The 114636-nt window shown below is 62.8% G+C and carries 100 protein-coding genes (1 of these 100 only partly in view); 53 read left to right on the plus strand and 47 right to left on the minus strand.

Going from position 1 to position 114636, the window contains the following annotated elements; genetic code table 11:
• Positions 1 to 55: 55 nt before the first annotated feature.
• From cysG to J5Y06_RS01850, 4 genes are read left to right on the plus strand one after another with little or no spacing between them, the layout of a single operon-like run.
• Positions 56 to 1492, plus strand: coding sequence for a siroheme synthase CysG (gene cysG / locus J5Y06_RS01835; protein ID WP_209333402.1), 1437 nt, complete (start codon positions 56 to 58; stop codon positions 1490 to 1492).
• A 9-nt stretch (positions 1493 to 1501) separates the two neighbouring features.
• On the plus strand, positions 1502 to 1807 hold the full coding sequence (locus tag J5Y06_RS01840) for a DUF2849 domain-containing protein (protein WP_209333403.1): 306 nt from the start codon (positions 1502 to 1504) through the stop codon (positions 1805 to 1807).
• A 33-nt stretch (positions 1808 to 1840) separates the two neighbouring features.
• Positions 1841 to 3514, plus strand: coding sequence for a nitrite/sulfite reductase (locus J5Y06_RS01845; RefSeq protein WP_209333404.1), 1674 nt, complete (start codon positions 1841 to 1843; stop codon positions 3512 to 3514).
• A 1-nt stretch (position 3515) separates the two neighbouring features.
• Positions 3516 to 4067 (plus strand): DUF934 domain-containing protein, encoded by a 552-nt coding sequence (locus J5Y06_RS01850; protein ID WP_209333405.1) that lies wholly within the window; start codon positions 3516 to 3518, stop codon positions 4065 to 4067.
• Here the strand turns inward: J5Y06_RS01850 and J5Y06_RS01855 are convergent.
• Both J5Y06_RS01855 and J5Y06_RS01860 read right to left on the minus strand, forming a co-directional pair.
• Positions 4060 to 4257 carry a hypothetical protein gene (locus J5Y06_RS01855; RefSeq protein WP_209333406.1) on the minus strand — a complete coding sequence of 66 codons (198 nt, stop codon included), beginning with the start codon at positions 4255 to 4257 and terminating at the stop codon, positions 4060 to 4062. The genes J5Y06_RS01850 and J5Y06_RS01855 overlap by 8 nt on opposite strands.
• A gap of 160 nt (positions 4258 to 4417) precedes the next feature.
• Positions 4418 to 5524 carry a flavodoxin family protein gene (locus J5Y06_RS01860; RefSeq protein ID WP_245247520.1) on the minus strand — a complete coding sequence of 369 codons (1107 nt, stop codon included), beginning with the start codon at positions 5522 to 5524 and terminating at the stop codon, positions 4418 to 4420.
• 123 nt (positions 5525 to 5647) lie between these two features.
• On the opposite strand from J5Y06_RS01860, the gene ku (J5Y06_RS01865) reads away from it, so the two are divergent.
• Positions 5648 to 6469 (plus strand): non-homologous end joining protein Ku, encoded by an 822-nt coding sequence (gene ku / locus J5Y06_RS01865; protein WP_209333407.1) that lies wholly within the window; start codon positions 5648 to 5650, stop codon positions 6467 to 6469.
• 3 nt (positions 6470 to 6472) lie between these two features.
• Here the strand turns inward: ku (J5Y06_RS01865) and ligD are convergent, their stop codons facing one another.
• The 4 genes from ligD to gyrB form a co-directional block, all read right to left on the minus strand.
• Entirely contained in the window at positions 6473 to 9055 is a 2583-nt protein-coding gene (gene ligD / locus J5Y06_RS01870; protein ID WP_209333408.1) for a DNA ligase D, read from the minus strand.
• 2 nt (positions 9056 to 9057) lie between these two features.
• Complete coding sequence (gene ku / locus J5Y06_RS01875) at positions 9058 to 9933, minus strand: non-homologous end joining protein Ku (RefSeq protein ID WP_209333409.1); 876 nt, start codon at positions 9931 to 9933, stop codon at positions 9058 to 9060.
• Positions 9934 to 10003: 70 nt separating this feature from the next.
• Positions 10004 to 10546: a DNA-3-methyladenine glycosylase gene (locus J5Y06_RS01880; protein ID WP_209333410.1), complete on the minus strand. Its 543-nt coding sequence runs from the start codon at positions 10544 to 10546 to the stop codon at positions 10004 to 10006.
• Between the two features lie 27 nt (positions 10547 to 10573).
• Entirely contained in the window at positions 10574 to 13018 is a 2445-nt protein-coding gene (gene gyrB / locus J5Y06_RS01885) for a DNA topoisomerase (ATP-hydrolyzing) subunit B (protein ID WP_209333411.1), read from the minus strand.
• 243 nt (positions 13019 to 13261) lie between these two features.
• Between gyrB and J5Y06_RS01890 the strand changes: the two genes are divergently transcribed.
• On the plus strand, positions 13262 to 15157 hold the full coding sequence (locus J5Y06_RS01890; protein ID WP_209333412.1) for a PAS domain-containing sensor histidine kinase: 1896 nt from the start codon (positions 13262 to 13264) through the stop codon (positions 15155 to 15157).
• Between the two features lie 12 nt (positions 15158 to 15169).
• Here J5Y06_RS01890 and mgrA read toward each other — a convergent pair whose 3' ends face one another.
• The 3 genes from mgrA to J5Y06_RS01905 form a co-directional block, all read right to left on the minus strand.
• Positions 15170 to 16198, minus strand: coding sequence for an L-glyceraldehyde 3-phosphate reductase (gene mgrA / locus J5Y06_RS01895; protein ID WP_209333413.1), 1029 nt, complete (start codon positions 16196 to 16198; stop codon positions 15170 to 15172).
• A 35-nt stretch (positions 16199 to 16233) separates the two neighbouring features.
• Complete coding sequence (gndA, locus tag J5Y06_RS01900) at positions 16234 to 17649, minus strand: NADP-dependent phosphogluconate dehydrogenase (protein WP_209333414.1); 1416 nt, start codon at positions 17647 to 17649, stop codon at positions 16234 to 16236.
• Between the two features lie 141 nt (positions 17650 to 17790).
• Entirely contained in the window at positions 17791 to 18222 is a 432-nt protein-coding gene (locus tag J5Y06_RS01905; RefSeq protein WP_209333415.1) for a Fur family transcriptional regulator, read from the minus strand.
• A 136-nt stretch (positions 18223 to 18358) separates the two neighbouring features.
• On the opposite strand from J5Y06_RS01905, the gene J5Y06_RS01910 reads away from it, so the two are divergent.
• Genes J5Y06_RS01910 through J5Y06_RS01925 form a run of 4 tightly spaced genes read left to right on the plus strand, consistent with a single transcriptional unit; the run spans position 18359 to position 21844 of the window.
• Entirely contained in the window at positions 18359 to 19255 is an 897-nt protein-coding gene (locus J5Y06_RS01910; protein ID WP_209333416.1) for a metal ABC transporter substrate-binding protein, read from the plus strand.
• Positions 19252 to 20124 carry a manganese/iron ABC transporter ATP-binding protein gene (locus J5Y06_RS01915; protein ID WP_209333417.1) on the plus strand — a complete coding sequence of 291 codons (873 nt, stop codon included), beginning with the start codon at positions 19252 to 19254 and terminating at the stop codon, positions 20122 to 20124. The genes J5Y06_RS01910 and J5Y06_RS01915 overlap by 4 nt, the downstream gene beginning before the upstream one ends.
• A gap of 32 nt (positions 20125 to 20156) precedes the next feature.
• Positions 20157 to 20978 (plus strand): metal ABC transporter permease, encoded by an 822-nt coding sequence (locus tag J5Y06_RS01920; protein WP_245247628.1) that lies wholly within the window; start codon positions 20157 to 20159, stop codon positions 20976 to 20978.
• Positions 20978 to 21844 (plus strand): metal ABC transporter permease, encoded by an 867-nt coding sequence (locus J5Y06_RS01925; RefSeq protein WP_209333419.1) that lies wholly within the window; start codon positions 20978 to 20980, stop codon positions 21842 to 21844. Before J5Y06_RS01920 ends, J5Y06_RS01925 begins: the two co-directional genes overlap by 1 nt.
• A gap of 6 nt (positions 21845 to 21850) precedes the next feature.
• On the opposite strand, the gene rpsU is transcribed toward J5Y06_RS01925, so the two are convergent.
• The 8 genes from rpsU to J5Y06_RS01965 form a co-directional block, all read right to left on the minus strand.
• A complete protein-coding gene (gene rpsU, locus J5Y06_RS01930) occupies positions 21851 to 22120 on the minus strand; it encodes a 30S ribosomal protein S21 (protein WP_209333420.1) in 270 nt (89 codons plus the stop codon).
• Between the two features lie 155 nt (positions 22121 to 22275).
• Positions 22276 to 24648 carry an aldehyde dehydrogenase family protein gene (locus J5Y06_RS01935; protein ID WP_209333421.1) on the minus strand — a complete coding sequence of 791 codons (2373 nt, stop codon included), beginning with the start codon at positions 24646 to 24648 and terminating at the stop codon, positions 22276 to 22278.
• A 13-nt stretch (positions 24649 to 24661) separates the two neighbouring features.
• Positions 24662 to 25594 carry a deoxyribose-phosphate aldolase gene (deoC, locus tag J5Y06_RS01940; protein ID WP_245247629.1) on the minus strand — a complete coding sequence of 311 codons (933 nt, stop codon included), beginning with the start codon at positions 25592 to 25594 and terminating at the stop codon, positions 24662 to 24664.
• 244 nt (positions 25595 to 25838) lie between these two features.
• Positions 25839 to 26717, minus strand: coding sequence for a transglutaminase family protein (locus J5Y06_RS01945; RefSeq protein WP_209333422.1), 879 nt, complete (start codon positions 26715 to 26717; stop codon positions 25839 to 25841).
• Positions 26717 to 29122: a circularly permuted type 2 ATP-grasp protein gene (locus J5Y06_RS01950; RefSeq protein WP_209333423.1), complete on the minus strand. Its 2406-nt coding sequence runs from the start codon at positions 29120 to 29122 to the stop codon at positions 26717 to 26719. The genes J5Y06_RS01945 and J5Y06_RS01950 overlap by 1 nt, the downstream gene beginning before the upstream one ends.
• 6 nt (positions 29123 to 29128) lie before the next feature.
• Positions 29129 to 32476, minus strand: coding sequence for a transglutaminase family protein (locus tag J5Y06_RS01955; RefSeq protein WP_209333424.1), 3348 nt, complete (start codon positions 32474 to 32476; stop codon positions 29129 to 29131).
• Positions 32477 to 32607: 131 nt separating this feature from the next.
• Complete coding sequence (gene hutC / locus J5Y06_RS01960; RefSeq protein ID WP_209333425.1) at positions 32608 to 33327, minus strand: histidine utilization transcriptional repressor HutC; 720 nt, start codon at positions 33325 to 33327, stop codon at positions 32608 to 32610.
• The gene (locus J5Y06_RS01965; RefSeq protein WP_209333426.1) at positions 33327 to 34676 is read right to left on the minus strand and encodes a formimidoylglutamate deiminase; all 1350 of its coding nucleotides are present in this window, start codon (positions 34674 to 34676) and stop codon (positions 33327 to 33329) included. The genes hutC and J5Y06_RS01965 overlap by 1 nt, the downstream gene beginning before the upstream one ends.
• 141 nt (positions 34677 to 34817) lie before the next feature.
• On the opposite strand from J5Y06_RS01965, the gene hutI reads away from it, so the two are divergent.
• From hutI to J5Y06_RS01995, 6 genes are all read left to right on the plus strand, one after another.
• A complete protein-coding gene (gene hutI / locus J5Y06_RS01970; protein WP_209334327.1) occupies positions 34818 to 35984 on the plus strand; it encodes an imidazolonepropionase in 1167 nt (388 codons plus the stop codon).
• Positions 35981 to 37516 (plus strand): histidine ammonia-lyase, encoded by a 1536-nt coding sequence (gene hutH, locus J5Y06_RS01975; RefSeq protein ID WP_209333427.1) that lies wholly within the window; start codon positions 35981 to 35983, stop codon positions 37514 to 37516. Before hutI ends, hutH begins: the two co-directional genes overlap by 4 nt.
• Positions 37513 to 38337, plus strand: coding sequence for an N-formylglutamate deformylase (gene hutG, locus J5Y06_RS01980; protein ID WP_209333428.1), 825 nt, complete (start codon positions 37513 to 37515; stop codon positions 38335 to 38337). Before hutH ends, hutG begins: the two co-directional genes overlap by 4 nt.
• On the plus strand, positions 38334 to 40004 hold the full coding sequence (gene hutU / locus J5Y06_RS01985; RefSeq protein ID WP_209333429.1) for a urocanate hydratase: 1671 nt from the start codon (positions 38334 to 38336) through the stop codon (positions 40002 to 40004). The genes hutG and hutU overlap by 4 nt, the downstream gene beginning before the upstream one ends.
• A gap of 35 nt (positions 40005 to 40039) precedes the next feature.
• The gene (locus J5Y06_RS01990) at positions 40040 to 40585 is read left to right on the plus strand and encodes a HutD/Ves family protein (protein WP_280819005.1); all 546 of its coding nucleotides are present in this window, start codon (positions 40040 to 40042) and stop codon (positions 40583 to 40585) included.
• Positions 40586 to 40656: 71 nt separating this feature from the next.
• A complete protein-coding gene (locus tag J5Y06_RS01995; RefSeq protein WP_209333431.1) occupies positions 40657 to 41496 on the plus strand; it encodes a transporter substrate-binding domain-containing protein in 840 nt (279 codons plus the stop codon).
• Here the strand turns inward: J5Y06_RS01995 and J5Y06_RS02000 are convergent.
• The 4 genes from J5Y06_RS02000 to J5Y06_RS02015 form a co-directional block, all read right to left on the minus strand.
• On the minus strand, positions 41472 to 42308 hold the full coding sequence (locus J5Y06_RS02000; RefSeq protein WP_209333432.1) for a sterol desaturase family protein: 837 nt from the start codon (positions 42306 to 42308) through the stop codon (positions 41472 to 41474). The two genes, J5Y06_RS01995 and J5Y06_RS02000, sit on opposite strands and share 25 nt — an antisense overlap.
• A gap of 56 nt (positions 42309 to 42364) precedes the next feature.
• Positions 42365 to 43114: an SDR family NAD(P)-dependent oxidoreductase gene (locus tag J5Y06_RS02005; protein ID WP_209333433.1), complete on the minus strand. Its 750-nt coding sequence runs from the start codon at positions 43112 to 43114 to the stop codon at positions 42365 to 42367.
• Between the two features lie 74 nt (positions 43115 to 43188).
• A complete protein-coding gene (locus J5Y06_RS02010; RefSeq protein ID WP_209333434.1) occupies positions 43189 to 45354 on the minus strand; it encodes a transglycosylase domain-containing protein in 2166 nt (721 codons plus the stop codon).
• Positions 45355 to 45433: 79 nt separating this feature from the next.
• Positions 45434 to 45664, minus strand: coding sequence for a hypothetical protein (locus J5Y06_RS02015; RefSeq protein ID WP_209333435.1), 231 nt, complete (start codon positions 45662 to 45664; stop codon positions 45434 to 45436).
• Positions 45665 to 45865: 201 nt separating this feature from the next.
• Between J5Y06_RS02015 and J5Y06_RS02020 the strand changes: the two genes are divergently transcribed.
• On the plus strand, positions 45866 to 46960 hold the full coding sequence (locus tag J5Y06_RS02020) for an acyltransferase family protein (protein WP_209333436.1): 1095 nt from the start codon (positions 45866 to 45868) through the stop codon (positions 46958 to 46960).
• A 10-nt stretch (positions 46961 to 46970) separates the two neighbouring features.
• Here the strand turns inward: J5Y06_RS02020 and J5Y06_RS02025 are convergent, their stop codons facing one another.
• Complete coding sequence (locus J5Y06_RS02025; protein WP_209333437.1) at positions 46971 to 47600, minus strand: ribonuclease D; 630 nt, start codon at positions 47598 to 47600, stop codon at positions 46971 to 46973.
• Positions 47597 to 48985, minus strand: a complete 1389-nt coding sequence (locus J5Y06_RS02030; protein ID WP_209333438.1) for a M20/M25/M40 family metallo-hydrolase — start codon at positions 48983 to 48985, stop codon at positions 47597 to 47599. The genes J5Y06_RS02025 and J5Y06_RS02030 overlap by 4 nt, the downstream gene beginning before the upstream one ends.
• A gap of 401 nt (positions 48986 to 49386) precedes the next feature.
• Here J5Y06_RS02030 and J5Y06_RS02035 point away from each other — a divergent pair, with 401 nt between their 5' ends.
• A complete protein-coding gene (locus J5Y06_RS02035; protein ID WP_209333439.1) occupies positions 49387 to 49572 on the plus strand; it encodes a hypothetical protein in 186 nt (61 codons plus the stop codon).
• A gap of 89 nt (positions 49573 to 49661) precedes the next feature.
• Positions 49662 to 52580 (plus strand): DNA polymerase I, encoded by a 2919-nt coding sequence (gene polA / locus J5Y06_RS02040; RefSeq protein ID WP_209333440.1) that lies wholly within the window; start codon positions 49662 to 49664, stop codon positions 52578 to 52580.
• Positions 52581 to 52590: 10 nt separating this feature from the next.
• On the opposite strand, the gene J5Y06_RS02045 is transcribed toward polA, so the two are convergent.
• A complete protein-coding gene (locus J5Y06_RS02045) occupies positions 52591 to 53040 on the minus strand; it encodes a response regulator (protein WP_342453353.1) in 450 nt (149 codons plus the stop codon).
• Between the two features lie 203 nt (positions 53041 to 53243).
• Between J5Y06_RS02045 and J5Y06_RS02050 the strand changes: the two genes are divergently transcribed.
• The gene (locus tag J5Y06_RS02050) at positions 53244 to 54623 is read left to right on the plus strand and encodes a cytochrome P450 (RefSeq protein WP_209333442.1); all 1380 of its coding nucleotides are present in this window, start codon (positions 53244 to 53246) and stop codon (positions 54621 to 54623) included.
• Between the two features lie 37 nt (positions 54624 to 54660).
• Here J5Y06_RS02050 and J5Y06_RS02055 read toward each other — a convergent pair whose 3' ends face one another.
• From J5Y06_RS02055 to rsmI, 3 genes are all read right to left on the minus strand, one after another.
• Positions 54661 to 55488, minus strand: a complete 828-nt coding sequence (locus tag J5Y06_RS02055; protein WP_209333443.1) for a cyclase family protein — start codon at positions 55486 to 55488, stop codon at positions 54661 to 54663.
• Between the two features lie 86 nt (positions 55489 to 55574).
• Positions 55575 to 55952 carry a YraN family protein gene (locus J5Y06_RS02060; RefSeq protein WP_209333444.1) on the minus strand — a complete coding sequence of 126 codons (378 nt, stop codon included), beginning with the start codon at positions 55950 to 55952 and terminating at the stop codon, positions 55575 to 55577.
• The gene (rsmI, locus tag J5Y06_RS02065) at positions 55949 to 56818 is read right to left on the minus strand and encodes a 16S rRNA (cytidine(1402)-2'-O)-methyltransferase (protein WP_209334328.1); all 870 of its coding nucleotides are present in this window, start codon (positions 56816 to 56818) and stop codon (positions 55949 to 55951) included. Before rsmI ends, J5Y06_RS02060 begins: the two co-directional genes overlap by 4 nt.
• 150 nt (positions 56819 to 56968) lie before the next feature.
• On the opposite strand from rsmI, the gene J5Y06_RS02070 reads away from it, so the two are divergent.
• Both J5Y06_RS02070 and J5Y06_RS02075 read left to right on the plus strand, forming a co-directional pair.
• Positions 56969 to 58174, plus strand: a complete 1206-nt coding sequence (locus tag J5Y06_RS02070) for a penicillin-binding protein activator (RefSeq protein ID WP_209333445.1) — start codon at positions 56969 to 56971, stop codon at positions 58172 to 58174.
• 101 nt (positions 58175 to 58275) lie between these two features.
• On the plus strand, positions 58276 to 58443 hold the full coding sequence (locus tag J5Y06_RS02075; RefSeq protein ID WP_209333446.1) for a hypothetical protein: 168 nt from the start codon (positions 58276 to 58278) through the stop codon (positions 58441 to 58443).
• 3 nt (positions 58444 to 58446) lie between these two features.
• On the opposite strand, the gene hemW is transcribed toward J5Y06_RS02075, so the two are convergent.
• The 4 genes from hemW to rph are packed head-to-tail and all read right to left on the minus strand — an operon-like array spanning position 58447 to position 61397.
• Positions 58447 to 59607 carry a radical SAM family heme chaperone HemW gene (gene hemW / locus J5Y06_RS02080; protein WP_209333447.1) on the minus strand — a complete coding sequence of 387 codons (1161 nt, stop codon included), beginning with the start codon at positions 59605 to 59607 and terminating at the stop codon, positions 58447 to 58449.
• Positions 59608 to 60252, minus strand: coding sequence for an RdgB/HAM1 family non-canonical purine NTP pyrophosphatase (rdgB, locus tag J5Y06_RS02085; protein ID WP_209334329.1), 645 nt, complete (start codon positions 60250 to 60252; stop codon positions 59608 to 59610). It abuts the gene before it with no gap.
• Between the two features lie 8 nt (positions 60253 to 60260).
• Positions 60261 to 60677, minus strand: a complete 417-nt coding sequence (locus J5Y06_RS02090) for a VOC family protein (protein WP_209333448.1) — start codon at positions 60675 to 60677, stop codon at positions 60261 to 60263.
• A gap of 3 nt (positions 60678 to 60680) precedes the next feature.
• Positions 60681 to 61397, minus strand: a complete 717-nt coding sequence (rph, locus tag J5Y06_RS02095) for a ribonuclease PH (protein WP_209333449.1) — start codon at positions 61395 to 61397, stop codon at positions 60681 to 60683.
• A gap of 178 nt (positions 61398 to 61575) precedes the next feature.
• Here rph and hrcA point away from each other — a divergent pair, with 178 nt between their 5' ends.
• From hrcA to J5Y06_RS02110, 3 genes are all read left to right on the plus strand, one after another.
• Positions 61576 to 62646, plus strand: a complete 1071-nt coding sequence (gene hrcA / locus J5Y06_RS02100; protein WP_209333450.1) for a heat-inducible transcriptional repressor HrcA — start codon at positions 61576 to 61578, stop codon at positions 62644 to 62646.
• Between the two features lie 82 nt (positions 62647 to 62728).
• Entirely contained in the window at positions 62729 to 63343 is a 615-nt protein-coding gene (gene grpE / locus J5Y06_RS02105) for a nucleotide exchange factor GrpE (protein WP_209333451.1), read from the plus strand.
• A gap of 64 nt (positions 63344 to 63407) precedes the next feature.
• Entirely contained in the window at positions 63408 to 64037 is a 630-nt protein-coding gene (locus tag J5Y06_RS02110; protein WP_209333452.1) for a trimeric intracellular cation channel family protein, read from the plus strand.
• On the opposite strand, the gene J5Y06_RS02115 is transcribed toward J5Y06_RS02110, so the two are convergent.
• The gene (locus tag J5Y06_RS02115; RefSeq protein ID WP_209333453.1) at positions 64038 to 65030 is read right to left on the minus strand and encodes an adenosine kinase; all 993 of its coding nucleotides are present in this window, start codon (positions 65028 to 65030) and stop codon (positions 64038 to 64040) included. It lies immediately after the preceding gene.
• Positions 65031 to 65167: 137 nt separating this feature from the next.
• Here J5Y06_RS02115 and J5Y06_RS02120 point away from each other — a divergent pair, with 137 nt between their 5' ends.
• Positions 65168 to 65878, plus strand: a complete 711-nt coding sequence (locus J5Y06_RS02120; RefSeq protein WP_209333454.1) for a sulfate transporter family protein — start codon at positions 65168 to 65170, stop codon at positions 65876 to 65878.
• On the opposite strand, the gene nth is transcribed toward J5Y06_RS02120, so the two are convergent.
• Positions 65866 to 66675 carry an endonuclease III gene (gene nth / locus J5Y06_RS02125; RefSeq protein ID WP_209333455.1) on the minus strand — a complete coding sequence of 270 codons (810 nt, stop codon included), beginning with the start codon at positions 66673 to 66675 and terminating at the stop codon, positions 65866 to 65868. The genes J5Y06_RS02120 and nth overlap by 13 nt on opposite strands.
• 21 nt (positions 66676 to 66696) lie before the next feature.
• Here nth and J5Y06_RS02130 point away from each other — a divergent pair, with 21 nt between their 5' ends.
• Together J5Y06_RS02130 and J5Y06_RS02135 are read left to right on the plus strand one after the other, a co-directional pair.
• Positions 66697 to 67182, plus strand: coding sequence for a DUF2244 domain-containing protein (locus tag J5Y06_RS02130; RefSeq protein ID WP_209333456.1), 486 nt, complete (start codon positions 66697 to 66699; stop codon positions 67180 to 67182).
• A gap of 129 nt (positions 67183 to 67311) precedes the next feature.
• Positions 67312 to 69294, plus strand: a complete 1983-nt coding sequence (locus J5Y06_RS02135; protein ID WP_209333457.1) for a PhoX family protein — start codon at positions 67312 to 67314, stop codon at positions 69292 to 69294.
• A gap of 126 nt (positions 69295 to 69420) precedes the next feature.
• On the opposite strand, the gene J5Y06_RS02140 is transcribed toward J5Y06_RS02135, so the two are convergent.
• Both J5Y06_RS02140 and dut read right to left on the minus strand, forming a co-directional pair.
• The gene (locus J5Y06_RS02140; RefSeq protein ID WP_209333458.1) at positions 69421 to 69984 is read right to left on the minus strand and encodes a type 1 glutamine amidotransferase domain-containing protein; all 564 of its coding nucleotides are present in this window, start codon (positions 69982 to 69984) and stop codon (positions 69421 to 69423) included.
• Between the two features lie 133 nt (positions 69985 to 70117).
• Positions 70118 to 70585 carry a dUTP diphosphatase gene (gene dut, locus J5Y06_RS02145; protein ID WP_209333459.1) on the minus strand — a complete coding sequence of 156 codons (468 nt, stop codon included), beginning with the start codon at positions 70583 to 70585 and terminating at the stop codon, positions 70118 to 70120.
• Between the two features lie 77 nt (positions 70586 to 70662).
• Between dut and J5Y06_RS02150 the strand changes: the two genes are divergently transcribed.
• Positions 70663 to 72252 (plus strand): peptide chain release factor 3, encoded by a 1590-nt coding sequence (locus J5Y06_RS02150; protein WP_209333460.1) that lies wholly within the window; start codon positions 70663 to 70665, stop codon positions 72250 to 72252.
• A gap of 32 nt (positions 72253 to 72284) precedes the next feature.
• A complete protein-coding gene (locus J5Y06_RS02155) occupies positions 72285 to 74102 on the plus strand; it encodes a DEAD/DEAH box helicase (protein ID WP_209333461.1) in 1818 nt (605 codons plus the stop codon).
• A gap of 3 nt (positions 74103 to 74105) precedes the next feature.
• On the opposite strand, the gene J5Y06_RS02160 is transcribed toward J5Y06_RS02155, so the two are convergent.
• Entirely contained in the window at positions 74106 to 75044 is a 939-nt protein-coding gene (locus J5Y06_RS02160; protein WP_209333462.1) for a DUF5996 family protein, read from the minus strand.
• A 127-nt stretch (positions 75045 to 75171) separates the two neighbouring features.
• On the opposite strand from J5Y06_RS02160, the gene J5Y06_RS02165 reads away from it, so the two are divergent.
• Positions 75172 to 76650, plus strand: a complete 1479-nt coding sequence (locus J5Y06_RS02165) for a protein adenylyltransferase SelO (RefSeq protein ID WP_209333463.1) — start codon at positions 75172 to 75174, stop codon at positions 76648 to 76650.
• Here J5Y06_RS02165 and arfB read toward each other — a convergent pair whose 3' ends face one another.
• Positions 76651 to 77082: an alternative ribosome rescue aminoacyl-tRNA hydrolase ArfB gene (gene arfB, locus J5Y06_RS02170; protein WP_209333464.1), complete on the minus strand. Its 432-nt coding sequence runs from the start codon at positions 77080 to 77082 to the stop codon at positions 76651 to 76653.
• A 75-nt stretch (positions 77083 to 77157) separates the two neighbouring features.
• On the minus strand, positions 77158 to 78768 hold the full coding sequence (locus J5Y06_RS02175; protein WP_209333465.1) for a phosphoenolpyruvate carboxykinase: 1611 nt from the start codon (positions 78766 to 78768) through the stop codon (positions 77158 to 77160).
• Positions 78769 to 79092: 324 nt separating this feature from the next.
• Here J5Y06_RS02175 and J5Y06_RS02180 point away from each other — a divergent pair, with 324 nt between their 5' ends.
• The 13 genes from J5Y06_RS02180 (at position 79093) to J5Y06_RS02240 (ending at position 97490) form a co-directional block, all read left to right on the plus strand.
• A complete protein-coding gene (locus tag J5Y06_RS02180; protein WP_209334330.1) occupies positions 79093 to 79791 on the plus strand; it encodes a response regulator transcription factor in 699 nt (232 codons plus the stop codon).
• A 10-nt stretch (positions 79792 to 79801) separates the two neighbouring features.
• Complete coding sequence (locus J5Y06_RS02185; RefSeq protein ID WP_209333466.1) at positions 79802 to 81601, plus strand: stimulus-sensing domain-containing protein; 1800 nt, start codon at positions 79802 to 79804, stop codon at positions 81599 to 81601.
• 2 nt (positions 81602 to 81603) lie between these two features.
• Positions 81604 to 82050, plus strand: coding sequence for an HPr kinase/phosphorylase (locus J5Y06_RS02190; RefSeq protein WP_209333467.1), 447 nt, complete (start codon positions 81604 to 81606; stop codon positions 82048 to 82050).
• A 158-nt stretch (positions 82051 to 82208) separates the two neighbouring features.
• Complete coding sequence (locus J5Y06_RS02195) at positions 82209 to 82610, plus strand: PTS sugar transporter subunit IIA (protein ID WP_209333468.1); 402 nt, start codon at positions 82209 to 82211, stop codon at positions 82608 to 82610.
• Complete coding sequence (locus J5Y06_RS02200; protein ID WP_209333469.1) at positions 82607 to 82897, plus strand: HPr family phosphocarrier protein; 291 nt, start codon at positions 82607 to 82609, stop codon at positions 82895 to 82897. The genes J5Y06_RS02195 and J5Y06_RS02200 overlap by 4 nt, the downstream gene beginning before the upstream one ends.
• A gap of 137 nt (positions 82898 to 83034) precedes the next feature.
• Positions 83035 to 84435, plus strand: coding sequence for an adenosylhomocysteinase (gene ahcY / locus J5Y06_RS02205; protein WP_209333470.1), 1401 nt, complete (start codon positions 83035 to 83037; stop codon positions 84433 to 84435).
• A 209-nt stretch (positions 84436 to 84644) separates the two neighbouring features.
• Positions 84645 to 87188 (plus strand): ATP-binding protein, encoded by a 2544-nt coding sequence (locus J5Y06_RS02210; RefSeq protein WP_209333471.1) that lies wholly within the window; start codon positions 84645 to 84647, stop codon positions 87186 to 87188.
• Positions 87185 to 88708, plus strand: a complete 1524-nt coding sequence (tsaE, locus tag J5Y06_RS02215; protein WP_209333472.1) for a tRNA (adenosine(37)-N6)-threonylcarbamoyltransferase complex ATPase subunit type 1 TsaE — start codon at positions 87185 to 87187, stop codon at positions 88706 to 88708. Before J5Y06_RS02210 ends, tsaE begins: the two co-directional genes overlap by 4 nt.
• The gene (locus J5Y06_RS02220; protein WP_245247522.1) at positions 88698 to 89438 is read left to right on the plus strand and encodes a nucleotidyltransferase family protein; all 741 of its coding nucleotides are present in this window, start codon (positions 88698 to 88700) and stop codon (positions 89436 to 89438) included. The genes tsaE and J5Y06_RS02220 overlap by 11 nt, the downstream gene beginning before the upstream one ends.
• Positions 89435 to 92587 carry a double-strand break repair protein AddB gene (gene addB, locus J5Y06_RS02225; RefSeq protein ID WP_209333473.1) on the plus strand — a complete coding sequence of 1051 codons (3153 nt, stop codon included), beginning with the start codon at positions 89435 to 89437 and terminating at the stop codon, positions 92585 to 92587. The genes J5Y06_RS02220 and addB overlap by 4 nt, the downstream gene beginning before the upstream one ends.
• Positions 92584 to 96087, plus strand: a complete 3504-nt coding sequence (addA, locus tag J5Y06_RS02230) for a double-strand break repair helicase AddA (RefSeq protein WP_209333474.1) — start codon at positions 92584 to 92586, stop codon at positions 96085 to 96087. The genes addB and addA overlap by 4 nt, the downstream gene beginning before the upstream one ends.
• A 96-nt stretch (positions 96088 to 96183) precedes the next feature.
• A complete protein-coding gene (trxA, locus tag J5Y06_RS02235; protein ID WP_209333475.1) occupies positions 96184 to 96504 on the plus strand; it encodes a thioredoxin in 321 nt (106 codons plus the stop codon).
• A gap of 68 nt (positions 96505 to 96572) precedes the next feature.
• On the plus strand, positions 96573 to 97490 hold the full coding sequence (locus tag J5Y06_RS02240; RefSeq protein ID WP_342453354.1) for a DMT family transporter: 918 nt from the start codon (positions 96573 to 96575) through the stop codon (positions 97488 to 97490).
• Here J5Y06_RS02240 and J5Y06_RS02245 read toward each other — a convergent pair whose 3' ends face one another.
• From J5Y06_RS02245 to J5Y06_RS02285, 9 genes are all read right to left on the minus strand, one after another.
• Positions 97491 to 98834, minus strand: coding sequence for a bifunctional folylpolyglutamate synthase/dihydrofolate synthase (locus J5Y06_RS02245; RefSeq protein WP_209333476.1), 1344 nt, complete (start codon positions 98832 to 98834; stop codon positions 97491 to 97493).
• 33 nt (positions 98835 to 98867) lie between these two features.
• Positions 98868 to 99788 (minus strand): acetyl-CoA carboxylase, carboxyltransferase subunit beta, encoded by a 921-nt coding sequence (gene accD, locus J5Y06_RS02250; protein WP_209333477.1) that lies wholly within the window; start codon positions 99786 to 99788, stop codon positions 98868 to 98870.
• 40 nt (positions 99789 to 99828) lie between these two features.
• A complete protein-coding gene (trpA, locus tag J5Y06_RS02255; RefSeq protein WP_209333478.1) occupies positions 99829 to 100671 on the minus strand; it encodes a tryptophan synthase subunit alpha in 843 nt (280 codons plus the stop codon).
• Between the two features lies 1 nt (position 100672).
• A complete protein-coding gene (trpB, locus tag J5Y06_RS02260) occupies positions 100673 to 101893 on the minus strand; it encodes a tryptophan synthase subunit beta (RefSeq protein ID WP_209333479.1) in 1221 nt (406 codons plus the stop codon).
• A gap of 21 nt (positions 101894 to 101914) precedes the next feature.
• A complete protein-coding gene (locus J5Y06_RS02265) occupies positions 101915 to 102565 on the minus strand; it encodes a phosphoribosylanthranilate isomerase (RefSeq protein ID WP_209333480.1) in 651 nt (216 codons plus the stop codon).
• Between the two features lie 28 nt (positions 102566 to 102593).
• A complete protein-coding gene (locus J5Y06_RS02270; RefSeq protein WP_245247523.1) occupies positions 102594 to 103289 on the minus strand; it encodes a M48 family metallopeptidase in 696 nt (231 codons plus the stop codon).
• 154 nt (positions 103290 to 103443) lie between these two features.
• Positions 103444 to 103878: a DUF2852 domain-containing protein gene (locus J5Y06_RS02275; protein WP_209333482.1), complete on the minus strand. Its 435-nt coding sequence runs from the start codon at positions 103876 to 103878 to the stop codon at positions 103444 to 103446.
• 107 nt (positions 103879 to 103985) lie between these two features.
• Positions 103986 to 105137 carry a benzoate/H(+) symporter BenE family transporter gene (locus J5Y06_RS02280; RefSeq protein WP_209333483.1) on the minus strand — a complete coding sequence of 384 codons (1152 nt, stop codon included), beginning with the start codon at positions 105135 to 105137 and terminating at the stop codon, positions 103986 to 103988.
• A gap of 2 nt (positions 105138 to 105139) precedes the next feature.
• Positions 105140 to 105916, minus strand: a complete 777-nt coding sequence (locus tag J5Y06_RS02285) for an alpha/beta hydrolase (protein ID WP_209333484.1) — start codon at positions 105914 to 105916, stop codon at positions 105140 to 105142.
• A gap of 185 nt (positions 105917 to 106101) precedes the next feature.
• Here J5Y06_RS02285 and infC point away from each other — a divergent pair, with 185 nt between their 5' ends.
• The 9 genes from infC to dnaK form a co-directional block, all read left to right on the plus strand.
• Complete coding sequence (gene infC, locus J5Y06_RS02290; RefSeq protein ID WP_209334333.1) at positions 106102 to 106638, plus strand: translation initiation factor IF-3; 537 nt, start codon at positions 106102 to 106104, stop codon at positions 106636 to 106638.
• Between the two features lie 58 nt (positions 106639 to 106696).
• Positions 106697 to 107317: a methyltransferase family protein gene (locus tag J5Y06_RS02295; protein ID WP_209333485.1), complete on the plus strand. Its 621-nt coding sequence runs from the start codon at positions 106697 to 106699 to the stop codon at positions 107315 to 107317.
• 167 nt (positions 107318 to 107484) lie between these two features.
• A complete protein-coding gene (rpmI, locus tag J5Y06_RS02300) occupies positions 107485 to 107688 on the plus strand; it encodes a 50S ribosomal protein L35 (protein WP_209333486.1) in 204 nt (67 codons plus the stop codon).
• Positions 107689 to 107725: 37 nt separating this feature from the next.
• Positions 107726 to 108127 (plus strand): 50S ribosomal protein L20, encoded by a 402-nt coding sequence (rplT, locus tag J5Y06_RS02305; RefSeq protein WP_209333487.1) that lies wholly within the window; start codon positions 107726 to 107728, stop codon positions 108125 to 108127.
• A 96-nt stretch (positions 108128 to 108223) separates the two neighbouring features.
• Complete coding sequence (pheS, locus tag J5Y06_RS02310) at positions 108224 to 109321, plus strand: phenylalanine--tRNA ligase subunit alpha (protein WP_209333488.1); 1098 nt, start codon at positions 108224 to 108226, stop codon at positions 109319 to 109321.
• 9 nt (positions 109322 to 109330) lie between these two features.
• Positions 109331 to 109870: a hypothetical protein gene (locus J5Y06_RS02315; RefSeq protein ID WP_245247524.1), complete on the plus strand. Its 540-nt coding sequence runs from the start codon at positions 109331 to 109333 to the stop codon at positions 109868 to 109870.
• Positions 109867 to 110286: a GFA family protein gene (locus J5Y06_RS02320; protein WP_209333489.1), complete on the plus strand. Its 420-nt coding sequence runs from the start codon at positions 109867 to 109869 to the stop codon at positions 110284 to 110286. The genes J5Y06_RS02315 and J5Y06_RS02320 overlap by 4 nt, the downstream gene beginning before the upstream one ends.
• Positions 110283 to 112697 carry a phenylalanine--tRNA ligase subunit beta gene (gene pheT, locus J5Y06_RS02325; RefSeq protein WP_209333490.1) on the plus strand — a complete coding sequence of 805 codons (2415 nt, stop codon included), beginning with the start codon at positions 110283 to 110285 and terminating at the stop codon, positions 112695 to 112697. The genes J5Y06_RS02320 and pheT overlap by 4 nt, the downstream gene beginning before the upstream one ends.
• A 195-nt stretch (positions 112698 to 112892) precedes the next feature.
• A protein-coding gene (dnaK, locus tag J5Y06_RS02330; protein ID WP_209333491.1) for a molecular chaperone DnaK crosses the window boundary here: on the plus strand, positions 112893 to 114636 show its 5' portion. The gene runs 173 nt beyond the window's last position; 1744 of the gene's 1917 nt are visible here — the first part of the coding sequence; its start codon is at positions 112893 to 112895; its stop codon lies beyond the right edge, outside the window.

Below are 114636 nucleotides of genomic sequence, written 5' to 3' on the forward strand. Positions count from 1 at the left end.
TTCAATCCGCTGCCGTTTCCCATCATTTTTGGAGCTCAACTTCGGAAGCCAAACCATGCCCGCAGCCAGCCAGCCAGCCAAGCTCGCCGCCTTCCCTTTGTTCATGAAGGTGGATGGTCGCCGCGTGGTGATTGTCGGGAGCGGCGCGGAAGCCTTGGCCAAGGCACGCTTGCTCGGCCAGTCCAGCGCCGAAATCGTTGTTGTTTCTCCCGAGGTGCCGGAGCCGGATCTCGCGGACTGGATTGCTGCCAATGGGGCCGTTCACCGCCACCGCCCGCTCCTGAAAGGCGATCTCCAGAACGCGGTGATGCTTTTCGCCGCCACCGGAGACGAGGCGACCGACGCGGCCGCCGTTGATCTTGCCAAGGCGCATGGGATTTGCGCCAATGCGGTTGATCGGCCTGCCTTGTGCGACTTCTTCACGCCGGCCCTCGTGAACCGCGCTCCCGTCGCGATTGCGATCGGCACGGAGGGCGCCGGGCCAGTGCTGGCACAGATGATCCGTTCGCGCGTGGAAGCGATGTTGTCGCCATCTCTGGGCGCGGCGGCTCAGATGGCTGCGGGATACCGCCACCTCGTGGAACGCTTCGTGCCCAAAGGCTCCGCACGGCGGCGGTATTGGAGCGACTTTTTCGAAGGCGAGCCAGCGCGGCTGCTCGAGATCGGCCATGCCGATGAAGCCAAAGCCGCGGCGAACGACTTGCTCGCGCGACGCCGCGATCTTCCAGGCCATGTGGCGCTTGTTGGCGCAGGCCCCGGCGCCGAGGACCTGTTGACGTTGCGCGCCCACCGCCTGCTGATGCAGGCCGATGTGATCGTTCATGACGCGCTGGTTCCCGACGCGGTGGTCGCAATGGGCCGCCGGGATGCCGAGCGCATTCCTGCCGGCAAGCGCAAGGGCTGCCATTCCAAAACCCAGGCCGAAATCAACGCGCTCCTGGTGACGCTTGCCCAAAACGGCAAGCAGGTGGTGCGCCTGAAGTGCGGCGACCCGCTTGTTTTCGGGCGCGCCGGTGAGGAAATGCAGGCGCTTCGGGATGCAGGCATCTCCTATGAGGTGGTGCCGGGCGTGACCTCCGCCTTCGCTGCGGCCGCTGACTTCGAGCTGCCGCTGACCTTGCGCGGTGTTTCGTCCTCGCTGGTATTTACCACTGGCCATGATCTGCGGGGGAATGCCTTGCCTGACTGGGCGAAGCTCGCCATCGGCGGGGCAACGGTCGCGGTTTACATGGGGCGCTCGATCGCCGCCGAAGTGGCAGAACGCTTGATGGACGCCGGCTTGGCGGCAGATACTGCGGTGGCGGTGGTGGAAAACGCCAGCTACGCCCGCCGGCGCATGTTTCATGGGACCTTGGCTGATCTGCCTACGCTGGAACGTCGCACCGACCTCGATGGCCCTGTCATGACCATCATCGGCGATGCGGTGGCGGGCGCCAATTTCAGCAAATCCACGCCGCTCAGCACCCGCACGCTCGTGCCCGTCGCTGCCTGAGGAGAGCTCATGAAGATCCTGACCGCCAACCGCCTGGTCGACGGCGAAGTCGTTTGGCTTGCCCCCGATGGCTCCTGGGCAACCGAGCTGCAGTCGGCCGAGGTGGTCCAAACGCCGGAGGATGAAGCCCGGCTCCAAGCCGCAGGCAAGCACGCGCTGGCCGCAAGTCTGGTTGTGGACGTCAACCTTGTTGAGGTCTCGATTGCAGACGGAACCATTCGCCCGAACCGCCTGCGCGAACAGATCCGGGCGCTTGGACCAACCACTCATCCGAGCCTCGGCAAGCAGGCCCGCTCCGCCTCTCCCCACGCGTGAGCGCGATCGTCAACTCGTTGGAAAGTGCCTTGAATGTACCGCTACGATGAATTCGACCATGCCTTCGTGGACGCACGCGTTTCCGAGTTCAGCGACCAGGTAGCGCGGCGGCTGAGTGGCGAGATCACGGAAGACGCCTTCAAGCCGCTGCGGCTCATGAATGGCGTTTATCTTCAGCTGCACGCCTACATGCTGCGGATCGCAATTCCCTACGGCACCCTGTCGTCTAAGCAGATGCGCATGCTCGCGCATATCGCGCGCACCTACGACAAGGGCTACGGCCACTTCACGACGCGCCAGAACATTCAGTTCAACTGGCCGGCCTTGTCAGACATTCCCGCGGTACTGCGCGATCTCGCTTCGGTTGAGATGCACGCGATCCAGACGTCCGGCAATTGCATTCGCAACGTCACGGCCGACCATTTTGCCGGTGCTGCCGCAGACGAAGTCGCCGACCCGCGCCCTTATGCGGAAATCCTTCGGCAATGGTCGTCCGTTCATCCGGAGTTCTCATTCCTGCCGCGCAAGTTCAAGATCGCCGTAACCGGTGCGGAGCGGGACCGCGCGGCCATCCAGGTCCATGACATCGGCCTGCACCTGAAGAAGAACGCGGCGGGCGAACTGGGCTTTGCGGTTTATGTGGGAGGCGGCCAGGGTCGCACGCCCATGATCGCCAAGAAGATCCGTGACTTCCTGCCGGAAAAGGATCTTCTTTCCTACACCACGGCAGTGATGCGCGTGTACAACCTGCATGGTCGCCGCGACAACAAATACAAGGCGCGCATCAAGATCCTGGTGCATGAAACCGGCACCGAGGAACTGACACGCCAGATCGAGGCGGAGTTCGCCCACCTTGTCGACACCGAATTGAAGTTGCCGGACACCGACATCCGCGCGATCGAACGCTATTTTGCGCCGCCAGTCCTTGTGGAGCGGCCGGACGGCGAGGCGATCCTCAAGCAGGCGCAGCTCGACAGCCGCGGCTTTGCCGAATGGCTCAAGCAGAACGTCGTAACCCACCGCCACCCAGACTACGCGGCCGTGACGATCTCCCTCAAGGGGGTCGGCGAGATTCCCGGTGACGCAACGGATGTGCAGATGGACGCCGTGGCAGATATCGCGGAGCGCTACGGTTTCGACGAGTTGCGCGTCAGCCACGAGCAGAACCTGATCCTCCCGCATGTCGCGCGCGCCGATCTCAAGGCCGTCTACGATGCGCTGGTGGAAACCGGGCTGGCAACGGCCAATTCCAACCTGATCTCCGACATCATCGCCTGCCCCGGGCTCGACTTCTGCGCGCTGGCCAATGCCCGCTCGATTCCCGTGGCGCAGGATATTTCACGGCGCTTCGCATCGCTGGAGCGCCAGCGCGAGATCGGCGAGTTGAAGCTCAAGATTTCCGGATGCATCAACGCCTGCGGCCATCACCATGTGGGCCATATCGGCATTCTGGGCGTGGAGAAGAAGGGCGCCGAACTTTACCAGATCACGCTCGGCGGTTCCGGCGACGAGCACACGTCGATCGGCGAGATCGTGGGTCGCGGGTTCGCGCCGGAGGAAGTCACCGACGCGGTGGAAACGGTGGTCGAGACCTATCTGGGGCTTCGTTCAAGCCCTTCCGAGCGCTTCATCGACGCCTATCGACGCGTTGGCGCCGCTCCCTTCAAGGAAGCGCTATACGGCACCACCGACGCAAAGGCCGCCTGACATGACAACGATGGAAGCACAGCATCCGCGTCTTTGGAGGCGGGACGGATTTCGCGCCACGGATCCTTGGGTCTATGCCGAGGATGCAGGCGTCGCGGATGGCTCGATCGCCGACGGCGTGATCCTGCCGCTCCCAGTATTCTTGAACCTGGATGACACCCGACGCGATGCCCTTCTGGGACGCCTAGGGGTTGCGGTGCAGCCCGGCGAACCGCTGGACGATCTCGTGCCGCATCTGGCGCAGATCAAACTCGTTGCGCTGGCGTTCCCAGCGTTCAACGATGGGCGCAGCTTTTCCAAAGCGGAGCTGCTGCGGGAGCGTTACGCTTTCGGCGGCACCCTCCGCGCCACAGGCGACGTGCTGATCGATCAGATCCCACACATGCTGCGTGTCGGTTTCACGGAGTTCGAGGTGACCAACCCGGTGGCCATCCGGAGACTTGAACAAGGCCGGATCGGCGGCATACCACAGCACTATCAGCCTGCTGCAGTGTCGGAAGCCGAAGGGCCCGCCTATGCCTGGCGGCGATTGGGGACGTCGGCTGTCAGCTGAGCCGACGCTGACCTTCTACCTGTTCCAAACGGGCAAGCAAATGCTCGATCTCTTCGGGGAGCGAGCGATCCGTCTTCATGTTCGGAAGATTTCGCAAAAACCGAGCATTGGCTTCGGTACGAATCTGCCGACGCAGATTAGCTGAACCCGCCATATCTATGCCCTTCTTCACGTTTGGCTGCGTCATCATTCCGTAACTCCTGATACTCTGGAAACTCTATGAGTTTGGAACGGTTCCCCGGCCGTGAGCAGGGATTTCTACTTTGCGCAGCACAGAGTAAAATTTTACTTAAATAATTTCGGATGCTCGGAGGGGCGCCAATCGCCCCTTCGAAACCTTCCTGTGGCCCTTATTTCTGACGCGGCTCTTCCAAGCTTGAGCCCGGCACCGGCAGCTGGTTGCGGTGTTTCAAATGCACCGCTTCGGCAAGCGTACGGGCAACTTTGCGCACCTCGTGCTGGAAGGCATCATCTTCCTCGTATTCCACGTGGCTGGTGGCATAAGGCTTCCAGTAGCCAATATAGCGGTCGAGCGAACTGTCCGGTCCGGCTGCAACCATTTTGATCGAGGTAAACCAGTCAACAAGCGAGCGTCGCACGTTCTCCGTGCCTTCGGCGTCGCCATGCACCACAACCGAAAACAAGCGACCCTCGAGGTGACGCGGGTAGTCCCAGCCATCCAGTTCCAGCGCCTTGGCTTCTTCCGCATGCTTGCCGTGGGTTGAAGTCGGGTCGGGGTTGCCGCCATCGGCGCAAACAAGGCGATCCATCATGAGCTTCAACGGCGACGTTGCCTGATACCAGTGCACCGGCGTGATCACCATGACGCCATGGGCCCGAACCCACATCGGGTAAATGTCGTTCATCCAGTCGTGTATCTGGCCGAGCGAGTTGTTCGGATAGCAGGAGCATGGCCAGTGGCAGAGTGGCGCTGCGGTTGAGAAACAGGCCTTGCAGGGATGGATGGTGCGCCCGAACTCGGAAACGGTGCGGGAAAGATCCAGCGTTTCGACAACGATCCCTTCTTCTGCGAACACTTGCAGCGCGATCTGATGCATGCGCCAGGTCTTCGACATTTCGCTCGGGCAGGTGTGTTCCGTGCGCGGCGACCCGTTGACGATCAGAACGCTTGGCGTCGATGCCGTTTCGTGCTGGTGCTGCGCGTGCCCGATCGCATCGCGGGCTGCAATCCACTGCACGGAAAGGTCATAGTCCGGATCCGTGTAGTCGGAGCCGGCCTTCTGTGTGATCGGACTTTTGCGCTGGTCCTTGTAGGCGTCCCAGGCGACCTGCGTAATCTGCTCGATGTGATCGCGCAGCGGGTCGAAGGCTGGATCAAAGAAGTGCTCGCGATAGCGCTCCTTGAACACCGTTTCCGGCAAGCGGGGGCTTGGCATCCCTTCACGAATGGTAGGGACGGGGCGGGAGCCGGAAAACGGCAGCTTCGAGTTCGGCATGCAAAATCCTTCTTTGTATCTTCGCGTAGAAACGGATCAAATCCCTCCGCAGTTGCGCCTTCATCTTTCCAGGCGGCGCGGAGCCGCTACCTTCTTCCACAACAAGAGATCGAGAAGCACAGCATGGCCCCGCGTTCGTTCTGGAAAGGCTATCTCAAACTGTCCCTGGTGACGTGCCCCGTCGCCATGACACCGGCGACCACCGAAAACGCCAAGGTGCGGTTCCACACGCTGAACCGCACAACGGGCAACCGCGTGGTCAGCCAGTATGTGGATTCGGTCACCGGCAAGGCGGTGTCGGATAAGGACGAGGTGAAGGGCTATCCGCGTGGCGAGGACGAATATGTGATGCTCGAGGACGAGGAGGTGGAGGCCGTGGCTCTCGACACCACCCGCACAATCGACATCGAGATGTTTGTGCCAAAGGATACGATTGGCCTGATCTACTACGACAAGCCGCATTTCCTCGTGCCCGACGATGAAGTTGCGGAAGAAGCCTATTCGGTGATCCGCGACGCGATGGCCGAAACGGGCAAGGTCGGCATTTCGCGCCTCGTGATGTACCGCCGGGAACGCGCCGTTCTGCTGGAAGCGCGCGACAAGGGCATCATCCTTTGGACGTTGCATTATGGCGACGAGGTGCGCGACGAGGCCGCTTACTTCGAAAAGATCGGAAACGCCAAAGTCGACTCCAAGGAGTTGACGATGCTGAAGAAGGTCATCGAGGAGAAAACGGCTGAATGGAACCCGAAGCTCACAGAGGATCCCGTTCAGGACCGGCTTCTCGAAATCATCGAGGCCAAAAAGAAGGGGCGTAAAGCCAAGCCAAAGAAGAAGGCCGGCGCGCCAGAGGAGAAAGGCGGCTCCAACGTCATTTCCATCATGGATGCGCTGAAAAAGAGCCTCGAAAGCGAAGGCGGCGGCAGCAAGAAGACCAGCAAGTAGCCGTCAGCGCCGCTTGCTCGGCAATTTGGGAAGGAGTTGCGCTGCCTTGCGGAAATCCGCCCAGGGATCGCTCCCGCGGTTGGCAACGTGCGCCGGCGCATTCTCAACCGTGAAGCCATCCGGCCGGATGTTCGGGCCAAGCTCGTCCCAGGCAACAGGCATAGAAACCGCTGCTCCCTTTCGCGCCCGGCTCGAATAAGCAGCCACGGCCGTCGCGTTGCGACCGTTGCGCAGGTAGTCCACCAGGATCTTGTTCTTGCGCTTCGACTTGGTGATCACCGAAACGAACTCGTCCGGACTGTCGGCGGCCATCGACTCGGCTATCTGCTTCGTGAAGGCCTTTGTCGTATCCCAATCCGCCTTCGGCTTCAGGGGCGACACGACATGCAAGCCCTTGCCGCCGGACGTCTTTACAAAAGCCGCCAAGCCCAAGTCTTCGAAGCGCGCCTTGATTTCGCGCGCCGCGTCGCAGATGCGCTCCCATGAAACACCCTCGCCCGGATCAAGGTCCATGATGATCGTGTCCGGCTGTTCCAGCTTCTTGATCGTCGAACCCCAGGGATGCAACTCGAGCGCGCCGGCCTGAACCAGACCGATCAGTCCCTCCAGAGCTGAGATCATGACGAGCGGTTCTTCGCTCGCGTCGTCTTGCGGATCCTTGAACAGCTTGATTGCTTTGTTGGCGCCTCGCCAAACGTGCTTTTGAAAAAAGCATTGGCCGTTGATCCCGTCCGGGCAGCGCAGCAGGGCGAGAGGTCGGTCGACCACGAAGGGCGCCATTGCCTCCCAGACCTCGGCATAATAGTTGGCAAGACCCTGCTTCGTGACGCCATCATCCGGCCAGTACAGGCGGTCGGGATGCGTGAGCTTCACACTCGACGGCAGCTCGGGCGTCGTGCGGGTTGCGACAGGTGCGGTCACAGCAGCAGCATCCTCCCTGACGACCTCTGTGGCGGGCTTGTCTTCGCGAAGGCCGCGAAAGGAAGCATGACGCAGATGCCCGTCTCCCGTCCAGCCGCGAAACTCGATTTCTGCAACCATCACCGGCTCCAGGAACACCACGTCCTTTCGCTCGGCAGCTGCGAGTTTGCCGGCAAACGAACTTGTCTTGCGCTGAAGTGGCTGGAGCCTCTTGTAAAGTTCAGCCGCAGTCTCGCGGGAATAGCCGGTGCCCACGCGGCCGATATGCTGAAGGTCACCGTTGTCGTAGACGCCCATGACCAGCGAGCCGATCAGGCGCTTGTCCACGGTTGACGGCACGTAGCCGGCGATTACCGCCTCCTGTCGGCTTGAGCATTTTGCCTTGACCCAGCTTTTCGATCGGCCGACGGGATAAGGATCGTCGGCCAGCTTGGAGATGATCCCCTCGAGATTGAGCTTGCAGGCATGCGCCTTCACAACCTCGCCGTCTTCGGTGAAGTGGCTGGAATAGCGCAGCGGGTCACCTGCGGAGGCGAGGATCTCTTCCAACGCGGCCTTGCGGTCGAGCAACTTGGCTTTGCTGAGGTCCTGCCCATCAAGATGCATGAGGTCGAAGGCATAATAGATGAAACGATCCCTGCGGCCGGCGCTGAGATCAGCTTGCAGCGCGGAAAAGTCGGAAGCCCCGCTCGCGCCTTCGACGACCAGTTCGCCATCGATCAGGGCACTCTGAACGTGAAGCGCCGCCAGGGCAGCGACAACGGGATCACCGAACTTTTCGGTCCAGTCGAGACCGGTCCGGGTCAGAAGTTGCACCTTGCCCTTATCGATCCGGGCTTGGAGGCGATAACCATCGAACTTGATCTCATGCACCCAGCGCCCCCCCGCCGGTGCTTTGGTGACTAGGCTTGCCAATCCGGGCTGGAGGAACTCAGGAAGAGCGCCCTTCTCCGCCGCCGGAACCTTCCGGATGCCTGTCTGCTTCGCTTCAACAGGTGACGCGTTCTTTGCGGCCGCGCGCGGCTTGCTTGGCTGCTTCTCTGCGGTCTTGCGCGGCGTCTTGATCTTCCCGGTCTTGGATGACCAGCCCGGCGCTTCTCCAGCAATCTCGTCCAGGTCGCGTCCGGTCTTCACGGATTCTGGCCGCTCCTGTAGGATGTCGCCTTCGTCGAGCGGACGCGCTTCGCCGTCATGCGCCTTGATCAGGAGCCAGTTGTCGCGCTTTTCGCCACGCCGACGCGGCATGCGTACCAGATGCCAGCGGCCTTGGAGCTTTTCACCGTCGAGCTCGAACTCCAGATGCCCTTTTGCCAGTCCCTTGTGGGCGTCGTGTACCGGCGACCAGGTGCCGCGGTCCCACAGCAACACAGTGCCGCCGCCATACTCCCCCTTGGGGATGGTCCCTTCGAAGTCGCCGTAGTCCAGCGGATGATCTTCGGTCTGGACAGCCAGCCGCTTTTCATCGGTGTCGAGGCTTGGGCCGCGCGTGACAGCCCAGCTCTTCAAGACCCCGTCGAGTTCGAGCCGCAGGTCGTAATGGAGGCGGGTCGCATCATGCTTCTGGATGCAGAAGCTGTTTGCTGTCAACTTTGCCTTTGAGACCCGCCCGCGCGGTTCGGCGGTTCGCGTGAAGTCACGCTTTCGCTTGTATTCTTCGAGTGCCACGATCAGGACGCCTTACGCTGCGGCTCAGCCTTGGCTCGCTGCCCTTTCGCCGCTGCGACCTTCTTGCCGCGTGCGGGCTTTGCAGCGGGCTTGGGCCCCTTGCCGCTTGCTTCGGCACTGCGACGGAGCGCATCCATAAGGTCGATGACCTTTGCGGGTGCCTTGGGCTTCTCGATCTTGATTTCGCGACCTTCGGCCTTCGCCTTCACCAGCTCCGCCAGGGCGCTTTCGTAGCGGTCGTCGAAGCTCTTGGGGTCGAACTGCCCACTCTTGGTGTTGATGATATGCTTGGCGAGTTCGAGCATCTCGCCCTCGATCCGCATCTCCGGGATGTCGGCGAAGGCTTCCTCGGCAGAGCGCACCTCGTAGTCGAAGTTCAGCGTGTTGGCGATCAGACCGTCACCTTGCGCGCGGATCAGGATGTTCCGGACGCGGCGAAACAACACCGTTTGGGCGAAGGCCGCAGACTTCGACTTCGCCAACCCGTCGCGGATCAGGGCAAACGCCTCCTGTGCACTCTTGTCCGCGGGAGCAAGGTAATAGGGTCGATCGAGAAAGGTGTCGTCGATCTCGTCGCAAGGCACGAAGGCTTCCACCGCAAGGGTCTTGTCGCTTTCAGGCACCGCGCTTGCGACCTCGTCGGGCTCGAGCGTGATGTAGTCGCCTTGGCCAACCTCGTAGCCCTTGATCTGGTCGTCCTTTTCCACCGGCTTGCCGGTTTCGGCGTCCACAAAGGCGCGGCTGACGCGGTGGCCCGTTTTGCGGTTCAGCGTGTGAAAAGCAATGCGCTCGGATGTCGAGACGGCGGTGTAGAGCGCCACCGGACAGGACAATGCGCCGACCTTGAGAAAGCCCTTCCAGTTCGCCCGTGGTGCCACAATAAACACTCCTGCACTCCCTTATAGAAAGACGCAGAAGTTGAATCGTTCCAAGGCTTTGCGGCAGTGCCTAGAATCTTTTGCTGAGGTAGGGTGAATCCTTGATGCCAAAACGCCAGGGGTGATCGGCCGCCTTGGTGATCCCGATCCGCGGTCCGGCCACGACAGCCCCGCTTGGGGGGTAGTGACGCAGATTGAAGGGCGCCGCATCTAGCATCGTGCCATCCAGCGACCGATCGATGTCCAGGCTTTGGCACAGCTTGCCTGGGCCGGAGCACAGCAGGCGCTTGGACTCCAGCCCCCGCCGCGCGCGCATGGCTTCCAGCCCGAGGGTCGGCTCCAGCGCCCGGATCAGCACCGCGCTGCCAGGCAGGCAGGTGATGTTGAAGCACCAGTGAATGCCATAGGAGCGGTAAACATAGGCCGTGCCTGGTGCACCAAACATCGCCCGGTTGCGCTGCGTTTCTCCGCGAAACGAGTGCGAGGCCGGATCGTCCGGCTCATAGGCCTCTGTTTCGACGATGATCCCGCCTGTTTCACCGACGGCGAGAACGCAGCCAAGAAGATCCGGCGCCACCGCAACGGCCGGACGCGCGAAGAAGTCGAGCTTCATGATCGACTCGTCACCACGCCTGCCCGATCAAACGTCGAGGTTGGCCACCGACAGCGCGTTATCCTGGATGAAATCGCGTCGCGGCTCCACATCGTCACCCATCAGGCGGGCAAACAGGGAGTCCGCATCGGTGGCATCGTTGACCTTCACCTGCAGGAGCGAGCGGACATTGGGATCCAGCGTGGTTTCCCAAAGCTGTTCCGCGTTCATTTCGCCGAGACCCTTGTAGCGCTGCATGGTGAGACCCTTGCGGCCTGAGGCAAACACAACGTCGAGGAGTTGCATCGGTCCAGAGATCGTTTCGTTGATCTCCTTGCGGCGTAACACAGGGGACGTGTCGTAGATGTCCTGCAGGCGCTCGGCGTAGCGATCAAGCGCGCGCGCATCGGCCGACTGAAGCAGACCGCCGTCGAGGACAGCCGCTTCCTTCACGCCGCGAACCGTTCGCTCGAACACAAAGCCGCCGGCGCCCTCGTTGGAGGGGTTGATGCGCCCGGTCCAGCCCCGTTCCGTTTCTTCTGAAACGGCGTCCAAACGTTGCGCGATCTTTTCTGCCAAAGCCGTGGCACGGCCCAGATCGTTGAACAGGTCGGGCTTCAAAGCGCCCGCAATAGCTGCCTGCTCGACCACGATCCGGTTGTAGCGGGAATGAAGACCGTTGATCAGACCACGGATCGCAAGAGCGTCACTTACCACAGCGTCGAGATCACCGGCAGCCCGCACTTCCCCGGAGCCGAGCGTGAGCGTGGCGTCTTCCAAGCCGTTGTTGATGAGGTATTCCTCGAAAGCGGCCTGGTCCTTGAGGTATTGGGAGCTCTTGCCGCGCGCCACCTTATACAGCGGAGGCTGCGCAATATAGAGATGGCCGCGCTCGATCAGCTCCGGCATCTGCCGGAAGAAGAAGGTGAGCAGCAGGGTGCGGATGTGGGCGCCGTCGACATCGGCGTCCGTCATGATGATGATCTTGTGGTAGCGCAGCTTGTCGGCGTTGAACTCGTCCTTGCCGATGCCCGTGCCAAGCGCCGTGATCATCGTGCCGATCATCTCGGATGACAGCATGCGGTCGAACCGCGCACGCTCCACGTTGAGGATCTTGCCGCGCAGCGGCAGGATTGCCTGGTTCTGACGCGACCGCCCGCCCTTAGCGGAGCCGCCTGCCGAGTCACCCTCGACGATGAAGATTTCGGATTTCGCCGGGTCCTTTTCCTGGCAATCCGCCAGCTTGCCCGGCAGGGAGGTGATCGACAGCGTGCTTTTGCGCGTCATTTCGCGCGCCTTGCGCGCGGCTTCGCGCGCGGCGGCCGCCTGGATCACCTTTTCGATCAGCACCTTGCCTTCGGAGGGATGCTCTTCGAGCCACGTCCCGAGCGCCTCGTTGACCAGGCTTTCCACCACCGGCCGCACTTCCGAGGACACAAGCTTGTCCTTGGTCTGGGAGGAGAACTTCGGGTCCGGCACCTTGACGGACAACACGGCCGTCAATCCCTCGCGGCAATCATCGCCGGTGAGGGAAACCTTCTCCTTCTTGGTCAGGCCGGAGCTTTCGCCATAGCCGGTCACCTGGCGGGTCAACGCAGCTCTGAAGCCGGCTAAGTGTGTGCCGCCATCGCGCTGCGGGATATTGTTGGTGAAGCACAGCACGTTCTCGTGGTAGCTGTCGTTCCACCACATCGCGACTTCCACTGTAATGCCGTCGCGCTCGGCGCGGATGGAAATCGGCGCGGGGATCAGCGCCTTCTTCGCGCGATCGAGATATTTCACGAATTCTTCCAAGCCGCCCTCGTAGAGCAACTCGTTCGACTTCACGTCGGCATGCCGACGGTCGGTGAGGAGGATCCGCACGCCAGAGTTCAGGAACGCCAGCTCGCGCAGCCTGTGCTCCAAGGTGCCGTAGTCAAACTCCACCATGGTGAAGGTCTGCGGCGACGGCAGGAACGTTACTTCGGTGCCGGTGTCTTCGCCCGCATCGCCTGTCACCCGAAGCGGGCTGTCTGCGTCGCCATGGGTGAAGCTCATCTCATGGATTTGGCCCTTGCGGCGGATCTTCAGCTTCAACCAGACCGAAAGCGCATTCACCACCGAAACGCCAACGCCATGGAGGCCGCCGGAGACCTTGTAGGAATTCTGGTCGAACTTGCCGCCCGCATGGAGCTGGGTCATGATGACTTCAGCAGCCGAAACGCCTTCCGACGAATGGATGTCGGTCGGAATGCCGCGCCCGTTGTCGGTTACGGTGACCGAGCCATCGGCGTTCAAGGACACCGTCACGAGGGTCGCGTAGCCCCCCAATGCTTCGTCGATCGCGTTGTCGACAACCTCATACACCATGTGATGAAGGCCCGAACCATCATCGGTGTCGCCGATGTACATGCCGGGCCGCTTGCGAACGGCATCGAGGCCCTTGAGGACCTTGATCGATTCGGCACCATATTCGGCGCTTGCGCCGGAATTGACTTCTGGCTGTGCTGACATGAAAGACTTTCGTTGCAAAGCTGTGTAGGAGGCACAGATCCGAGGTCGCTCGAATCGGCCTGAAATGTCCTGTCAATATAGTCATTTTCCTCGCCTTTTCCAATCGGACGAGCACTTTCGCACAGGAGGCTCATCGAGGAAGAAGCGTCCCGCAGACACGCTCCGGAACGACCTGCCGAACGGAGCGTTGCACTTCCTGGCGGCTTGCAACTGACGGCTCGATCGAGAACTCCGCATAACCCTATGGAAACCCCTACCACCGCTCCTCATCTCGAGGGCAAGCAGCCTCTTCCCCGCCACAGCATGATGCGTGACGTCATCCAGCGCTTTGACTGGATGGGAACCTCGCTCGGTCCGCTTGCGGACTGGCCAGGGCCGATCGCTGTCTGCTTGCGCTTGATGCTGGCCTCCTCGCGGCCCATGGCCATGCTGCTGGGGGAACAAGGCGTCCTGCTGTTCAACGATGGCTATGCAGAATTCGCCGGACCGCGTCACACCGACCTCATCGGCAAGCCGGTCGCTGACGCCTGGCCTGAAGTAGCGGACTTCAACCGCAGCAATGTCGACCGGCTGATGCAGGGCGAGACCTTCCGGTTTCACAACCTCGAGCTTTCCCTGGACCGGACGGGGTCGCTGGAAACCTTCTGGTTCGACCTCGACTACATCCCGATCCTCGACGCGCAGGACCGGCCGCTTGGCGGACTTGCGCTTGTGACAGACGTGACGGAGCAGGTAATTGCCGCGCGCGGCCTGAAGCAAAGCCAGGAAAAACTTTCCTTTGCGCTGGACGCAGCTGGCATCGTCGGCACCTGGGATTGGGACATCGAACGCGACATCGTGGTCGCCGATCGACATTTCGCGGGGCTTTACGGGGTAGACCCGGCGGAAGCGGCGAGCGGCACGCCTATCGGCAAGTTCCTCACAGGCGTTCATCCGGCTGACCAGCCTCACCTGCAACAGAAAATCGAGCAGGCGATCGCCCAGCTGGATGTCTTTCGCACCGAATACCGCGTGCGCGACCGCGACGGCGGCGAGCGCTGGGTGCTTGCGGTTGGCCGCGCCTTTCCCGGCGCTGATGGCAAAGCGCAACGCCTGCCCGGCCTCACAGTCGACATCACAGAGCGCAAGGCGATCGAAACTGCGCTGGCCGATAGCGAAGCACGCTTTCGCGCCATTGCCGACACCATGCCGCAGATGGTGTGGTCAACTTTGCCCGACGGCTACCACGATTACTACAACGCGCGCTGGTATGAGTTCACGGGCGTTCCGGTGGGATCCACCGATGGGCCAGCCTGGAATGGGATGTTCCATCCCGAGGACCAGGAGCGCGCCTGGGCGACCTGGCGCGACAGCCTCGAAACGGGCGAAATCTACGAGATTGAATATCGCCTCCGGCACCATAGCGGCCAATATCGCTGGACCCTCGGCAGGGCGCTGCCGGTTCGCGACACTTCGGGCGAGATCGTGCGCTGGTTCGGCACCTGCACCGACATTCACGAAAGCAAGCTTGCGGCGGTTGAACGCGAGGTGGTGGCTCAGGAACTCAGCCACCGCATCAAGAACATCTTCTCGGTTCTAACCGGCCTCGTTTCGCTGTCGGGACGACAATATCCGGAACTCGCGCCGGTGGTGGGCGAGTTGCGCCAGCGCATTGCCGCACTGGGTCGTGCCCATGATTTCGTCCGCCCGCACAGCGATTTGTCTCGGCCAATCGCAGTGGACACCACAATTCACGCGTTGATCCGGGAACTGTTGTCGCCGTTTGCGGAAGAAGGGCAACGCCTGTTCTTCCGGGGGCAGGATATTCGGATCGACGATCGAGCAGCCACCCCGCTCGCGCTGCTGTTTCACGAGCTCGCCACCAATGCCGCGAAATACGGTGCGCTTTCCAACGAGACGGGACGCGTTGAAGTGGAAAGCGCGATTGTGAACGACACGCTTGAGCTGGTTTGGCGCGAAAGCGGCGGCCCGCGCGGATCTGGTCGACATCCCGAAGATGGCTTCGGCTCCAAGCTGATCAAGCTCAGTGCCGAAGCGCAGATGGGTGGCAGCGTTTCACGCCGGTTCACCGACCAGGGCCTGGTGCTGAACCTTTCGCTTCCGATCCAGAGCCTCACTCGGACCGCGCAACACGCCTGAGCTGCGGCTCAGCTAAAGTTCAGCGGAACGGGCCCAGAGATTGACCCCCGCATCCTTGGCATAGCGGTCGATCTCGGCGAGTTCATCGGCCGTGAAGTCAAGCTTCGCGAGCGCGCCGACGCAGTCTTCCACCTGGCTTGGCCGGCTGGCGCCGATCAGCGCCGAGGTGACGCGCCCGCCACGCAGAACCCAGGCGATCGCCATCTGCGCCAGGCTCTGGCCACGCCGCTCGGCGATCCCGTTCAGGGCACGAATGTTGGCGAGGTTCTCATCGCTGAGGGTTTGCGGGTTGAGTGACTTTCCTTCCGCCGCGCGGCCGACATCCGTGCGGCCCCCAAGGTATTTGTTCGTCAGGAGACCCTGTGCCAGGGGGGTAAACACGATGGAGCCAACCCCGAGGTCGTCCAGAGTATCAAGAAGGCCGTCTTCTTCCACCCACCGGTTGAGCATGGAATAGCTCGGCTGGTGGATGAGGCACGGCGTGCCGAGTTCCTCCAAGATCGCGACTGCTTCGCGTGTGCGGCGCGAATTATAGGACGAGATACCGGCATATAGCGCCTTGCCTGAGCGAACCGCCTGGTCGAGCGCCATCATGGTTTCTTCCAACGGCGTGTCCGGGTCGAAGCGGTGCGAATAAAAGATGTCGACGTAATCGAGCCCCATCCGCTTCAAGCTCTGGTCGAGGCTTGCCAGAAGGTATTTGCGGCTGCCCCAAGCGCCATAGGGACCGGGCCACATATCGTAGCCTGCCTTGGTGGAGATGATCAGCTCGTCGCGATGACGGGCAAAGTCCGTGCGCAGGATTTCCCCGAATGCCGTTTCCGCCGAACCGGCAGGCGGGCCGTAATTGTTGGCAAGATCGAAGTGCGTGATGCCCAGATCGAACGCGGTGCGGCAAATCTCGCGCTTGGTCGCATGCGGCTTGTCTTCGCCGAAATTGTGCCAAAGGCCGAGCGAAACGGCAGGCAACTTAAGGCCCGAGCGGCCACACCGGTTGTAGATCATGCTGTCGTAGCGCGAGGAAGCCGGCTGGTAAGTCATTGCGTGTGATCCAACTGTCTTGACGCTGACCTGGGTCAGAGCTGGGTGATGCCCCAGGGCCCATGATGGGCGCCTGGCTTGTCGATGCGTTCAAAGGAATGGGCACCAAAGAAGTCCCGTTGCCCCTGGATGAGGTTCGCCGTGCCGCGGCCCTGGCGATACATGTCGAAATAGGACAAGGCGGAGGAAAGGGCAGGCACCGGCAATCCTGCGGTCGCCGCGCGTGCCACAACCTTGCGCAAGGCGCCCTGCGTTTCCTGCATCATCTCGACGAATGCGGGCACCATCAGAAGGTTGGTTTCCGCACTCGCGCCATCATAGGCGGTGGCAATGGTGGTCAGGAATTGGGAACGAATGATACAACCGGCGCGCCAGATGCGGGCGATCTCCGGCAGCGGAAGGTTCCAGCGATAATCCTGGGATGCGCCGCTCATCACCGCAAAGCCCTGCGCATAGGCCGCGATCTTGCCGGCAAGCAGCGCCAGTTCGAGCTCCCTCAGAAACGCGTCGGAGCGCTCCACGCTGGGAGAGGTTCTGCCGTAGGCCTGTTCCGCGGCTTCCCGCTCCGCCTTGAGGGCGGACAGGCTGCGAGCCGCCACCGCGGCTTCGATCGCCGTGGCGGGAACGCCGATCTGCTGCGATTCGATCGCCGACCAGCGGCCGGTGCCCTTCTGCCCCGCACGATCGAGGATGATGTCCACGATAGGCTGACCGGTTTCCGCGTCCTCGGTGTCGAGAACCCGGGCGGTGATATCCACGAGATAGGAGTCGAGCCGCCCTTGGTTCCATTTGGCGAACACCGGAGCCATTTGCTTGGCGCTCATGCCGAGGCCGTCGCGCATGATGCCGTAGATTTCGGCGATCATCTGCATGTCGGCATATTCGATGCCGTTGTGGATCGTTTTCACGAAATGGCCGGCGCCGTTTTCACCCAGCCAGGCGCAACACGGATCGCCCTCGTACTGGGCCGCGATATCCAGCAGAACCGGCTCGACGCGCTTGTAAGAGGCTTCTGCGCCACCCACCATGATGGAAGGGCCATGGCGGGCCCCAACTTCCCCGCCGGACACGCCCATGCCGATGAACTGCAGCCCCGTTCCCTCTAGGGTCAAGGTGCGGCGGATCGTGTCGCGGAAATTTGCGTTACCCGCGTCGATGATAATGTCCTCGCGCGACAGGAGCGGGCGAAGGATGTCGATCTGTTCGTCAACCGGATCGCCTGCCATGATCATCAGGATGATCGGCCGCGGCGGGCGAATCGCCTGCACGAACTCCTCGATGGTTGTGCAGGGCAGGATCTTCTCGCGCAAATCGCCGGCCGTTTCAAAGAAGGTGCCGGTCTTGGCGGTGGTGCGGTTGAACACCGCGATGTCGTGACCCTTTTCCGCAATGTTCAGCGCCAGGTTGGCGCCCATCGTGCCGAGACCAATCAGGCCGATTTCCGCTTGCATGCCGCACTCCCCATTTCGACGCCGGGTGACGCTGTCGGTTTTCCCAAAGACAACTTCGGGTGTGGGATGTTGGTCAGGAAGCGCCGCAGGTCAACCGCGGTGCTTGCGTGGCTGCCATGCATCCGGATGAGGGATGCTGCCTCAAGCCTTGCGTCGCTTGCGCCCGTAGAGCTCCAGCCGGTGATGGACGACGTCGTAGCCGAGCCGGCGCGCAATTTCGTTTTGAAGATCTTCGATCTTGTCCGACTGGAACTCAATGACATCGCCCGTGTCGAGATCAATCAGGTGGTCGTGATGCTCGCCGCCCGCGCCTTCAAACCGCGACGGACCGCCTTCGAAAGCATGGCGATGGATGGCGCCGAGGCCTTCCAGCACCTTCATCGTGCGATACACCGTGGACAAGGAGATGCTCGGGTCGATTGCCGCGGCCCGGCGGAAGATTTCCAGCGCATCCGGATGATCGTCGGTCGCCTGGAGGATGCCGACGATCACCTTGCGCGGGCGCGTCAAGCGGATCCCCGCGCGCTTCAGCTCACCTTCATAATCCCGCTTTGGCGCTGCACGATCCGTCATGGCCCCAACATGCCCGATCACAACGCCAGTTGCAAAGATTCGCAACTGGGTGCTTCTTTTTGCAAATGATTTGCAACTGCATTGACGGATGAGCCGAGCTCCCCTAAGTCTGTCCATGTTCCAGTGGAGTTTCTCCATGCGTGTTTGCCGAGCCATTCTCGTTCTGTTGTTCGCCGCGCTGCCGGTCGTCGCATCCGCCCAAAACCAAGCGGGCGACCGGCTGAAGGTCGTCACTACCTTCACCATCATCGCCGATATCGCCCGCAACGTTGCCGGGCAGGCCGCGGATGTTGTGTCCATCACCAAACCGGGCGCTGAAATTCACAACTACCAGCCGACGCCTGGCGACATTATCGGCGCGCAGGACGCCGACCTCATCCTTTGGAACGGCCTCAATCTGGAACAATGGTTTGAACGCTTCTTGCGCAACCTTTCGGACGTTCCTTCCGTCGTGGTGTCGGACGGTGTCGAGCCGCTGTCGATCGGGGACGGCCCTTACCAGGGCAAGCCCAACCCGCACGCGTGGATGTCGGGCAGCGATGTGCTGATCTACGTGGAAAACATCCGCAAGGCACTGTCAGCCCAGGATCCTGCCAACGCCGCCATCTACGCCGCCAACGCCCGCGCCTATGCCGACGAAATTCGCGCGACGCTCGAGCCGCTGCGGGCCGCGATGGAGGCCATCCCCGAGGATCGCCGCTGGCTCGTGACGAGCGAGGGCGCTTTTTCCTATCTGGCGCGCGATTTCGGCCTGCAGGAAGCCTATCTGTGGCCGATCAACGCCGACAGCCAGGGCACGCCGCGCCAGGTGCGGCAGGTGATTGACCTCGTGCGCGAACACAAGATCCCGACCGTTTTCAGCGAAAGCACCGTATCGCCGGATCCGGCCCAGCAAATCGCCCGCGAAACCGGTGCTCAATATGGCGGGGTGCTTTATGTGGACTCGTTGAGCGACGCCGATGGGCCCGTGCCGACCTACCTGGATCTCCTGCGGACAACCACGGAAACCATCGTGAAAGGACTGAACCCTTGAGCCAAGAAGCGGGCTTGGCTGTTCGTCAGGTCACCGTCACCTATCGCAATGGCAACACTGCGCTGCGCGATGCAAGCTTCGCCGTCCCTGTCGGCTCGATTGCCGCTCTTGTGGGCGTGAATGGCAGCGGCAAGTCCACCTTGTTCAAGGCGATCATGGGCTTTGTCCCGCTCGCGCGCGGCGCGGTCACCGTGCTCGGCGGTACAATCCAGGAAGCGCTGAAGCGGAACCAGATCGCTTATGTGCCTCAAAGTGAAGAGGTCGACTGGACCTTCCCCGTTCTCGTGGAAGACGTGGTGATGATGGGCCGCTATGGCCGCATGAATTTCCTGCGGATTCCGAAACAAGCGGATCGTGATCGCGTGGACACGGCGCTGACGCGCGTGGGCATGCAGGACTTTCGCAAGCGCCAGATCGGCGAACTGTCCGGTGGCCAGAAGAAGCGTGTGTTTCTGGCGCGCGCCCTTGCCCAGGAAGGCAAGGTAATCCTGCTGGACGAGCCGTTCACCGGCGTCGACGTGAAGACCGAAGAAGCGATCATCGACCTTCTGACCGCCTTGCGAGAAGAAGGCTGCATCATGCTTGTGTCGACGCACAATCTCGGCTCCGTGCCGCGCTTCTGCGATCGCGCCGTTCTGATCAACCGCACGGTCCTCGCATCCGGGCCAACGCGCGAGGTGTTCACGCATGACAACCTGGAACGCGCCTTTGGCGGCGTGCTGCGGCAGTTCACGCTGGGCGGCACCGACCTCCATGACGACGAGGACGAGCGCCGCGTCACCGTCTTGACAGACGATGAACATCCCTTCGTGATCTACGGGGATGAGCAACGCAAAGCGGCAGCCGACCCTAGCGGTGAGAAGCCGTGACGGCGCTGCTCGAGCCCTTCGGCTATAGCTATATGGTGAATGCCATCTGGGTCAGCGCGCTGGTGGGGGGCGTTTGCGCCTTTCTGTCCGCATTCCTGATGCTGAAAGGCTGGTCGCTGATCGGCGATGCGCTGTCCCATGCGATCGTGCCGGGCGTCGCGGGCGCCTACATGCTCGGCCTGCCGTTTGCGCTCGGGGCGTTCCTGTCCGGCGGCCTCGCGGCCGGCGCTATGCTGTTCCTCAACCACCGCACCAAACTGAAGGAGGATGCGATCATCGGCCTGATCTTCACGTCGTTCTTTGGCGTCGGCTTGTTCATGATCTCGCTGCAGCCCACGGCGGTGAATATCCAGACGATTATGCTCGGCAACATCCTTGCCGTGACGCCCGGCGACACGTTGCAGCTCGTGCTGATTGCCGGCATCTCGCTCGTGATCCTTCTTTTCAAATGGAAGGATCTCATGGTGGTGTTCTTTGACGAGAACCACGCGCGGACGATCGGCCTGCGCCCTGGCCGGTTACGAATTCTCTTCTTCACGCTGCTGGCTGCTTCCACTGTTGCGGCGCTGCAAACGGTGGGTGCGTTTCTGGTGATCGCCATGGTGGTAACACCCGGCGCCACCGCATATCTCCTGACCGACCGGTTTCCGCGCCTCTTGATGATTGCGGTTGCGATCGGCACCCTTTGCAGCCTGTTTGGAGCCTACTTCAGCTATTTTCTGGATGGCGCGACGGGCGGCGTCATCGTCGTGCTGCAAACGCTGATCTTCCTGCTCGCCTTCGTGTTTGCGCCGAAGCACGGGCTTCTTGCCGCCCGGCGCAGGAGCCACGAAGCGCTCCAGGCGGAGGCGTGATGCCTACCCTCACCGATTGGCTGGTTTGGCCGTTTCAGTTTCCCTTCATGCAGCAGGCTTTCGTGATGGCGCTTGTGGTGGCCATTCCCATGGGCCTCCTGTCCGCGTACCTCGTCTTGAAAGGCTGGTCGCTAATGGGGGACGCCATCAGCCATGCCGTGCTTCCCGGCACCGTTCTGGCCTACATCGCTGAAATTCCGCTGGCGATCGGCGCCTTCGCTGCGGGCATGATCTGCGCGCTGGCGACGGGATTTCTGAAGGAAAACAGCCGGATCAAGGAAGACACCGTCATGGGCGTGGTGTTTTCAGGCATGTTCGGCTTCGGACTCGTGCTTTACACAAAGGTTCAGACCGACCTCCACCTCGACCACATCCTGTTCGGCGACATGCTCGGGCTGGTGTGGGGTGATGTGGTGGAAACCGGGATCATCGCTCTTGTCGTGGTGCTGTTGATCCTCGTTTTTCGCCGCGATCTTCTCGTGGCCGCCTTCGACGAGCAGCATGCCCGCGCCATCGGATTGCCCGTGCGGCTGCTGCATTACGGCTTGCTCAGCGTCCTCGCGCTCACCATCGTGGGCGCGCTGAAGTCGGTGGGCATCATCCTTGCCGTCGCGCTCTTGATCGGACCGGGCGCTATCGCCTTTCTGCTGACGAAGCGCTTCGAACGGTTGCTCCTTACGTCAACGCTGATTGCGAGCGCTTCGTCGCTCGCCGGCGTTTACATGAGCTTTTTCGTTGATAGCGCGCCCGCTCCCACGATCGTAGTGATCCTGGCTGCGCTGTTCGTTGTTGTTTTCCTGGGCACAAGCGCAAAAAACCGCGCCGCCGAACGGGTCGGCGGCACGGTTCAAGATCAGGATCCGTAAAGGAAATTAGGCGCGAGCAGCCGGAGCCGGAGCACCCGGACGCGGGGTCATCGGCTTCTTCTTCGGCGCAGCGATCAGGCCTTCGCGCTGAGCGAGCTTGCGGGCAGCCTTGCGGCTACGGCTGACAGCTTCGGCCTTTTCACGGGCGCGGCGCTCGGACGGCTTTTCATAGGCGCGGCGCGCCTTCATCTCGCGAAACACGCCTTCGCGCTGCAATTTCTTCTTCAAAACGCGGAGCGCCTGCTCCACATTGTTGTCACGGACGAGAACCTGCAATGGCTGACCCCTTGGTCTTCTTGTTCGAATTTTCCGGGCAAAGCGACCTGAACAGGACTCCCTCGGGAGCCCAACACGGTCGACGGATGCGCTTCACCTAGGGCCAAACGGCCGAATCCGCAACCCTTCCACAGCAAAAATCCTGCGCGGCGCGGTCAATCGCCGTAGGGAACCCAGACGTTTTTGATCTCGACGGCTCGTTTCAGGAAGCGATCGATTGCGCCATCTTGCCCATTCCAGTCGACGGAAAGGCCGCCGCTGGTCCAAACGCGCTTGAGGTTTCCCGCCGACTCGCGCTCGGCCTCCGCGGCCGTTGCCTTGTCGGTCACCAGCCACAAGCCGTCCACATCATCATGGCGGGCAAGCACCTTCGCCAAGTCAGCGCCCGGCCCGGTCACGATGTTGATGGCACCGGCGGGAACGTCCGAGGTCTCGATCACGCTGTAAAGATCTGTGGCCAGCAGCGGCCAGCGCGCCGATGGCACAACCACCACAGTGTTGCCCATGGCAAGCGCCGGGGCGAGCATTGCCACCAAGCCCAGCAAAGGCTGCCCGTCAGGCGTGACGATGCCGATCACGCCCAGCGGCTCGTTGAGGGCCATGGCCACGGCTCGCATCGGCGGATTGTGGACGCGGCCCTCGACCTTGTCGGCCATGCCGGCGCAGGCAAAAAGACGCTCGATCGAAGCCTCGACCTCCTCGCGCGCCTTATCGGCCTCAACGCCCGTCAATCGTTGCAGACGCTGGGCGAACTCCCCCGTTCGGGCGGACAGGTTCTCGGCCAGATAATAAAGGACTTGGGCGCGATTATAAGCAGTTGCGCTCCCCCAGCTCCTGGTTGCTGCGCGGGCAGCCGAAACAGCGTCGCGGATGTCCTTGCGGTTGCCGACACCCGCTTCGCCAACAACCGCGCCCCCATGATCCAGCACACCATAGCTGTAGTTGCTGTCCGGACGCACCTGCTTGCCGGCAATGAAGAGCTTCGGTGTGCGGTCAATCAGATCGCCCGGGGCGCCGTCAGCCACCTGGAAGGTATAAGGCTCGAGGACGGATCGAGTGCCCCCGTGCGCCGGCTTCAGGTAGGCCTGCATGCCCTCGATCCCGCCCTCGCGGCCAAAGCCGCTTTCACGATATCCCCCGAAGCCAACGGCCGCATCGAACATGTTCGTGCCGTTAATCCAGACGACGCCAGCCTTCAACGCCGGCGCCACCTGCAAGGCGAGGCCGATCGTTTCGCTCCAGATCGAAGCCGCCAGCCCATAGCGCGTGTTGTTTGCGAGTTCGATTGCCTCCGCCGTGTCTCGAAAGGTCATGCTCACCAGCACGGGGCCGAAGATTTCTTCCTGCGCAAGCAGATTGGCGGGGGCGAGATCCGACACCAGCGTCGGCGCAAAGAAGTGACCGCTCGTGGGCAATTCCCCCTGCGGCTGCCAACAGGCCGCACCTTGCGCCACCCCTTCCGCCACAAGACCGCGAACGCGCTCCAGTTGCGTCTGGTCCACCAGCGGCCCGATGTCCGTGTTCTTGTCCAGTGGATCCCCGACGCGAAGCCGCGCCATCCGCGCCTTCACCTTGCGCAGGAATTCACCCGCAACGCTTTCCTGCACCAGCAGGCGCGAGCCTGCACAGCAGACCTGACCCTGATTGAACCAGATCCCGTCAACCAGGCCCTCCACCGCGGAATTGAGGTCAGCATCCTCGAACACGATAAAGGGGGATTTGCCGCCAAGCTCCAGGGAAAGCTGCTTGCCGGAACCTGCGGTTCGTCCACGGATGATTTTGCCGACCTCGGATGAGCCGGTGAACGCGATCTTTGCGACATCGGAATGGGTGACGATCGCCTCGCCGACCTCTGGACCACCCTGCACGATGTTCACCACGCCTTTCGGCACGCCCACGCGCTCGCAGATTTCGGCAAACAGAATGGCCGTCAAAGGCGTGAATTCGGCCGGCTTCAGCACCACCGTACAACCGGCTGCCAGCGCCGGCGCGATCTTCCAGCTGAGCATCAGCAGCGGAAAGTTCCACGGGATGATCTGTCCGCACACGCCGACCGAAACCATCCCCGGTGCTTCGCGGTCGAGGTTCTGCGCCCAGCCGGCATGGTGGATGAAGTGGCGAATGGCCAGCGGAACGTCGATGTCGCGGCTTTCGCGGATTGGCTTTCCGTTGTCGATCGTTTCCAGCACGGCAAACAGCCGCGCATGCCGCTGGATTGCACGGCCAAGCGCATAAAGCACACGTGCGCGCCCGTAGCCGGATGTTTCGCGCCAGGCAGGCAGGGCAGCAGCGGCGGCGGCTACGGCACGATCCACATCCGAGGCATCCGCTTGCGAAATATCGGCGAGATGGCGGCCCTGCGCCGGCTCAGCCGTGGCAAAGGTCCGCCCGGATGCCGACGCGGTCCACGCTCCGTCGATAAACAGCGCTCGGGAGAAATCGCGCCCGGCAATCCAGCGATCGGCTTCCGCTCGGGATTCCGGCGCCGGGCCATAGTCCATCGCTCCGAAGCGTTCGAGAATGTTCATAAAGCCGATGCCTTCAAGCCATGGCGTGGCGATAGCCGGCCGAATAACGGCCGGTGAGGTGGTGTTCGAGCTGGCGCTCGATGTCGGTCAGGAGACTCGACGCACCGAAGCGGAAAAGATCCGGCTCGAGCCATTCCCGACCAAGCTCTTCCTTTATCAGCACCAGCCAATCGAGCGATGCCTTGGCGGTGGAAATCCCGCCCGCCGGCTTGAACCCGATCCGAATGCCGGTCGCCTCGTGGTAGGCCCGAATGGCGCGCACCATCACGAGGCCCACTGGCAGTGTAGCGTTCACGCTTTCCTTGCCGGTGGACGTCTTGATGAAATCGGCGCCCGCCATCATGGCCACCATGGATGCGAGGCCGACGTTGCGGAGCGTGGCCAGATCGCCGGTGCCGAGGATCACCTTCAGGTGAGCATCCCCGCACGCTTGCCGAAACGCCTGCACCTCCTCGAACAGTTCTTCCCACCGCCCGGCGAAAACCAAGCCGCGCTTGATCACCACGTCGATTTCGGTTGCACCGGCCGCGACGGACAGCTCGATCTCGCGGATCCGTGTTTCCAGGGGTGCCAGACCGTGAGGAAAGGCTGTGGAGACTGCCGCAACCTCAACCCCGCTGCCCCGGAGCGCATGCGCCGCGGTCGCAACAAAAGGATGATACACACACACCGCAGCAGGGCGGATCACCGTATCCCCAAGTCCGAGGCCTTGCCGCAGATCGCGGCTCAAGGGGTTCAACGCCTTCGCGCAAAGCCGGCGGACCCGCTCGTCCGTGTCGTTGCTGTTGAGCGTCGTCAGGTCCATGAGAGCAAGGGAGCGCAGCAGCCATGCCGCTTGGTTGTCACCCTTGATCGACCGCCTTTTCGTCAGGGTGGAGGCACGCCGCTCCAGGCCGCTCAGGTTGACGCGGCGCAGCGCATCAAGAAAGCGCACGTCAAAAGGCATGCCGGGGTTCCGCTCAGGCAGAGTGTCCGGCGCGCTGGTGTTTGCGGCGACGCGACCCTGGCGCAGTTGAACGAGTTCGGCCGAGTTTTGTGTTTTGCCGCTGTTAGGCGTCTTGGGGTGCATGGTCATGGAAGCGCCTCCGGACCCGCTGACCTTGATGTTTCATGCCAGGACGTCCGGCAAGGAAAACGATCATCTCCCACATGGGCGTCGGAAACAAGGCCGACGGGTTGCTGGCTTCCCTTCACGACAGGGGCCGGACGTCGACGCTTTGCCGGATCCGATGGCGGCCGCCGGCTTGAAGCACGCCAACTACTGGTGACACATCGCCGTAGTCACGTCCGTAAGCCACCACGATATGGTCGTCGCTGGCCAGCATTGCGTTGGTGGGATCGAACTCGATCCAGCCGGCTTCGCGGCCGCACCAGGCGCGCATCCAGGCATGCATGGCATCCGCTCCTTCCAAGCGCTCTTCGCCTTCGGGCGGGACCGTGCGGATGAAACCGCTAACATAACCAGCCGGAATGCCGAGCGCATGGCAGGCGGCAATCATGATGTGCGCGAAATCCTGACAAACGCCGCGCTTCAGCGCAAAGGCTTCGGCAATCGACGTATCCACCAGGGTCGCGTCAGGATCGTAAGCGAAGTCCTCGTGGATGCGATAGCCAAGCTCCTGCACCACCGCCCGTACGGTTTGGGTCCGGCTTGCACTGGCGTGTGCGTATTTCGCGATCGCTTCCACTTGCCTCAGTCGAGCGGTCTCGTGGCGGAAATGGTGTGGCGTGTCGAAGCCGAGGGAGCGGATCGACCCGATCTCCGCTTCCAGGCCTGATAAAAGGGGCGACAGATCCAGAGTGGTGGTTTGCCGCTGAACCTCCACTCTCGCCTGCATGGTGATTTCCAGCTCTTCATGCGCTTCGCGCAGGCTGAGCGCGACTGTGCGGTTGTTGAAGAAATCACGCCCGTCCTCGCGCTCGGTCGGTTGCGGCGAAATCCTGACGGATGCAGCCTGTACTCGTTGGATACCGTTCAACGTATCGGGAAGCACGCGAAGGAGGTGCTTTGCGCCTGAAACCGGGTACCCGTAGTCGTAGCCGAGCGTGAGGTTGATGTCGTAAAGCATCAGCGGAAATAACTGTCCGAAAGAAGGTCAGACAAGGCCGCCAGATCCGCGCCAAGAGTTTCGAGCACGGCACTCGTCACGGCAGCAGGAGCCATCACGGCAAGGCTGCTGTGCAGCCGCATGATCTCGATCGGCAACGGGGCACGGGCGCCCCTTCCGTCGCGATCCGGCAGCAGCCCGATTTCTGTCTTCAACTCCGCCAGTTGAAACAGAACCGAACGCGGATTGAGAGGATCAAGCGCCAGAAGGTCGACATGCGTTTGTGTGCTGAAGGTCATGCCGTAGCGTCGGCGGTGCGTGATCACGCTGTCGCCGATTTCCAGAAGCAGATCGAGGGCACCGTCCGGCGCATCCGGCCGGGCGAACCGTGCCAGAAGCCTCGTCATCTGCTTGGCACGCTCCATGCGCCGGCCGATCTCAAGAAAGCGCCAGCCGATGAAACGCACCATGTTTTCATGTACCAGCCCCGAAAATCCGGTGAGCTTTCGCAAAAGAACGGTCATTGCGCGCACCGCGTCATCGCCAGGCTGGATGCGCGGCGACAATTGCGCAGCCGTTTCGGTGAGATCGCGCAAGGCAAGCCAACCATCCACCGAGAAGCGGTCCCGCACCCGTCCACCCGTGCGCTCGACATCTCCCAGGGTATCCAGCAGCGACTGCGGGAGTGCCTTGCGTGCATCGGTACCGAGCGTGAGGAGGTCATCGCGTAGGGATTGAAGCAGTCCGGAACGGTCGTCAGGGCCTTCGGCCCATCGGCTGTTGTACGCACGCAGAATGCGCACGGTGGCTTCCGTGCGCTCCACGTAGCGGCCGAGCCAGAACAGATTGTCCGCCGTGCGAGCCGGCAACATGCCTTGCGGATTGCGTCCCCCGCCGCAGACTTCCTGGTTGATCAGGCTGACCTGTTCCACCGGGCGTGAACCCACAACCCAGACATCAGCGACACGGCCCCCACGTTGGAGCGATATGGCCGACGCTTCGCCGGTTTGCCCGACCCGCGCAAAGCCGCCGGGCATCACCGTCCAGCCTCGTGCCGTGCGAGCAGCAAAGGCGCGCAGAACCACCGGACGCGGGGAAATCTGGCCGTCTTCGTCGACCGGCATCGTAGACAGGGTTATCGGCTCCTGCGCGACCACGCGGCGGCCATCGAGCTCCAGCGCTTGCAGCCAACGCTCGCGGACGGCGGGCGCAAGTCGCTTCCCTTCCTGCGTTTCCTCGTCTTCAAACGGCAAGCGGGTCGAGAGCGCGGGACCGATCAGCAGGTCATCGAAGCGATCGCGCACCCATCCTGCTTCCTTGCTTGCGCCGCACCACCAGGTCGCGATGTTGGGGATCTTCAGCTTCTCGCCGATCAGCCGGTAGGCCAGAGCCGGCAAGAAAGCGTGCAGGGCGCGCGTTTCGAGAATGCCCGATCCCAAAGCGTTCACCATGGTGGCTGCGCCTGCACGCATGGCCGCAGCGAGGCCGGGCGTACCGATGCGCGAATCCGAACGCAGTTCCAGAGGATCCATGAAGGCAGCGTCGAGGCGGCGCCAAAGAACCCCAAGTGGCTTCAAGCCCGAAACGGTGCGCACCTGCACGCGTCCATCCACAACGGCAAGATCTTCCCCTTCCAGAAGAAGAAGACCCAGATAGCGGGCGATGTAAGCGTGTTCGAAATAGGTGTCGTTGAGCGGGCCCGGGGTGATGATCGCGATGCCTTCGTTCTTGTTGCGGCGCGCGGCTGCAAGATGATCCCGAAAGTCGCGGAAAAAACCGGCCAGGCGATGCAGGTTCGATGCGCTGCCGATGTCGCCGAACGCGCGGGCAGTGGCCACACGATTTTCCAGTGCGAAGCCTGCCCCCGAAGGAGCCTGCGTGCGATCCCCGAGGATGCGCCAGAACCCCTGGACGTCGCGCCCGAGGTCGAAGGCGAGGAAGTGGAGAAAACGTCCTCCCGCCGGCTTCTGGCCGACCATCGGCCGCAGGAACTCGGCGTTGCCCGCAATCAGCTCCAGAGGAAGCAGGCCCTCGGCCACAAGCCGATTATCGCCATAGATGTCCGCACAAAGGGCTTCCAGGAGTTCGGCGCGCTGAACCAACCCGTTTGCCAGCGCATGCCATTCTCCCTCGTCCAGGATCAAGGGCAGGTGCGAAAGCGGCCATTGCCGTTCCACTGTGCCAGCCTTGTTGTAGAGCCGGTAAAACACACCGGCATCCGCGAGATACCGATCAGCACGCGCGAAGCGGCGCGCCGCTTCCTCGGCGCTGAAAGCATCGAGGGCGTTCACCAGCGGCTGCCAGGCCGGGCGCACCGAGCCCGGGGCTGCCATCATCTCGTCGAAGGCATCGGGGTTCAGGCGGTAAGACCCCGTCCATCCGCCCCGGTTCGGCGCGAACGGGTCTGGCGCGCTGGTTTCAATCATGCTGGCTCAAATACCAGCGGGGCGGCGCAAGTCGAGCGTGTGCGGGAACTCACGTGAGGGCTGTTCCGGCCGGAACGTTCCCGGGCCCGGCGTGTGGCCATACGGGATGAAGCGCGCCAGGCGCCGTGCTTCGGCCTCGTTGGTGTTCACCGGGAACGTCTCGTAGTTGCGCCCGCCGGGATGGGCAACATGATACACGCAGCCGCCGATCGCGCGGCCTGACCAGCGGTCGAAGATGTCGAAGATCAGCGGGGCATCGACGGGGCGGGTGGGATGCAGGCCGGAAGCCGGCTGCCACGCCTTGAAGCGCACGCCGGCAACAAAGGTGCCGACGATCCCGGTGGGCTGCAAGGGCACGGCGCGGCCGTTGCAAAGCACGCCGTGACGTTCCGGGTTGAAGCCGTCGGCGCGCACCTGCACGCGTTCCACCGAGCTGTCGACATAGCGCACCGTGCCGCCGATCGCGCCGGTTTCGCCAAGCACGTTCCAGGGCTCCAGCGCCTGGCGGATTTCCAGCCGCACGCCTTCCGCTTCCACCTCGCCGCAGAAGGGGAAGCGGAATTCAAGGAGGGCTTCGAACCATTCGGACTTCACGGGAAAGCCGTGGCAGGTGAGATCGGCCAGGACGTCGCGGAAATCGGCCCACACATAATGCTGCAGCATGAAACGGTCGTGCAATGCCGTGCCCCAGCGAACGAAGCCGCCGTCGAGCGGTGCCTTCCAAAGCCGCGCAATGATCGCGCGCACCAGCAGCTGCTGGGCGAGGCTCATGCGAGGCGAGGGCGGCATTTCGAAGCCGCGAAATTCAACAAGACCGAGCCGGCCCGTCGGGCCATCGGGCGAAAACAGCTTGTCGATGCAGATTTCCGAGCGATGGGTGTTTCCGGTGACATCCACCAGCAGATTGCGGAACAGGCGGTCAACGAGCCACGGCGCAGGCGCGAGGCCCTCGCCCGGCATCGGCACCTGCGCAATAGCCGTTTCCAGCTCATACAACGCGTCGTGGCGCGCTTCATCAACGCGCGGCGCCTGGCTGGTGGGACCGATAAACAGACCTGAGAACAGGTAGGACAAAGCGGGGTGACGCTGCCAGTACAGCACGAGGCTTTTCAGGAGGTCGGGCCGGCGCAGAAACGGGCTGTCCATGGGCGTGGCACCGCCTACCACGACATGGTTGCCGCCGCCGGTGCCGGTGTGGCGACCGTCGATCATGAACTTGTCGGCGCCGAGGCGCGTTTGCCGCGCTTCCTCGTAAAGCATCGTCGTGGTTTGGACACAGTCGTCCCAGGTCGATGCGGGATGAATGTTGACCTCGATCACGCCCGGATCTGGCGCAACGCGGATCACTTCCAGACGGGGGTCCTGCGGCGGGGCATAACCTTCGATGTGAACCGGCAAGCCGATCTTTTTTGCCGCTTCCTCGGCGGCGGCGATCAGTTCGAGATAGTCTTCCAGCGCTTCAACCGGCGGCATGAACACGCAAAGACGACCGTCGCGGGGTTCAACGGAGATCGCCGTGCGCACCACACCCTCGATGTCGGAGGCGGTCTGCTCGACCTGGGCTTGCGTGGGTGTGCTGGCCTCGAAGGAGGCTTCCGGCAAGGATCGCTCATCGCCCTGCTGGGCTTTCGTCGCTGGCTTGGACAAGGCGTCGCGCGGTGGCAAGGGCGCGCGATCAACCGATGGGTCGGTGGGGACAATGAAGGGGAAGCGCGCCGGCGGCACGTGCGCGAGCGCGCTGAGCGGCAGGCGGTAGCCGACAGGAGAGTCGCCCGGCACAAGAAACAGCTTGCCGCGCCGCGTTTTCCACTTTTCCGTTTGCCAGCGATGACCGGATGCCTTGGCGTTCCAGCGCTGCACCGGCAGGACATAGCCGGATGGCTTGTTCAAGCCGCGCTCAAACACCCGCGCCATGCGGTTGCGCGCTTCGGCATCGGCAAGCTCGGAATTCGCGGGATCGACATTGGCGGGCAAGTTGCCTTCGCGCAGAATCCATTCGGCGGGGTCTTCATAGGCCGGGGAAACAGCGTCCGTTGGAAGATCGAGATGGGCTGCAATGGCCGCAGCCAGCGCTTCCGCGTCGCGGGGACCCGCCTTCGTGTCTGCTGTTTCCGTGGCAATCAGGTTGGGATCGGCCCAGATCGGCTCGCCGTCCTTCCGCCAGTAAAGCGAAAAGGTCCAGCGCGGCAGGGTTTCGCCGGGATACCACTTCCCCTGCCCATAGTGGAGGAAGCCGCCCGGCGCGAACTTCTCGCGCAACCGGCGGATCAGCTGGTCGGCCTTGTCGCGCTTGGTCGGACCCACAGCCGCGGTGTTCCATTCGGCTGACTCGAAATCGTCGATCGACACGAAGGTCGGCTCGCCGCCCATGGTGAGGCGCACGTCGTTTGCCTCCAGTTCGCGGTCGATCGCGTGACCGAGCGCGTCGAGTTCGGCCCAGGCTTCGTCCGAGAACGGCTTGGTGATGCGAGCATGTTCGGCAACGCGGCTGACCCGCATGTCAAAGGCGAAATCAACCTCGGCATAGCTTGCCACACCGCTGATCGGCGCGGCATTGCGGTAGTGGGGCGTGGCTGCCAGCGGGATGTGGCTTTCACCCGTGAGGAGACCGGAGGTTGGGTCGAAACCGATCCAGCCGGCACCGGGCAGATAAACTTCCACCCAGGCATGCAGGTCCGTGAAATCCACCGCCGTGCCAGCCGGTCCATCCAGCGCAGCGAGATCCGGCTTCAGCTGAACAAGATAGCCGGACACGAAACGGGCCGCAAAGCCGAGATGGCGCAGCACCTGCACCAACAGCCAGGAGGAATCGCGGCAGGAGCCGGACGCCTTTTCCAGCGTTTCTTCCGGCGTTTGCACGCCGGCTTCCATGCGGATGAGATAGCCAATCTCCCGCGACAATCGGGTATTCAGGTCCACCAGGAAGTTGACCGTCGAGGGGGCTTCGCGCTCGATCGTGTCGAGAAAAGCTTGGAGACGCGGCCCCGCGGCTTCTGCCTTGCGATAGATCACCAGGTCTTCAGCGATGTCGGCGGGATACTCGAAGGGGTAGCTTTCGGCTTCCGGCTCCACAAAGAAGTCGAACGGGTTGTAGACCGTCATGTCGGCGATGACGTCGACCTCGATCTTCAGCTCGCGCACCGGCTCGGGGAAAACGAAGCGCGCCAGCCAGTTGCCGTAGGGATCCTGCTGCAGGTTCACGAAGTGGTTGTCAGGCGAAACCTTGAGGGAGTGCGCGATCACCCGCGTGCGTGAATGCGGCGCCGGCCGCAGCCGGATGATCTGCGGGCCGAGTGTAACCGGCCGGTCGTATCGGTAATGCGTGAGATGATGGATCGCGGCCTTGATCGCCATGCAGCTTCTTGTCCCCTGCGGCCTAGACTGCCACTTCCTGATCGCCAGTAAATCGCGTTCAAACAGGATCTGGCAAGGCTTGGTTCGGTTGTGGAAGATGGGTTTCGGGACCCGATTTCCACGGAGCTTCATTAGCCGGCTTTAGAAGGTGTGAAGCGGGCCACCAAGGCGTGGGCATCGCCAGGATAAATAAGACGCACATGCGTCACCGGTTGCTCGGCATTCCAGGTGCGGCGCTCCACCGCAAGGCAAGCGCTTCCGAGCGGACGCTGCAACAAGGAAGCATCCGGGCCGGCAGACACCGCGCTGATACGGTGCTCGGCGGTGCTCCAGGGCACTTCGCCGATCAGCCAGGCGCCAGGGGCCAGCGCGGCAAAGGCTTCATTCTTTGCATTCGGCACGGCGGCAAGGCTGATCAGGCGATCTTCCAGGCAGAACGGACGTTCCGCGGCGCAATGCAGACACGTCAGCGCCAAGACAGGCACCGGCTCCTCGATCTGTAGCCGGGCGCAATCGGCCCGGCTTGCCTGCCGCGCCTGGCGCTTCAGAATCTCGAAGCGGTAGGAAAGGCCGATCGTTTCCACCTCGGCCCGAATGTCGTGAATTTCCAGAACCGCGGATTGCAACACGGGTTGCCGAACCACACTGCCAGACTTGCGCCGGCGCTCAATCAACCCGTCGGCGGCCAGTTCGCTCAGCGCCTTGTTGACGGTCATGCGGGCGCAGCCATAGGTCGCCGCAAGCTCGGTCTCGTTGGGGATGCGCGTTCCCGGCAGCCATTCGCCGGACAGGATCTTGGCTTCGATCGCGGCCCGGATCTGCCGGTGCAGTGGGGCAGCGCCGGACGGCATCAGGACAGCAGCCGCTCGACGGTGCGGGTGAACCGCCGGGCGATCGCTTCACGTCTACGATGGCGGCCGGCTTCGACCTGCTTGGTGCCATTCACCCAAACGCAATCCACAAGCGGTCGCCCGGAAAAGATCCAGGCATCGAGGATGGCATCGCCCGAGCGGCCGGCCAGCGCAACATCATCAGGCTGGAGGCTGACGAAATCCGCCGCAGCACCTCGGCTTAGCCCGGAAGAAACGCCAAGCGCCTGCGCGCCGCCAACGAGAGCGCGGTTAAACAGTGCCGCGCCATTGGAGCGGCCGGGTTCAACAAGCATGTTGCGGCCGCGATGGTGCAGGCGCTGGGCATATTCCATGGACCGCAGTTCCGCGCCCACGCCGATCTCGATGTTGGAATCCGAGCCGATCGCGATTGCGCCGCCGTTTTCAGCAAAAGTGACTCCCTCGAAGATGCCGTCGCCGAGATTGGCTTCGGTGATGGGGCAAAGGCCTGCGACCGCGCCGGTTTTGGCGAAGGCTGTTGTTTCCGCTGATGTCATGTGGGTGGCGTGGATCAGGCACCAGCGCGCGTCCACCGGCTGGTGGCCGAGCAGCCATTCCACTGGCCGGCGCCCGGACCAGGCAACGCAGTCTTCCACCTCCTTCACCTGTTCGGCAATGTGGATGTGTATGGGCTTGTCTGGCCGCAGACCTGCGAGCCAGTCGAGCTCGTCGGGCGTGACCGCGCGCAGGCTGTGGGGCGCCAGGCCTGTGACGCCATTTGGCAGGGCATCCGTCAGGGTTTCGCAGCGCTCGAGCAAGGCCGCGAACTGATCGCGATCATTGATGAACCGGCGCTGGCCTCCGTTCGGCGCTGCGCCGCCGAAGCCGGAATGAGCATAGAACACGGGCAGCAGCGTGAGTGCGATGCCGGTCTGACTGGCGGCGGCGGCGATGCGGGCGGCGAGTTCGCCGATGTCGGCATAAGGCTGCCCATCAGGCTGATGGTGAAGGTAGTGAAATTCGCCAACGCGGCCGAAGCCGGCTTCCAGCATCTCGACATAAAGCTGTGCCGCCACCGCCTCGACATCCTCGGCCGTCATGGTGAGCGCGAAACGGTACATCACCTCGCGCCAAGACCAGAAACTGTCGGAGCCCGGCCCGCGCACTTCCGCCAGACCGGCCATGCCGCGCTGAAAAGCGTGGCTGTGAACGTTGGGCATAGACGGCAGGAGGATCGCGTGCTGCTCGTCGCCGGCTTGTGGCTCGACGCCCAACTCCACGTCCTGGATTTGTCCCGAGGACAGCATCAGACGAACATCGGCGGCCCACCCGGTGGACAACAGCGCCTGCCTTGCGTGGATCGTGGTCATCTTTCGCCTCTCGATTTAAGCTTGCCAAGCCTTAGCCCGTCTGATCATTATGTCTATACATAACCAGCTGCCGAGGGAAGTCTGCTCGTGTCCGGAACCCCTGAAAGCCTGACGATCTGGCGCAACGCCCGCCTTGCCACCATGCGAACCGACGCTGATGGACTCGGCTTGGTCGAGCGCGGCGCAGTTGTTGCGCGAGATGGAAAGATCGTCCATGCGGGACCCGAAGCCGACCTCCCCACCGGCCTGTCAGGTGCCGTTTTGGTGGATTGTGACGGTCGCTGGATCACGCCCGGCCTGATCGATTGCCACACCCATCTCGTTTACGCGGGCAATCGCGCTAACGAGTTCGAAATGCGGCTCGCAGGCGCGAGCTACGAAGAGGTCGCGAGGGCGGGAGGCGGCATCGTGTCCTCCGTGCGCGGCGTGCGAGCGGCCTCGGAAGACCAGTTGATCAAGGAATCCCTGCCGCGGCTTGATGCGCTGATCGCGGAAGGCGTCACCACGGTGGAAGTGAAGTCTGGCTACGGCCTCGACGCGACCAGCGAAGCGAAATCGCTGCGGGCCGCGCGGCGGCTGGGTTCGGAGCGGCCCGTCACGATCCGCACCACCTTTCTTGGCGCCCATGCGCTGCCGGTCGAAGCGAACGGCGACAAGGACGCTTATATCGAGCAGGTCGCCAACGAGATGCTGCCGGCGATCGCGCGCGACCGTCTGGCTGATGCGGTGGATGGCTTTTGTGAAGGCATCGCCTTTTCGCCGGAGCAGATCGCACGGGTGTTCGATGCCGCAAGGGCGCTCGGCCTGCCGGTGAAGCTGCATGCCGACCAGCTCAGCGATCTTGGCGGTGCGGAACTGGCTGCCCGCTATGGCGCGCTGTCGGCCGATCACCTCGAACATACGAGCGAGGCCGGGGCGGCGGCGATGGCGAAGAGCGGCACCGTGGCGACGATCCTGCCCGGCGCGTTTTACTTCATCCGCGAAACGGTGAAGCCGCCGATCGACCTGTTTCGGCAGCACAAGGTGCCGATGGCGTTGGCAACAGACTCCAATCCCGGCACCTCGCCGCTGACGTCTTTGCTGCTCACCATGAACATGGGTGCGACCCTGTTTTCGATGACCGTCGAAGAATGCCTAACCGGCGTCACCCGCAACGCCGCACAGGCGTTGGGGCTGCAGGATGAGGTCGGCACGCTAGAACCCGGTAAGTGGGCTGATCTCGCGATCTGGGACATCGAACGTCCCGCCGAGCTGGTTTACCGCATCGGTTTCAATCCGCTTCACGCCCGCATCTGGAGGGGCCAATGACCACAATAACCTTGAAGCCGGGCGAGGCGTCGCTGGCGGACTGGCACGCAATCTGGGGCGGCGCCGACGTTGTGCTCGACCCGGCCTGCAAGCCGGAGGTGCAGGCAAGTGCGGATGCGATTGCGCGCATTCTGGCCAAGGGTGAGCCGGTTTACGGCATCAACACAGGCTTCGGAAAACTCGCTTCCGTGCGCATTCCCGACGGTGACTTGGCGGCGCTCCAGCGCAACATCGTTCTGAGCCATGCCGCGGGCACGGGCGAGCCGATGCCAGCGGCAGTGACGCGCCTGATGATGGCGCTGAAGCTGGCCAGCCTCGCGCAGGGCGCGTCCGGCGTGCGGCTGAAGACGCTGGAACTGCTGGAAGCCATGCTGGCGAAGAACGTCATTCCCATTGTGCCGGCGCAAGGGTCGGTGGGTGCCTCCGGCGATCTCGCGCCCTTGGCGCATATGGCGGCGGCAATGATCGGCGTTGGTGAAATCTGGATCGAGGGGCAGCGTTTGCCTGCTGCTGAAGGTTTGCGCGCTGCCGAACTCGAGCCGGCGGTGCTTGGCGCCAAGGAAGGCCTCGCGCTCCTTAACGGCACGCAATATTCCACCGCCTACGCGTTGGCGGGCTTGTTTGAAGCCGAAACGCTGTTCCAAGCCGCACTGGTGACCGGCGCATTGTCCACCGATGCCGCCAAGGGTTCCGACGCGCCTTTTGATCCGCGCATCCATGCCCTGCGCCGCCATCGCGGCCAGATCGAAACGGCGGACGCCTTGCGTGCTCTGATGGCCGGCAGCGCCATTCGCGAGTCGCATCGTGTTGGCGACGAGCGCGTGCAGGACCCCTATTGCCTGCGCTGCCAGCCACAGGTGATGGGTGCCGCTCTCGACGTTTTGCGCAAGGCGGCAGACACGCTCGGCACCGAAGCCAATGGCGTGTCCGACAATCCGCTGATCTTTGTTGAAGACGACACGGCGCTGTCAGGCGGCAATTTCCATGCCGAGCCGGTGGCCTTCGCCGCTGACATGATCGCGCTGGCCGTGTGCGAGATCGGCTCCATTGCCGAACGCCGCATCGCCATGCTGGTCGACCCTGCTCTATCGGGCATGCCGGCTTTTCTGACGCCGAAACCGGGCCTGAATTCCGGCTTCATGATCCCGCAAGTGACGGCGGCAGCCCTCGTTTCGGAAAACAAGCAGAAAGCCTATCCGGCGAGCGTGGATTCGATCCCGACCTCCGCCAACCAGGAAGACCATGTGTCCATGGCCGCCCACGGTGCGCGGCGCCTGATGAGCATGGTTGAGAATGCAACGGCCGTGATCGGCATCGAGCTGCTCGCTGCCGCGCAAGGTTGCGATTTCCATCAGCCGCTTCAATCCAGCGCGCCTTTGGAAGCCGTGCGCACGCTGCTGCGCGCGCAGGTTCCGCATCTCGATGACGACCGCTACTTCCATCCTGATATGGAAGCCGCCAATGCGCTGGTGCGCTCGGGCGCGGTGGTGGACGCCGCGGCTGCGATCGAACTTCCAGGAGTGACGGCATGACTGACTGGCTTACCATCCGTCGCGGCCAGGCACCGCTTCTTGTGAGCTTCCCCCATACCGGTACGAATCTCGCCGGCCTTGACGATGCTTTCGTATCGCCCTGGCTCGCGCAGCGCGACACCGATTGGTGGATCGACCAGCTTTATGACTTCGCGGAACAGCTCGACGCCACGATCGTGCACACGGCCATTTCGCGCTCGGTGATCGACGTCAATCGCGATCCGTCCGGTGTTTCGCTTTACCCAGGTCAGACCACCACTGATCTTTGCCCGCTCGAAACCTTTGATGGCGATCCGCTCTACAAGCCGGGACATGAACCGGATGCGGCAGAAATCGAGCGCCGCCGCGAAACCTACCATGCGCCGTTCCACGCCGCGCTGGACAGTGAGTTGCTGCGGCTTCACCGCATGCATGACCGCGTCGTGCTTTATGACTGCCATTCGATCCGATCGGTACTGCCGCGCTTGTTCGAGGGCCGGCTTCCGGTGTTCAATCTCGGCACCAACGATGGCCGCTCCGCCGATCCTGCGCTTCAAGCGGCCGTCGGTGCCATCTTGGAAGACAGCGGCGAAAGCTTTGTGGTGAATGGCCGCTTCAAGGGCGGCTTCATCACCCGCCATCACGGCCGGCCCGACAACGGCGTCCACGCGCTTCAGATGGAACTGTCGAACCGCGGCTACCTCAACGAGCCAGAAGGCAAGGGCACGCCGGAAACCTGGCCGGTGCCGTATGATGCCGATTATGCTGCGCCGATCCGCGCGCGATTGAAAACCATTCTCCAAACCGCGCTCGACTGGGCCAACACCGGAGCTTCCGCATGACCACCCGAATCGACAATCAGCGCGTAATCCGTGCTGCCACCGGCCCGGAGCTTTCCGCGAAAAGCTGGCTGACTGAAGCGCCTATGCGCATGCTGATGAACAACCTTGATCCGGGCGTGGCGGAAAAGCCGGGCGAACTCGTGGTTTATGGCGGAATCGGTCGCGCCGCGCGGGATTGGGAAAGTTTCGATCGGATCGTGGCGGCCCTGAAGACGCTGGAATCCGACCAGACGCTGCTGGTGCAATCCGGCAAGCCGGTGGGCGTGTTCCAAACGCACAAGGATGCGCCGCGCGTTCTGATCGCCAACTCCAACCTCGTCCCCCATTGGGCGACTTGGGATCATTTCCACGAACTGGATAAGAAGGGGCTGGCCATGTACGGCCAGATGACTGCGGGCTCCTGGATCTATATCGGCAGCCAAGGCATCGTGCAGGGCACCTACGAGACCTTTGTGGAAATGGGCCGCCAGCATTATGATGGCGATCTGTCCGGCCGCTGGATCCTGACCGCCGGTCTCGGCGGCATGGGTGGCGCGCAGCCGCTGGCGGCCACCATGGCCGGTGCCTCCTGCCTTGCGGTGGAATGCCAACCGAGCCGCATCGAAATGCGGCTGAAGACCGGCTATCTCGACCGGCAGGCACAAGACCTTGATGAAGCGCTCGCGATCATCGACGAAGCCGTGAAGGCGAAGAAGGCGGTGTCCGTCGGCCTCCTTGGCAATGCCGCCGACATCTTCCCCGAACTCGTGCGCCGCGGCATCAAGCCCGATGCGGTGACTGACCAGACCTCCGCGCATGATCCGATCAACGGTTACCTGCCCAAGGGCTGGACGCTGGCTGATTGGGAAAGCAAGCGTGAGCGCGATCCGAAGGCGGTTGAACACGCCGCCAAGCAGTCCATGGCGACCCATGTGCGCGCCATGCTCGACTTCTGGAAGATGGGCGTGCCCACCGTCGATTACGGCAACAACATCCGGCAGATGGCGCTGGAAGAAGGCGTTGCTGATGCCTTTGACTTCCCCGGCTTCGTGCCGGCTTATATTCGGCCGCTGTTTTGCCGTGGCATCGGGCCGTTCCGCTGGGCGGCCTTGTCGGGCGATCCGGAGGACATCTACAAGACTGACGCCAAGGTGAAGGAGCTGACGCCGGGCAACCACCACCTCCACAACTGGCTCGACATGGCGCGCAAGCGCATCAAGTTCCAAGGCTTGCCGGCGCGCATCTGCTGGGTCGGCTTGGGCGATCGTCATCGCCTCGGCCTCGCCTTCAACGAGATGGTGCGCAATGGCGAGCTCAAGGCGCCGTTGGTGATCGGCCGCGACCATCTCGATTCCGGCTCGGTGGCTTCGCCCAACCGCGAAACCGAAGCCATGAAGGACGGATCGGACGCCGTGTCGGACTGGCCGCTCCTGAACGCGCTCCTCAACACCGCCTCCGGCGCGACTTGGGTTTCGCTACATCACGGCGGCGGCGTCGGCATGGGATTTTCGCAACATTCCGGCATGGTGATCGTGTGCGATGGGACGGAAGACGCCGACCGCCGGTTGGAACGCGTCCTTTGGAACGATCCGGCTACCGGCGTGATGCGCCATGCCGATGCCGGCTATGAGGAAGCGATCGACTGCGCCAAGGAAAACGGCCTCAACTTGCCGGGCATTCTGGGCTGATCATGCGCTTCCTGCCGGCTAGCGGCCACAAGCGCATGCCGTGGAAGAACGGCAAGGGAATGACCACGGAGATCGCGGTTCATCCTTCCGGTGCGTCCGTGGCGGATTTCGAGTGGCGGATTTCCACCGCCAGCGTCGCCGAAGATGGCGCCTTTTCGCTGTTCGAAGGCGTCGACCGGACCCTGGCCGTGCTTTCCGGAGAAGGCATTGATCTTCTTGTCGGGCAGGCCAGTCCGGTGCGCCTTCACAAGAACAGCCTGCCGTTCCGGTTTCCTGCCGATGAAGCAACGTCTGCGGTGCTTCTGGACGGGGCGATCACGGACCTCAACGTGATGACCCGCCGCGGCCGCTGGGAGCACGATGTCGCTCGTTTCGCCCTGGAGGGTGCCTTGAGCCTGTCGATCGGGGCAGAAGTCGTCCTGATCATCGGTCACGAAGGGCTGGTGCGGGTTTGCACGAAGGACGAGGAGCAGCCTCTTGGACCTCTGGACGCGGTGGTGACGAGCGGCGGAAGCTTCGTGTTGCAATCCGATGGCCAAGGCTGCAGCTTCTTTATCGTCACCCTCGGCTTCGTGTCCTGAGCCTGATCCCTGCGGGTTGACAGGGTGGTCGTTTAAGCCGCAACCCTGCCAGCCCTTAAGGCTGAACCTCCATGCTTCGCACCTTTGCCAGATCCTTCCTGCTTTGCTGCGGCCTGTTGGCCGGAGCACCGGGCTTTGCGGCAGAACCGATCCTTCCCAACCTTTGGGATCCGAAGGAGCGCATGCCGAAGCCGGATCTCGGCGAGGTGGAACGGCTCCGCTTCATCACGACCACCGAATTTCCGCCTTTCAACTTCATCGATGAGACAGGCCGTTTGAGCGGCTTTCATGTGGACCTTGCCCGCGCGATCTGCGCCGAGCTCGCGATCACGGAGCGATGCCAGATCCAGGCGCTGCCTTGGGACGAACATCGCCAGGCGCTGGAAGATGGAGAGGGCGAGGCGCTTCTGGCTGGCCTCGCCGTCACCGAAGAAAACCGCCGCACGCTGGCCTTTTCGCGACCCTACATGGTGTTTCCCGCCCGCTTCATGGCGCAGCGCACCGATCTCGTGGAGCCAACGGCTGAAAACCTCGCCGGCCGAACCGTTGGCGTCATGACGGGCTCGGCGCACGAAAGAATGCTGCGCGACCTTTTCCCCGGCGTCACCGTTCAGGGCTTCGACGACTTCGAGGCCATGCTTGCGGCGGTTCAAACCGGCATGATCCCGCTCGCTTTCGGCGATGGCATGCAGATCAGCTTCTGGCTCGGCGAAAGCGAAAGCGCCAATTGCTGTTCCTTTGTTGGCGGACCCTTCATCGCACCCGAATATCTCGGGCAAGGGCTGGCTGTCGCCGTTCCGCTCGACCAGCCGGTGCTGCGTCAGGCGATCGACTACGCGCTTCACCAAATCAGCGCCAAGGGGACCTTTGCGGAACTTTACCTGCGCTATTTCCCGATCGGCTTCTTCTGAGCCGCCCGCCTGAACGGAAAGCGGAGCAACCAGAACAGGCCTGTCGTTTCTCGCCCCCGAGGCGCCTTCAAACCGATCTCCATCCCGCCGTGCCCCGCAGCCGGCTGCGCCAGATAGGTGCCGAACAAGCGGTCCCACCAGGCAAAGTTGAAGCCGTAGTTTGTGTCGGTTTCCGCGGGGGTGCTGGAATGATGAACCCTGTGCATGTCGGGCGTGACGATCACCCGCCGCAGGATCCGATCAACGCTGCCGGGCAAGCGAATGTTGGAATGGCTGAACATCGCGCCGGCATTGAGCACGATCTCGAACAAAAGGACGGCAAAGGGCGGGGCACCAAACAGAACCACAACCAAGGCCTTCCAAACCATGGATGCTAGGATTTCAACGGGATGAAAGCGCAGTCCCGTGGTGACATCCACCGCGGTATCAACATGGTGGACGCGGTGAAAGCGCCAGAACAGCGGCACTTTGTGGCTCGCCACATGCTCGGCCCAAACTGCGAAATCGAGGAGAACAAAGGCAAGGAGGCCGGCTGGACGCGGCGGCACTTCCAGGATCCGCAGCAATCCAAAGTCGTTCGCCTGCGCCCACAAAGCCGCTCCGACGGCCGCAGCTGGGAACGCGACCCGCAAGATCACGGAAGAAAGCACCACGAGGCCGAGATTGGCGACCCACCGTCGGCTTTTCCAGGCGCCCCGCAGTTCGTCGCGCTCCAAGCGCGGCGACCAAAGCTCCAAGGCAGCCATCCCGCCGAAGATGGCAAGAAAGGCGATCAGGCGGACGGTCGCTTCGGCGGGCACAACAGGGTCCATCCGCTTTATGTCGCGTCAGCCCGCCTCAGGTTCAAGCAGGCTGGCGCAGCCGACGCTCAAACGTGCTGGCCACCATTGATGTGGATTTCCGAGCCGCTCATGTAGGAGGCTTGGCTCGAACACAGGAAAAAGATGATGTCGGCCACTTCCCCCGTTGTTCCCAAACGGCGGAGTGGGATGCCTTCCACGATCTTTTCCGTGCCGGGCGACAGAATCGCCGTGTCGATCTCACCCGGTGCGATGGCGTTCACGCGGATACCATGGGGGCCGAAATCGGCGGCCATTTCGCGGGTCAACGAGCCCAGCGCCGCCTTGGAGGTCGCGTAAGCGGTGCCGGCAAACGGGTGCACCCGCGTGCCGGCGATAGATGTGACGTTGACGATGGAGCCTTTCGCCGCCGCGAGCTCCTTGAAAAGGCCGCGGGCCAGCATGATCGGGGCGAAGAAGTTCACCTGAAACACATCGCGCCAGACATGCATCGGCGTGTCGATGGAGTTCATGCGGTTGCCGCTCTTGAGCTTCGGCGAAATGCCCGCATTGTTCACCAGCGCTTGCAGCTGGTCGCCGCTCGTTTCCAGGCGATGCCGGATCTCGGCGACTGCACTGCCCACATCTTCCGGATCCGACAGGTCGATTTTGATGTGGTCATCCGGGCCTGCCGGCCACGGGCAGTCTTCGGAGAAGTCCTGCCGCGAACAGGTGATCACGCGCCACCCTTCGCGGGAAAATCGTTTCACGGTGGCATGACCGATCCCACGGCTCGCGCCCGTCAGAACCAGCGTTTTTCTTCGATCGATGTCAGCCATGCGGCGGGTCTCCAGCCCCGGCTATGTAGCGAAGCCGCGACCACAATGCGAGCCGGCGGATGCTTCCTGCCCGATCAATTTCCCAAGATGATCGACAGGATGCTTTTGCTGCTCGCCGTGCTTTCGCCAACACCGACCGCCGGCCGGCGGACCGCGCCGGTTGCCGGGTTTTCGGCCTCGTCGCGCTGAAAGCCCGCGGGCTCGATCGCCTGCAGCGGGACAGCTTTTTGCGCGGATGCACCGATGATGGCGTCGAGCTTGGGCTGTGCGCGGTAGAACTCGACCCCCGGCAGTGGCACAGGTGGCAGCCCTTCATGGGCAGCCGCCATGAAATCATGCCAGGCAATGGTTGCGAGCGAGCCGCCCGTTGCGTTCTTCATCGGCTGGCCATCATCGTTGCCGAACCAGACGCCCGTGGTGAGGTTTGCCGTATAGCCCACGAACCAGGCATCGCGCGCGTTCTGCGTGGTGCCGGTTTTCCCGGCCGCCGGCCAGCCGAAGGCCGCCCGCTTGGCGGTGCCGGCTTCAACCGTGCGCATCATCATGGCATTCATCATGCCCACGATGTCCGGACGGACGACGCGCGGTGTGTTCTTCGGCTTGAACTCATAGAGGACCTCGCCCGCCGGGTTAGTGATCCGCCTGATGAAGTGCAGGTCGGCTTTGAACCCGCCATTGGCGTAGGGAACGTAAGCGGCCGTAAGTTCCAGCGGCGTTACATCCGACGTGCCGAGCGCGATGGATGCGTTGCGGTCCAGCTTAGAGTTGATGCCCATGCGGTGGGCGACTTCAATCACCCGGTCGACACCGGCGTCGCGGGCAAGCTGTGCGGCCACCGAGTTCAAGGACTTGGCCAGCGCGTCGGTGAGAGTGACCCGACCATAATACTTTCCCTCGTAGTTCTCCGGACGCCATTTCCCGATTGCGACCGGCGCATCATTCCGGGTGGAGTCCGGTCGCGCTCCTTGTTCGAGGGCTGCCTGGAACACAAAGGGCTTGAACGCCGAACCAGGCTGGCGCCGCGCTTCCGACGCGCGGTCGAATTGGCTTTTCGCGTAATCGTGGCCGCCCACCATGGCGCGGATGGCGCCTGAATTGTCGATGGATACAAGCGCACCCTGGCTGACGCGGTTCTTGGCTCCGTTCTGATCAATCAAGGTGCGGATCGACAGTTCGGCAAAATGCTGCAGCGTCTGATCAACCGTGGTTTCCACGATGATGTCGCTGCCGACCTCGCCAATCAGATCGGGAACTTCATCCATGACGCGGTCGGCGACATAGTTTTCCGAGCCGGTCCAGTAAGCCGCGGCGCGGGCGGCCGGCGCACTCATGGCCGAAGCAAGGTCCGTGTCGGCAATCGCGCCCTGGTCGCGCATGGCAGCAAGCACCACCTGGGCGCGTTCTTCCGCAGCTTCCGGGTCGCGCGCCGGCGACAAGCGCGAGGGCGCTTTCAGAAGGCCCGCCAGCACGGCAGCCTGAGACAGGGTGACGTTGCGGGCGGAGACGCCGAAAAAGCGACGCGACGCCGCTTCCACGCCATAGGAGCCCGAACCGAAATAAACGCGGTTCAAGTAAAGTTCGAGGATCTCTTCCTTTGAGTGCTGCCGCTCCAGCCAAAGTGCCAGCATGACTTCCTGCACCTTCCGCTCGATGGTGCGCTCAGGCTTCAGAAACAGGTTCTTGGCCAGTTGCTGGGTCAGCGTCGAGCCACCCTGCGCCACGCGTCCTTCCAGGACGTTCTGTACAAAGGCGCGCGCGAGGCCGATCGGATCCACGCCAAAATGGTCGTAGAAGCGGCGATCCTCGATTGCCACGACGGCCATGGGAATGAAGGGCGACATTTCGTGCAGCCCGACCGCTTCGCCGCCATTGGCGCCACGATTGGCGATCAGCATGCCGTCGACCGCGACGATTTTAACATTGGGGGCTCGGTCCGGAACCTCCCACGTGGTGGCGCTGGGCATGCGAGCTGCATAGAAGACCACCAGGCCAGCGGCGGCGATGCCGCCCCAGAGTCCCAGCACGAGCGACCAATAAACAGCCTTGCCAAACCAACCGAACAGTCCGCCGCGCAGACGGGATGCGCGCCCGCCTCGACCTTTCGCGCCTTTTCCCGCGCTTCGCGATTTCTGTTTCGCTGGCCGCACAACACGATCCTCAGCGCTCACGGACAACTCATCGCCCGTCGAGGCTCCGCCGAAGCTCGGTTCGATGCGCTTGACCTTGGTTCTGGATGCCATTCCCTGCCCGTCCCCTGCACAAGCAGGCTCCGGTGCACGGTAAATGCGGCTCCTTTAGGGGTGGTTAACCCTGCCTCGTTCAGCGCTGGAGAAGATCAACCAGATGCCAGGCGGCAAAATCGTCGCTGGCGAGGTAGCGCTCCCACACGCGATCATCGATCTGCGTGGATTGCCGACATGCCACAATGGCTTCATAGTGCCGAAATTCCCGCGCGGCAGGACCGATGCGGAACGGCAAGATCCGCAATCCCGAGGCTGGCGTTTGCCGACGGCCGGCGCGACGCTTCATTGGCCGCTTGGGCGCAATCATGAGAAACTCCCCTCCACCACCAAGTTCCTCCCCGTGGCTTGTGAGCATCTGCCGATCTTTTAAGCAGATCTGCCTGCGCTGGCATCATCCTTTGTTTAGCACACAAACCAATTTCCGCTACGTCAACGTCGAAGGTTCACCCCGTTAAAGCACCTTTCAGAGTGCCGCGGTTATAGCGCATCCAGGAAACGGGGTGGCAACATGTCTGCGAGCGCGCGCGTTGACTGGGTGGATGCGGCCAAAGGACTGTGCATCATCTTCGTGGTGATGGTGCATGCGGTTCTGGGGGTCGAACTCGCTGCCGGCGAAAACGGCTGGATGCACCACGTCGTGAGCTGGGCGCGCCCTTTCCGAATGCCGGATTTCTTTTTGATTTCCGGGCTCTTTCTCGCGCTGACGATCGACAAACCCTGGCGACGCTACCTTGATCGCAAGGTTGTGCACTTCGCCTATTTCTATGTCCTCTGGGTCACGATCCAGTTCGCTTTCAAGGCGCCCGGCATGGCCATAGAAGACGGCGTTGCGACGGCCGCCAGCAACTTCCTCCACGCCTTCGTCCAGCCTTTCGGCACCTTGTGGTTCATCTATATCCTGCCGATCTTCTTTGTTTTCACGCGGCTGATCCGCCGGTTGCCGGTTTGGCTGGTGGTTGCCTGGGCAGCGCTTCTTGAGATCCTCCCCGTTCACACCGGCTGGCTGATCTTCGACGAGTTCTGTGCCCGCTATGTCTACTTCTATGCGGGATATGCGCTGGCCAAGCTCATCTTCTCCTTTGCCGACGCTGCCCGTGCGCGTACCGGCACAACCCTCGTTGCGCTCGGGGTGTGGGCTGTCGTGAATGCGGCGCTGGTGTTCACACCCGTGCCGCCGGCGCTCACCTTCCTGGTTGCACACGAAATCGGCCATACCGGCGGGATCGGCGGCCTCGCCGAACTCCCTCTTGTCAGCCTCGTGCTCGGCTTCCTCGGCGCCGGCGCGGTGGTGGCGGTCGGCACACTCGCCGCCCGCATGGCGTCCATGAGCTGGCTGACCTGGCTCGGCGCCCATTCCATCGTGGTTTACCTGGCGTTTTTCCTTCCGATGGCCGTTGCACGCGCCGTGCTGCTCAAGCTCGGCGTCATCGATGACATTGGGACGATGGGGCTGCTGGTCACCGTTGCGGGCGTCAGCGGGCCGGTGATACTTTACGCCCTTGTGCAATGGAGCGGATACGGCCGCTGGCTGTTCGAGCGGCCGGGCTGGGCGTCACTCGAGCACAACCGCGCCAAGGCGGAGCGCCCGATCGCCGCCCGATAAGCGTTGCGGATCAGCTATGGGCGAAGATGTCTTCGTCCGGCCAGCCCATGAGGTCGAGCCTGGCGCGGGTCGGAAGAAACTGGAAGCAAGCATCCGCTTCTTCCATCCGGTTCTCACGATGAAGCCGTGACGCGAGGATCTCGCGCAACCGATGCAGGTACAACACGTCGGACGCGGCATAATCCAGCTGCTCGGGCGTGAGTTCCGGTGCGCCCCAATCGGACGACTGCTGCTGCTTGGAGATGCCGACGCCGAGAAGTTCGGCGCAGATGTCCTTCAAGCCGTGACGATCCGTGTAGGTGCGGGTCAGGCGCGACGCAATCTTGGTGCAAAACACCGGCTCCGGCATGACACCGAAGGCGTGGTAAAGCACAGCCAGATCAAAGCGGCCAAAGTGGAACAGCTTGGTGATGCCGGCATCGCCAAGCAGCTTCACGAGGTTCGGCGCTTGCGTCTGCCCCGCTTCGATCTGGATCACGTCGGCGGATCCGTCACCCGGTGAAATCTGCACCACACATAAGCGGTCGCGATGCGGGTTGAGGCCCAGCGTTTCCGTGTCGATCGCGACCGCGTCGACGCGGTAGTTCTCGAGATCCGGCAGGTCGCCCTTGTGGAAGCGGATGGTCGGCTTGGTGTTCATTTGGCAAGTGCGTCCAGGATGCGGGCCCAGGAGCGCTGGCCCTTGCGGAAGGATTCGACGTCATATTTCTCGTTCGGCGAGTGGATCCGGTCGTCCGACAGGCCAAACCCCACCAGCAGGGACTCCATGCCGAGGTAGGTCTGGAAGTCGCCCACGATCGGGATCGACCCGCCCATCGCGATCATTACGGCAGGCTTCGGCCATTCGTCCGATAGCGCCGCTTGCGCCTTGGACAGATAGGGTGCGTCGTAAGACAGCTGGATGGCCGGCGAGCCGCCGTGATCCTTGCCCCAGTCGGCGCGGCAATCGACAGGCAGCCGCTCTTCCACGAAGCGCTGGAATGCAGCACGGATTTTTGCCGGATCCTGCTTGTGCACGAGGCGGAAAGACACCTTGGCAGTTGCCTGCGCCGCAATCACGGTCTTGAAGCCCTCGCCCGTGTAACCACCGGTGATGCCGTTGAACTCGGCCGTCGGGCGCGCCCACACCAGTTCAAGGATGGAGCGGCCTCTTTCGCCGGAAGGCTGCGACAGGCCGATCGGGCCAAGGAAGTTTTCATTGGTGACGCCCAGGCTTTTCCAGCTTTCCAGGATCTGCGTCGGGGTTTCTTCGACCCCCTCATAGAAGCCCGGAATGGTGACGCGGCCATCCGCATCATGCAGGTCGGCCAGGATCCTGGCGAGCACGCGGATCGGATTGGCGGCGGCGCCGCCGTAAGAGCCGGAATGCAGGTCGCGATTGGCCGCGTGGATCGTCAGTTCCACCCCCAGGATGCCGCGCAGGCCAACGGAGATGGCCGGTGTTTCGCGGTCCCACATGCCCGTGTCGCAAACCAGCGCGAAGTCGGCCTTCAGTTCCTCCTTGTGCGCTTCGAGGAACGGCTTCAGCGAGGGCGAGCCGCTTTCTTCCTCGCCTTCGAACAGGATCGAGATCCGGCAGGGAAGCGCGCCATGTACGGCGTTGTAGGCGCGGCAGGCTTCCACAAAGGTCATGATCTGGCCCTTGTCATCGGAGGAGCCGCGGGCGCGGATCACATCCACGCCATCCTCCGCCTTTTCCACAACGGGATCAAAGGGGTCGCGGGCCCACAGATCGAGCGGATCGACCGGCTGCACGTCGTAGTGACCGTAAAAGAGAACATGTGGGCTGCCGGCAGGACCATCGGCATGCGCCACCACCATCGGGTGACCGGGCGTGTCGCGTCGTTCAGCCGTGAACCCGATGCTTCGCAGGTCTTCCACCAGCCAATCCGCGGCTTGCCGGCAGGATTGCGCAAAAGCGGGATCGGTTGAGATGGAGGGAATGCGCAGGAAGCCGAACAAACGCTCAAGGCTTGTGGGGAAATCCCGATCGAGCTGATCAAGTACAGGGGAAAGGGCAGCCAAGTTTCAGGCCTCCAAGGGAATGCGTGCCAGGATTCGCGCGCGACCCTAGTGGATGGCGGCTGGAATGCAACAACTGGTGGGGGGTGTACCGGGGCCGAGAAAGAAGCGGCCACCGTGGTGGAGGGGGGGGATACCACGGTGGCCGTATCACAATGTGGCAGCCCGGAGAGGGGATGAAGCCACCACATCAATCCGGAACGGCGGGGGACGGGCCGTCTCCGAACTTCGGCGTTCGCTGCCGATGAGCGATATTTGTAGATGGCAAGTAGGTGGATCAAGGGTAGCCAACATTACATCTTCGTCACATGGTCGTTACTCTTGTGCTGCGGGCTTGCTGTTCTTGCCCGCTCGAACAAACACCTCCGTCAAGCGTTGATCAGGACCATACTTTGGAGGGCGCTATGACAGCCAACACAAACAAGCCACAGCAGCCAAGCGGCACAGCCGTGGATGACGAAGATCCCAACCACTCGCCGGTCAGGGGCCGCACGATGCCGACCGGGCCGGCGCAGCCCTTTGACGTGGAACATGTCGAAAGCGACCGGGCCAAGTCACAGGGGCCGAAACCAGGCGAAGGCGCAGGCTGACGGCGCCCTGCCGTATCCGTGTCGGGAGCCTTGGATGCAACCACACTTCGGCGTGGACAGGGTGATCGCCCGGCGCTAGGCCTAGCGCCATGAAAAAGGGCGATCACCTATTCCTCGTCGACGGCTCGGGCTACATTTTCCGGGCCTATCACGCGCTGCCGCCGCTGACCCGCAAGTCCGACGGTTTGCCGGTCGGCGCCGTTTCCGGCTTCTGCAACATGCTGTGGAAGCTGTTGCGCGACGCGCGCAACACCGATGTCGGGATCGTGCCGACCCATTTCGCGGTGATCTTCGATTATTCGTCGAAGACTTTCCGCAACGAGCTTTTCACCGAATACAAGGCGAACCGCACAGCGCCGCCGGATGACCTCATCCCGCAGTTCGGCCTGATCCGCCAAGCCACCCGCGCCTTCGACCTGCCCTGCATCGAAAAGGAAGGCTTTGAGGCCGACGACCTGATCGCCACCTATTGCCGCCTTGCCTGCGAAGCCGGCGGGGACACGACCATCATTTCGTCCGACAAGGACCTGATGCAACTCGTCGGCCCTTCCGTGCAGATGTACGATCCGATGAAGGACAAGCAGATCGGCATCGCGGAGGTCATCGAGAAGTGGGGCGTGCCGCCCGAAAAGATGATCGACCTGCAAGCCCTGACCGGCGACTCCATCGACAACGTGCCGGGCGTGCCGGGGATCGGGCCCAAAACGGCGGCGCAGCTGCTTGAAGAGTTCGGCGATCTCGACACGCTCTTGGCGCGGGCCGGCGAGATCAAGCAGAACAAGCGGCGCGAAACCATCCTCGCCAACGCGGCGAATGCCCGGATTTCGCGTGAGCTAGTGAAGCTGCGAAACGACGTGCCGCTTGAAGAGGGCCTGGAGAGCCTCCAGCTCCATCCCGCCAACGGACCTCGGCTCATCTCCTACCTGAAGGCCATGGAATTCACATCGCTGATGCGCCGGGTGGCCGAAACTACCGGGACTGACGCGAGCGCAGTGGAAGCCGGCACGGTCACGGTGGACGGCTTCGAAAGCGCGCATGGGCCGGATCTCGATGTGGCACCCAAAGCTGCGGGCGCGACAACCGATACGCCAGCGCAAGATGGAAAGACGCCGGCGCTTCTTGCCCGCCGTCGCGCAGAAGCTGCCGCCGCACAGAAGCTCGACACCAGCGCTTACCGCACCGTCAGCGAGGCGCAGGCGCTGGAGGATCTCGTTGCCGAAGCCTACGCCACCGGCGTGGTGGGGCTCGACATCCAGATGACGTCGATCGATCCAATGCTGGCTGAGATCACCGGCATCGCGCTTGGAACCGGGGCAGGGCAGGCGAGCTACATTCCGGTGGGCCACAAGGCGCAGGCGAGCGATCTCCTGTCTGACGGTGCAACGCCCGGCCAGATGCGGGCTGCCGACGTGCTCGCTGCCCTTCAGCCGCTTCTGTCGGATCGCTCCGTGCTGAAGGTTGGCCACAACCTCAAAAACGAGTGGCTCCTACTTTCCCGGCACGGCATCACGCTCGAAGCCTTCGACGACGTGATGCTGATGTCTTATGTGCTGGACGCAGGATCGGGCGCTCATACGCTGGATGCGCTGGCCGACCGCTGGCTCAAGCATTCGGCACTGACCATCAAGGAGCTGCTCGGCAGCGGCCGGACCGGCATCGGCTTTGACCGCCTGCCGCTGGAGCGTGCAACGGCTGCGGCCGGCGAACAAGCCGACATGGCGCTGCGGCTTTGGGCGGTGTTGAAGCCGCGGCTGGTCGCGCAGGGACTGGTGTCGATTTATGAGCGGCTGGAACGGCCGCTCATCCCTGCGCTTGCGCGCATGGAAAGCCGCGGCATTTCGATCGACCGGCAGATGCTGTCGCGCTTGTCGGGCGAACTCGCGCAAAAGGCAGGCGCGCTGGAAGATGACATCTACAAGGCCGCCGGTGGGCCCTTCACGATCGGCTCGCCCAAGCAGCTCGGCGATATCCTGTTCGGCACGCTCGGGCTTCCGGGCGGCGCAAAAACCAAGACCGGCCAGTGGTCGACCTCGGCCCAGGTGCTGGAAGAACTCGCAGCCGAAGGGCACGACCTGCCGCGCAAGATCGTGGATTGGCGACAGCTCACGAAGCTGAAATCCACCTATACGGATGCGCTGCCGGGCTATGTTCATCCGGAAACGCGCCGGGTTCACACATCCTATTCGCTGGCTTCGACATCGACGGGCCGCTTGTCGTCCACCGAGCCGAACCTTCAGAACATTCCGATCCGAACCGCGGAAGGACGCAAGATCCGCACGGCTTTTGTTGCCGAAGACGGAAACAAGTTGATTTCAGCCGATTACAGCCAGATCGAGCTGCGCATTCTGGCGCATGTGGCGGACATTCCGCAGCTGAAGGCGGCCTTTGCCAATGGCGACGACATCCATGCCATCACCGCATCCGAAATGTTCGGCGTGCCGGTAGAGGGAATGCCGCGCGAGGTGCGTTCGCGCGCCAAGGCCATCAATTTCGGCATCGTCTACGGGATCTCCGCCTTTGGCCTGGCCAACCAGCTGTCCATCCCGCGCGAAGAAGCCGGCGCCTATATCAAGCGTTACTTCGAGCGGTTTCCCGGCATCCGCGACTACATGGACACGACGAAGGCGTTTTGCCGCGAACACGGCTATGTTGAAACGATCTTCGGTCGCCGGGCTCATTACCCCGACATCCGCGCTTCCAATCCGTCGATCCGCGCCAACTCGGAGCGCGCTGCCATCAATGCGCCGATCCAGGGCTCGGCCGCCGACATCATCCGGCGCGCGATGGTGCGCATGGACGACGCCCTGGTCGCCGCCGGGCTTCCCGACGTTCGCATGCTCCTGCAGGTTCATGACGAGTTGATCTTCGAAGCAAGGGAAGAGGATGTGGAAGCAGCGATGCCGGTGATCCGCACGGTGATGGAGAACGCCGCTATGCCGGCGATCGCCTTGTCCGTGCCGCTCCAGGTGGATGCTCGCGCCGCCCACAACTGGGACGAAGCGCACTAGGCTCGGCTACTCAGCTCGCCAGTTTCTGTGGCGCCGTTTCAAACAAGCGGAGGCGGACGGGAGGAAGGGCTTCCATCTTCTTGTGGCAGGCAGCCGCATAGCAGATAGCCTGCCTTAGTTCGTCGTCGGCCACCGGCTTCGAAAGGACCCCCAAGGTCCCTGGAATGCCTTCGCCCAACTGAGATGGATTTGCTGTCATGAAGAGGACGGTGATGCCGTGCTTTTCTGCCAAAGCGCGGCCGATCTCGGGCCCGGTGGCGCCATCGCGCAGGTTCAGATCGACGAGGGCGACCTCTGCCCGGCACGCCAGATCAAGCGCGGCACGACTATCGACCGCAATGCCCACGGGAGCGTGGCCAAGCTCTTCCAGCACATGTTCGATTTCAATCGCCACCAGGATTTCGTCTTCGACAACGAGTACGTTGCAGGTCATCGATTGCGTTTTATCCCTATGGTCCACGCCTAGAACTCAGCTCCTCGCTTTTGGTTGCAGCTTCTGCGCCGCCTCAGCAAATTTTTGCCGCATGTCGAAAGCGGGGCCGATCCTGCCATGGAAGCGTTACGAAGCACTTTCGTTGTCGGGGAAGGTGTGTGCCGCAGGGGTGATTGGAACCGCGTGTTGGAAAGCCCATATGCCGGAGACCGCAAGGAGTTTCCCCCGGCATGGACAGCAAGCCCGCCCCCTTTGTTCCGCCAGCCCCCGTGCCGCGAACAACGCCGCCGTCTCTTTTGCAGATGATGCGCATCGTCTATCGCAACCCGCTCGAATTGTGGGGTGAGCCTTCCTACAGGGAGCGCTGGCTTACGGTTTCCGGTGTCGGCGGGCCGCTGCTGATCGCCAACGATCCGGGCTTGATCCGCCATGTGCTCGTGGACAATGCCAAAAACTACAAGATGGCAACCGTTCGCCAGTCGATCCTGCGGCCGATCCTGCGGGACGGCCTGCTGACCGCCGAGGGGGCGGTGTGGAAGCGCTCGCGCAAAGCCATGGCGCCCGTGTTCACGCCGCGCCACAACCGCAATTTCGCGCAGCCGATGCTGGAGCGTTCGCTTGCCTTTGCCGAGCGATACGAGAACGCAGTCGGTCCGGTGGATCTGGCCCGCGACATGACCGCGCTCACCTATGAGATTCTTGCCGAAACGCTGTTTTCAGGCGAGATCGCCGGCGAGCCTGGCTCTTTTGAAGCGCAGATCGACCGCCTGTTCGAGACCATGGGGCGGGTGGATCCTCTCGACCTACTGCGCGCGCCCGCCTGGTTGCCGCGCTTCACTCAGATCCGCGGCCGCAAGACGCTCGCCTATTTCCGCAAGATCGTCAGCGACACAATGGAAATGCGCCGCAAGCGCATGATCCGCAGCCCAGAGGATGTGCCGGAAGATTTCCTGACCCTGCTCCTGCGGGCTGAAGGGCCGGATGGCCTGACCCGCGGCGAAGTCGAGGACAACATCATCACCTTCATCGGCGCGGGGCACGAAACAACCGCTCGAGCGCTCGGCTGGACGCTCTACTGCCTGGCCGAAGCGCCCTGGGAGCGCGAGCGGATCGAAGCCGAGATCGACCAAGTCGTTGCGACGATCCCGGATCCGGTGAACTGGCTAGACGCCATGCCGTTCACGCGCGCCGCATTCGAGGAAGCCATGCGACTTTACCCTCCCGCGCCATCGCTCAACCGGGAGCCGATCGAGGACGACCGCTATGGCGACCTGCACATCAAGAAAGGCACGCAGGTCCTGATGATGCCCTGGACCGTGCATCGGCATCGCGCCTTGTGGGACCGGCCGGACGCTTTCATGCCTGAACGCTTCCACCCTGAAAACCGGGACACGATCGACCGCTACCAATATCTACCGTTTGGAGCCGGGCCCCGCACCTGCATTGGCGCCAGCTTCGCCATGCAGGAAGCGGCGATTGCCCTGGCAGTGCTCATGTCGCGCTATCGTTTCGACACCACGGAACAAACCCGGCCATGGCCGGTGCAGAAGCTGACCACTCAGCCGGAAGGTGGTTTGTGGATGACGGTGAGCAAGCGGGCTCGGCAATGAACAGTGCGGCCAGGCTCATCGCCTGACCGCCACCTTGTCACACGAAAGCGAAGATGCGGGCCGGACCGCCGGTGGCTTCACGCAGCTTCGGCGCGCCCACCACGAGCGTGGCGCCGCTCGCCGGGAGACTTTCGAGATTTGCAATGGCTTCGATGCCATAGCGGCCCGACGGCAGCCAAGCGTTGTGAACCGCAAAATCCGGTGACTGGCCGAAGTCCAGCGACAGCGTATCTACCGCGATCGCCTTGACCGAGGGCGCTTCCATAAGTGCCTGCGCCGCCTCGATGTGGAAGCCGGGGAAGTGCATCGTCTTGCCGTCTTCGCCGAGGTTACGGAACTTGTCGGTTGCGACATGCGCGCCCCAGCCGGACAGCATCGCCACGACGCAGCCTTGCGGCAGATCGCCATTGGCCTTTGTCCAGGCCTTGATGTCGTCCGGCGTCAGCTGCGCGTCGGCGTTGTCCTGCGCCTTCTCGCGGATGTCGATCACGACCAACGGCGCAATCAGATCCTGCACCGGGAGCTCGGCCACGGAGCGGCCGTCGGCGGAAAAGTGCAGCGGCGCATCGATGTGCGTGCCCGTGTGTTCGTTGATCCGCCATTCGTTCAAATTGAACGTGTCCTTGGCGAAGGAAAACTTCTGGTCCTTGAACACCTGCTGGTCGCCAAAGAAGGTCGGAAACTTCTCGTGCAGCTCGTGGGTGAGGTCTTCCGCCTTCTGGGGAGCGCTTGTTTGCGCAAAAAGCGGAGCAGGAAGTGCGGTGGCAGCAAAAGCAGCGCCAGCGGCCAGCGCCGAACCGCGGAAGAAGGCGCGGCGCGTAAGCATGTTGGCTTTCACGGTTTCAACAACACAATGGTGGCACATCGGCAGGTCCCCTTTTCTTGGCTTTGAACGCAGAAGCGAGGATGTGCCCTCCCGTTGGGCTCCGCAAGACCGTTTCGTGTCGGAAATCAGTCGCTGTCGGCAAAGATGTTCTCCACGTGAACGGGCCACCGCCAGGGCAGCACCGCAACGAGGTCGAAGCGCAGCGACAGGCGGGCGTAGTCGCGCTGGCGGATAAGCCACAGGTCCGCCGCACTGGCGATGCGCCGCTCCGAAGACCGTCCGATCGCATCCATCGCTTCCGCCAAGCTCGGCCGAGCCTTTACTTCAACAATCAGCACAAGATCGCCGCGCCGGGCAATCAAGTCGATCTCACCCAGCTTGGTGCGATAGCGTCGCGCCTCGATCCGATATCCCTTGGCCATCAAAGCAACGGCGGCCAGAGCTTCCGCGACGTGGCCGAGGCGATAGGCCTTCACCCTCCCGCGGAGCGGCGACGCCTTCATCCCTCGTCCTTCAAGGCAAGCAGGCGCTTGTAAAGGTCGGCTTTCGCCAGCCCGGTGCGGCGGGCAGCTTCCCCGGCAGCCTTCGCGGTGGGCATGTCGGCAACAAGGCTTTTCAGCAGCGCGTCCACATCCTCAGCTTGCGGGACCGGCGCGACGCCCGGTGGCGCGACTATGACCACGATTTCTCCCTTGGGCGTGTCTGCGGCAGCGTAATGTGCAGCCAAACCGCCCAACGTGTCGCGCCGCACTTCTTCAAAGGCCTTTGTCAGCTCGCGCGACACTGTCGCCAGCCGGTCTGGTCCGAGCACATCAGCCATGGCCGCAAGGGATACAGCAAGGCGGCGTGGTGATTCGTAGAAAACAAGCGTGCCGGGAACTGCCTTCAAGGCAGCAAGGCGGGTGTTTCGCGCGCCCGCCTTGGCGGAAAGAAAGCCAGCAAAGAAGAATGCGTCGGTGGGCAGGGCCGATACGGCGAGCGCTGACAGAAGTGCCGACGCGCCGGGTATGGGCACCACCGGCAGACCGGCTTCCGCCACCGCCCCGACCAAGCGAAAACCGGGGTCGGATACGAGCGGCGTGCCAGCATCGCTCACCAGCGCCACGCTCTGACCGGCCGCCACCGCTTCCACCAGGCGTGGCGTGGCGTCTGCTTCGTTGTGCTCGTGGTAGGCGAAGGCGCGGCGACGGATGCCATAGCGGTCCAGCAGGACCCGGGTGACCCGGGTATCCTCGCAGGCCAGAATATCGGCCGCTGCCAGTGTTTCCAGCGCGCGCAAAGTGATGTCGCCGAGATTGCCGATCGGCGTGGAAACGATGTAAAGCCCAGCCTGGAGCGGCCGCGCGCTGACGGCCGTTTGTCCGACCATGAAGCTTTTGCCGCTGCCGGCGTCGTGTTCCACCTTGGTTCCTGCCTTTGCGATGCGGCTTCGTGACCGGCCAAGCTTTGACACGCCGCGAGCCGGCTTGCAAAGTCGCCGCCTCCATCACCGGCCAAGGGCCGAAAGGACACAACAGTCGTGAGTTCGATTTTGCGGCGCCTCCGCGGCCTGATGATCATCGGAAGCGGGCTTCTGGCTGGCTGCCAGGCGACGTCCGTGCCGCAAGGCTTGCCGGACGTGCCGGCCGCTCCCGTGCAAACGCAGGCCGACCAGACCACACTGCCGCCAGCCACCGGCGAAGTTCTCGGCACGGGCCCGTCGCGCGTGGCGCTTCTTCTGCCACTCAGCGCGGAAGGCAGCGCCGGCCAGATCGGCCGCGAGTTCCGAAACGCGGCTGCCCTTGCCATGGAGGACATTGGCTCCGACGCCTTGCAACTGGTGATCAAGGACACAGGCCGTGACCCCGCTCAGGTGCAGGCGGCGGCGAGCTCGGCCGTGCTGGAAGGCTCCTCGCTCGTGCTCGGACCGATCTTCGCGTCCGATGTGTCGGCGGCAGCCGCGGTGACGCGACCGGCCGGCAAAACGATGATCGCCTTTTCATCCGACCGCAACGTGGCTGGAGCGCGGGTTTACCTGAACTCCTTTCTTCCCGCCGGAGTGGTGGAGCGCGTGGTGTCCCATGCCACGCAAAATGGCGTCCGATCCGTGCTTGGCTTCTTCGCCAATGGTCCGGCTGGCGACCTTGCGGAGCGTGCCGCCCGCGCTGCTTTGCAAAACACCGGCACCCTGGCTGCGTCGGTCCGCTACGATCCCAACGAAGCGTCCATCCAGCAGGCGGCCGCAGCCGCCGTTGCTGCGCTCCCGCAAAGCGAGGCTATTTTGATTCCCGAAGGCGGCCCCGTTCCATCCGCGATTCTCCGGGCTCTGAGCTCCAACGGTGGCGACATCCGAGGCAAGCGACTGCTTGGAACGGGGCAGTGGACCAGCGCCAGCCTAAGCGATGCCCTTCTGGAGGGAGCCTGGTTCGCAGACAGCGACCAAGCGCGCCTCGCAACCTTCAAATCCCGATACGCAGCCAAATTCGGTGCCGAACCCAGCCCCAATGCGGCGCTCGCTTACGACACGGTGGTGATGGCCGGCACGGCAGCCAAGCGCTACGGCACTGGCGCGTTCAGCAACAGCGTGATCGAAGCCGACGCCGGGTTTGCCGGTTATACCGGGATCTTCCGCTTCGAGCCGGACGGCACAACGGAACGCGGTTATGCGGTTTATGAAGTCCAACCGGGCGGCGCCACACGCGTGATCAGCCCATCGCCGCGCAGTTTCGCCGGCGGCGCCAGTTGAGCGTATTGTAAGCACCGGCTGCACAAGAATTCTGCATCTGCCCGCTTTGTCGGCGGAACAAATTCGCGCGGCCGGTGTTCGGGCGCCAGGAGCGCAAAGCCATGGCCAACCTTCAAGTCCAGAACACGTTTGAACCGTATTATGCGGGCCGCAACGGAAATGATGCAGCACGCTGGATCATTCGCAAGAAGGATGAAAGCGCAGCAGCAGGTCGAGAAAAAGGCGCCGAGCCTGAGCAACCAGCCGCGCCCGACTCCAAGAGCAACTAGGGATCAGCTCGCGAGGTCGGCCACCAGTGCGTCGAGCACCGCCATGCCCGTCGGCGTGGCGCGAAGCCGGCTGTTTCCCACCGACTCCACCAGTTTTTCTCCCTGCAGGAAGGCCAGACGCTCGCCGTCTAGGCTTCGGCGAGCGAGCGCCTCATAGCGTGCCAGGTCGATACCTTCGCGCAGCCGCAGTCCCATCAGCAGCATCTCGTCGGCTTCTTCCCATGGCATCAGTCGTTCGCCGGAGGTGACGCCGGTGCCGTTCTGTTCCACGGCAGCCAGCCAGCTTTCCGGATGGCGTTCGCCGATCGTCACCACGCGCTGGCCATCTTCGGCGAAGCGCCCGTGGGCGCCGGGACCAACACCAACATAATCGCCATAGCGCCAGTAAGTGAGGTTGTGTCGGCTTTCCGCCCCTGGGGCAGCATGATTGGAAACTTCATAGGCCGGCAAGCCGGCGGCAGCCGTGACGTCTTGCGTCAACGCATAAAGATCGGCCGCATGGTCAGGATCGGGAATGGCAAACTTCTTGGCCGCATGCAGCGCAAAAAACGGCGTCCCTTCTTCGATGGTCAGCTGGTAGAGCGACAAATGGTCGGCGGCATAAGCGATTGCCTGCCGCAACTCCGCTTCCCACGCGTCGAGCCTCTGGTTTGGCCGGGCATAGATCAGGTCGAACGACAGGCGAGGGAAGATTTCGCGCGCGAGGCCGATCGCTCCAAGCGCGTCCGCGACGCTGTGCATGCGCCCCAGGAAGCGCAGATCGGCATCGTTCAAGGCCTGCACGCCCAAGGAAACCCGGTTCACGCCAGCCGCACGGTATCCGCGGAAGCGCTCCGCTTCCACGGATGTCGGATTGGCTTCCAGCGTGATCTCGATGCCGTCCGGCACCGTCCAGTGGGCGGCAACCGCGTCGAGCACCGCCCCTACGGTTTCAGGCTTCATCAGCGAAGGGGTGCCACCGCCTAAAAAGATCGAGGTGACGTCGCGCGGGCCGGTACGCTCGCGCATTTCCGCCATTTCGCGGCGAAAGGCGTCGGCAAAGCGCTCCTGATCCACTGGCTGGTGGCGCACGTGGCTGTTGAAGTCACAATACGGGCATTTGGCCGCACAGAACGGCCAGTGGATGTAGACGCCGAAGCCCGGCGAGCCGTCGTCGCGTCGCACTCAGGCCGAACCCAACCGCGCGCGCGCGAACTTCTGAAACGCACGAGCCCGATGCGACAGGGCAGTGGGCTGCCCCGGCTTCCAGCCATGCTTTTCTTCCGCCGACATTTCGCCGAAGGTGATCGTGAAGCCTTGTGGCTGAAACACCGGATCATAGCCGAAGCCTCGGTCGCCGCGTGGCGGCCAAACCAGCTCGCCTTCCGCTTCGCCGCGGTAATATTCCGCTTCCCCATCCGGAAAGGCGAGGCAGATCACGGCCACGAAGCGGCCGGTGCGCTCGAATGGTCCGGTAGCCCCAAGTTTCCGCAATTGGTCTTCCACCTTGCGCATGGCCATGGCGAAATCGCGCGTGCCAGCCTCGGTTTCTGCCCAGTTGGCGGTGTAAACTCCGGGCGCGCCGTGCAGCGCGTCCACGCAAAGACCGGAGTCATCCGACAAGGCCGGCAAGCCAGTGCCCTTCGCGGCGGCCAACGCCTTGATGAGGGCGTTTTCCTCGAAGGTGGTGCCGGTTTCGTCCGGCTCGGGCAGGCCGTAGTCGGCGGCCGAGCGTGCTTGGAGGCCAAACGGCCCGAGCAGATCTGCAAATTCACGCAGCTTGCCCGCGTTGTGGCTCGCCACAACGATTTGATTGCCGAGCGGACGCATCGTGTCGCTCATCCGGCAATCCCCCAGATACGTGGATTGGCAAACTCGATGGAGTTCCCCGCCGGATCGCGAAAATAGATCGAGCGCCCGCCTTCCGGCCAAGTGAACTCGCTTTCGATCTCGACCCCATGCTCGCCGAGATGGCGCTTCCAGTCGTCGATTTCGGTTTCTTCCGCACGGAAGCAAAGGTGGCCTTCGCCCTTTGCACCATGCGGCGGCACGGGAAAGCGCGACTCAGGCGCCGGGGGCTCAACCGTGCGATCGGGGTTGAACAGAAGAACGACGCCTGCGCCGCAACGCAGGAAAACGTGCCGGCCATCGACCTTCGATATCACCGGCAGGCCCAGCACCGTCGAATAGAAGCGCTCCGCTTCTTCGAGGTCGTCGACGTAAAGCGCCGCTTCAAGGATGCCGGTCGGCGTCATGGCTCAGCCGATCGCCATCTGTTGCAGGCTCACCAGGCGGTTGATGCCCGTCTTGGCAAGACCGAGCAGTTCGGTGAATTCATCTTCGGAGAAAGGCGCGCCTTCTGCCGTGCCCTGGATTTCCACGATGCCGCCCTTGCCGGTCATCACGAAATTGGCGTCCGTGTGGGCCGCCGAATCTTCGAGGTAGTCGAGGTCGATAACGGGCACGCCTTCATAGATTCCGCAGGAGATTGCCGCGACATGATCCTTCAGGACCTTGCCCACGCTCACCATCTTGCGTGCTTCCATCCAGGTCAAACATTCATGCAGTGCGACGAACCCGCCGGTGATGGCTGCCGTTCGCGTGCCGCCATCGGCCTGGATCACGTCGCAGTCGACCGTGATCTGCACCTCGCCCAGCGCCTGCATGTCAACCACGGCGCGAAGGGAACGCCCGATTAGGCGCTGGATTTCGAGGGTGCGGCCGCCCTGCTTGCCGGCCGAGGCTTCGCGGCGCATGCGATCGCCCGTGGCGCGGGGCAGCATGCCGTATTCGGCCGTCACCCAGCCCTTGCCGGTGTTGCGCATCCAGCCCGGGACGCGTTCTTCCAGGCTTGCGGTGCACAGAACATGCGTGTCGCCGAACTTCACAAGGCACGATCCTTCGGCGTGTTTGGACACGCCGCGCTCAAAGGAGATCGCGCGCATTTCGTCCGGCTGGCGCTTGGAAGGTCGCATGCGTGTCTTGTCCGCTTCATTGACTGGAATGTGCGGCGGCTTGTATCCCCCGCAGCCCTTCAAGGCAAAGGAAAAGCCGCATCAAGGGACTTGCGCCGCGGCAGCCCAGCAATCTGATCTGGTTGCATGGCGGCTAAGGTCTTATATCCTTGGACTCAATGATGAAGCCGCGATGCCCATGACCCTTCCCTTGACGGATCCCACGCTGGCCGCGCTCGATGCGCGTTCGCGGGACATCTTCCGGTTGATCGTGGATGCTTACATGCGCGACGGGGAGCCGCTCGGTTCCCGCAGCCTGGCGCGGATGTTGCCCGTGAACCTGTCGCCGGCCACCGTGCGCAACGTGATGAGCGACCTCGAGCATCTTGGGCTCATTTATTCGCCCCACACGTCTGCTGGGCGCCTGCCGACGCAGCGCGGTTTGCGGTTCTTCGTCGACGCCTTCATGGAACTCGGCGACCTAGGCGAAGAGGAACGCCGCGCCATTGAAGCGCAGGTGAAAGCGTCCGGCGGCGACTCCAGCATCGACTCGATGCTGACGGAAGCCAGCCAGATGCTGTCGGGGCTTTCGCGCGGCGCCGGGCTCGTGGTCGCTGCGAAAAACGAGACGGCGCTGAAGCATATCGAGTTCATCCAGCTCGAACCCACAAAGGCGCTGGCCATCCTCGTGGCCAAGAGCGGCGAGGTCGAGAACCGCATCCTGGATCTCCCGGCCGGCATTGCGCCTTCCCAGCTGCAGGAAGCCTCCAACTTCCTCAACGCACATCTGCGCGGCCGGACCCTTTCCGAGGCCCGCAGCGACATCGTCCGGCTGGTGGACGAAACCCGCGGCGCACTCGACGCGCTGTCACAGGATCTCGTTCAGCGTGGCTTGGCGGTTTGGGCCGGCGCCGAAAGCGGCCTGCCGGCGCGGTTGATCGTGCGTGGACGCGCCAATCTCCTGGACAATGTCAGCGCGCAAGCAGACATCGAGCTCCTGAAGCACCTGTTTGAAGACCTGGAAACCCAGGAGGGCCTCGTCCAGCTGCTCGATCTTGCCGATGAGGGATCCGGCGTGCGCATCTTTATCGGGTCGGAAAACAAGCTGTTTTCCTTGTCCGGCTCGTCCCTGGTGGTTGCACCTTATCGCGACAAGGATTCGCGCGTGATCGGTGCCTTGGGTGTGATCGGGCCCACGCGGCTGAACTACGCACGAATTGTGCCAATGGTGGATTACACCGCACAGCTGATCAGCCGCATGCTGCGCTGAGGATCATCACGCGCACTTGATTTTGCCGGTCGGGCACTCGATATCGGGCGCAAGCCAACAATACCGGGATTCATACGCAGCCATGACAGAACAGGCTAACGAGAACCGTGCGCCCGAAGAGGCGGAAGCCGCGAATACGCCCGCGACGGATGCTCCTGAGTTCCAGGCCGACACGGAAGCCTTTCTCCGCCTCGCTAAGGAAAACGAGGAGCTCAAGGACCGCGCGTTGCGGCTGGCCGCCGAAATGGAGAACCTGCGGCGCCGGACCCAGCGCGACGTGGCCGATGCCCGCTCCTATGCCGTGACCAACTTCGCCCGCGACATGCTTTCGGTGTCCGACAATCTGCGGCGCGCGCTGGATGCCATTCCACCCCAAGCGCTTGAAGCCGGCGACGCGGGCTTCAAGTCCCTCGCTGAGGGCGTCGAGATGACCGAGCGCGCGATGCTTTCGGCTCTCGAACGTCACGGCGTGAAAAAGATTGCGCCTGAAGGCGAACGTTTCGATCCGAACTTCCACCAGGCAATGTTCGAGGTTCCCAATTCCGAAGTCCCCAACAACACCGTGGTTCAGGTCGTGCAGACCGGCTACGTGATCGGCGACCGCGTTTTGCGTCCGGCCATGGTTGGGGTTGCGAAGGGTGGTCCGAAGGCCGGGGAAGCGCCCGCACAGGCAGCCGACACCAGCCAAGCGGAATAGGGCTCGCTGCGAACCGCGATTTGTCCCGGTTCGAACGAGCTTCCCGTGGTGGAGGACGCGGCGGGTGGACCTGATCCAGGCCCTTGATTATGCCGGGGCGGCCGTGTTTGCCGCCACCGGCGCGCTCGCGGCTTCCCGCAAGCAACTCGACATCATCGGCTTTCTGTTTCTTGCGGCCCTAACCGGTGTGGGCGGCGGCACTGTGCGTGACGTGATCCTGGGGCTGCCCGTGTTCTGGATCGCGCAGCCCTTTTACATGATTGTGTGCGGTGGCGTTGCGCTCCTGATCTACTTCACCGCCCACCTCGTGGAGTCGCGTTACAAGCTGCTGCTTTGGCTCGACGCGATGGGGCTCAGCGCTTACTGCGTGCTTGGTGCCCAGAAGGGCCTCGCCAGCACCGGTTCTCTGACGGTTGCCATCATCATGGGCATGTTGACGGCTGCGTTCGGTGGCATCATGCGCGATACCCTGGCCGGCGAACCCTCCGTGCTGCTGCGGCCCGAAATCTATGTTTCGGCAGCCCTTGCAGGCGCGGTGGTTTTTACCGTCGCAGCGACGATCGGTTTGCCGCCCGCGGTTGCAGCGCTTGCGGGTGTCGCCACGGCTTTCGCGATCCGGGCCGGCGCATTGCGCTTTGGGTGGACCGTTCCTGCCTACAGGTCCCGCCCGGGGCGTCGACCCGAAGACATCTGATCAAAGCAGGCCGGCATCGCGCGCCGCTTGCGCAAGGTTGAGCTGGGGCCGCGGTCCGATCTGCTGGATCACCAGGCCGGCCGCGAGCGAACCGAGCTTTCCGCAGTCCTGGAGCGAACGGCCCGCCGTATAGCCGAACAGGAAACCGGCCGCATAAAGATCACCCGCACCGGTAGTGTCCACGAGCTCCCGAATGGCGATCGCTTCCACCAGGACCGTTTCCTCGCCCCGCAGCACGACGGAGCCTTTATCCGAGCGCGTGATTGCCGCGAGCCGGCAATCACCACGTATCTGGTCCAGCGCATCCTCGAAGGAACTGGTTTGGTAAAGCGACTTCAGCTCGCTTTCGTTGGCGAAGACGATGTCCACCGTCCTTGAGCGCATGAGGTCGAGGAACTCGTCGCGATAGCGATCGACGCAGAACGGATCCGACAAGGTCATCGCCACTTCGTTGCCGGTTGCATGCGTGAGGCGCGCCGCTTCGCGGATTGCATCCTTGGCGCGCGGTGGATCCCAAAGATAGCCTTCGAAATAGGTCACCTTGGCGCTTCCCGCCTTGTCTGCTTCGATGTCTCCGGGCTCAAGTTCCACGCAGGCGCCGAGATAAGTGTTCATGGAGCGCTCGCCGTCCGGCGTCACGAAAATCATCGAGCGCGCCGTTGGTGGCTCGCCTTGGAGCGGCAGTGTGTCGAACGCCACTCCTTGCGCCCGGATGTCGTGGGTAAAGATGCGGCCGAGATGATCGTCGCGTACCTTACCGAAATAGGCCGACCGCCCCCCGAAGCTCGCAAGGCCTGCCGCCGTGTTGCCTGCGCTGCCGCCCGATGCTTCGATCGCCGGACCCATGCGGCTGTAAAGCAGTTCGGCCCGTTCGGCATCGATCAGGTTCATGGCTCCCTTGATGATGCCATTCTCGATCAGGAAGTCGTCTTCGCAGCGGGCAATGATGTCGACGATGGCGTTGCCGATGCAAAGGACGTCGTAGTTGTTCATGAAGAATTCCGAGGTGAGATTGGCGGTCGACCGGCTCGATCCTGAGGGGTCTAGCCGTTGATGCGCGGGTTGGCCAGCGCTTGCGCCTGCCGATGGGGAGATCTATTTGCCCGAAACATCAACGGAGAGCAGGCGCCATGATCATCGACAGCGCGCGAGCCGCGGCGGGCCATCTGTTCAGCGCCGCCTTTCGCTCGGTGCTTTTCAAGTCGCTGGGCTTGAGCATTCTCGTTCTGATCGGATTGTGGTTCGGGCTGACGAGCCTGTTCGACTGGCTCGCCTTGCCCTTTGTCGATGATGTTCTTGCCAGTCAGCCACAAACGGCAAGCTGGATCAGCTTTCTAGCTGCGGTCGCCGCGGGTCTCTTGATCGCCGTGGGTCTGGCGCTGCTGATCGCCCCCGTCACAGCCTTGATCGCCGGCCTGTTCCTGGATGATGTGGCCGAGCGCGTCGAGCGGATCGATTTTCCCGATGAGCCGGCTGGCCGGGCCATGCCGACGCTCCCGGCGATCTGGTTGTCCATCAAGTTCTTTGGGATCGTGATCCTAGGCAACCTTCTGGCGTTCGCGCTTCTGGTGATCCCCGGCGTCAACCTGATCGCGTTTTTCGTCGTGAATGCCTACCTGCTCAGCCGCGAGTTCTTCGAGTTCGCGGCCATGCGCTACCGTTCTGAAGCCGAAGCCAAGGCGTTGCGGCGCAAGCATGCTGCGTCCGTGTTCACCGGCGGCCTCGTGATCGCCGGCTTTCTCGCGGTGCCGCTTCTCAACCTGCTGACGCCACTGTTTGCGGCAGCCCTGATGGTGCACCTCCACAAGCGCATTTCTCAGCGCGAGCGCTATTCCGCCTGAGGCAGATCGGCCTCAAGCGGATGAACCACGCCGATCGGCTGTAGGGGTGCTGGGACGCTCGTGGTCTTCTCGTCCGCCCTGCAAAGATCGGCGATCACGCAAGCCGGACAGTCCGGCTTGCGTGCCTTGCAGACATAGCGTCCGTGCAAGATCAGCCAGTGATGGGCGTCGCGCAGATAATGCGCGGGGATGATCCGGACCAGCTTGTCTTCGACCTCTTCCGGCGTTTTGCCCGGCGCGAGCTTCAGGCGATTGCCAAGGCGAAAAATATGCGTGTCCACCGCCATGGTCGGTTGTCCGAAGGCCGCATTCAGAATGACGTTGGCGGTCTTGCGCCCAACCCCCGGCAGCGCCGTCAACGCTTCACGTGAATCCGGCACCTTGCCACCGTGGTCGCGCAATAGCGCTTCGGACAGGAGCTGAACGTTCTTTGCCTTGGCGCGCCAGAGCCCGATGGTGCGGATGAAGTCGGCGATCCGCGCTTCCCCCAGTGCCGCCATCTTGTCGGGCGTGTCCGCGGCGGCAAACAAGGCGCGCGTGGCCTTGTTGACGCCGGTATCGGTGGCCTGAGCGGAGAGAACAACCGCGACCAGCAGCGTGAAGGCGTTGACGTGCTCGAGCTCGCCTTTTGGCTCCGGACGCTGCACGGCAAAGCGGCGAAAGATCTCCTTGACCTCCTCGGCGGCATAACGCGGCTTCCAGCGCGGCTTGCGACGGGCGGAAAGCTTTTTCGGTGCCGAAGTCAACTTTTGCGGCGCATCGTCTTTCAGTGAGATTTCAGGCTTGGGCTTTGTCATCACCCTTCTATAATCAACAGCATGGCCGACACCAACGATGCCGACGCACCGATCTTCCGCGCGCTTTTGACCCCTCATCGCTCGCTCGGGCCAGAGGGTTTCCGCGTGCTGATGGCGGTGACCGTCGCCGGCAGCGTCGTTTGCGGCCTGTTCTTCCTGTCCATCGGGGCGTGGCCGATCTTCGGCTTCTTTGGCCTTGATGTCCTGCTTCTTTACCTCGCCTTCAAGCTGAACTACCGCGCAGCCCGAGCGCATGAGGAAGTGAGCGTGTCGCGAACGGCGCTGGAGATCCGGCAGGTCGCGCCGTCGGGCCGCACCCGCGAACACCGGTTCAACCCCTTCTGGGCACGTTTTGCCGTGTCACGGCATGACGAGATCGGCATCACGCGCATGGCCGTGGAAGCGCAAGGACAGCAGGTCCAGATCGGCAGCTTCCTCAACCCGGACGACCGCGAAAGCTTTGCGAAAGCCTTTGGCCGCGCCCTGGCGACGGCAAAGGCAGGTTAGCGCCCGGGTTCGGCCCTCGGGCTCGCTTCCACCTCCTCCCTTCCCAAGCTGACCGGCCCGGCGTCACGCGCTTGTCATGCACGCGCTCTAGGCAGCCTTTGATCCAGCCACCTAGCCAGAGGTCGACCCGTGTCCAACGTCTCCCCTTTCCGTACAAGCCAGCTTGAAGAAGCCGCCGGCCCGGGCCACAACCCGACCGAAAACCCCACCATGGGCGAAATCATCGCCAATCGCTTTTCACGCCGTGACTTCCTGCGGGGTTCTCTGGCCGTTTCGGCGATCGCCGCAACCGTCAGCCCGGTTGCGCTGATGATGGCCGACGAAGCCCGCGCCCAGGGCGCCGCTTCCGCCTTCAACTTCGAGGAAGTGGAAGCAGGCATTGATGAGCGCCACCATGTAGCAGCCGGCTATGACGCCGATGTTCTGCTGCGCTGGGGCGACCCGCTGTTCCCGGATGCGCCGGAGTTCGACCCGGCCAACCAGACGCCCGAAGCACAGGCGCGCCAGTTCGGCTACAACAACGATTATGTCGGCTTCATCCCGATGGATGACAGCCAAGATCGCGGCATCCTCGTTGTGAACCACGAATACACCAACGAGCACCTGATGTTCCCGGGCATCGTTAAGGTCGTGGACGGCAAGCTCGAAGTCACGCCGGCCGACAAGAAGCGCGTCGACATCGAAATAGCCGCGCATGGCGGCACGGTGGTCGAACTCGCACGCGAAAACGGCAAGTGGCGCCCGGTGGTGGAAGGCAAGCTCAACCGCCGCATCACCGCCAACACCGAGATGGAGCTGACGGGTCCTGCGGCCGGACACGACCGCCTCAAGACCAATGCGGATGCGACCGGCACAAAGGTGTTTGGCACGATCAATAACTGCGCCGGCGGTGTCACGCCCTGGGGCACCTACATCATGGCCGAGGAAAATTTCCACGGCTATTTCGGCGGCGAGCTGCCGGCCGACCACGCGGAAGCCACGAACTACGAACGCCTCGGCGTTCCGGACGGCAGCTATGCCTGGGCCAACTTCTATGACCGCTTCGACCTCGCCAAGGAGCCGAACGAGCCGAACCGCTTCGGCTGGATCGTGGAAGTCGACGTCATGGACCCGAACTCCACGCCGAAGAAGCGCACGGCGCTCGGCCGCTTCAAACATGAGGGTGCTGAGTCGATCGTCAACAAGGACGGCCGCGTCGTGTTCTACCTCGGGGACGACGAGCGCTTCGACTACGTCTACAAGTTCGTGACGTCCGGCACCTACAACCCTGACGACCGCGCCGCTAACATGGACCTCCTGGACGAAGGCACGCTGTACGTTGCCAAGTTCACCGAAGACGGCACCATGACTTGGATGCCGCTGGTCCAGGGCGAAGGACCGCTGACGGCAGAAAATGGCTTCAACAGCCAGGCCGACGTGGTGATCGAAGCCCGCCGTGCCGGCGATCTCCTGGGCGCCACCAAGATGGACCGTCCGGAAGACATCCAGCCGAATGGCAGCAACGGCAAGGTTTATGTCATGCTGACCAACAACACCAAACGCACGGAAGAGCAGGTCAACGCTGCCAACCCGCGCGCCAAGAACGCCTTCGGCCACATCATCGAGATCGCCGAAGACGGTGGCGACTTCGCTGCCACGACCGGCAAGTGGGAAGTGCTCCTGAAGTGCGGTGACCCGTCGGTTGCCGAGGTCGGTGCATCCTTCTCCACCGCCACCACGGAAAACGGCTGGTTCGGCATGCCCGACAACTGCGCCGTGGACTCAGCCGGACGCTTGTGGGTTTCGACCGACGGCAATTCGCCGGAAGCAACCGGCCGTACCGATGGCCTGTGGGCCGTGGACACGGAAGGCGAAGCCCGCGCCACGTCGAAGCTTTTCTTCCGCGTGCCGGTTGGTGCCGAGATGTGCGGCCCGCTGTTCACGCCGGACGATGAAACCGCCTTCGTGGCCGTTCAGCACCCGGCCGATGGCGGCGATGACTGGGAAGGCTTCGGCCGTCCGTCCTACTACGAAGACCTGTCCACCCGCTGGCCGGACTTCAAGGACGACATGCCGGTTCGCCCATCCGTGGTGATGATCACCAAGCAGGGCGGCGGCAAGATCGCCGTTTGAGGTCCATTTCTTGAGTAAAAAGAAGGCCGGCATGAGCGATCATGCCGGCCTTCTTGATTCACGAAAGCGGCGTGGCAGCTCTTGCAAGCGCCAGCGCCGCTTCCGTCAGCCGCGGAACCTGATCCGCTACTCCGCGGCCGACCTCTGAGCGGCGCCACCTTCCACAGCTTCGATGATCGTCGACACGAAGGACTGCAGATCATCCGGCTTGCGTGCCGTGATGAGATTGCCGTCGCGCACCGTCATCTTGTCTTCCCAGTTCGCGCCCGCGTTGATCATGTCGGTCTTGATCGAATGGTAGGAGGTCGCACGCTTGCCCTTCACCAGGCCGGCTTCAATCAGCAGCCATGGCGCGTGGCAGATCGCCGCCAGCGGCTTGCCGGAACCGGCATAGGCTTTGATGAAATCAACGGCCGATTTTTCAACGCGCAGCAGGTCCGGATTGATCTGGCCGCCTGGGAGGACCAGCGCGTCATATTGATCAGGCGACACGTCGCTCAGGAGCTTGTCGACGGGAACGCTGTTGCCCCAATCCTTCTTGTCCCAACCCTTGATTTCGCCCTTCTCGAGCGAGATCACGTCGACGGTCGCGCCTGCTTCGCGCAGCTTCTTCAGCGGCACTTCCAGTTCCGATTGTTCGAAACCGTTTGTAGCCAGAATGGCAATACGAGCCTGGTTGATCGTGGGCATGATGTCGTCTCCTGTTTCCGGCGCCGCTCAAGGTCTCCGACAGGCGGATAGACCGGGCAGCGCTCTGCATTTGTGCAGCTTCAACGCCGGTGCAGGAAAATCGTTCACCGCTTTTTGGCCGCGGTGGAGCGCGTTAACCGTGGCCCGTGGACCCGAATCCGCCCGCCCCTCGCGCGGTGGTTCCAGCCAGGCTGCGGAGCTCCAATTTCGCTTGGAGAACCGGAGCGACCACCATCTGGGCGACCCGCATGCCGCGCGTGATTTCGAAGGGCTGCTCCCCGTGGTTGATCAAGAGGACCTGGATTTCGCCGCGATAATCGCTGTCGATCGTGCCAGGCGTGTTGAGGCAGGTAATCCCATGCTTGAAAGCGAGACCGGAGCGCGGCCGGATCTGCGCCTCGAAGCCTTCCGGCAATTCCATGATCAGGCCGGTGGGCACCAAAGCACGCTTGCCGGCCCCAAGAAGCAGCGGCTCGGCGACGGCAGCGCGCAGGTCCATGCCGGCGGCGCCCGCCGTTTCATAGCTGGGAAGGTCGAGGTCTTCGCCGTGAGGCAGGCGAACTATGCCGATCGTTGGGTTCATGGCCGGCGCATAGCCCATCCGCTCGCCTGCGCCAAGCGAGGGTCGACTTTTGTGGCCTGTCTCGCTATATGCGCGCCACCGAACGGATTCCCGATATGCCAGAACCCATCCAGGAGGCGGTTGCCCGCCGCCGCACCTTCGCGATCATTGCGCACCCCGACGCCGGAAAAACCACGCTCACCGAAAAGCTGCTGCTGTTCGGCGGCGCGATCCAACTCGCCGGCGAAGTGAAGGCCAAGAAGGACAAGATCCAGACACGTTCGGATTGGATGAAGATCGAGCGCGAGCGCGGCATCTCGGTGGTGACGTCCGTGATGACGTTCGAATATGGCGACAACGTCTTCAACCTCTTAGACACACCGGGTCACGAAGATTTCGCCGACGATACCTATCGTACGCTGTCGGCGGTCGACAGCGCGGTTATGGTGATCGATGCCGCCAAGGGCATCGAGCCGCGCACGCTGAAGCTGTTCGAGGTCTGCCGCCTGCGCGACATTCCGATCGTGACCTTCGTCAACAAGATGGACCGCGAAGCGCGCAACACGTTCGAGATCCTCGATGAAATCGAGCAGAAGCTTGCGCTGGACACCGCGCCTGTGACCTGGCCGATCGGCCAGGGGAAGACCTTCTCCGGCACCTACCATCTCAGCGAGAACGCCGTTCGGCGTTCGGACGCTGAAACAGAGCGCGCGAAGGTCAACGGACCCGAATCCGACAAGGTCGCGGGTCTGCTGCCGGAAAACGAGCGCGACCAGCTGATCGAGGAACTGGAACTTGCCCGCGAGGCATGCCGTCCCTTCGACCTCAAGGCGTTTCGCGAGGGCCATCTGACGCCGGTTTATTTCGGGTCGGCGCTGCGCAATTTCGGTGTGCGCGACCTGATCGAAGGTCTGGGCGATTACGCACCGCCGCCGCGGGACCAGGAAGCCGATACGCGCACGGTTCACGCAACCGAGCCGAAGATGACCTCCTTCGTGTTCAAGATCCAAGCCAACATGGATCCGAACCACCGCGACCGCATCGCCTTTGTGCGCGTGTGTTCCGGCACGCTTGAGCGCGGCATGAAGGCTAAGCTCGTGCGTACCGGCAAGCCGATGAGCTTGTCGGCGCCGCAGTTCTTTTTTGCCCGCTCGCGCATCACCGCCGATGAAGCCTTTGCCGGGGACGTGGTGGGCATCCCAAACCATGGGACGCTCAGAATCGGCGATACGCTGACGGAAGGCGAAGAAATCCTGTTCCGCGGCGTACCGAACTTCGCGCCGGAAATCCTGCGTCGTGTGCGGCTCGGCGATGCGATGAAAGCCAAGAAGCTCAAGGAAGCGCTCCACCAGATGGCCGAGGAAGGCGTGGTGCAGCTGTTTTCGCCCGAAGACGGTTCTCCGGCCATCGTCGGCGTGGTGGGCGCCCTGCAGCTCGACGTCCTTAAGGAACGGCTGTCGGTGGAATACACGTTGCCGGTGGACTTCGAAATGGCACGTTTTTCCGTGTGCCGCTGGATTTCGGCCAACGATCCCGCCGAGTTGCAGCGCTTCATCGAGGCGCATCGCGGCGACATCGCGCGCGACCTTGACGAGGATCCGGTTTTTCTCGCCCAGCACGAGTTCGGCCTCAACTATGAGGCAGAACGCTGGAAGCAGATCAAATTCGACGCAATCAAAGATTATCAGGTGCGTGAAGCCGCTTGAAAGCCGCCGCACCCAACGAAAGCGAACTAACCATGAGTGATTTTCCCGGCGTGCTCGCGCCTCTCGCGCAGGCATTGACCGAGCGCGGCTATTCCGATCTCACGCCCGTGCAGGAGGCGGTGATCGGCTTGCAACCCGAAGGTGCGGACGCCCTTGTTTCCGCGCAAACTGGCTCCGGCAAGACCGTGGCATTCGGCCTTGCGCTGGCGCCTACGCTGCTCCGCGACGCCGAAACTTTCGAACAGGCTGCGCTCCCCTTGGCGCTCGCGATTGCCCCCACGCGCGAACTGGCGCTGCAGGTAAAGCGGGAGCTCGAGTGGCTTTATGCCAAGACCGGTGCCGTTGTTGTGTCCTGCGTCGGTGGCATGGACATGCGCTCCGAAAAGCGCGCGCTGGAACGCGGCGCCCACATCGTTGTCGGCACGCCCGGGCGCTTGCGTGACCATATCATGCGCCGGTCGCTCGACATGAGCGAGCTGCGCGCCGTTGTGCTCGACGAAGCCGACGAGATGCTCGACCTTGGCTTCCGCGAGGATCTGGAGTTCATCCTTGGTTCGGCGCCGGCCGAGCGGCGGACCCTGATGTTCTCGGCCACTGTTTCGCGTCCGATCGCGGAACTGGCGAAAAGCTATCAGCGCGACGCAGTGCGTTTGGCCACGACCTCAGAGCGCACGCAGCACGTCGATATCGAATATCGCGCGCTGACGGTTGCGCAAGCCGACCGCGAAAACGCGATCATCAACGTTTTGCGCTACTACGAAGCGCCAAACGCGCTGGTGTTCTGCTCCACGCGCGCTGCCGTGAACCACCTCACCGCCCGCTTCAACAATCGCGGCTTTTCCGTCGTGGCGATGTCCGGCGAGCTCAGCCAGAACGAGCGGACCCATGCGCTGCAGGCGATGCGCGACGGTCGTGCCCGCGTTTGCATCGCGACCGATGTGGCGGCACGCGGCATCGATCTGCCGGGGCTGGAACTCGTGATCCATGCGGATCTGCCGACCAACCGCGAAACGCTGCTTCACCGCAGTGGCCGCACTGGTCGGGCAGGCCGCAAGGGCGTTTCGGTGCTGATCGTGCCGCAATCGGCGCGCAAGCGTGTCGAGCGCCTGCTTGGCTCAGCCAATGTCAGCGCCACCTGGGCGCGGCCGCCTTCAGCCGACGAGGTGCTGGCGCGCGACAATGAGCGCATCCTCCAAGATCCGGTCTTCACCGAAGCCGTAACGGAAGATGAAGCGCCATTCGTGAGCGAGTTGCTGGCAAAGCACGGCGCGGAAGCCATTGCGGCTGCTTATGTGCGGACCTTCCGCGCTCGGAATTCTGCGCCGGAAGATCTGCTCGATATAGCCGTGACGGGTGCGCCGGCTCCATCGGATCGCAAGGAACGTCGCGAGGAATTCAGCGAAAGCGTTTGGATCTCGCTTTCGGTGGGACGCAAGCACGGTGCGGAGCCGCGCTGGCTGATTCCGATGCTGTGCAAGGCCGGCAAGCTTTCCAAGAGCGACATCGGCCAGATCAAGCTGCAACAGGAAGACAGCCTCGTTCAACTGGAAGCCCATGCTGCGAACCGCTTCCTAGACCAGCTTGGAAACCGCACCCTGGAGCGCGGCATCACCGTGCAGGCCATCGACGGCGTGCCAGATCTTGGTTCGGGCGGCAAAGGCGCGTTTGACAAGCCGCGCGGCCCGAAAAAGCCCTTTCATCGTGGCCAGGGCGCAAAGCCCGAGGGTGGCAGCTGGGCAAAGCCGGGCGCCAAGAAACCCTTCGGGGACAAGAAGCCCTGGGCAAAGAAGGACAAGCCGGGCGCCGACAAGACCTTCGCCAAGAAGCCGAAGCGCCCGCGCGGCGAATAGGTCCTATCCGATCGCGCGCGGCTCGCGCGGTTTGCCGATTGCGCAGTCCAGTGCGGCGCGATCCCAGCCGGCGTTGTTTGCCGCGGCGGCGTAGGTGCTTTGCAGGAAGGCAAGCAGTGTCGCTCGCGGATCCGCTGCCGCGCGGACCGCCTCATAAGGCAGGATGAACTCGCCCAATGTCGGGTGGAAGTACGCGGCGTCCGGCTGCACAGCGGATGCGGCGAAGCCCTCGGGAGCGGGATACGCATAAGAATAGAACGCCGGCTCATCAATTCCGCCGCCGCCCGGCCAGAAGCCTGCAGACGAGACCTCGTGGCTGTAGGCTTCGCGGGTGATCGTGTCGGGCAGGGCCGGGATCCCACCGGGGTGGCTCGGCGCACGGCGGCCGGAAAATCGCGTCACCGCAAGGTCGAAGCTGCCCCAGAAAAGGTGCACCGGGCTGACCTTGCCAAGATAGCCGGTCCGGAAAAGCTGGAACACCTCCGTGACCGACAGGACGGCGCGGAAGAAGCGGTTCACCGCATCCGGATCATAAGGGCGGGTGGCATCGTCTTGCGCAAACGGCACTCCATCCGGGATCTCGTTCGGCTTGCCATTGAGCTTCGGCGTTCCACCCAAGGCCGCAATAATCTCCTTTGTTTGCGCAAAGAACGCCGCCATGGTGGTCGGTCCGAGTGCCCGAGCCTCCACCTTGCCGCCCGACGATTGGCCGATCAGGCGATGGTCAACCAGATCGAGAAGAAGCTCGATCGTCCTGCCGTTGTCGAAAACCGGGCCTGTCGAGAAGCCGCGGGCGGTCGGGTACAGCGTCGCGTGCCAGGAATGGTTCAGCCAAGGGCTGTGGGCGATCCGATACTTCCCGACCACCTGGCTGAACAATTGCAGCGTCGTGCAGCTTTCCCGCCACGCGCCGTAAGGAATGGCTGGCCAGTTCTCGGTCATCGCCCGGTTTCCCTTCGATTGGAACTGAGGCCGTGGATCAACCAGCCCCGTTCGCGGTTTAGCATGTCATGGCTCGCAGCAAAGGCCGTCGGCGCCTATCTGTAAAGCGACATCGAGGACCACGACGATGACGATCCACCTGCCCTTCGACAATTCCTATGCCAGGCTTCCCCAGCATTTCTTCGCGCCGTTTCAGGCGAGTGAAGTGCCAGCGCCGCTGTTGATTGCGCTGAACACGAGGCTGGCCGAAGAGCTGGGGCTCGACCCAGACTGGCTGCAAAGCGCAGATGGCCTCGCGATGCTTGCTGGCAACCGCTTCCCGGACGGCGCGCAGCCAATCGCGCAGGCCTATGCAGGGCACCAGTTCGGCAACTTCGTTCCCCAACTCGGTGACGGACGCGCGACGCTCCTGGGTGAAGTGGTCGACCGGCACGGCAAACGTCGCGACATCCAGTTGAAGGGTTCCGGCCCAACCCCCTTTTCCCGGCGCGGCGACGGGCGGGCAGCGATCGGCCCGGTTTTGCGGGAATACATCGTCAGCGAAGCCATGGCTGCCATGGGCATCCCGACCACGCGCGCGCTTGCCGCCGTTTCAACCGGCGAACCGGTTTACCGTGAAACAGTCCTTCCAGGCGCGGTTCTGACAAGGGTGGCTGCGAGCCACATCCGCGTCGGCACGTTCCAGTATTTCGCCGCACGTAGCGACGAAGAGGGCGTGAAGACACTGGCCGACTATGTGATCCAGCGGCATTATCCCGATGCTGCCGAGGCGGAAAACCCATATCGGGCGCTGCTGCAGCATGTGATCACAGCACAGGCGTTGCTTGTTGCGCGGTGGATGGGCGTCGGCTTCATCCATGGCGTCATGAACACGGACAACATGGCGATTTCCGGCGAGACAATCGACTACGGTCCCTGTGCCTTCCTAGACACCTATGATCCCGCGAAGGTGTTTTCGTCGATTGATCAGTTTGGCCGCTACGCCTACGCCAATCAGCCGGGGATCGCGCAATGGAACCTGGCGCGGCTGGCCGAAGCGCTTTTGCCGCTGCTTCATGAAGACCGCGACGAGAGCGTGAAGCTCGCGCAGGAGATGATCGCCGGCTTCCGTAGCCCCTTCGAAACGGCCTACATGGCCGTGCTGCGCGCCAAGTTCGGTCTGAAAACGGAAGAAAACGAAGACGGCGACCTGATGCAGGACTTCCTCGACCGCATGGCGCAGGGCGGCGCAGATTTCACGCGCACCTTCCGCGCGCTGGTGGCAGCAGCGGCCGGACCCGAGGGTGACCGTGACGTGCGCGCCGAATTCATCGACCCGATGCTTTTTGAGACCTGGGCACCGCGCTGGCGCGAGCGGCTTTCGCGCGAAAGCGGAAACGGGAGCGGAGCGGCCGAGATCATGCGCAAGGCCAATCCGGCTCTGATCCCGCGCAACCACCGCATCGAGGAAGCCATTCAGGCCGCTGTGAACGATGCGGACTTCACGCCCTTCCGCCGCTTGAACGAGGCATTGGCAAAGCCGTTCGAGGATCAGCCGGACTACGCCGACCTCGCGATTGCACCGATGCCCGACGAGCGCGTGACCCGCACCTTCTGCGGCACCTGATCAGTCATCGCCCACGCGGCCGCGCAGGCGCTTCACCGTAGAGCGGCCGGTTTTTGCCTTCAGGCGCCGCTCCACCGAGCCCTTGGTTGGACGCGTTTTCTTGCGCGGCGGGGGCGGTGGCTCGGCTGCTTTTGCGAGCAACTCCACAAGCCGCTCGCGCGCGTCGGCGCGGTTTCGCTCCTGCGTCCGGAAACGGTTTGCCTCGATCAGGATCTCGCCATCCTTCGTCGCGCGCTGGCCGGCAAGCTTCAGCGCGCGCGCCTGGATCGCGTCCGGCAGATCGGACGCCGCCATGTCGAAGCGCAGTTGGACGGCGGTCGCTACCTTGTTGACGTTTTGCCCCCCCGGCCCCGAGGCGCGGACAAAGCTTTCCGTCAGGTGATCGGGGCTGATGAACAGGCCACGGCCGATTGCAAGGGGATCATCGTTCATGCCCTCACACATGAAGCGGCGGCGCCAAAAAGAAAAGGCCCGGCTGAGCCGGGCCTTGATAGGAAATGTGCGCGCTTACTCGGCCGCAACAGGAACGCGCGGCGCCGCGCTGCGAACATTGCTGTCCACATGGCTTTCGAACTTGGCGAAGTTGTCGACGAACATGGTCACCAGCCGTGCCGCCTGCGCATCATAAGCTGCCTTGTCGGCCCATGTGGAGCGCGGATCGAGAATGGCGCTATCCACCCCCGCTACCGCCACCGGCACCTGGAAACCGAAGTTTGGATCGGTCCGGAACTCCGCGTCATGAAGCGACCCGTCGAGCGCAGCGGAAAGCAGCGCGCGCGTCGCCTTGATCGGCATGCGCTTGCCGGTGCCGTAAGCGCCGCCGGTCCAGCCGGTGTTCACCAGCCAGCAATCCACATTGTGCTCGGCAATCAGTTCGCGAAGGAGATTGCCATATTCGCTCGGGTGACGCGGCATGAAGGGTGCCCCGAAGCAGGTGGAGAAGGTCGCTTCCGGATCCGATACGCCCTTTTCAGTCCCGGCAACCTTGGCCGTGTAGCCGGACAGGAAGTGGTACATGGCCTGCGCCGGGGTCAGCTTGGCAATGGGCGGCAAAACGCCGAACGCATCCGCCGTCAACATGATGATATTCTTGGGGTGATTGGCGCGACCCGTCGCGCTGGCATTCGGAATAAAGTCGAGCGGATAAGCGCATCGCGTGTTTTCCGTGCGCGACCCGTCGTTGAAATCTGGCACGCGGTTTTCGTCGAGTGTGACGTTTTCCAGAACCGTGCCGAAGCGCCGCGTGGTGGCAAAGATCTCCGGTTCGGCTTCAGCCGACAAGCGAATGGTCTTGGCGTAGCAGCCGCCTTCGAAGTTGAAGATGCCGTCCGGGCCCCAGCCATGCTCGTCGTCGCCGATCAGCACGCGGCTCGGATCTGCCGACAGCGTCGTTTTGCCGGTGCCAGACAAGCCGAAGAAAACGGCGGTTTCGCCGTCGTGGCTTTCATTGGCCGAGCAGTGCATGGGCATCACACCCTTTGCCGGCAAAAGATAGTTCAGCGCCGTGAAAACCGACTTCTTCATTTCGCCGGCATAGGAGGTGCCGCCGATCAGCACGATCATGTTGGTGAAGTCGACTGCAATCACCGTTTCAGTGCGTGTGCCATGGCGCGTCGGGTCGGCGCGGAAGGAGGGCAAGTCGATGATCGTCATCTTCGGCACGAAGGAGGACACTTCGCTCGCCTGCGGCCGGATCAAGAGGTTGCGGATGAACATCGAATGCCAGGCGTATTCGGTGACCACGCGCGTCGGCAGGCGATGCACGGGATCGGCGCCGCCGATGAGATCCTGCACGAACAGGTCACGGCCTTCGGCGTGTTTCAGAAAGTCGGCATGGAGCAGCTCGAACTGTTCGCGCGAGAGCGCCTTGTTGTTGTCCCACCAGATATGCGCTTCGGTGTCGCTGTCGCGCACAACGAACTTGTCCTTTGGCGAGCGACCGGTGTGTTCGCCGGTGTCGGCAACAAGCGCACCGTGAGCCGAAAGCCGCGCTTCGCCGCGGGTGATCGCCAGTTCCGCAAGTTCCGCGGCGCCGAGATTATAAAAGATGTGGCCGGGGCTACGCAGCCCAGTTTCCTTGATCCCGTGCTGGGGATTACGAGAACCGGTCTCGGTCATTGCGCCTCCAAAGCGTCTTCTGAATACAGCGAGCAGATGAACTCGTTTTCGGAGGAAACAGAAAAGTTCAGTGATATCAAATCATTAATCGATTTAGGTATTTGCTTCCGTTGTTTAATCGGTTGTACTCGAAGGCGCGTGGCCTAGATGGAGGGTCACGCTTGCGCAGGCTGCGCGGTGAGCCCACGAATGGCGGAAAGCTTGCGCCAAGCAGCGCAAGGGGCTAACCACAAAGTCCGGTGCCACATTTTGTACCAGATTTGTCCCCCACACAGCGCGCTCCTGCGAGTGGGAGAACTTCTGAGCATGAGGGAGCAGCCAGACATGGCCACGATCGCCTTGGTGGACGACGATCGCAACATCCTGACATCCGTGTCGATTGCGCTGGAGTCCGAAGGCTACCGCGTTGAAACCTATACGGATGGCGCATCTGCCCTCGAGGGGCTCGGCTCACGCCCGCCGAACCTCGCCATTCTCGATATTAAGATGCCGCGCATGGATGGCATGGAGCTGTTGCGGCGGCTGCGGCAAAAAACAGATCTTCCGGTTATCTTCCTGACCTCCAAGGACGACGAGATCGACGAACTGTTCGGCCTCAAGATGGGCGCCGACGACTTCATCCGGAAGCCATTTTCGCAGCGCCTCCTTGTTGAACGCGTGCGGGCCGTTTTGCGACGCGTGAGCGCCCGGGAGCCGGGCAAGTCACCCGAGAAGCAGGCCCGTTCGCTGGAACGCGGCCAGCTCGTGATGGATCAGGAACGCCATACCTGCACCTGGAAGGGCGAACCGGTGACGCTCACGGTGACGGAATTCCTGATCTTGCATTCCTTGGCGCAGCGCCCGGGCGTCGTGAAAAGCCGCGATTCCCTGATGGACTCTGCCTACGACGAGCAGGTTTATGTCGACGACCGCACCATCGACAGCCACATCAAGAGGCTGCGCAAGAAGTTCAAGCAGGTCGACGACGACTTCGAGATGATCGAAACGCTTTACGGCGTCGGCTACCGCTTCAAGGAAGCTTGAGGATCGATCCATGGCGCAGGTCGACGAACCGGTGCGCGGTTTCGTCAAGCCGGCTGCACCGCCCCGGCGACAGCCGCGGCGGCGCCTGCGCCTTGCAACAGCCCGGGTAAGCCGCTCCATGCAGCGGTTTCTCGGGCATCACGTCTTTTCCAGCCTCACCCGGCGCATCCTGATCCTCAACCTCGCCGCTCTTGGCGTGCTGGTGATCGGAATTTCCTATCTCAACCAGTTCCGCGACGGGCTGATCGATGCGCGCGTGGAAAGCCTGATGACGCAGGGCGAAATCATCGCCGGCGCAATCGCGGCGTCCGCGACGGTTGAAACCGATGCCATCAGCATCGACCCCGAAGCGCTGCTTGAACTCCAGGCCGGCGAAAGCGTTCAGCCAGGCGCGGATCAGCTGGAAAGCCTCGACTTTCCGATCAATCCCGAGCGCGTCGCGCCGGTGCTGCGGCGCCTGATTTCGCCCACCAAGACGCGCGCGCGGATCTATGACCGCGACGCCAATCTGCTTCTGGATTCCCGCCACCTTTATTCGCGTGGTCAGATCCTGCGCTATGGCCTGCCGCTCGTGGAAGAAGAGGAACCGAACCTCGTTGAGCGGATCGGCCAGGAGATTGCCAACTTCTTCCGGCGCACCGATCTTCCCACCTACAAGGAAGTGCCCGGCGGCAGCGGCACCGCGTTTCCAGAAGTCATGAGCGCGCTAACGGGTGGTCCCTCAACCATCGTTCGAACGGGGGAACAAGGCGAGCTCATCGTTTCCGTGGCCGTGCCTATCCAGCGTTTCCGCGCCGTGCTGGGCGTGCTTCTGTTATCGACACAGGGCGGCGACATCGACAAGATCGTGGCTGATGAACGCGAGGCCATTTACCGCGTGTTTGGCGTCGCGGCGCTGGTCAATGCGGTGTTGTCCATGCTTCTGGCCTCCACCATTGCGCAGCCGCTGCGCAGGCTGGCCGCCGCGGCCGTGCGGGTGCGGCGCGGATCGTCCACGCGGGAAGAAATTCCCGACTTTTCCGATCGCGGGGACGAGATCGGCAATCTTTCCATTGCCGTGCGCGATATGACCAACGCTCTTTATGGGCGCATCGAGGCGATCGAAAGCTTTGCTGCCGATGTTGCGCATGAATTGAAGAACCCGCTGACCTCGCTGCGCAGTGCGGTGGAAACGCTGCCGCTCGCCAAGAAGCCGGAAGCGCGCGAACGCTTGATGGAAATCATCCAGCATGATGTGCGCCGTCTTGATCGCCTGATCTCCGATATCTCGGACGCATCGCGGCTTGATGCCGAACTTGCGCGCGAAGATGCCGGCAAGGTCGACCTCAAGAAGCTCATCGGCGATATTGTCGCCATTTCAGCCGAACCTGGGCGGCACAAGAAGCCGATGGCGATCAACCTGAAGATCGCCAAGCTGCCGGCGGGGCAAAAGACGTTTGACGTGGTCGGGCACGACCTTCGCCTCGGGCAGGTCCTGACGAACCTGATCGAGAATGCGCGCTCCTTTGTTCCCGATGAGGGCGGCGTGCTCGACATCGAACTGGCGCGAACCGGCAAGCGGTTGGTGATCACCGTTTCGGACAACGGTCCCGGCATTCGCGTCGAAGACATCGACCGCATCTTCGAGCGCTTCTACACGGATCGACCGGCCGGCGAAGCCTTTGGTCAGAATTCCGGGCTGGGTCTGTCGATCAGCCGACAGATCGTGGAAGCGCATGGCGGCACGCTGACGGCTGAAAACATTCCAGGCGCCAAGCCAGGCAGCCTCAGCGGCGCCCGCTTCGTTGTCAGCCTGCCTGCCGACAACTGACGATGCCGCTCCACCACGCCGCCTTGATTGTGGTGCGCGATCGCGGCCTGTTGATCGCGGGTCCCTCTGGTTCGGGCAAAACGACCCTGGCGGCTGTTCTGCTCGGCGAAGCGCTCGCACGCGGCTGGTTCGCGCGGCTGGTGGCGGATGATCAGGTGCTTCTTCAATCCCACCCAGCCTGCCCGCGCTTGATCGGATCGGTACCGCCGACCATCGCCGGACTGTGGGAGGTGCCGCCGCTCGGTCCAAAAGCCACGCTGCATGAGGCGCACGCCATCGTGGACCTTGTGGTCACCCTGCGAGCGCCGCAGGATCTGCCGCGCATGGTTGAACCGGAGATCAAGCGCCTGTGCGGCGTTCCGGTCGCGCATGTCGACCTTCCGCGACAGCAGGCCGCCATTCTGGTTCCGGCGCTTCACGCACTGCTTTTTGATGAGGAAGGCGCCTAGTATTTCGCCATCCTTCGTTGCAAACTGCGGCAACGTGACCACGCAAAGCGCAGATAATGGCTTGTCAAGCGACCTCGGCTCGACAAGATTGCGTTTCCGCACCTGCGAAGGCGCGGCCGCCATCCAGATGCGGCGGTTGTGACGGGAGTCATTTACGAATGATTGGACTCGTGCTCGTGACGCACGGTCGCCTTGCCGAAGAATTTCGCTTCGCCGTTGAGCATGTGGTGGGAGCGCAATTGCAGTGCGCCACCGTTTGCATCGGCCCGGAAGACGACATGGAGCAGCGCCGGCAGGATATTGTCGATGCGGTGGCTGCCGTGGACACAGGCGCCGGCGTCATTATCCTCACCGACATGTTCGGGGGCACACCGTCCAACCTTGCGATCTCCGTCATGGAACCGGGACGGGTTGAAGTGATTGCGGGCATGAACCTGCCCATGCTTATCAAGCTGTCGAGCGTTCGGGTGACGCATGCCATGCAACAGGCACTCGATTACGCGCAGATGGCCGGGCGCAAATACATCAATGTCGCGAGCCAACTCCTGACGTGTAAATGAGCTCCGTATCCTCCGCCCCGCCTCGTCGTGAACTCAGGATCGTGAATCAGCGTGGGCTTCATGCACGCGCTTCCGCCAAGTTCGTCCAAACGGCAGCGAGCTTCGACGCGGATGTGCGTGTCGAGAAGGATGGCGTTTCCGTCGGCGGCACCTCCATCATGGGCTTGATGATGCTGGCAGCCAGCCCCGGCTGTTCCATCATGGTGAGCGCGAAAGGCCGACAGGCCGAAGAAGTGCTGGCTGCCTTGGAAGCCCTCGTGGCCGATCGCTTCGGCGAAGAGCAGTAATCCATCTTCATATAAAGACTTGTTTATGTCTTGTTGTCAGATCGCAGGTGATCTGCTAGGACGCCGCGCATCACACGTGCTGCCCAAGCCGCTCGAGCGCTTGGCGCGTGCCCAAGTTTCCGCACGAGGAGTGCCCCATGACCACCGCGCCTGACCACGTCGTTGCCGATCTCTCGCTTGCCGGCTGGGGCCGCAAGGAGATCGAGATCGCCGAAACCGAGATGCCTGGCCTGATGGCGACACGCGAAGAGTTCGGCCCGTCGCAGCCGCTCAAGGGCGCGCGCATTTCCGGTTCGTTGCACATGACGATCCAGACGGCGGTGCTTATCGAAACGCTGAAGGCTGTTGGCGCCGACGTCCGTTGGGCGTCCTGTAACATCTTTTCCACGCAGGACCATGCCGCGGCTGCCATTGCGGCGGGTGGCACGCCCGTGTTCGCCATCAAGGGCGAAACGCTGCAAGACTATTGGCGCTATACGGACATGATCTTCCAGTGGCCGGATGGCGAGCCGACCAATCTGATCCTGGACGATGGCGGCGACGCCACGATGTATATCCTGATCGGCGCGCGCGCCGAAGCCGGCGAGGACGTGTTGTCCAATCCCGGCAACGAGGAAGAAGAAATCCTGTTCGCGCAGATCAGGACCCGCATGGCGGCAACGCCGGGCTTCTTTACCCGCACCCGAGACGCGATCCGCGGCGTCAGCGAGGAAACCACCACGGGCGTCAACCGGCTTTACCAGTTGCAGAAGCGCGGTTTACTGCCGTTCCCGGCGATCAACGTCAATGACAGCGTGACGAAGTCGAAGTTCGACAACAAGTATGGCTGCAAGGAATCGCTGGTGGACGGCATTCGCCGTGGCACGGATGTGATGATGGCCGGCAAGGTCGCCGTTGTTTGCGGTTATGGCGATGTCGGCAAGGGGTCGGCCGCGTCGCTGCGCGGGGCCGGAGCCCGCGTGAAGGTCACAGAAGTCGATCCGATCTGCGCTCTCCAGGCGGCCATGGACGGCTTCGAAGTGGTCACGCTCGAAGATGCGGCACCCGCCGCCGACATCGTGATCACCACCACCGGCAACAAGGACGTGATCACGCTCGACCACATGCGCGCCATGAAGGACATGGTGATCGTCGGCAACATCGGCCATTTCGACAACGAGATCCAGGTTTCGGCGCTGCGCAACCTGAAGTGGACCAATGTGAAGCCGCAGGTCGACCTCGTGGAGTTCCCCGATAACAAGCGGTTGATCCTGTTGTCGGAAGGACGCCTCCTCAACCTCGGCAATGCCACTGGTCACCCGTCTTTCGTGATGTCCGCCTCTTTCACCAACCAGGTGCTGGCGCAGATCGAGCTTTGGACCAAGAGCGCGAACTACAACAACGAGGTGTACACGCTTCCCAAGCACCTCGACGAAAAGGTGGCGCGGCTGCATCTTGCCAAGCTGGGCGCCAAGCTGACGGAGCTTTCAGCCGAGCAGGCTGCCTATATCGGTGTGACGCCGCAAGGTCCGTACAAGCCTGAACACTACCGCTATTAGTCGCATAAGCTTCGGCAACAACATCTAGATGCCCGTGATCACTTGGTGATGCGGGCATCATCTTTTTCGGCCGCGGATTCTTTTCGCTGAATCTTCTTGTCTGTAGAGTGACCTGATTCGTGGGTTGTTCGGTCGGGGCTTGGGCGCTTTGCGTTCCCGTTCAACTCGCGTGCAAGGCGGTCTTGGCAGGCGGCGAGAGGTTACAAGACATGCCATCGACAGGCCCGTGCCATACGGGACAACTCGATTCGGCGCATAGCAGCGGCGACAAACAGGGTGAGGCGAACGGCGTTCTGCGCTGGTGGCGGAAATTCATGCGCTTTGGCGTTGCGGGCGGTGCCCTCCTGGCGGCATCGCCGGCGCTGGCGCAGCAAGCGTTTCGTAGTGAGCGCGGCCTCTCGCTCCAAACGTCCGAAGTTATCCAACTCGCCACCGTCCTCGGCATCCTCATTGCCGCGATGATCTCGGCCATATGGTTGATCCGGGAGCGCGCCCGCACGGCATCGGAAAACGGCGAGTTGCGGGGGAGGGTTGCGGAGCTCAGCGGCCGTCTCCTGCGCGCCGACTCCATCCTGAACATGCGCGACCAGCGGATGGTTGTTTGGGAAAACGAAGGCAAGCGCCCTGACCTCCTCGGCGTCCTGCCGGTTGAAGCCGGAGCTCCAGACGACCGCGCGGCGTTTCTTGCTTTCGGCCGCTGGCTTGCGCCGCGGTCGGCTGCCGCGTTGGATCACGCCGTATCCGGCTTGCGGGAGCGCTCCGAAGCCTTCGAGCTTGCGGTTGAAACGCAGAACGGCACGATCCTTGAGGTTCAAGGTCGCCGCTCACCAAGCCTTGCTTTCGTGAGCTTCTCGTCCGTGTCGCATGCGCAGCGCGGCCATGCCGCGGTGCGCCTGGAGCGACAGCGCCTCGACGAAGAGCGTGCGGTTCTGTTTGGCCTGCTGGATGCGCTGGACCTGCCGTTCTGGTTGCGGGACCAGGGCGGGCGTTTGCAATGGGTGAACCAGGCCTATGCGCGCGCGGTGGATGCCCCCAACGGTAACGCGGCGGTGGTTGATGGACGCGAGTTGCTCGGCACGGCAGCCCGCGCGGCCATCGCCAGCGAAGCGGCCAAGGGTCAGGTTTACGCGAACACCGTATCCACCGTGATCAACGGCGACCGCCGGATGGTGGCCGTGACCGACGTCGCCAACATCGCCGGGTCGGCCGGGCTCGCGCGCGACGTCAGCGAAATCGAAGCCATGCGCGCCGAACATGAGCGCACCCTGAAAAGCCATTCCGACACGCTCGACCAGATCAACACCGCAATCGCGATCTTCGACAGCGACCAGAAGCTTCGCTTCTTCAACCAAGCCTTCCAGCGCCTTTGGGACCTTGATCTCGCCTTCCTGGAAAGTGCGCCCGACCATACGCTGATGCTCGACCGCCTTCGCTCGGAGCGCAAGCTTGCCGAACAGCCGGAATGGCGGCGCTGGAAGGAAAACGTTCTCACCGCCTATCGTTCCGTGGAGCCCGTCACCGACCAGTGGTATCTGCCGGACGGCAGGACGCTTCGCGTGGTTGGCAATCCGCAGCCGCGCGGCGGCGTCACCTGGGTGTTCGAGAACCTCACCGAAAAGATCGACCTAGAAAGCCGGTACCGCACGGCCGTGCGGGTGCAAGGTGAAACGCTCGACAACCTCGCCGAAGGTGTGGCGGTGTTTGGTCCGGACGGTCGGATCCGGCTGTCCAATCCAGCCTTTCACCAGCTGTGGGGTCTTTCCCCCGATCTTGCCAAGCCCGGAACGCATATTGCCACGCTGCGCGACGCAGCCATTGCGCTCAGCGCCGACAATCCTTGGAACGATTTCGCGGCTTCCGTCACGGGTTTTGACGAAGAGCGCAAGGACCGGCAAGGACAGGCGGCGCTGTTTTCCGGCAAGATCCTGCGCCACGCGCTGATCTACCTGCCGAACGGCCAAGTGATGATCACCTTCGTGGACATCACGGACAGCGCCAATGTCGAACGCGCGCTGACCGAAAAGAACGAGGCGCTGCTGCGCTCCGAACAGCTCAAGAACGACTTCGTGCAACACGTGTCTTATGAGCTGCGTTCGCCGCTCACCAACATCATCGGCTTCACGGAACTCCTGATGCAGCCGACCACCGGACCGCTAAACGGGCGGCAGCAGGAATATCTCGAACATATCAGTTCTTCCTCGTCCGTTCTGCTTACCATCGTGAACGACATCCTGGATCTCGCGACGGTGGATGCCGGAATGGTGGCGCTGGATATCGTCGAGGTGCCTGTGGCAAGCATTGTGGAAGCTGCCGTCGATCTTGTGGGCGACCGGCTGAAGGAACATTCCATCGCGCTTCAAACCGACCTTTCGCGTGCGCCGAAAACCTTGTTTGCCGACGAACATCGCATCAAGCAGATCCTGTCGAACCTCCTCAGCAACGCCAGCAACTTTGCGCCGGAAGGCTCGATCGTGCGGCTCGACTGCGCAGAAGACCACGGAACAGTGCTGTTCAGCGTTCATGACGACGGTCCGGGCATGCCGGACGATGTGCTCGACACCGTGTTTCGCCGCTTTGAACCGCGCGCCAACGGTGGCCGCCGGCGCGGCGCGGGTCTCGGCCTTTCCATCGTGAAAAGCTTTGTTGAGCTTCATGGCGGAACGATCGCGATCGAAACGGGGAAGGGACGCGGGACCACGGTGACGTGCCGCTTCCCCAATCGCCCCAGCCGCATGCGTGAAGCAGCGGAATGAGCCCGTCGGCACCTGCGGTTCTGTCGGTCGAAGCCAAGAATGAAGAGGCCATGCAGCGCCTCGGCAGCGATCTGGCGCTGGCGCTTGGGGCCGGTGACCTCCTGGCGCTGAAGGGGGATCTCGGGGCTGGCAAAACAACACTGGCGCGCGCCTTGATCCGCTGCCTGGCCAACGATCCCGCGCTTGATGTTCCGAGCCCCACCTTCACCCTGGTGCAGGACTACGAAGCCCGGCTGCCGATCCTTCATGTGGATCTTTACCGGCTGGACTCCGCGGAAGAAGTCGATGAGCTGGGTCTCGACGAGGCGCTGGAGCGGGGCGTCGTTCTGGTGGAATGGCCCGAGCGCGCAGAAGGGGCCTTGCCGGGCACGCCAATCACCCTCGCCATCGCTCATGAGGGTTCGGGGCGCCGCATCACCATCAAAGGTCCGGCGCCGGGGATCGCGCGTATCGCCCGATCGCTTTTCAAGCGCCGCTTTCTTGCCAACGCTGGACAGGAAACGGCCCAGCGCCATTTCCTGCTGGGAGACGCGTCCACCCGCGCCTATGAAACGATTACCGACGCTGGTTTGCCGAAGCGCATCCTGATGGACGCACCCAAGCGCCCGGACGGTCCAGTGATCCGGGATGGCAAGCCCTACAGCCAGATCGCTCATCTGGCGGAAAGCGTGACGCCTTTCGTTGCGGTCGGCAACTTCCTGCGGGAGCGGGGCCTTGCGGCCCCAGTCATCTATTCTCAGGATCTCGACCAAGGCTTGCTTCTGATCGAGCATCTTGGCGACGGCAACTTCCTCGACGATGGAGCGCCTGTCGGTAATCGCTACAAACTGGCATCGGAAGTTCTTGCGCATTTTCATCGCAAACCGGCACCCTCGACCCTGCCCATGGCCGGAAACGAAGCATATCATTTGCCGGCTTACGATGGCGATGCGCTCCGGATTGAGGTCGAGCTGCTGCTGGACTGGTACCTCCCGTTTGCAACGGGCGAAAAAGCCTCTTCGGCGGTTCGCGAGCAGTATGAAGCCGCATGGTCGCGTGTGTTTGACGTCCTCGACGGAGCGGAAAAGCACCTGGTGATCCGTGATTACCATTCCCCCAACCTGATCTGGCGCCCGGAGGAAGACGGGCTGGCAAAGATCGGCGTGATCGACTTTCAGGACGCGGTGATCGGACCCGCCGCCTATGACGTAGCATCGCTGGCCATGGACGCGCGCGTTACGATCGGCGCGTCTTTGGAGAAGCAGATCGTGGAAGCCTATATCGCGGCCAGGCTAGCGCAGGGACCCTTCGACCGCGTCGCCTTTGAGCGCGCCTATGCAATCATGGCGGCCCAGCGCAACGCAAAGATCCTCGGCATCTTTGTTCGTTTGGACCGTCGCGACGGAAAGCCGAACTACCTTCGCCACCTGCCCCGTATTCGCGACTACTTCGCGCGCGCCCTCGCCCATCCGGCGCTGGAGCCGGTCCGACACTTCGTGGACGAGCACCGCATCCTGCCGGAGGAAGCTCATGCCGGCTGAGCATCCGACTGTCCCACGAGCTGCGATGGTGCTTGCGGCCGGCCTCGGCAAGCGCATGCGTCCGATCACAGAGCGCATTCCGAAACCGCTTGTGCCGGTTGTCGGCAAGACGCTGCTCGACTGGGGGCTTGACGCGCTGACGGAGGCGGGCGTCCAGCATGCGGTGGTGAATGTCCACCACCTCGCGGATCAGATCGAGGCGCATCTTGCTGGCCGCGCAAACCCGCACATCACGATCTCCGACGAGCGCGCCGGTCTGCTGGATTCCGCCGGCGGTATCGTCAAGGCTCTGCCATCGCTTGGAACAGAGCCGTTCTTTATCCTCAATGCCGACACGTTCTGGCTGGACAAGGGGCCTTCGAGCCTCGTGCGGATGGCCGATACTTGGAACGCAGGAGAGATGGATATTCTGCTGATGCTCGCTTCCACCGACAGCGCCACCGGGCATTCAGGTTCGACCGATTTCCTTGTTGAATCCGGTGGTCGGCTGCGGCGCGCCGGAGGTGATCCGGCGGGGCTGATCTATGCCGGTGCGGGCATTGTCAGCCCGGCCATCTTCCGGAACGCTCCGGCTACATCCCACTCGCTCAACGCCTACTTCGACCGTGCGATTGCTGCCGGTCGCCTTTACGGGCTGGTGATGCACGGCCAATGGATCACCGTCGGCACGCCCGATGCCATCGCTCCCGCCGAAGCGGTGGTGGCAGGGCACGCTTCACAACGGCAATGACCCTCCGCACGCCCGGGCCACGCGTCTTTTCCATCCCGGTCGGCGCGCCCTTTCTCCCCACCTTTGTCAATGCGTTGCGTGCCGGGCGCTTCCATGATCCGGGAACCTGGTCGCCGGATGACCCGCTCGGGCTGGCTAACACCACGATTTATGTTCCAACGCGGCGCGCAGCCCGCGCCCTGCGCAGCTTGCTTGTGGAAGCAGGCGGCGGTCGCGCCGCTCTTCTCCCGACCATTCGGCCGCTGGGCGAATTCGAAGAAGATCGCGTCCTGTTCGAAAGCGGCGATCAAGCCAGCGTCGATCTCGACCCGCCGTTGGCGGCGCTGGACCGGTTGTTGAGACTGGCGCCCTTGGTGCGCCTGTGGGTGGAACGGCTTCCCGGCCATCTGGCCCAGCTTTATGGCGAAGATGTCCTTGTGCCGGCGTCATCCGCGGACGCCTTGTGGCTGGCGCGCGATCTGGCCGAGCTGATGGACGAGATCGAAACGGAAGGCGCGGATTGGAACAGGCTTGAGAAGCTGGTTCCTGCCGAACTCGCCAACTGGTGGCAGGTGAGCCTCGCCTTCTTGTCCATCGTTTCCAAGGTCTGGCCGACGATCCTGACGGAGCTGCAGCGCTCCAACCCGGCGGCGCATCGCAATGCGCTGATCCTCGGCGAAGCCGATCGCCTCCAACGCGACCCGCCAGCCGGGCCCGTCATCGCCGCAGGGTCGACGGGGTCGATCCCCGCCACGGCACGGTTGCTGAAGACGATCTGCCGCTTGCCCACGGGCGCGGTGGTTCTGCCTGGCCTCGACCAGGCGATGGACGAAGCGACATGGCGCGACGTCGGTGCCGATGATGCCGAGGCCTCCGTTTTCGGCCACCCGCAATATCAGCTCCGCCGGCTACTTCAGCGGCTGGAGGTGACCCGCGACGCCGTTGAACCGATCGGGCAGCCAGACGCCGCGCGAGCCCTGCGGGCACAGGTTTTGGCCGAAGCGCTTCGGCCCGCCGCTTCCACAGACGCTTGGTCGGAGAACCGGGCGGGGCTCGATGCCGATCAGCTTCGCGCCGCTTTTGCCGATGTGACGCTGATCGACGCCCCGACACCCCGCGACGAAGCGCTGGCGATTGCCATTGCGCTTCGTCAGGCGACACGCGATCCAGATCGTTCCGCAGCTCTGGTCACGAGCGACCGCACGCTTGCGCGCCGGGTGGCGGCCGAGTTGCGCCGCTTCGGAATCATTGCCGATGATTCGGGCGGCACTCCGCTCGCCAAAACGCCGCCCGCCACGCTTTTGCTTTGCGCGGTTCGTGCCGTGTTCTCGCCCGGCGATCCGATTGCGATCCTGTCGCTCCTGAAGCACCCGCTGCTTTCGCTGCAGCTCGAACGAACCAAGGTGCGCCGTGCCGCCGAGGCAATCGAGCTGGTGGCGCTGCGTGGCGGAACCGGCCGGCCCGATGTTGCCGCCCTTTCGGCGCTCTTCGACGCCCGCATGGCCGCACTACGCACGACCGGATCGCGCAAGCCGTTCTGGTTTGCCCGGCTCGACGACGGCAAGGTCGCCGAAGCCAACGCCGTGCTTCAGGCGCTGGATGGCGCCCTGGCGCCGCTGGTTGAGCTTCGCAGCAACAGCCGGCTTCCAACGCAAGCAGCGGCGCGCCTCAGCGCCGAAGCCCTGGAAGCCCTCGGGCAGGGTGCCGACGGATCTTTGGCCGAGCTTTACGCGGGCGATGCGGGTGAAGCGCTGGCATCCTTTCTGCGCGGCCTGATCGCCGCGTCAGCTGAATACGAGATCCTGCCCGGGGAGTGGCCCAGCGTCCTGGATGCGCTGCTTGCGCCTGAAACCATGAAGCCCGCCATGGCCGGCGACGGCCGCATCGCCATCTGGGGCGCCCTGGAAGCCCGTTTGCAACACGTCGACACGTTAGTGATCGGCGGGCTGAACGAAGGGACCTGGCCCCGGCGCGCCGATCCAGACCGGTTTCTGTCGCGCGGCATGAAGAGCGGTCTCGCCCTGCAGCCGCCGGAGCGAAGGATCGGCCAGGCGGCGCATGACTTCATGATGGCCACAGGCGGCAAGGACGTGATCTTGTCGCGCGCAGCGCGGTCGGGCGATGCGCCCGCCGTTTCTTCCCGCTGGCTGCAAAGGCTCACCACTTTTCTCGGCGAAGAACTGTCCGACGAGTTGCGCGGACGCGGGCGCGTTTTGCTGCATTGGGCACAAACGCTCGACGAGCGCCATGACGTGCGCTTCGCCACTCGGCCGAAGCCCGCGCCACCCCTGAGTGCCCGGCCGAAGCATTTTTCCGTCACGGAGATCGAGACGCTGCGGCGTGATCCTTACGCGATCTACGCCAAGCGCGTTCTCAAGCTGGACCCGCTTGATCCGCCCTTGCGGGACCCGGGCGCCGCGGAACGGGGAAACCTGTTTCACGAGATCCTGCACGCCTTTACCGAGACGGGCGTCGAAGCGGTGAACCCTGAAGCACGCACCGTCCTGACTGAGATCGGGCGAGACGCGTTTCGCCGCGCCGACCTGCCGCTGGACGTTTCTGCCGTTTGGTGGCCCCGCTTCGAGGCCATGGTGGGAGAGATCCTCAACTGGGAAGAAGAACGGAAAGCGGCCCAGAACATCCTGAAGCGCCTGCCTGAACTCACCGCGCAACGCATCCCTGTCGGAGCGACAGGCGTGACGCTTGGAGGGCGAGCCGACCGGATCGATCTTCTGCAAGGCGGATTGGCAGATATTCTCGACTACAAGACCGGGTCCAGCCCATCCGTAAAACAGGCGCACACCCTGCTTGCGCCACAGCTCGCGCTGGAAGCGGCCCTGATGCAGCGGGGCGCCTTCGCAGATCTCGGCCCCCTCCTTGCTGCCGATCTCGCTTACGTCCGGCTGCGCGCAAGCGGCCACGTGGTGACCGAGTCGATCCTGGAATCGCGGGTCGATCGACAAGCGTCCTTGAAATCGGCGCCACAGCTTGCGGAAGAAGCCTGGGGGCGGCTTGAAGCCCTGCTCGCCTTCTACAACAACCCCTCCAACGGGTACCGGTCGCGCGCATTGCCGTTTCGTGAGCACGACACGAGCGGCGCTTACGACCACCTTGCCCGCGTGCTGGAATGGTCAGCCGGCGCTGAAGCCGACGAAGGTGGCGACGAATGAGCCGACGCCTCCTTATTCCCAACGACACGCTGCTTGCCCAAAAGGAAGCCTCCGATCCCCTCCGGTCGGTGTGGGTGTCTGCCCATGCCGGGTCTGGTAAAACGCATGTTCTGTCGCAACGCGTCGTGCGCCTGCTGCTTGCCGGTACCGACCCGTCGCGCATTCTGTGCCTGACCTATACGCGTGCGGCCGCAGCCAACATGGCCAACCGCATCTTTCGGGACCTGGGTCGCTGGGCCATGCTCGAGGACGCCGCCTTGGCGGAGCAGATCAGCGCGATCGATGGCCGACGCGCTTCGCCCGAAACCTGCCGCAAAGCCCGGCGTCTGTTTGCTCAGGCGCTGGAAACGCCGGGCGGACTGAAGATCCAGACGATCCACGCCTTTTGCGAAGCGCTGCTGCACCAGTTTCCGCTGGAAGCCAACATCGCGGGCCATTTCGAGCTTCTGGAAGGTCAGGCGGCGGAAGCGCTGGTCGCGGAAGCGAGGCGCCGGCTGCTGCTTGGAACGGCGGGCGAAACCGATCCCGAGCTGACAGCCGCGTTTGCAACCGTGCTCGCGCGCGGCGGTGAATGGGGGCTGGAACAGCTGCTCGACGAAATCGTCGCCAAACGGGATGACCTCGCCGCGGCGATTGCCGACCTCGATCAATTCGAATTGCGGGAGGAACACGGCTTCCGCCCCGAGGAAAGCGCGGAAAGCCTGGCCCTTGAAGTCTGGCCCGATGCGTTCTTTGATGCCGCATTGGCGGAAACCGTGCTCGATTGTGCCGCCGGCAAGGTCAAGGCGACAAGCTTTGCGGAAGGCTTGAAAGCGGTTTGCGCAATCAGTGGCGCGCAGGCTTTCTCCGCCATTTGCGAGCTTTTCCTGACCGCCAAGGGTGAGCCGCGTAAGGCGACCCACATAGCGGTGAAAGAGGTGGTTAGCCGGATTCCTGGCTTTGCGGACCATTACGACCGGATGGCCAGTGCGCTCCTCGCCTGCACCGATCGCATCGCTTTGCTGGAAATGGTGCAAGCTACCGAAGCCGCCCTCGTGATTGCAGAACGGCTCATCGGCAGCTATTTCCGGATGAAGCATGCACGCGGCTTCCTGGATTTCGAAGACCTGATCCGCCGCACCATCGCCCTTTTGGCACGCGAGGACGCCGGCCCCTGGATCCGCTACAGGCTCGACCAGGGCATCGACCACATTCTCGTGGACGAAGCGCAGGATACGAGCCCGCAGCAGTGGGCCGTGATCCGCCAGTTGTCCGATGAGTTCTTTTCCGGGCAGGGCGCAAGGCCGAACACCGAGCGAACCATCTTTGCAGTCGGCGACCAGAAGCAGTCGATCTACTCCTTTCAGGGCGCGGAACCCGAAAGCTTCGAATGGAACCGGCAAAGCTTCAAGCGCGATGTGGAAGCCGCCGAACGCAGCTTCAACACCATCAAGCTGGAGCGCTCCTTCCGATCCACCGAAGATGTGCTGTCCGCCGTGGACGCGGTGCTTTCCGATCCCGAGCGGCGGCGCGGCCTGAGCCCCGACGGTGGCAGTTTCCAGCACCGGCCGATCCGGCTGGAGCCGGGCTTTGTGGAAGTGTGGTCCTCGGTCGGGCAGACCGTTGCACCCGAACCGGACGATTGGACGCTTTCCATCGACCACGCCAAGGCGCCTGCCGTTCAGGTCGCGGAAAGAATCGCGGATCGCATCCAGACTTGGCTGAAAGACAAGGAAATGCTGCCGGGCACGGGGCGACCTGTTTCTCCCGGCGACGTGATGGTGCTGGTTCGCAAGCGCGACAGCTTCATCCATGCCCTCACCCGCGCCTTGAAGAACCGAAACATCGCGGTTGCCGGTGCTGACCGACTGAGCCTGCCCGCGCATATCGCGGTGAAGGATCTCGTTGCGCTTGGCCGCATCGTCTTGCAGCCGGATGACGACCTGTCCTTGGCTGCTCTTCTGAAAAGCCCGATCTTCGGTTTGGACGACGACGCACTGTTTGCTTTTGCCTACAAGCGCGGCGAAGGCGTGTCGCTCTACACAAGCCTGCGACGGGCCGCAGCGGATGACCTCGTGCTGCACAGCGTGGTGCAGCAGCTCGACAGCTGGAGAAAGGAAGCCGGATTCAGACCAGCCTTCGAGTTCTTTGCCGGCTTGCTAGGCGCGGGCGGCGTACGGCAGAAGATGATTTCCCGCCTCGGCCATGAAGCCGGCGAGATCATCGACGAGTTTCAAAGCTTCCTCCTGGCAGCCGAACAAGCGGGAGCGGTGGATCTCGAGGCTGTGCTGGCCCTGCTTTCGCAATCCGGACCCGACATCAAGCGCGAGATGGACCAAACGCGCAACGAAGTTCGGATCATGACCGTCCACGCAGCCAAGGGTCTGGAAGCGCCCGTGGTGTTTCTCGTGGACAGCGGGGGCGAGCCGTTCAGCGCAAGCCATCTGCCACGCCTCCTGCCCTACGAGGCATCCAGCGGCCGCAAACGCTTCCTGTGGCGGGCCAGCAAGGATCTTAGCAACGCCGCAACGCGGCAGATCGAGGCCGTGCTTCGCGCCAAGGCCGAGGATGAATACCGGCGCCTGCTTTACGTGGGCATGACGCGGGCCGAAGACCGTCTCGTGGTTTGCGGCTACCATGGCAGGAATCCGCCGCGCGGCGCGACCTGGCTCAGCATGGTTCAGGCCGGACTGTCCGGTCTGCCTGCCACAACGACGCTCCACGACGAAGAGCAAGGAACGGTCCTGCGCTATCAGGTCAGCCGCGGGGCAGCGGTGGAACCAGAGCAGCGTGATCTTTCCAGCCCGCCGGCCCTTCCGCCGGTGCCGGCGTTCTTGCGCGAGCTTGCGCCACCTCCCACGCGCCTGCCGCGTCCGCTGGCGCCTTCTCGTGCTTCCGCCCTGATCGAAACTGAGCCGCGCGATGCACCGGTGGACCGCTCACCCGTGCTGGACGAGGACACGCAGCCTGGCTTTGCAATTCTTCGCGGAACGGCCATTCACCGCTTGTTGCAGCTGTTGCCGGATCTTCCACGGGAAGACCAGCGCAGCGCGGCAACCCGTTATCTCGGGCGCATCGGCGGCGCCTGGCCAGCAGGCGAAAGGGAGGCGGCGCTCCAGTCCGTATTCGCGGTGATCGAGGATCCCTCCTTTGCGCCGCTTTTTGCCCCGGGATCACGCGCGGAAGTGGGCGTGATGGGCACGCTGGATGTCGGTTCCACGCCGCGTGCGATCGCCGGAACGGTCGACCGGCTGGTTGTGACCGAGGACGCGGTGCTGATCGTGGACTATAAGACCAACCGGCCTGTCCCGCAGGATCTCCCTGCAGTCCCCGGCGCTTATGTCGTGCAGTTGGCGCTTTATCGGGCCTTGTTGAAGGAGATCTATCCCGGCAAAGCCGTGTCGGCCGCCTTGTTGTTCACGGAAGGACCGATCCTGATCCCCCTGCCGCACCAGATCATGGACGAAGCCCTGAAGAAGCTGCGTGTTGGCTCACAAGACGGTACGCCGCTGCAGGGTTGACGCAACGCAGGCGAAAGCCCACATCACGCTTTCAAGATCAGAAACCATTTTCTTTCTCCGCCCGCGCGGCGCGACTGCCCTCGAAAGGATCGCATCATGGCAACCGTGAAGATCGACAAGAACAATTTCGAAAGTGACGTGCTGCAGTCGAGCGAGCCGGTTGTGGTGGACTTCTGGGCTGAGTGGTGCGGTCCCTGCAAGATGATTGCCCCCGCCCTCGAGGAGATTTCGCAGGAGATGGGCGGCAAGGTGAAGATCGCCAAGCTGAACATCGACGAGAATCCGGAACTCGCCGCGCAGTTCGGCGTCCGTTCCATTCCCACGCTGATGATGTTCAAGAACGGTGAAGTCGCCGACATGAAGGTCGGCGCGGCGCCGAAAACGGCTCTCAACGCCTGGATCAGCGGAAACGTCTGACAGCCTCCTGTTCGGTTGATCGAAAGCCCGGCAAAGCAGCCGGGCTTTTTTCTTGGAAGGGCGCAAACGTGACGGGGTGGAGAGGACGGCTCGACGCGCTGAATGGGACCACCGCAGGCGTCGTGATCATGCTCGTCGGCCTGTTCATGTTCGCGCTGAACGATGCCATGGGCAAATGGCTGGTGGCGAGCTTTTCCGTCGGCCAGGTCCTGCTGATCCGCTCCATCGGCGCCTTCGTGGTGCTCGGTCCGCTTTTGTCCTCGCGCAGTGCACGGAGGGATCTTCTCCACCCGGACCGGCCAGTGCTGCAGGTTCTGCGCGTCGTGTTCGCAACCTTCGACACCGGCTTCTTCTATGCAGCCGTCGTGTACCTGCCGCTAGCCGACGTGATGACCTTCTACATGGCAGGGCCGATCTATGTGGCGGCACTATCGCATTTCCTGCTCGGCGAGCGGGCCGGCTGGCGGCGCTGGACTGCAATCCTGGTCGGCTTCATTGGCGTGGTGATCGTGCTTCGGCCGTCCAGCGCATCGTTAAGTTGGCCCTCCCTTTTCGCCCTGATCGGCAGCGTGTCTCTGGCGCTCACGCTGATTCTCAGTCGGATGCTGCGAAGCACCTCCGACGTGGTGCTGGTGACGTGGCAAACGGTGGGCGCCCTGATCGCCGGCGCTTGTCTGGCCGTGGGCGCATGGCGTGCGCCGGACCTGCCGGATCTCTACGCCCTCCTGATGCTCGGCGTCGTGTCCTGCATCGCTCACATGATGATGACGCGCTCGGTGAAGCTTGCTTCGGCGACCGTTCTGGCGCCGCTGCAATATACGCTGCTGCTTTGGGCGGTAGCGATGGGGATTCTGTTTTTCGATGAATATCCCGATCAGCAGATCTTGGTGGGCTCCGCGGTGATCATCGGTGCCGGGCTTTTCATCTTCCACCGCAAACAGGTGGTCGGGCAGCCGGTAAAGGCTGAGACCGTGGATCGGATCTGATCAAACAGGCGGCGTGCCGTTTTCCGCCAGCACCGCGCCGGCGAGATAAAGCGAGCCACCAATCAGGATGCGGGGCGGTGCTTCCCTTTCGTCCCAGGTGTCGCGCAAGAGCATCAGCGCATTGCCAACCGAGGCGATCGGCTCTGCCGACAAACCTGCCTCGACCGCACGGGTGGCAAGCACGTCATTGGGCACCCCAGCTTCGCTGCCTGCCACCGGCACGGTGAAGACATGGCGCACCATACCGCCGAACGCGCGGAAATAGTTGGTCTGGTCCTTGGTGTTGATCATGCCGGCAATCAGGAACAACGGCCGTGGATGGCGGTCTTCCTGTTCCGCGAGCGCTTCCGCAATGACTGTGCCCGCGCCGGGATTGTGCCCTCCGTCGAGCCAGATCTCGGCGCCTTCGGGAGCAAGGTCCACAAGCGTGCCGGTTTGCAGGCGCTGCATGCGCGCCGGCCACGACACGGTGTCCAGCGCACGATCCGCAATCAACGGGGTCACCGGAAAGCCGGCAGCGCGAACCGCGGCAATCGCCGCTGCGGCGTTGGCGTATTGATGCCGCCCTGGCAACCGCGGCGGCGTCAGGTCCATGAGGCCCGTCTCGTCCTGGTAAACCAGGCGGCCATTTTCCTCGAAGGCAATGAAATCCTGCCCATAGATGAAGGACGGTGCGCCGAGCCGCTCTGCCGTGGACACCAGCACTTCACGCGCGGCGTCGCTTTCCTGCGCGCCGATCACAACGGGCACGCCAGGCTTGATGATGCCCGCCTTTTCAGCCGCAATCAGTTCGGCCCGATCGCCGAGATAAGCTTCATGATCCATGGAAATCGGCATGATGACGCAGGCAGCCGGCCGCTTGATCACGTTCGTAGCGTCGAAACGGCCTCCCAGACCGACCTCGACGATCGCCACATCGGCGGGATGTTCTGAAAACAGGACGAACATCACCGCCGTCAGGATCTCGAACACGGTGATGGTTTCGTTGTTGTTGGCTTCGGCTACGCGGCGGATGGCGTCAGCCAGCACGTCATCATCCGCGAACCTGCCACCACCCGGAGCGCCGAGGCGGAAGCGTTCATGCCAGTTCACGAGATGCGGCGAGGTGTGGACGTGAACCAGCCGGTTGTCGGCTTCCAGCAGAGCCCGTGAAAATGCCGCGCAGGAGCCTTTTCCGTTGGTGCCAGCGATGTGGATCACCGGCGGCATGTGGTCCTGCGGATTGCCCAGCCTCTCCAGGAGGCGCGTGATCCGCTCCAAGGACAGATCGAAGCCTTTGGGATGCAGCGTCATCAGCCGCTCGATTTCGCGAGCAGCTTCGCTTGCCTGCGCGTCAGCGCTCATCGGCGTTCATCACGCTTCAGCGAGACGTGGGTGTCAGGCATCGGCCGCAACTGTGGCTTCTTCGCCGTGCACCGGAAGCTGCGCGGGATCGATCAGCGTGCCGGGCGGCTGCTTCATCAAGAGCCGCAGGAGCCGCCCAAGCGTCGCCTTCATGGCCAGACGGGACACCACCATGTCCACCATGCCGTGTTCCATCAGGTACTCGGCGCGCTGGAATCCTTCCGGCAGCTTTTCGCGGATGGTTTGCTCGATGACGCGCGGACCGGCGAAGCCGATCAGCGCGTTGGGTTCGGCGATATGGATGTCGCCCAGCATGGCATAAGAGGCGGTAACACCACCGGTAGTGGGGTTGGTCAGGACAACGATATACGGCAGACCCGCTTCCTTGAGCCTGTCCACCGCGACCGTGGTGCGGGCGAGCTGCATCAGCGACAGGATACCTTCCTGCATGCGCGCGCCGCCAGATGCCGCGAAAAGCACCAGTGGCAGCTGCTGTTCCACGGCATTCTCGAAGCCGCGAATGATGGCTTCGCCCGCGGCCATCCCGAGCGAGCCGCCCATGAAGGAAAAGTCCTGCACCGTCACGGCCACGCGCAACCCGTCGATTTCGCCGGTGGCGTTGACGATCGTGTCTTCAAGGCCGGTCTTGGTCCGGTTTTCCTTCAGGCGGTCGACATAACGCTTTTCATCGCGGAAGCGCAGCGGATCCACCGCAACCTTGGGATTTTCCAGCGTGGTGTAGGCACCGTCGTCGAACAAGAAGCGCAGACGCTCCTTGGCCGAGATCTTCATGTGGTGGCCCGAGGACGGCACCACATACTGGTTTTCCTCCAGGTCCTTGTGAAAGACCATTTCGCCAGATTCCGGATCCTTGATCCAGAGGTTCTCGGGCATTTCGCGCCGGCCAAGCATCGAATTGATCTTGGGGCGAACATAGTTGGTGATCCAGTTCATGGCTGGCGTCCCGTTTCAACTGGAAAGAAAGATGGAGCAGTCAATCGACAGCCTCAAGGCGTGCACGCCGCACCCCTTGCGCCAGCCCGCTGACCAGGGTCGCGACGGCTTCGGCCGGATCGGCGGTCATCTGACCGTCGGGTCCAAGCACGCTTGCAACCGCGTTCACGATGGCGGTGCCAACCACGACACCATCCGCCGACGCGCCGATCGCGCGGGCCTGCTCCGCGGTTTTCACACCGAAACCGACGCAAACCGGCAAGTCGGTGTGGCTCTTGATGCGCGCCACGGCTTCCGAAACGTCGCCCGTGTTTGCGAGGGCAGATCCGGTGATCCCCGTCATCGACACGTAGTAAACAAAGCCCGACGTGTTTTCGAGCACCTTCGGGAGACGCTTGGCATCCGTTGTAGGTGTGGCAAGCCGAATGAAGTTGATGCCAGCTTTTAGCGCCGGCACGCACAGTTCGGCATCCATTTCGGGCGGCAGGTCCACCACGATCAGGCCGTCTAGGCCGGCATCCCTGGCTTCCGCCAGGAAGCGCTCAACGCCGTAGATATAGATCGGGTTGTAATAGCCCATCATCACGATTGGGGTGTCGTCATCGTGGGCGCGAAAGTCGCGCACCATCTGGATGGTCCTGGCGAGCGTTTGCCCGCCTTTCAGCGCGCGCAAGCCCGCTGCCTGGATGGCGGGACCATCGGCCATGGGGTCGGAAAACGGCATTCCGAGCTCGATCACATCCGTGCCGGCCGCAGGCATCGCCTTCATGATCTTCAGCGACGTTTCATAGTCCGGGTCGCCGCCCATGAAGTAGGTCACGAGCGCCGGCCGGCCTTCGTCCTTCAGCTTGGCGAAACAGCGGTCGATGCGCGTGGTGGTCATCTCAGAATTCCATGCCCATCATGCTGGCAACCGTATGCACGTCCTTGTCGCCGCGGCCCGAAAGATTGATCACGATGATCTCTTCCTTGCCCATGGTGGGCGCGAGCTTGACGGCCTGAGCGATGGCGTGGGCGGACTCAAGCGCTGGAATGATGCCTTCCACGCGCGTGGTGAGCTGAAACGCGGCCAGCGCCTCATCATCCATGATCGGCACATATTCAACGCGGCCGCTGTCGCGCAGCCAGGAATGCTCTGGACCGACGCCGGGATAGTCCAGTCCGGCGGAGATCGAGTGACCGTCCACGATCTGGCCGTCCTCGTTCTGGAGAAGATAAGTGCGGTTGCCATGGAGCACGCCCGGCTTGCCGGCGCTCATGGATGCGCAGTGCTCAACGCCGCCAAGGCCGCGGCCGCCGGCTTCGATGCCGATGATGCGGACGTCACGATCATCCAGAAACGGGTGGAACAAACCGATGGCGTTGGATCCGCCGCCAACCGAGGCAATGATCGCGTCCGGTAGCCGGCCTTCCTGTTCGAGGATCTGTTCGCGCGCTTCCGTGCCGATCACCGACTGAAACTCGCGCACCATTTCCGGGTAGGGATGCGGCCCCGCCGCCGTGCCGATGAGGTAATAGGTGTCGTGCACATTGGTGACCCAATCGCGCAGGGCCTCGTTCATGGCATCCTTGAGCGTGCCGTGGCCGGACGAAACGGGGTTTACCTGAGCGCCCAGGAGCTTCATGCGAAACACGTTGGGCTTCTGCCGCTCGACATCGGTGGCACCCATATACACCACGCACGGGAAGCCGAAGCGCGCCGACACGGTGGCCGAGGCCACGCCATGCTGGCCGGCGCCGGTCTCGGCGATGATGCGGGTCTTGCCCATCCGCTTGGCAAGCAGGATCTGCCCAAGACAGTTGTTGATCTTGTGCGAACCCGTGTGGTTCAGGTCTTCACGCTTCAGGTAGATCTTGGCCCCGCCGAGATGGCGCGTCAGGCCTTCGGCGAAATAAAGCTTCGACGGCCGCCCGGCATAATAGGTCGACAGGTTCTTCAGCTCGGCCTGGAAAGCAGGATCAGTCTTGGCCTGGTTCCACTGGGTTTCCAGTTCCAGGATCAGCGGCATCAGCGTTTCGGCGACAAAGCGCCCGCCGAACACGCCGAACATACCGGCTTCGTCGGGCCCCGTGCGGAAGGAATTCGGCTGGATCGGCATGTTCATGGCCAGTGCTCCCGACTGCGATCAGGCTGCGCGCTGCGTAGCGCTGCGGATCGCGGCAAAAAAGGATTCGATCAGCGCGACGTCCTTGATGCCCGGCGTGCGCTCGACACCTGAAGAAATGTCCAAACCGGAAGGGTTTGTGCGCGCCACGGCGTCGCCGACGTTCGACGCGTTCAACCCTCCCGAAAGCATGTAAGGGAGCGAAGCGTCAAGGCCGGCCAGCAGCGTCCAATCAAAGGCCACACCGTTGCCACCCGGCAGAACCGCGCCTTTGGGCGCCTTGGCGTCAAACAAGAGACGATCTGCCACGCCGGCAAAGCGTTGGGCCGCCGTCAGGTCGGCAAGGTTGCTGATTGCCTGCGCCTTCATCACCGGCAGACCGAAGCGTTGTTTAACCGCACGGACACGCTCGGGTGTTTCTTCCCCATGCAGTTGCAGCATGTCGGGCTCCACCACCCGAACAAGCGTGTCGAGGGTTGCGTCATCCGCATCCACGGTCACCGCAACCACTTGAGCCCGGCCTTTCGCGGCACCGCTTAAGGCCGCCGCCTGTTGGGGGGCAACATGGCGGGGACTGCGCGGGAAAAAGATGAAGCCGACATGCGTTGCGCCGCCGTTCAGGGCCGCAGCAACCGTGTCTTCCGTGGAAAGGCCGCAGATCTTGATGTCCATGGGGCTACAGATAGCGGCGGCGGCGCGGTCATTCAAACGCAATCGCCTGCAAGGCGCCGCCGTTCTTCTTCAGCCAAGCCTTGCAGCGCTCTGTTTCCGGGCAAAGTTCCCGGCACAGCTCCCAAAAGGCGGGGCCGTGATTCATTTCCCTGAGGTGCGCGACCTCATGCGCCACGAGGTAGTCGATCACGGCGGGCGGTGCCATCATGATGCGCCAGGAAAACGACAGGTTGCCGTCGGCCGTGCAGGATCCCCAGCGGCTCGTCGTGTCCTTGAATCGGATGGACCGGGCGCGACGGCCCACAAACGCCGCGTGCTTTGCCACCAGGTGCTCGATGTCACGCTTGGCTTCCCGCTTCAGGAAGTCACTCAAGCGCCGTGGCAGGTGTCGCGCATCCCCTTTCACCCGCAGAACCGGTTCACCGCCTTCGGCATCGACGCTCACTGAGCCGCGCAAAGCCTGTTCATGCACGATGAGGTGGGGAACGCCGCGCAGCGGAATCTTGACGCCGTGCCGAACGCCGGGCTTTTCCGGGTAATTGGCCAGGCGGCTTTCCAGCCAGCCGGTATGCCGATCGATGAAGCGATCGACCTCCCGCTGCGACAATCCCGGAGGGGTGGTGATCCGGATCCCGCGCCCGCCTGCATCGATCCGCATCGTCAAACGCGTGGCTCGCGCATTCTGCACGACCTTCAACGGCAATGTTCGTCCGGCAACAATCATTTGTCGCTCAGCAGGGGGAGCAACAACCGGTTTGCGCAACAAGGGGAAAAGCAGGCCCATGCCGATGAGCTAGCGTGATTCGCCAGCAAGAATGAAGCGGGAACAAAAACGGCGCCCCGAGGTGGGGCGCCGTGGATCAGGCTGGAGTCTTCGATCAAAGTCCGGGATCACGGATCTCGGTTGATGAGCTGCCAGCGTCGGAGCGAGGCTTGCGGTTGTTCATGAACCGGTCGAACTCTTCCTGGTCCTTCGCGCGGCGCAGTTCGCGGACATAGGCATCGAATTCGTCCCGTGCCTCGTCAAGCTTGCGACGCTCTTCTTCGATCCGCTCGAGTTCAGCCGAGCGCCAATCGTCAAAAGCGACGTTGCCGGTGCGGTTGAAGCCGTAGTGCTTGCTCCGGCTGTTCTTGCCGCAGTTGCGGAAGAAGCCTTCGGTGTTCACAGAGCGCTTGAAGCCGTCAAGCCGGTCGCCCCACAGGATGTAAGCGAGCATGGCCAGGCCGAGTGGCCAGAAAACCATGAAGCCAACCACCATGAGCGCAATGGTCGCCGGCGTCCAAGCCGGCCGGATCAGTGCAGTCGTGTTCATTTGCTTGCGTTCCTTCCCAAGGAGACAACCGCAATCGGCTGCCTTGTTTCGAGATGGGTGGCAAAAAACGGCTATTCAAGACAGCTTTGTTGAAAACCGGATAAGCCCTAGATCTTCTTGGAACTTTTCCAAGTTTCAAGGGAATACACGATCAATCCGGCGAGCAGACCCCAGAACGCGCCACCGATGCCCGCCAGCACCACGCCGGAAGCGGTCACGGCAAAGGCAGTGACGGCGGCCAGGCGTTCGGCCGGAACGGACACCGAGATCGACAAGGCGTTGCTGAAGGACCCGAGCAGGCCCAAGCCCGCAACAGCCACGATGAACACCGGCGGCAAGGCACCAACCAGCGCGACCAGCGACGCGCCGAAGACGGCGAACACGAAATAGGTCGCGGCGTAGAACCAGCTGGTTTTCCAACGCTCAGCCGGATCAGGATGGGCATCCGGACCCGTGCAGAAGGCGGCAGCCATGGCCGACAAATTGCTCGTGCCCGCTCCAAACGGTGCGGACACCAGCGAAACGAGGCCCGTGATCGCGATGATCGGCCCCGGGGCTGGCTGGTAGCCATCGGCCTTCAAAACCGCGAGGCCGGACAGATTCTGCGAGGCCATGGTGACCAGATAAAGCGGGATCGCGAGCCCAAGAAGGGTTGCAAAGGAGAAGGTCGGCGCCGTTAGCACCAGCGTCGAGAATTCCGGGCTCGGAACCGCATGAAGACGGCCCAGAAACGCAGCCAGCGCAGTTCCTGCAACCAGAACAACCAGGATCGACAGGGTGGGGCTGAACAAGCGGGCAAGAAAGAACAGCGCAACGATGGGCAAAACGAGAGCCGCATCGGTTCCCGCAGCACGCGCCACATTGGCGATAAAGGTGAACAGGATGCCGGCCAGCATGCCCGACGACACCGACATCGGGATGCGCGCAACCAATCGCATCAGGGGCCGCACCAGGCCGGTGCCAATCAAAAGAAGCGCCGTCATCAGAAAGGCGCCAATGGCATCGCCGAGGGTGAACCCCTGGCTTGCAGCCACCAGGGCGAGCCCCGGCGTGGACCAGGCTGTGACCACGGGCATGCGGCTGCGCCAGGACAGAACCAGGGACGAAACAACCAGCGCAAGGCAGATTGCAGTGACGGCACTTGCCGTTTGGTCCTTCGTTGCGCCCACCGCTTCCATGGCGGCCAAGACGATGGCCAGCGTACTGGAAAAGCCGACAAGCGCGCCAACAAAGGCCGAGATCGGCACGGAAGCGCGCAAGCTCAGCCGACCTGTTCGACGAGGCTGGCTACGCTGCGCAGCATGAGGTCGAGATCCTGTGGCCGCGACAACCGATGATCGCCGTCCGGGATCAGGGACAGCGTCACGTTGTCAGCCGGAAGATGCTCCACGAGCTTCAGGGCATGGCTGTGCGGCACGTCCGGATCCTGCATGCCTTGCAGGATGGTCACAGGACAATGGGTGTCGATCGTGCCGGTCAGAACGCGGTTCGCTTCCCCATCCTCAAAAAGCGCGCGCGTGTAGATGTTGGGCTCATCGGAATATTGCGACGGTTCTTCGAGATATCCCAGCGTTTCTATCTGCTGCTTTTGCTTGCGCGTCAGCTGCGGCTGCATGAGATCAGCCGTGAAGTCCGGCGCCGGCGCAATCAGAAGCAGGCCCGCGATGCGGCCGCGATCCGCGCGCTTGTTCAATTCCTGCACCATTCTCAGCGCGATCCACCCACCCATGGAAGAACCGATAAGGATCTGCGGCCCCTCGGTCACCTGATCCAGCACGGCCAGTGATTGCGCCAGCCAGGAGGAAATCGTTCCGTCGCGAAAGACGCCACCCGACGCGCCGTGACCGGAATAATCGTGCCGGGTGAACTGGAGATCGTGCCTATGCGCATAGGCTGCAAAGGCTTCCGCCTTGGTGCCTGCCATGTCGGAACGGTACCCGCCAAGCCAGACGAGGCCGGGCGCCTTCCCCTTGCGGTGCTTGAAGGCAATGTCCACCTTGTCGACATGGAGCGTGCCCGCTTGTTCGCCCGTTTCCATTCAACGATCCCTTCCGTGCCTGTTGTTTGGCAGAATCAATGTGACAGGTGATTTTCACCTTGTAATGTGCTAGGGACGGATCCAACGGACGCACGACACAACACCCGCAACTTTGTTGCTGCGTGCTCGTTGCGTTTGAAAAGCCGAGAGCCACCCCTCGTAGCAATAATCAGGAGAGTACGACCATTCGCAGACCATTCAAAGCCGCGCCGGCCACCAAAGACGGCCCGCGTTCCAACCGCGACATCCGGGTCCCACGTGTCCAGCTGATCGACGACACGGGCGCCAACCGCGGCAATGTTTCAATTCAGGAAGCGCTCGAGATCGCCGAACAGGCCGGCTTGGATCTCGTGGAGATTTCGCCCAACGCCGAACCGCCGGTGTGCAAGATCCTTGACCTCGGCAAGCTGAAATATGCCAGCCAGAAAAAGGCTGCCGAAGCGCGCAAGAACCAGAAGACCATCGAGATCAAAGAGATCAAGATGCGTCCCAACATCGACACGCATGACTATGAAGTGAAGATGCGCGCCGTGCGCCGCTTCTTTGAAGAAGGCGACAAGGTCAAGCTGACGCTGCGCTTCCGCGGCCGCGAAATGGCGCATATGGAACTCGGCATGGATCTCCTGAACCGGGTCAAGGCGGAAACCGAGACCATTGCCAAGGTGGAGGCCGAGCCGAAGCTCGAAGGCCGCCAGATGATGATGGTTCTGGCCCCGAGATAGCCATGATGCGAATGAAAAAAGCGGCATCTGCCGCTTTTTTCGCATCAGGACCTTTCAGATGAACAATGGAACCGCCGGTTCGATGGCCCGCTACCAAGCGGCACGTCGGGCAGTGCTTGCACTCGTCGTTCTTTTCGGTGGCATCGGACTGATCTTCAGCGGCTCCGCTCGAAGCGAATTCCTACACGAGGCCATTGAAGGTTACGGCTTGGCGCTGATCCTTGTTGGCATTGGCGGGCGACTTTGGGCGACGCTCTACATCGACGGACGCAAGTCGTCCGAAGTGGTTCAATCAGGCCCCTACTCGATCATGCGCAACCCGCTCTATTTCTTTTCCACGATCGCCATCATGGGTGTCGGCGCGCAAACGGGCAGCATCATGATTGCGCTGATCTGCGCCGCGGTCTGCGCGCTCTGCTTTCACTTCGTTGCGCTGCACGAGGAGCGCTACCTGGCCGAGCGCCTAGGACAGGCCTACCTCAACTACAAGGCGCGGGTTCCGCGCTTCTTCCCCAACCCGACGCTTTATCGTGATCAGGCCATGGTCACGTTCCGGCCGCGTTACCTCAACCGCACGCTGCTCGATGGCCTCGTCTTCTTTGTCTCGATTCCGGTTCTGGAGTTCATCGAAAGCGGCCAGGCCCTCGGCTGGATCCCGGTCTATCTGCAACTTTACTGAGTCGGCTTGATGCTGGGGCGCGATCCTGATACAGAGCGCGCCGTTAAGGAGCCGTCCGGCAGGGCATGCCGTGGCGGCTCTCAATGCTGTTGGGAAGAAGTCTTCATCTTCAGGCCCGACGCCATAAAGCGCCGAAAGGCGCGAATAAGAACGGAGAAACAAGCAAAATGCCCAAGATGAAGACGAAATCCGCTGCCAAAAAGCGGTTCAAGATCACAGCAACCGGCAAAGTGCTGGCTGCCGCCGCCGGCAAGCGCCACGGCATGATCAAGCGCTCCAACAAGTTCATTCGCGATGCCCGCGGCACGATGGTTCTCGCTGAGCCAGACGCCAAGAAGGTCATCAAGAATTTCCTGCCGAACAGTCTTTAAGACCTCGGCACCGGACAGCGTTTAAGGAGATCATGACATGGCACGCGTGAAACGGGGCGTAACGTCCCATGCCAAGCACAAGAAGGTCCTCAAGCAGGCCCGCGGCTTCTACGGCCGTCGCAAGAACACCATCCGCATCGCCAAGCAGGCAGTCGAAAAGTCGCTGCAATACGCTTATCGCGATCGCAAGAACCGCAAGCGCAACTTCCGTGCCTTGTGGGTCCAGCGCATCAATGCCGCCGTGCGCGAGCACGGCCTGACCTATGGCCGTTTCATCGACGGCCTGAACAAGGCTGGCATCGAGATCGACCGCAAGATCCTGTCGGACATGGCCATCCATGAGCCGGTGGCGTTCGCTGCCCTGGTCGACAAGGCCAAGGTGGCGCTGGAATATCTCAAGAACACCACACCGGGTGCTTTTGAGCGCGCAGTTGCCTAACTGCTAGCGCTTCCCAAGCAACCGAAAACCTGATTTGGGAAACCCGCGCTGGCAGGGCTGGCGCGGGTTTTTCTTTTGATCGAAGCGAGAACCACCATGGACGTCATCACCAACGACCTCCAAACGCTCGAAGCGGGCGTCATGGCCGAGATCGCGTCGGCGTCCGACGAAGCATCGCTTGAAGCCGTGCGCGTTGGGGCGCTGGGCAAGAAGGGCACGATTTCCGAAAAGCTGAAGACGCTGGGCGGCATGTCGGCCGAAGAGCGCCAGGTCCAGGGGCCGGCCATCAATGGCCTGAAGAACCGGGTTACCGAAGCGCTGGCTGCCCGCAAAAGCGAACTGCGCCAGGTCGCGGTGACCGCGCGGCTTGCGGCCGAAAAACTCGATGTGACTCTGCCGGTTCGCCAATCGCCGGCCGAGCGCGGCCGCATCCACCCGATCAGCCAGGTCATCGACGAAATCGCAGCGATCTTCGGCGATCTGGGCTTCACCATCGCCGAAGGGCCGGATATCGAAACCGACCACTACAACTTCACGGCGCTGAACTTCCCGGAAGGGCATCCCGCGCGCGAAATGCACGACACGTTCTTCTTCCAGCCGGATGAGAAGGGCGAACGCAAGCTTTTGCGCACGCATACGTCGCCCGTGCAGATCCGCACGATGGAAACGCAGCAGCCGCCGATCCGCATCGTCATCCCCGGCAAGACCTACCGCCAGGATTCCGATGCCACCCATTCGCCGATGTTCCACCAGGTTGAGGGCCTGGTGGTCGACAAGTCCGCCAATATCGCCAACCTGAAATGGGTGCTGGAAGAGTTCTGCAAGGCCTTCTTCGAGGTGCCGTCGGTGACGATGCGCTTTCGCCCGAGCTTCTTCCCCTTCACGGAGCCTTCCATGGAGGTCGACATTCAGTGCGATCGTTCGCGGCCGGGTGAAGTGCGCTTTGGTGAAGGCTCGGACTGGATGGAGATCCTCGGCTGCGGCATGGTTCACCCGAACGTGCTGCGCGCGGGCGGTCTCGACCCGGACGAGTATCAGGGGTTTGCCTGGGGCATGGGCATCGACCGCATCGCCATGCTGAAATACGGCATGCCCGACCTGCGCGCCTTTTTCGACGCCGACGTACGTTGGCTGCAGCATTATGGCTTCCGCCCGCTCGACATGCCGACTTTGTTTGGCGGCCTGAGCACCTAAGGAATACAATTGACCAAGAAGCCCGCCCACACCTTCACGCCCGAAACCCTGAAAACCTTCGACAAGAAAAAGGTCGAAACGATCCGGGACAACGCCGTGCGCTTGGGTGCCGACGATCTCGTTGCGATGTGCGAGGAAGATCTCGCGGCGCGTGCGCCCGTGGCCCGCGCACGATCCTCGTCGTCGTCGTCATCGACAAGGCGCGTGTCCGCAGGCGGTTCCGCGTCCAGGACCGGTGACGTCGTCGGCGGATACCACTTCGTTTGTGAGAAGGATCACGGCGTCATCGACCTTGGCGACGGACGGTTTTGGAGCGGTACCTGGACCGTTTCGGATGCCGATGTCGACAAGAGCCTGGACGCAGGCGCCTACCTCGCTCTCCATGAGACCAGGTCGCAGCCATCATATCGCCAAGGTAAGATCGTCGGCTACCGTAAGGCTCCGGGCGACGACGAGGGGGTCGAGTTCCTCGTCGAAAGCCAGCCGAAGGCGCGTGCCTGGGTCGGCGCCGGCTCGGGCGACAAGGGCTACAAGTGGGTCCGACAGTGAGCCTCCACACCGCATCTTGCCGCTGCGGCGCGATCCGTTTCGAGGCCCGCGCGGAGCCATTCTACGCCAGCTACTGCCATTGCGAGGATTGCCGGCGCGCTTCCGGCAGCCCGGTCGCAGCGTTTGTCGGCTTCTACACCAGGGATGCGCGCTTCATTGGTGAAGCCCCAGGTACCTATGGCGCCGCACCGGTCACGCGCAGCTTTTGCCGCACGTGTGGAGCGCCGCTCAGCTATGTCGACGCGCGCCTGCCCGACCAAATCTTCATGATGCTCGGCGCCATGGACGCGCCGGAGAAATATCCGCCAACCGTGCATGGTTATGTCAGCGAAGCACTGCCCTTCTTCCACATAGCGGACGGACTGCCACAGATGGAAACCAGCACTGTGCCGAGACCAAAGGAAGACGGCCAATGAAACTCACACTTTCCTGGCTCAAGGATCATCTTGAAACCGACGCGACGCTCGACCAGATCGTCCAGCGCCTGACCGCGATCGGCCTAGAAGTCGAAGCCGTCGACGACAAGGCCGGCTTGCGCCCCTTCACCATCGCCAAGGTGCTGACGGCCGAAAAGCATCCCGACGCCGACAAGCTGCAGGTACTTTCGGTGGACATCGGATCCGGTTCGCCGGTGCAGGTTGTTTGTGGCGCCCCCAACGCGCGCGCTGGCCTGATCGGCGCCTTCGCCGCGCCCGGCACCTATGTGCCTGGCATCGATACCACGTTGTCGGTTGGCAATATTCGCGGCGTGGAAAGCCGCGGCATGATGTGTTCGGAGCGCGAGCTCGAACTTTCGGACGAGCACAACGGCATCATCGAACTGCCCGAGGATGCACCGGTTGGCCAATCTTACGCGGCCTGGGCGCAGCTCGACGATCCCGTCATCGAGATCAACCTGACGCCGAACCACCCGGATGCCACAGGCGTCTACGGCATTGCGCGCGACCTCGCCGCATCCGGTCTCGGCACGCTGAAGCAGCCGGCGGCGCCCACCTTCCAGGCATCAGGCGAATGCCCCGTGGATGTCAGCCTCGACTTCGGTGACACGCCATCGCTTTGCCCCGGCTTCGCGCTGCGGCTGGTGCGCGACGTCAGGAACGGTTCTTCGCCCAAATGGATGCAGCAGCGCCTGATGGCGATCGGCCTGCGCCCCATCAACGCGCTGGTGGACATCACCAACTACATGACCTTCGACCAGGGACGCCCCCTGCATGTCTTCGATGCGGCAAAGGTCCAAGGCGATCTCACCGTGCGCCGCGCACGGGACGGCGAAACCGTTCTGGCACTCGACGGGCGCGAATACACGCTGAACCCGGAGATCTGCGTCATCGCCGATGACAACGGCGTCGAGTCCATCGCCGGGGTCATGGGCGGCGAGCATTCCGGTTGCGACGAGAGCACCACCGATGTGCTGATCGAATCCGCGCTTTGGGAACCCCTAAACATCGCCCGCACCGGGCGCTCGCTCGGCATCATCACCGATGCGCGCTACCGGTTCGAGCGCGGGGTCGATCCGGAGGGCATGGTACCCGGTCTCGAACGCGCCACGGAACTTGTTCTAGAACTCTGCGGCGGGCAGCCGACGGAAAGCCGCGTCGTTGGCTATAACGGCTACACGCCGAAGGTCGTGACCTTTGCAACCACGGAAGTGAAGCGCCTCACAGGTCTGGATGTGCCGGGCGAGCAGAGCCTCGAGATCTTCCAGCGGCTTGGCTTCGGGATCGAGGGTGCCGGCTACATCGTTGATGTCAGCGTGCCGTCCTGGCGCCCTGATGTGGATGGCAAGGCCGACCTTGTGGAAGAGGTGATGCGCATGGTGGGCATCGACCAAATTGCGTCTGCCCCGCTTGCCAGCCACGACGCCGTGAACGGCCGCATCCTGACCACGCTCCAGATCCGCACCCGCAATGCGCGCCGGGCCTTGGCCGTGCGCGGCATGATGGAAGCGGTCACCTATTCCTTCATTCCTGAAAGCCAGGCGAAGGCGTTTGGCGGCGGGTCGCCGAGCTTGAAGCTCGCCAACCCGATCGCCGCCGACATGTCGGACATGCGGCCCTCGTTGCTGCCCGGCCTGATTGCTGCCGCCCAACGCAATGCTGACCGTGGCATTGGCGATGTCGCCTTGTTCGAGGTTTCGGGCACTTACGAGGGCAACGTGCCCGACAAGCAGCGCCGCGTTGCTGCGGGGCTGCGCCGCGGCACGGCCACGCTGGAGGGGTCGGGTCGTCATTGGAGTGGCGCCGCCAAGCCCGTTGGCGTTTTTGACGCCAAGGCCGATGCCTTTGCCGTTCTGGAAGCATGCGGCGCACCAGTGTACAAGCTGCAGGTGGAGGCCGGCGGTCCGTCCTGGTATCACCCGGGCCGTTCCGGCACGATCAAGCTCGGCCCAAAGGTGGTGCTCGGCACGTTCGGCGAGTTTCATCCCGATACGCTCGACCTCTTGGACGCCAATGGTCCCCTTGCGGGCTTCGAGGTGTTTGTCGACGCCATTCCTGAGCCGAAGCAAAAAGCCACGCGCACGAAGCCGAAACTCGAGCTTTCGTCCTTCCAGGCAGTAAAGCGCGACTTCGCCTTCGTTGTGGAGCGAGACGTTGAAGCAGGATCCATCTCCAAAGCAGCGCTCGGCGCCGACAAGAAGCTGATCGCCGGCGTTTCGGTTTTCGACATCTTCGAAGGTGCGGCGCTTGGAGAGGGCAAGAAGTCGGTGGCCATCGAGGTGGCGATCCAGCCTCTCGACAAGACGCTGACGGAAGAGGATTTCGAGGCGCTTGCCGCCAAGATCGTCGAGAATGTTGGCAAACAAACGGGCGGCGTGCTGCGCGGCTAATTGGTGCAAGGTGGGAAGCGGAACGAAATTCGCTCCGCGTCTCGTCTTGCGTGGCAAAACCGGCCTTCTTATATACGCCGCAACACAGCAATGACGGGTTCGTGATCGAACCCCGCTGCGGATTTTCATGCGACAGGGGCAGCGACGGGTACGCCTTTCCGGGTCCCACGGCTGCTCGCTTTATGGAGAGACAACATGGCTAAAGTCATCGGTATCGATCTGGGAACGACCAACTCCTGCGTCGCCGTCATGGACGGCAAGGACGCGAAGGTCATCGAGAACGCGGAAGGCGCGCGCACAACGCCGTCGATCGTGGCCTTCACCGACTCTGACGAGCGTCTCGTCGGCCAGCCGGCCAAGCGCCAAGCGGTGACCAATCCCGAGAATACCATTTTTGCAGTGAAGCGCCTCATTGGCCGCCGGTTCGACGATCCGGTGACGGAAAAGGACAAGGCGCTTGTGCCATACAAGATCGCCCGCGGCGATAATGGCGATGCCTGGGTGGAAGCGGCCGGCAAGAAGCAGTCGCCGTCCCAGATCTCCGCGATGATCCTTCAGAAGATGAAGGAGACCGCTGAATCCTATCTCGGAGAGAAGGTCGAAAAGGCCGTTATCACGGTTCCCGCCTACTTCAACGACGCCCAGCGCCAGGCGACCAAGGACGCCGGCAAGATCGCCGGTCTCGAAGTCCTGCGCATCATCAACGAGCCGACCGCGGCAGCGCTGGCTTACGGCCTCGACAAGAAGGACGGCAAGACCATCGCCGTTTACGACCTTGGCGGCGGCACCTTCGACATTTCCGTGCTGGAAATCGGCGACGGCGTGTTTGAGGTGAAGTCCACCAACGGCGACACCTTCCTCGGCGGCGAAGACTTCGACATGCGTTTGGTCGAATACCTCGCTTCCGAGTTCAAGAAGGAGCAGGGCATCGATCTGAAGAACGACAAGCTCGCGCTTCAGCGCCTCAAGGAAGCTGCGGAAAAGGCGAAGATTGAGCTGTCGTCCTCGCAGCAGACAGAAATCAACCTGCCCTTCATCACGGCGGATGCGACCGGTCCGAAGCACCTGACGCTGAAGCTGACGCGCGCCAAATTCGAGCAGTTGGTCGATGATCTCGTTCAGCGCACGATCGAGCCCTGCAAGGCAGCGCTCAAGGATGCCGGCCTGCGCGCCGGTGAGATCGACGAAGTGGTGCTGGTCGGCGGCATGACCCGCATGCCCAAGGTCCAGGAAGTCGTGAAGCAGTTCTTTGGCAAGGAGCCGCATAAGGGCGTCAATCCGGATGAGGTTGTAGCTCTCGGTGCCGCCATTCAGGCGGGTGTCCTGCAGGGCGACGTCAAGGACGTGCTGCTGCTCGACGTGACGCCGTTGTCGCTCGGCATCGAAACACTGGGTGGCGTGTTCACCCGGCTGATCGACCGCAACACCACGATCCCGACCAAGAAGAGCCAGGTCTTCTCGACTGCCGAGGACAACCAGGGCGCGGTCACGATCCGTGTGTTCCAGGGCGAGCGTGAAATGGCGGCCGACAACAAGGCGCTTGGCCAGTTTGATCTCGTCGGCATTCCGCCTGCACCACGCGGCGTGCCGCAGATCGAGGTGACCTTCGACATCGACGCCAACGGCATCGTCAACGTGTCGGCCAAGGACAAGGGTACGGGCAAGGAGCACCAGATCCGCATCCAGGCTTCAGGCGGCTTGTCGGATGCCGACATCGAGAAGATGGTGAAGGACGCGGAAGCCAATGCCGAAGCCGACAAGCGTCGTCGAGCGGCCGTGGAGGCGAAGAACCAGGCAGAAGGCCTGATCCATTCCTCCGAAAAGTCGCTGGCCGATTACGGTGACAAGGTTTCAGAAGCCGACCGCACGGCGATTGCAGATGCCATCGCGGCGCTTAAGTCGGCCGTGGAAGGTGACGACGCCGAAGACATCAAGGCCA

This window comes from Tianweitania sediminis (assembly GCF_017813335.1).
Lineage (GTDB): Bacteria > Pseudomonadota > Alphaproteobacteria > Rhizobiales > Rhizobiaceae > Tianweitania > Tianweitania sediminis.

What these genes read in the sequence shown, in the direction of transcription:
- trpA (WP_209333478.1), bottom strand. Translation starts at nt 100,671, where the DNA reads ATGACCACCACGCGCATCGACCGCTGTTTCGCCAAGCTGAAGGACGAA.
- J5Y06_RS02075 (WP_209333446.1), top strand. Translation starts at nt 58,276, where the DNA reads ATGGCCAACCTTCAAGTCCAGAACACGTTTGAACCGTATTATGCGGGC.
- J5Y06_RS02155 (WP_209333461.1), top strand. Translation starts at nt 72,285, where the DNA reads ATGAGTGATTTTCCCGGCGTGCTCGCGCCTCTCGCGCAGGCATTGACC.
- pheT (WP_209333490.1), top strand. Translation starts at nt 110,283, where the DNA reads ATGAAACTCACACTTTCCTGGCTCAAGGATCATCTTGAAACCGACGCG.
- tsaE (WP_209333472.1), top strand. Translation starts at nt 87,185, where the DNA reads ATGAGCCCGTCGGCACCTGCGGTTCTGTCGGTCGAAGCCAAGAATGAA.
- J5Y06_RS02200 (WP_209333469.1), top strand. Translation starts at nt 82,607, where the DNA reads ATGAGCTCCGTATCCTCCGCCCCGCCTCGTCGTGAACTCAGGATCGTG.
- J5Y06_RS02025 (WP_209333437.1), bottom strand. Translation starts at nt 47,600, where the DNA reads ATGAACACCAAGCCGACCATCCGCTTCCACAAGGGCGACCTGCCGGAT.
- J5Y06_RS02090 (WP_209333448.1), bottom strand. Translation starts at nt 60,677, where the DNA reads ATGACGCCGACCGGCATCCTTGAAGCGGCGCTTTACGTCGACGACCTC.
- J5Y06_RS02210 (WP_209333471.1), top strand. Translation starts at nt 84,645, where the DNA reads ATGCCATCGACAGGCCCGTGCCATACGGGACAACTCGATTCGGCGCAT.
- hutC (WP_209333425.1), bottom strand. Translation starts at nt 33,327, where the DNA reads ATGCCGTCCGGCGCTGCCCCACTGCACCGGCAGATCCGGGCCGCGATC.
- ku (WP_209333407.1), top strand. Translation starts at nt 5,648, where the DNA reads ATGGCCCCGCGTTCGTTCTGGAAAGGCTATCTCAAACTGTCCCTGGTG.
- addA (WP_209333474.1), top strand. Translation starts at nt 92,584, where the DNA reads ATGAGCCGACGCCTCCTTATTCCCAACGACACGCTGCTTGCCCAAAAG.
- hutI (WP_209334327.1), top strand. Translation starts at nt 34,818, where the DNA reads ATGCGAACCGACGCTGATGGACTCGGCTTGGTCGAGCGCGGCGCAGTT.
- J5Y06_RS01880 (WP_209333410.1), bottom strand. Translation starts at nt 10,546, where the DNA reads ATGAAGCTCGACTTCTTCGCGCGTCCGGCCGTTGCGGTGGCGCCGGAT.
- J5Y06_RS02275 (WP_209333482.1), bottom strand. Translation starts at nt 103,878, where the DNA reads ATGAACACGACTGCACTGATCCGGCCGGCTTGGACGCCGGCGACCATT.
- J5Y06_RS02115 (WP_209333453.1), bottom strand. Translation starts at nt 65,030, where the DNA reads ATGAACAACTACGACGTCCTTTGCATCGGCAACGCCATCGTCGACATC.
- J5Y06_RS01950 (WP_209333423.1), bottom strand. Translation starts at nt 29,122, where the DNA reads ATGATTGAAACCAGCGCGCCAGACCCGTTCGCGCCGAACCGGGGCGGA.
- J5Y06_RS02120 (WP_209333454.1), top strand. Translation starts at nt 65,168, where the DNA reads ATGATCATCGACAGCGCGCGAGCCGCGGCGGGCCATCTGTTCAGCGCC.
- rpmI (WP_209333486.1), top strand. Translation starts at nt 107,485, where the DNA reads ATGCCCAAGATGAAGACGAAATCCGCTGCCAAAAAGCGGTTCAAGATC.
- hutG (WP_209333428.1), top strand. Translation starts at nt 37,513, where the DNA reads ATGACTGACTGGCTTACCATCCGTCGCGGCCAGGCACCGCTTCTTGTG.
- J5Y06_RS02050 (WP_209333442.1), top strand. Translation starts at nt 53,244, where the DNA reads ATGGACAGCAAGCCCGCCCCCTTTGTTCCGCCAGCCCCCGTGCCGCGA.
- J5Y06_RS01935 (WP_209333421.1), bottom strand. Translation starts at nt 24,648, where the DNA reads ATGAACATTCTCGAACGCTTCGGAGCGATGGACTATGGCCCGGCGCCG.
- gndA (WP_209333414.1), bottom strand. Translation starts at nt 17,649, where the DNA reads ATGCAAGCGGAAATCGGCCTGATTGGTCTCGGCACGATGGGCGCCAAC.
- addB (WP_209333473.1), top strand. Translation starts at nt 89,435, where the DNA reads ATGACCCTCCGCACGCCCGGGCCACGCGTCTTTTCCATCCCGGTCGGC.
- J5Y06_RS02220 (WP_245247522.1), top strand. Translation starts at nt 88,698, where the DNA reads ATGCCGGCTGAGCATCCGACTGTCCCACGAGCTGCGATGGTGCTTGCG.
- mgrA (WP_209333413.1), bottom strand. Translation starts at nt 16,198, where the DNA reads ATGACTTACCAGCCGGCTTCCTCGCGCTACGACAGCATGATCTACAAC.
- J5Y06_RS01925 (WP_209333419.1), top strand. Translation starts at nt 20,978, where the DNA reads ATGCCTACCCTCACCGATTGGCTGGTTTGGCCGTTTCAGTTTCCCTTC.
- polA (WP_209333440.1), top strand. Translation starts at nt 49,662, where the DNA reads ATGAAAAAGGGCGATCACCTATTCCTCGTCGACGGCTCGGGCTACATT.
- J5Y06_RS02150 (WP_209333460.1), top strand. Translation starts at nt 70,663, where the DNA reads ATGCCAGAACCCATCCAGGAGGCGGTTGCCCGCCGCCGCACCTTCGCG.
- hrcA (WP_209333450.1), top strand. Translation starts at nt 61,576, where the DNA reads ATGACCCTTCCCTTGACGGATCCCACGCTGGCCGCGCTCGATGCGCGT.
- J5Y06_RS01990 (WP_280819005.1), top strand. Translation starts at nt 40,040, where the DNA reads ATGCCGTGGAAGAACGGCAAGGGAATGACCACGGAGATCGCGGTTCAT.
- rsmI (WP_209334328.1), bottom strand. Translation starts at nt 56,818, where the DNA reads ATGGTCGGACAAACGGCCGTCAGCGCGCGGCCGCTCCAGGCTGGGCTT.
- cysG (WP_209333402.1), top strand. Translation starts at nt 56, where the DNA reads ATGCCCGCAGCCAGCCAGCCAGCCAAGCTCGCCGCCTTCCCTTTGTTC.
- nth (WP_209333455.1), bottom strand. Translation starts at nt 66,675, where the DNA reads ATGACAAAGCCCAAGCCTGAAATCTCACTGAAAGACGATGCGCCGCAA.
- J5Y06_RS01850 (WP_209333405.1), top strand. Translation starts at nt 3,516, where the DNA reads ATGACAACGATGGAAGCACAGCATCCGCGTCTTTGGAGGCGGGACGGA.
- rplT (WP_209333487.1), top strand. Translation starts at nt 107,726, where the DNA reads ATGGCACGCGTGAAACGGGGCGTAACGTCCCATGCCAAGCACAAGAAG.
- J5Y06_RS02295 (WP_209333485.1), top strand. Translation starts at nt 106,697, where the DNA reads ATGAACAATGGAACCGCCGGTTCGATGGCCCGCTACCAAGCGGCACGT.
- J5Y06_RS02175 (WP_209333465.1), bottom strand. Translation starts at nt 78,768, where the DNA reads ATGACCGAGACCGGTTCTCGTAATCCCCAGCACGGGATCAAGGAAACT.
- J5Y06_RS01840 (WP_209333403.1), top strand. Translation starts at nt 1,502, where the DNA reads ATGAAGATCCTGACCGCCAACCGCCTGGTCGACGGCGAAGTCGTTTGG.
- J5Y06_RS01905 (WP_209333415.1), bottom strand. Translation starts at nt 18,222, where the DNA reads ATGACGGATCGTGCAGCGCCAAAGCGGGATTATGAAGGTGAGCTGAAG.
- J5Y06_RS02005 (WP_209333433.1), bottom strand. Translation starts at nt 43,114, where the DNA reads ATGGCTGACATCGATCGAAGAAAAACGCTGGTTCTGACGGGCGCGAGC.
- gyrB (WP_209333411.1), bottom strand. Translation starts at nt 13,018, where the DNA reads ATGTCAGCACAGCCAGAAGTCAATTCCGGCGCAAGCGCCGAATATGGT.
- J5Y06_RS02055 (WP_209333443.1), bottom strand. Translation starts at nt 55,488, where the DNA reads ATGTGCCACCATTGTGTTGTTGAAACCGTGAAAGCCAACATGCTTACG.
- hutU (WP_209333429.1), top strand. Translation starts at nt 38,334, where the DNA reads ATGACCACCCGAATCGACAATCAGCGCGTAATCCGTGCTGCCACCGGC.
- J5Y06_RS01910 (WP_209333416.1), top strand. Translation starts at nt 18,359, where the DNA reads ATGCGTGTTTGCCGAGCCATTCTCGTTCTGTTGTTCGCCGCGCTGCCG.
- pheS (WP_209333488.1), top strand. Translation starts at nt 108,224, where the DNA reads ATGGACGTCATCACCAACGACCTCCAAACGCTCGAAGCGGGCGTCATG.
- trpB (WP_209333479.1), bottom strand. Translation starts at nt 101,893, where the DNA reads ATGAACATGCCGATCCAGCCGAATTCCTTCCGCACGGGGCCCGACGAA.
- J5Y06_RS02195 (WP_209333468.1), top strand. Translation starts at nt 82,209, where the DNA reads ATGATTGGACTCGTGCTCGTGACGCACGGTCGCCTTGCCGAAGAATTT.
- trxA (WP_209333475.1), top strand. Translation starts at nt 96,184, where the DNA reads ATGGCAACCGTGAAGATCGACAAGAACAATTTCGAAAGTGACGTGCTG.
- J5Y06_RS02180 (WP_209334330.1), top strand. Translation starts at nt 79,093, where the DNA reads ATGGCCACGATCGCCTTGGTGGACGACGATCGCAACATCCTGACATCC.
- J5Y06_RS02270 (WP_245247523.1), bottom strand. Translation starts at nt 103,289, where the DNA reads ATGATTGTTGCCGGACGAACATTGCCGTTGAAGGTCGTGCAGAATGCG.
- hutH (WP_209333427.1), top strand. Translation starts at nt 35,981, where the DNA reads ATGACCACAATAACCTTGAAGCCGGGCGAGGCGTCGCTGGCGGACTGG.
- J5Y06_RS02000 (WP_209333432.1), bottom strand. Translation starts at nt 42,308, where the DNA reads ATGGACCCTGTTGTGCCCGCCGAAGCGACCGTCCGCCTGATCGCCTTT.
- J5Y06_RS01920 (WP_245247628.1), top strand. Translation starts at nt 20,157, where the DNA reads ATGGTGAATGCCATCTGGGTCAGCGCGCTGGTGGGGGGCGTTTGCGCC.
- J5Y06_RS02160 (WP_209333462.1), bottom strand. Translation starts at nt 75,044, where the DNA reads ATGACCGAGAACTGGCCAGCCATTCCTTACGGCGCGTGGCGGGAAAGC.
- J5Y06_RS01890 (WP_209333412.1), top strand. Translation starts at nt 13,262, where the DNA reads ATGGAAACCCCTACCACCGCTCCTCATCTCGAGGGCAAGCAGCCTCTT.
- J5Y06_RS02165 (WP_209333463.1), top strand. Translation starts at nt 75,172, where the DNA reads ATGACGATCCACCTGCCCTTCGACAATTCCTATGCCAGGCTTCCCCAG.
- dut (WP_209333459.1), bottom strand. Translation starts at nt 70,585, where the DNA reads ATGGGCTATGCGCCGGCCATGAACCCAACGATCGGCATAGTTCGCCTG.
- J5Y06_RS02015 (WP_209333435.1), bottom strand. Translation starts at nt 45,664, where the DNA reads ATGATTGCGCCCAAGCGGCCAATGAAGCGTCGCGCCGGCCGTCGGCAA.
- J5Y06_RS01845 (WP_209333404.1), top strand. Translation starts at nt 1,841, where the DNA reads ATGTACCGCTACGATGAATTCGACCATGCCTTCGTGGACGCACGCGTT.
- rdgB (WP_209334329.1), bottom strand. Translation starts at nt 60,252, where the DNA reads ATGCGTCCGCTCGGCAATCAAATCGTTGTGGCGAGCCACAACGCGGGC.
- arfB (WP_209333464.1), bottom strand. Translation starts at nt 77,082, where the DNA reads ATGAACGATGATCCCCTTGCAATCGGCCGTGGCCTGTTCATCAGCCCC.
- deoC (WP_245247629.1), bottom strand. Translation starts at nt 25,594, where the DNA reads ATGCCTTTTGACGTGCGCTTTCTTGATGCGCTGCGCCGCGTCAACCTG.
- accD (WP_209333477.1), bottom strand. Translation starts at nt 99,788, where the DNA reads ATGAACTGGATCACCAACTATGTTCGCCCCAAGATCAATTCGATGCTT.
- J5Y06_RS01955 (WP_209333424.1), bottom strand. Translation starts at nt 32,476, where the DNA reads ATGGCGATCAAGGCCGCGATCCATCATCTCACGCATTACCGATACGAC.
- J5Y06_RS02245 (WP_209333476.1), bottom strand. Translation starts at nt 98,834, where the DNA reads ATGAGCGCTGACGCGCAGGCAAGCGAAGCTGCTCGCGAAATCGAGCGG.
- ahcY (WP_209333470.1), top strand. Translation starts at nt 83,035, where the DNA reads ATGACCACCGCGCCTGACCACGTCGTTGCCGATCTCTCGCTTGCCGGC.
- J5Y06_RS01945 (WP_209333422.1), bottom strand. Translation starts at nt 26,717, where the DNA reads ATGCTTTACGACATCAACCTCACGCTCGGCTACGACTACGGGTACCCG.
- grpE (WP_209333451.1), top strand. Translation starts at nt 62,729, where the DNA reads ATGACAGAACAGGCTAACGAGAACCGTGCGCCCGAAGAGGCGGAAGCC.
- J5Y06_RS01860 (WP_245247520.1), bottom strand. Translation starts at nt 5,524, where the DNA reads ATGCCGAACTCGAAGCTGCCGTTTTCCGGCTCCCGCCCCGTCCCTACC.
- J5Y06_RS02285 (WP_209333484.1), bottom strand. Translation starts at nt 105,916, where the DNA reads ATGGAAACGGGCGAACAAGCGGGCACGCTCCATGTCGACAAGGTGGAC.
- J5Y06_RS01855 (WP_209333406.1), bottom strand. Translation starts at nt 4,257, where the DNA reads ATGATGACGCAGCCAAACGTGAAGAAGGGCATAGATATGGCGGGTTCA.
- J5Y06_RS02060 (WP_209333444.1), bottom strand. Translation starts at nt 55,952, where the DNA reads ATGAAGGCGTCGCCGCTCCGCGGGAGGGTGAAGGCCTATCGCCTCGGC.
- J5Y06_RS02265 (WP_209333480.1), bottom strand. Translation starts at nt 102,565, where the DNA reads ATGGACATCAAGATCTGCGGCCTTTCCACGGAAGACACGGTTGCTGCG.
- J5Y06_RS02190 (WP_209333467.1), top strand. Translation starts at nt 81,604, where the DNA reads ATGCCGCTCCACCACGCCGCCTTGATTGTGGTGCGCGATCGCGGCCTG.
- J5Y06_RS02010 (WP_209333434.1), bottom strand. Translation starts at nt 45,354, where the DNA reads ATGGCATCCAGAACCAAGGTCAAGCGCATCGAACCGAGCTTCGGCGGA.
- J5Y06_RS02185 (WP_209333466.1), top strand. Translation starts at nt 79,802, where the DNA reads ATGGCGCAGGTCGACGAACCGGTGCGCGGTTTCGTCAAGCCGGCTGCA.
- rph (WP_209333449.1), bottom strand. Translation starts at nt 61,397, where the DNA reads ATGCGACCTTCCAAGCGCCAGCCGGACGAAATGCGCGCGATCTCCTTT.
- J5Y06_RS01995 (WP_209333431.1), top strand. Translation starts at nt 40,657, where the DNA reads ATGCTTCGCACCTTTGCCAGATCCTTCCTGCTTTGCTGCGGCCTGTTG.
- J5Y06_RS02130 (WP_209333456.1), top strand. Translation starts at nt 66,697, where the DNA reads ATGGCCGACACCAACGATGCCGACGCACCGATCTTCCGCGCGCTTTTG.
- J5Y06_RS01965 (WP_209333426.1), bottom strand. Translation starts at nt 34,676, where the DNA reads ATGACCACGATCCACGCAAGGCAGGCGCTGTTGTCCACCGGGTGGGCC.
- J5Y06_RS02140 (WP_209333458.1), bottom strand. Translation starts at nt 69,984, where the DNA reads ATGCCCACGATCAACCAGGCTCGTATTGCCATTCTGGCTACAAACGGT.
- J5Y06_RS02035 (WP_209333439.1), top strand. Translation starts at nt 49,387, where the DNA reads ATGACAGCCAACACAAACAAGCCACAGCAGCCAAGCGGCACAGCCGTG.
- J5Y06_RS02020 (WP_209333436.1), top strand. Translation starts at nt 45,866, where the DNA reads ATGTCTGCGAGCGCGCGCGTTGACTGGGTGGATGCGGCCAAAGGACTG.